This window comes from Streptomyces sp. NPDC018045, assembly GCF_044327445.1.
In the GTDB taxonomy this organism is placed as follows: Bacteria; Actinomycetota; Actinomycetes; order Streptomycetales; family Streptomycetaceae; genus Streptomyces.
Window position 1 is genome coordinate 170,288 of sequence record NZ_JBIRFL010000005.1, and the last position, 111,699, is coordinate 281,986.

The window sequence follows — 111,699 nt, forward strand, 5'->3', positions numbered from 1 at the left end:
CCGATCGGCACCGAGGCGGACTTCAAGGGCGTCATCGACCTCGTCTCCATGAAGGCGCTGGTCTGGTCCGCCGAGGCCGCCAAGGGCGAGATGTACGACACCGTCGACATCCCGGCCACGCACGCCGAGGCCGCCGACGAGTGGCGCGGCAAGCTGCTCGAGGCCGTCGCCGAGAACGACGAAGAGATGATGGAGCTGTACCTGGAGGGCCAGGAGCCCACCGAGGAGCAGTTGCACGCGGCGATCCGTCGCATCACCATCAACTCCGGCAAGGGCGGCGACACCACCGTCACCCCGGTCTTCTGCGGCACCGCGTTCAAGAACAAGGGCGTGCAGCCCCTGCTCGACGCGGTCGTGCGTTACCTGCCGTCGCCGCTGGACGTCGAGGCCATCGAGGGCCACGCCGTCAACGACGCGGACAAGGTCATCAAGCGCCGCCCCTCCGAGGAGGAGCCGCTGTCCGCTCTTGCGTTCAAGATTGCGAGCGACCCCCACCTGGGCAAGCTCACCTTCATCCGGGTGTACTCGGGCCGCCTTGAGGCCGGCTCGCAGATCACCAACTCGGTGAAGGGCAAGAAGGAGCGCATCGGCAAGATCTACCGGATGCACGCGAACAAGCGTGAGGAGATCGAGTCGGTGGGTGCCGGTGACATCGTCGCCGTCATGGGTCTGAAGCAGACCACCACCGGTGAGACCCTCTGCGACCCGTCGAACCAGGTCATCCTGGAGTCGATGGACTTCCCGGCCCCGGTCATCCAGGTCGCCATCGAGCCCAAGTCCAAGGGCGACCAGGAGAAGCTGGGTGTCGCCATCCAGCGTCTCGCCGAGGAGGACCCGTCCTTCCAGGTCTCCACGCACGAGGAGACCGGCCAGACCATCATCGCGGGTATGGGCGAGCTGCACCTCGACGTGCTGGTCGACCGTATGAAGCGCGAGTTCCGGGTCGAGGCCAACGTCGGCAAGCCGCAGGTCGCGTACCGCGAGACGCTGCGCAAGGCCGTCGAGCGCCTGGACTACACGCACAAGAAGCAGACTGGTGGTTCCGGCCAGTTCGCGAAGGTGCAGATCGCGATCGCGCCCCTGGAGGGCGACGGTTACGAGTTCGAGAACAAGGTCACCGGTGGCCGTATCCCGCGGGAGTACATCCCGTCCGTGGACGCGGGCTGCCAGGAGGCGATGGAGTTCGGCGTGCTCGCCGGCTACCCGCTGACCGGTGTCAAGGTGACCCTGCTCGACGGTGCGTTCCACGAGGTCGACTCCTCCGAGATGGCCTTCAAGATCGCCGGTTCGATGGCCTTCAAGGAGGCCGCCCGCAAGGCCAGCCCGGCCCTGCTGGAGCCGATGATGAAGGTCGAGGTGACGACGCCCGAGGACTACATGGGTGACGTCATCGGCGACATCAACTCGCGACGCGGTCAGATCCAGTCCATGGAGGACCGCCACGGCGCCAAGCTCGTCACGGGCCTGGTTCCGCTCTCGGAGATGTTCGGCTACGTCGGAGACCTCCGCAGCAAGACCTCGGGTCGCGCAAGCTACTCGATGCAGTTCGACTCCTACGCCGAGGTTCCGCGGAACGTCGCCGAGGAGATCATCGCGAAGGCCAAGGGCGAGTAGCTCCGTCTCGCACGAGTCGGAACACGCTTTAGGCTTGACACCGTCTGCCGGGGTCCGTCCCCGCCACCCGCGAGGTGGACCCCGGCAGCCGGCACCCCAGCAAAGATCACCTGGCGCCGATGAGTAAGGCGTACAGAACCACTCCACAGGAGGACCCCAGTGGCGAAGGCGAAGTTCGAGCGGACTAAGCCGCACGTCAACATCGGCACCATCGGTCACATCGACCACGGTAAGACGACCCTCACGGCCGCCATTACCAAGGTGCTGCATGACGCGTACCCGGACCTGAACGAGGCCTCGGCCTTCGACCAGATCGACAAGGCTCCCGAGGAGCGCCAGCGCGGTATCACGATCTCGATCGCGCACGTCGAGTACCAGACGGAGAACCGTCACTACGCCCACGTCGACTGCCCCGGTCACGCGGACTACATCAAGAACATGATCACCGGTGCCGCCCAGATGGACGGCGCGATCCTCGTGGTCGCCGCGACCGACGGTCCGATGCCGCAGACCAAGGAGCACGTGCTCCTGGCCCGCCAGGTCGGCGTGCCCTACATCGTGGTGGCCCTGAACAAGGCCGACATGGTGGACGACGAGGAGATCCTGGAGCTCGTCGAGCTCGAGGTCCGCGAGCTCCTCTCGGAGTACGAGTTCCCGGGCGACGACGTTCCGGTCGTCAAGGTCTCGGCGCTCAAGGCGCTCGAGGGCGACAAGGAGTGGGGCGACTCCGTCCTCAAGCTCATGGCCGCCGTCGACGAGTCGATCCCGCAGCCCGAGCGTGACGTCGACAAGCCGTTCCTGATGCCGATCGAGGACGTCTTCACGATCACCGGCCGTGGCACCGTTGTCACCGGTCGTATCGAGCGTGGTGTCCTCAAGGTCAACGAGACCGTCGACATCATCGGCATCAAGCAGGACAAGACCACGACCACGGTCACCGGCATCGAGATGTTCCGGAAGCTGCTGGACGAGGGCCAGGCCGGTGAGAACGTCGGTCTGCTGCTCCGTGGCATCAAGCGCGAGGACGTCGAGCGCGGCCAGGTCATCATCAAGCCGGGCTCGGTCACCCCGCACACGGAGTTCGAGGCGCAGGCGTACATCCTGTCGAAGGACGAGGGTGGCCGTCACACCCCGTTCTTCAACAACTACCGCCCGCAGTTCTACTTCCGTACCACGGACGTGACCGGCGTCGTGACCCTCCCCGAGGGCACCGAGATGGTCATGCCGGGCGACAACACCGAGATGTCGGTCCAGCTCATCCAGCCGGTCGCCATGGAGGAGGGCCTGAAGTTCGCCATCCGTGAGGGTGGCCGGACCGTCGGCGCCGGCCAGGTCACCAAGATCGTCAAGTAATTCCTGACGGTCGGGGCGACCCGGCAGCTCTTGCGAGCGCTCAGAGAAGCCCCGCTCACCTTCGGGTGAGCGGGGCTTCTCGCTGTTCACGGCCGTATCGCGGGCGGGCCCTTCTGCTTCCCGCCCCGGCTGCCTAGCATGTGCGGGTCGGCGCGTACCCCGTCGGGACGCGACCCTTCTCCCGGAAGCGACGCCATGCTGCGCACCATGTTCAAGTCCAAGATCCACCGTGCCACCGTCACCCAGGCGGACCTGCACTACGTCGGCTCGGTGACGGTCGACGCTGACCTGCTGGACGCCGCCGACCTGCTGCCCGGCGAACTGGTCCACATCGTCGACATCACCAACGGCGCCCGCCTGGAGACGTACATCATCGAGGGCGAACGCGGCTCCGGCGTCCTCGGCATCAACGGCGCCGCCGCGCACCTCGTCCACCCCGGCGACCTGGTCATCCTCATCAGCTACGCCCAGATGGACGACACCGAGGCCCGCGCCCTGCGCCCCCGCGTCGTCCACGTGAACGCCGACAACCACATCGTCGCCGTCGGCACGGACGCCTCGGAGCCGGTACCTGGCGGCACGGACGAGCGGAGCCCGGGGGCGGTTGTGCGGGCGACGTGAGCCGTCCTCCGGCGCGCGGCTGTTGTCCTGGTCGCGGCTGAAGGCCGAGGGGCCCAGCGAGCCGACACGGCTCACGTCGAGGTCGGGGACGTGGGGAAGCCGAAGGTCATGTGGCGGCAGGTCGGGCCGGTGGCGTCGAAGTTGAGGCGGCGCATCACGCGGGGGAGGCCGGCGGGGACGGCCGTTCTGCCGTGGACGACGGCCGTGTTGTCGGCGATCAGTACGTCGCCGGTGGCGAGCCTGAAGCTCAGCCGGTTCGCGGGGGCGGCGAAGAAGCGGCACAGCTCCGCGTACTGGTCACGGACGTCCGGGCGCGGGACGACCCGGGACACGCCGTCCGCCATCCGGAACTTCAGCGTGCAGACGCCGTCGCGGTGCCGGAACAGCGGCTGGGTGCTGGTCTGGTCGGTACGGGTGATGGTCAGCGCGTCGGGCTCGGTCAGCGCGTCCTTCCGCCCGGGGAACTGCCGCGCCAGGTACTCGTAGGCCGCCTGGGCGCTGGCCAGGACGGACAGACCGCCGCGGGTGGCCGGCCGTACGCACTGGAGCGTGATCAGGGCCTCGGGGCGGTCCCGGAACGCGCCGTCCGTGTGCAGCAGGTGTTCCGCGCGGGTCGAGCCGAGGAAGCCGGCGACCGGCTCGGCGGGGCTGATCGGCACGATCCCGTCGCGGTCCGCGCGCGGGTGCGGCACCGGGGTGCCGAAGCGCCGCCGCAGGCTGAGCAGGTCCTGGCGGCTCCGGGAGCGTTCCGCGCAGCGCAGGATGGCGAAGCCGTACCGGTTGAACGCGGCCAGCATCTGGTGCTCCTGCGCCACCGACATGCAGCACAGGGCGGGGACCCGGACGATCTGCGCCGCCACGGACAGCTCGGCGCCGAACGGGCGGCGCTGGTCAGGTGCCGCCATGGCCGGTGCCCTCCGGACGCCGTACGGGGGCCTCGGCCTCCGGTGCGGGGCCGTTCGACGGTGGGGCGGTCTGGGCAGGGCCGGGCGTCGGTGGGGCGGTCTGTGCCGGCTTCGGTGTCGCTGTGGGGCCCCGGTCCGGTGCTGGCGTGCGTGTGGCATTCCTTGTCGGCGTCGCGGTGGGGCCGGGGCCCCGTACCGGCCCTGCCGGCGGTGTCGGTGTCGGTGTCGGTGTCGGTGCGAGCGTGGCCAGCCAGGCGCGGAGTACGGCGGTGGCCATTCGCTCGATTCCGGCGCGGTCGTGGCGTACGTCGCCGGGCGCGTCCGCGAGGCCGTCGGGTTGGCGGTGGTGGAAGGCCGTGATGGCCTGGTCGTCGGCGGGGTACTCGGCCCCGCTCTCCGTCCGCAGCATGATCTTCGCGAGGAGCGCGGTGGCCTTGTAGAGCACCCGCAGGTCCGGTTCGCCGAGCAGGAGCTGCTTGCGCAGGGTGACGGCGGCCTGGACGCCGTCGCGCACGCTGACGTCCGCGTACGTCACGGCGTCCGGTACGGGCAGGGCGAGGCCGGGTGCGCACCACAGGGGCGCGAGGGCGCCCGCCCCGCTGAGGGTGAGGACGTGCAGCAGTCGCGGGGGCAGGGCGCCCGCGCGGAACTCGTCCTCGGTGAGGACCGTCATGGTCATCCGGACCCCCTCCAGCACGGGTTCCAGCTCCGTGCGGACGCGCCGGAGCCGGGGCAGGCCGTCCTGCGGTGCCAGGACGAGGACGTCCAGGTCGCTCCAGCCGTGCCGGTACGTCCCGCGGGCCGCGCTGCCGGTGACGGCGAGCAGGTCCGCGGACGCCCACCGCCCGGTGAGCTGTTCGCGCAGGTCACGCAGGTACCTGCCGAGGCACGGCGGGAGTCCCAGGCTGTGGATGGAGACGGGCTTGAGCGGCCGGAACGTCCAGGCCGCGTCGAAGGCGAGGCGGTCCAGCCGCCGCTGGAGACGGAGCCGGGGCCAGGCTGCGGCGGTGTTCTGGCCGGCCTCTCCGGGGGCGCTGTCCGGTGCGCGGACGCCCGCAAAGGCATCCGGGGCGGTGGCCGGTCCCGGCACGGCATCGGGGCGCAGGGCGTGCAGCCGGTCGCCGAAGATCTTGCCCAGCTCCTCGACGGTGGCCCGGTCGCGTACGGGTTCGATGCTCACGCGGTCGAGGAAGGGGTGCGCGGCGCAGTAGCGGTCGAGGCCGTCGGCGATGCGTTCGGCCCGGGTCGTGACGGCGTCGGCGTCCGTACCGGCCGGGTCGTGCGCCGCGGTGCCGGCCAGGTGTGCGGCGTCCAGCCGGGCGTAGCCGCGGCGGGTGCGCAGGTATTCGCCGGCGGCGTCGCGCGCCTGGTCGCAGTCGCCGCCCAGCGCCACCACCCGGACCCGGGAGAGCGCGCACTCCGGGACCGCCGGGTAGCGCCGGTGCAGGCTTTGGCGCAGCTCGTGCTGGACGTCGATCGCCGGGCGGTCGCCGACGACGACGGCCGTGTCGAACCGTCCCTCGTCGACGAGTCGGCCGAGCTGCTCGTGCAGCCGCCCCTGGTAGGCCGCCAGGAGGCCGTCGGGGGCCGGGGACCGGGCCAGGCAGCGTGCGGCGCCGCGGGCGGGGTCCTCGTCGTGCAGCAGGACGATGCCGTACTCGGCCTCCTCGGCGGCGCGCAGCGCGGTGAGGTACGGGGCGAGCGCCGTGCGCGCCTCGTGTGCCGCGCGCGCCGGGCCGCGCCGCTCACGCACCGCGATGACCGCGGCGAGCGTCGCCTCCAGCATGGGCAGGCCCTGCCGTACGCAGATCAGGTCACCGGCCCGGGGCTGCCGGGTGCGGGCGAGGTAGGCAGCGGCGAGCACGTCCGCCAGTCGCTGGTGGGAAGCGCCTTCGAGCCACCATCCGGTTCTCTCCGTACCGCAGAGGGCGGGCCACCGGGGGGCGTGCTCCTCGGCGCGGGCCGAGATCTCGATCCGCGGCGTACGGCGGGCCAGCATACGGAGCTGGGTGTCCTTGCCCACGTGAGCCGGTCCGCTGACGGCGATGACCCGGTGTGCCGCCGGCGGACGGTCTGCGGTCGGTGGGTTCATGGGCATGGTGTTTTTCCTCCGGCGGTGCGCGGGCGGGTGTGTTCGGGTTTTGCGGCATGGGGCGGTAGCGGGCGTTTCTTTTCCGGGCGGGTGTTTTGATGGGGGCGGGGCTTTTCGTGTGGGGGGAAGGTGTCGGTGAGTGGTCGGCCGGCGTTCGCCGTATGGACTTTGGCCATTCCCGGGGCCGGCGGGCCGTCCGGCGGTTTCTCTGCGAGGATGAATAGCCGGTGCCGGGGAATGCGCCGCCGCCTACGGGTTTCACGTCTTCGCGGCCGCGCCCGCGTCCCCGCCCGTTTCTGTTTCCTTTTCCGGCCCGCTTCCCCACGTCTCGTCCGGCTCCGCAGGCGTCGCCGTACGGGACAGGGCCCAGCCGATGCCGGCGGCCGCCACGAGGGAGGTCAGGCCGCCGGTGAGGAAGCCGGCGCGGGGGCCGCAGGTCTCGGTGATCCAGCCGACGGCCGGCGCGGACAGCGGGGTGCCGCCCATGAACGCGATCTTGAAGAGACTCATCACCCGGCCCCGCGTCGCCGCGTCGGCCCGGAGCTGGACGTGCGCGTTGGCGGTGGCGGTGACGATCAGGCCGGTCATGCCGACCAGGGCCAGCAGGGCCGCGAAGAGCCACAGGACGGGGGCGAGCGCCGCGGCCGTCTCCAGGGCGCCGAACAGCAGCGCCGCCGCGGTCAGCACCCGCCGCGGCGGCGCGAGGCTGCGCGCCGCCCACAGCGCCCCCGCCACCGCCCCTGCCGCCAGCAGGGTGTTGAGCAGCCCGTACACGCCGGAGCCGGTACGGAAGACCTGCACGCTGAACGCGGTCAGCCAGACCGGGAAGTTGAACCCGAACGTGCCGACGAAGGCGACCAGCACGATCGGCCACAGCAGGTCGGGATCGCGGCCGACCTGCCGCAGGGCCGCCCTCACCTGGCCGCTGCCGTGCGGGGCGCGTTCGGGCGGGTGCAGCTCGCCGGGGCGCATGAGCAGCAGGGCGGCGAGCGGCGCGAGGTAGGAGAGGCCGTTGAGGAGGAACGCCCAGCCGCTGCCCGCGACCGTGATCACGACGCCGGCGACGGCGGGGCCGATCAGGCGCGCGGTCTGGAAGGTGGCGGCGTTCAGGCTCACCGCGTTGCGCAGATGCTCCGCCCCGACCAGCTCGCCGACGAACGCCTGCCGGGCGGGGGCGTCCGCGACGGAGACCAGGCCCAGCACGGCCGCCATGACGTACACGTGCCAGGGGCGCACCTGGCCCGACAGCACCAGCACGGCCAGCACCAGCCCCGTCGCGCCCAGCGCGGCCTGGGTGTGCAGCAGCAGCCGGCGCATGGGCAGCCGGTCGGCGATCAGGCCGCCGTGCAGCCCGAGGAGCAGCATCGGCGCGTACTGGAGCCCGACGGTGAGCCCGACGGCGGCGGGGGAGCCGGTCAGCTCGACGACCAGCCAGTCCTGCGCGATGCGCTGCATCCACGTACCGGTGTGGGAGACGGCCTGCCCGGCGGCGAACAGCCGGTAGTTACGGATGCGGAGCGAGCCGAACGTCACCGCGGTCCGGGGCGCGGAGCCGCGGTCGCGGCCGGGCGGCAGCGGCGCGGAGGCGGGACCCGGCGCCCCGGTCACGCCCGCCGCCTCGCGGAGGCCCGGGGCGCATGACCTCCGTGTCCGTACACGGGTGCGGGATTTCCCCGTCTGTACCGAGAGGGGCGTCTGTACCGAGAGGCATGTCCGTACCGAGAGGCATGGCTGTGCCGAGAGGGATGTCTGGACCGAAAAGGGGAAACACGCCGAGAACCGTGTCCGTACCGAGAACGGTGCATGAAATCCTCCTCCCCGCTCGCCCGGTCGATACGGTTCAGGATTCCCTCGGCGGTGCCGCGTAGTCGCCGTGTGCGCAGCTTCAGCCGTAAGGCTTCCATTTCGTGTGAGCTGTAGGATTGTGCGGGCAGTTCGATACGGCGTGCATTTCGGCCGAAGCGGATATCTTTTCGCGCTCGGCGGCCGGGGGCGCGGCGGCGCGCGCGGTCGTGAGCCGGAGCGGGACAGGGGCGTGCGCCCCGTCCCGTGTCCCGGCGGGTACGGAAGGTCCGGGGCCGGTTCGGGTTGCGGGGTGTGGCGCGCACGAATTGCCGAGAGGCCTTCCGTCATTTGGCGTAACGTACTGGTGTCGGAGCGTCACCGCCTGGGAGAAGCGGCTCGCGCCGAGGGGGTCAGGCGTCGCCAGGAAGTCCAGTCGGCACCAGAGGAGTCAGCCTCTCGTGGTTCTTGCTCACCCCGTCGCCCGTGCCGCGCCGCCGAGCGCCGGCTCCCCAGTCGCCCCGGAAGCCGCCCCGGAGCCGCGCCCGCGCCGCGTGCCGCCGCGGCCTTCCGTACGCGCCGACGGGCGGTGAGCGGGTGGTCGGCAGCGAGATCAGGCCCTGCGATCACCCGAAGAAGGACGTGCGGCGGGTCCTGGAGAAGTGGGCGGCCCGGGGGTGGGTGCTGCGCAAGGACGGACACTGGGGGCGGCTCTACTGCCCGTGTGCGGGGCGCTGCACGGTCATCCCGGTGGCGGGCACGCCGCGCAGCCCCACCGCGCACGCGCGCGTGATCGACCGGCTGGCGGCGCGGTGCCCGCTGCCCGGGGACGCGGCGAACCGCAGTCTCACGGGGATGCCGCGCGGCGAAGCGTGACCGTTGCGTCAACTGAGGTGGGCGTTGGGCGGCCGTACGTTTTGCGACAGTTGTCCGCGCGGGATGCGACAGGCTTTGTCATGCTTTGTCTGTTGACGAACGACAACAGACCTGCAACCCTGCCCAAGGACTAGGGGGACGCCGCCATGGACTACGACTTCACCTTCGTCGTCACGGGTGCGACCGTCGACGACCAGGACGCCGTCGATGCGCTGCGCGAGACCTGTGACGCCCTCCTGGCGCGGGCCGGCGGCGTCGATCTGCTCAGCATCGCCTGGCCCGGCGACTGCGCGGTCCGGGCCGCGCTCGAAGCGGCCTCCGCGGCGCGGGCCGCGGTGCCGCGCCTGCGGGTGCGCCGCCTCGACCGCGACCTGGTCGGCATACACGAGATCGCCGAGCGCACGGGGCGCTCCCGGCAGAACGTCGCCCAGTGGGTCGCCGGGGTGCGCAAGGCCCAGGGCGCGCCCTTCCCGGCCGCCGAGGGGACCGTCGGGCGCTCCCAGGCGTGGCTGTGGCCGGAGGTCAACCGCTGGCTCGCCGCGCACGGCCTCGACGACGGTGCGGCCCACCCCACCCGTGAGGAGATGGCGGAGATCGACGTGGCGCTGGCCGGCCGGGTCTCGCTGACGTTCCGGTTCGCCGCGACCGCGGGCTTCCAGGAGGGCCGCCAGCGCGTCATCGACGAGCTGCGCAATCGCCACATAAACCGGTTCCTGGGCATACTGGCGGGGTTCGAGGGGACCACGGACGAGCACGGCAACCACGTCCTGGTCGTGGCCGACGGCCGCGAGCCGGCCCGCGGGGTGATGGAGCGGGTCGCGCAGTTCCCGCACGACGTCGTGCTGGTGACCGAGACCGACCAGTTCACCGTCACGGTCCTCTCCAGCCGCGGCCCGGACCGCTCGGGCCGCGTCGTCCCCGTGTCCGGGACGGCGACGGTCGGCGAGTGGCTCCGCCAGGTCCGCGACTTCCCGCACGCGGCCTTCGCCGTGGAGGGTGACGACCGTCTCGCGGAGGAGTCCGCCCGCATCCAGTGGCAGATGGCGATCGCGGCCTAGCCGCGGGGGTGTCGCGCTCCGCGCGCGGCCCGGCCCGGCACGCCGGAGGCGGGTCCGTGCACCCGCACGGTGTGACGCGGTGTACGATCTCCCGCTCGATTGGCAGCGGTCGCCGCTGATGTGGCACACTGTCCAGGTTGCTCGGTTGAGTGCCGATGCTGCGCGCCTCCCGCCGGGAGGACTGGAAGCGAGTCCTAGGTATTCGTCGTCCCTCATCAGGGGCGGAAGTACGGGAATCTTCCGGGAAGCGTCAGCGGGGTGCCTCAGCCAGGCGCCCGGTGGGTGTTCATCCCCCACGTTTTCCTTCTCGAAGGATCGCCCTTGCGGGGATCTGCGGGAAGGAGCGCGACACGCCCGACCGCGTGGGTCGGTGGATGAACGGCAACGTACCGGGTCCCAGAGCGTTACGAGAGACAGGACTACGAAGTAGCCATGGCGGGACAGAAGATCCGCATCCGGCTCAAGGCCTACGACCACGAGGTCATCGACACGTCGGCGAAGAAGATCGTCGAGACGGTGACCCGTACTGGTGCGTCGGTCGCGGGCCCGGTGCCGCTCCCCACCGAGAAGAACGTGTACTGCGTCATCAAGTCGCCGCACAAGTACAAGGACTCGCGCGAGCACTTCGAGATGCGCACGCACAAGCGCCTGATCGACATCCTCGACCCGACGCCCAAGACCGTTGACTCGCTGATGCGCCTGGACCTTCCGGCCGGCGTTGACATCGAGATCAAGCTCTGAGAGGCGCAGTAGAGATGGCTAAGCAGATCAAGGGCATCCTGGGCGAGAAGCTCGGCATGACCCAGGTCTGGGACGAGAACAACCGTGTCGTCCCGGTCACTGTGGTCAAGGCCGGCCCCTGCGTCGTTACCCAGGTGCGCACCAATGACCAGGACGGCTACGACTCCGTCCAGATCGCCTTCGGCGAGATCGACCCGCGCAAGGTGAACAAGCCCCTCAAGGGCCACTTCGCGAAGGCCGACGTCACCCCCCGCCGTCACCTCGTCGAGGTCCGTACCACTGACGCCAGTGAGTACACCCTCGGCCAGGAGCTGACCGCCGAGACCTTCGAGTCCGGCGTCAAGGTGGACGTGACCGGCAAGAGCAAGGGCAAGGGCTTCGCCGGTGTCATGAAGCGTCACGGCTTCCACGGCGGCAAGGCGTCGCACGGTGCCCACCGCGTGCACCGCAAGCCGGGCTCCATCGGTGGCTGCGCCACCCCGGGCCGCGTGTTCAAGGGCATGCGGATGGCCGGCCGTATGGGCAACGAGCGGGTCACCACCCAGAACCTGACCGTCCATGCCGTTGACGCGGAGAAGGGTCTGCTGCTCATCAAGGGCGCAGTTCCTGGTCCGAACGGCGGCCTCGTCCTGGTCCGTACCGCGGCCAAGGGGGCCTGAGGTAACCGATGAGCACCATTGACATCCTTTCGCCGGCAGGCGACAAGGCCGGGACCGTCGAGCTCCCCGCGGAGATCTTCGACGCGAAGGTCAGCATCCCGCTGATCCACCAGGTCGTCGTCGCACAGCTGGCCGCGGCCCGTCAGGGCACGCACAAGACCAAGACTCGCGGCGAGGTCCGCGGCGGTGGCAAGAAGCCGTACCGCCAGAAGGGCACCGGCCGCGCGCGCCAGGGTTCGACCCGTGCGCCGCAGTTCGCCGGCGGTGGCGTCGTCCACGGCCCCGTGCCGCGTGACTACTCGCAGCGGACCCCGAAGAAGATGAAGGCCGCCGCCCTGCGCGGTGCCCTCACCGACCGGGCCCGCAACAGCCGTGTCCACGTCGTCTCCGGCGTGGTCGAGGGCGAGGTCTCCACGAAGGCCGCCAAGGCTCTCCTCGGCAAGATCAGCGAGCGCAAGCACGTGCTCCTGGTCGCCGAGCGCGCCGACGAGGCCGCGTGGCTGTCCGCCCGCAACCTGCCCCAGGTCCACATCCTGGAGCCGGGCCAGCTCAACACGTACGACGTGCTCGTGTCCGACGACGTGGTCTTCACCAAGACCGCCTTCGAGTCCTTCGTGGCTGGTCCCAAGGCCGCTGAGCTCGAAGGGAGCGCCGCCTGATGACTGAGGCGACCGTTACCAGCAAGTCCTTCTCGGACCCGCGCGACCTTCTGGTCAAGCCGGTCGTCTCCGAGAAGAGCTACGCGCTGCTGGACGAGAACAAGTACACGTTCATCGTCGACCCGCGTGCGAACAAGACCCAGATCAAGCAGGCCGTCGAGGCGGTCTTCTCGGTCAAGGTCACCGGGGTCAACACGATCAACCGCCAGGGCAAGCGCAAGCGCACCCGCACCGGTTTCGGTAAGCGCGCCAACACCAAGCGCGCCATCGTGACCCTCGCCGAGGGCGACCGTATCGACATCTTCGGCGGCCCGGTCTCCTAACGGAGTCCGAGTCGTCCGGAATCGGACGAGGACTGAGAAATGGGTATCCGCAAGTACAAGCCGACGACCCCGGGCCGTCGTGGCTCCAGCGTCGCCGACTTTGTCGAGATCACGCGGTCCACGCCGGAGAAGTCGCTGGTCCGCCCGCTGCACAGCAAGGGCGGCCGTAACAACGCCGGTCGTGTGACCGTTCGCCACCAGGGTGGTGGCCACAAGCGCGCCTACCGCGTGATCGACTTCCGTCGTCACGACAAGGACGGCGTGCCGGCCAAGGTCGCGCACATCGAGTACGACCCGAACCGCACCGCGCGCATCGCGCTGCTGCACTACGCCGACGGCGAGAAGCGCTACATCATCGCGCCGCGCGGCCTGGTGCAGGGTGCTCGGATTGAGAACGGCCAGGGCGCCGACATCAAGCCGGGCAACAACCTGCCGCTGCGCCACATCCCGGTCGGTACGACGATCCACGCCATCGAGCTGCGGCCCGGCGGCGGCGCGAAGTTCGCCCGCTCCGCGGGTGCTTCCGTGCAGTTGCTGGCGAAGGAGGGCTCCATGGCCCACCTTCGTATGCCGTCCGGTGAGATCCGCCTGGTCGACGTGCGCTGCCGCGCCACCGTCGGCGAGGTCGGCAATGCCGAGCAGTCGAACATCAACTGGGGCAAGGCCGGCCGTATGCGCTGGAAGGGCGTCCGCCCGACCGTGCGTGGTGTCGTGATGAACCCGGTCGACCACCCGCACGGTGGTGGTGAGGGCAAGACCTCCGGTGGTCGCCACCCGGTCTCGCCCTGGGGCCAGAAGGAGGGTCGTACGCGTTCGCCGAAGAAGGCTTCGAACAAGTACATCGTCCGCCGCCGCAAGACGAACAAGAAGCGCTAGGAGCGGGTTTAGATGCCGCGTAGTCTCAAGAAGGGGCCCTTCGTCGACGACCACCTGAGCAAGAAGGTGGACACGCAGAACGAAGCCGGCACCAAGAACGTCATCAAGACCTGGTCCCGCCGCTCCATGATCGTCCCGGCCATGCTCGGCCACACGATCGCGGTGCACGACGGCCGCAAGCACGTCCCGGTGTTCGTCACCGAGTCGATGGTCGGCCACAAGCTCGGCGAGTTTGCGCCGACCCGCACCTTCCGCGGCCACGAGAAGGACGACCGCAAGTCGCGTCGTCGCTGATCGACCGGAGTGCGAAGACTATGACTGACACCGAAGGGACAACCATGGAAGCCAGGGCCCAGGCGCGGTACATCCGCGTCACGCCCATGAAGGCCCGCCGAGTGGTGGACCTTATCCGTGGCATGGATGCCACGGAGGCTCAGGCGGTCCTGCGTTTCGCCCCGCAGGCCGCGAGCGTGCCCGTCGGCAAGGTGCTGGACAGCGCCATTGCCAACGCGGCGCACAACTACGACCACACCGACGCCGGCAGCCTCGTCATTTCCGAGGCGTACGTCGACGAGGGTCCGACCCTGAAGCGGTTCCGGCCGCGCGCCCAGGGCCGTGCCTACCGGATCCGCAAGCGGACCAGCCACATCACCGTGGTCGTCAGCAGCAAGGAAGGAACCCGGTAATGGGCCAGAAGGTAAACCCGCACGGGTTCCGGCTCGGCATCACCACCGACTTCAAGTCGCGCTGGTACGCCGACAAGCTGTACAAGGACTACGTCAAGGAAGACGTCGCCATTCGTCGCATGATGACGAAGGGCATGGAGCGCGCCGGTATCTCGAAGGTTGAGATCGAGCGCACCCGTGAGCGCGTCCGCGTCGACATCCACACCGCTCGTCCGGGCATCGTCATCGGCCGCCGCGGCGCCGAGGCCGACCGCATCCGCGGCGAACTGGAGAAGCTGACCGGCAAGCAGGTCCAGCTCAACATCCTCGAGGTCAAGAACCCCGAGACCGATGCTCAGCTCGTGGCCCAGGCCGTCGCCGAGCAGCTCTCCTCCCGCGTCTCCTTCCGTCGCGCCATGCGCAAGAGCATGCAGTCGACGATGAAGGCCGGCGCCAAGGGCATCAAGATCCAGTGTGGTGGCCGTCTCGGCGGCGCCGAGATGTCGCGCTCGGAGTTCTACCGCGAGGGCCGCGTGCCCCTGCACACGCTCCGCGCCAACGTCGACTACGGCTTCTTCGAGGCCAAGACCACCTTCGGCCGTATCGGTGTGAAGGTCTGGATCTACAAGGGCGACGTCAAGAACATCGCCGAGGTCCGCGCCGAGAACGCCGCCGCCCGTGCGGGCAACCGCCCGGCCCGTGGTGGAGGCGGCAACGACCGCCCGCGCCGCGGTGGCGAGCGTGGCGGCCGTGGCGGCCGCAAGCCGCAGCAGAACGCCGCTGCCGAGGCCCCCAAGGCCGAGGCCGCTGCCGCTGCTCCGGCTGCTGAGAGCACCGGAACGGAGGGCTGACCGACATGCTGATCCCTCGCAGGGTCAAGCACCGCAAGCAGCACCACCCGAAGCGCAACGGTATGGCCAAGGGTGGCACCGAGCTTGCCTTCGGTGAGTACGGCATTCAGGCCGTGACCCCCGCCTACGTGACGAACCGGCAGATCGAGTCCGCTCGTATCGCCATGACCCGTCACATCAAGCGTGGCGGCAAGGTTTGGATCAACATTTACCCGGACCGCCCGCTGACGAAGAAGCCGGCCGAGACCCGCATGGGTTCCGGTAAGGGTTCTCCGGAGTGGTGGGTCGCGAACGTCAAGCCCGGACGGGTGATGTTCGAGCTGTCCTTCCCGAACGAAAAGGTTGCGAAGGAGGCGCTGACCCGCGCCGCCCACAAGCTTCCGATGAAGTGCCGCATCGTGCGGCGCGAGGCAGGTGAGTCGTGATGGCGGCCGGTACCAAGGCGACCGAGCTGCGCGAGCTGAATGGCGAGGACCTCGTCAAGAAGCTTCGTGAGGCCAAGGAGGAGCTGTTCAACCTCCGCTTCCAGGCGGCGACCGGACAGCTTGAGAACCACGGCCGGCTGAAGGCCGTCCGCAAGGACATCGCCCGGATCTACACCCTGATGCGGGAGCGCGAGCTCGGCATCGAAACGGTGGAGAGCGCCTGATGAGCGAGAAGAATGTGACTGAGACGAACGAGCGCGGTTTCCGCAAGACCCGCGAGGGTCTGGTCGTCAGCGACAAGATGGACAAGACCGTCGTCGTCGCCGTCGAGGACCGTGTCAAGCACGCGCTGTACGGCAAGGTCATCCGCCGTACGAACAAGCTCAAGGCGCACGACGAGCAGAACGCTGCCGGTGTCGGCGACCGCGTCCTCCTGATGGAGACGCGTCCGCTTTCGGCGAGCAAGCGCTGGCGCATCGTCGAGATCCTCGAGAAGGCCAAGTAAGGAAATTCCCGTTCGGGAATTTTCATAGATACCGCCTGGGGGGTTTCCCCCAGGTCAGTTCCGCCAGGCTCGGCGGTGGGCCTCAGCAATGAGGCCCCCGCCGGGAACCGGCAGACGATCAGGAGATAGACGTGATCCAGCAGGAGTCGCGGCTTCGGGTCGCCGACAACACGGGTGCGAAGGAAATTCTCACCATCCGTGTTCTCGGTGGTTCGGGCCGCCGCTACGCGGGCATCGGTGACGTCATCGTCGCCACCGTCAAGGATGCGATCCCCGGTGGCAACGTGAAGAAGGGTGACGTCGTCAAGGCGGTCATCGTTCGCACCGTCAAGGAGCGCCGCCGTCCGGACGGCTCGTACATCCGCTTCGACGAGAACGCGGCCGTCATCCTCAAGAACGATGGCGACCCCCGCGGCACCCGTATCTTCGGCCCCGTGGGCCGGGAGCTGCGCGAGAAGAAGTTCATGAAGATCATCTCGCTCGCGCCGGAGGTGCTGTAACCGATGAAGATCAAGAAGGGCGACCTGGTCCAGATCATCACCGGCAAGGACAAGGGCAAGCAGGGCAAGGTCATCGCGGCCTTCCCCCGCGAGGACCGTGTCCTGGTCGAGGGTGTCAACCGGGTCAAGAAGCACACCAAGGCCGGTCAGACCGCTCGCGGCTCGAAGACCGGCGGCATCGTGACGACCGAGGCCCCCATCCACGTCAGCAACGTGCAGCTTGTCGTGGAGAAGGACGGCAACAAGGTCGTCACCCGCGTCGGGTACCGCTTCGACGAAGAGGGCAACAAGATCCGCGTTGCCAAGCGGACCGGTGAGGACATCTGATGACTGCCACCACCAACGCGCCGCGCCTCAAGCAGCGCTACCGCGAAGAGATCGCCGGGAAGCTGAAGGACGAGTTCTCCTACGAGAACGTCATGCAGATCCCCGGTCTGACCAAGATCGTGGTCAACATGGGTGTGGGCGACGCCGCCCGCGACTCCAAGCTGATCGAGGGTGCCATCAAGGACCTCACCACGATCACCGGCCAGAAGCCGGCCGTCACCAAGGCCCGTAAGTCCATCGCGCAGTTCAAGCTGCGCGAGGGCCAGCCGATCGGTGCCCACGTCACCCTCCGCGGTGACCGCATGTGGGAGTTCCTGGACCGCCTGCTGTCGCTCGCGCTGCCGCGCATCCGCGACTTCCGTGGTCTGTCCCCGAAGCAGTTCGACGGTCGGGGCAACTACACCTTCGGTCTCACGGAGCAGGCGATGTTCCACGAGATCGACCAGGACAAGATCGACCGGCAGCGGGGCATGGACATCACCGTGGTCACCACGGCGTCCAACGACGATGAGGGCCGTGCCCTGCTTCGTCACCTCGGCTTCCCGTTCAAGGAGAACTGACCGTGGCGAAGAAGGCTCTGATCGCTAAGGCGGCCCGCAAGCCGAAGTTCGCTGTGCGCGCGTACACGCGTTGCCAGCGCTGCGGCCGGCCGCACTCCGTCTACCGCAAGTTCGGCCTGTGCCGCGTGTGCCTCCGTGAGATGGCTCACCGTGGCGAGCTGCCGGGCGTGACCAAGAGCTCCTGGTAAACACCCCCTCCCGCTCGTCCGACCAGCGCCCTTGGGGGCGCCCGGTGGACAGCAGGAATCACGAGGGTGGTTCCGGAGTCTCTCGGTAAGCATCTGTTCGGCGGGGGCCCGCCCTTTGATCCCGTAGGGTAGAAGGGTTGGGCGCCCGCCGCCCAGGAACGACTTACTACGCCGAAGGTCCCCGCGCCGCACCCGTCCCGACCCTGATCGGGGAGAGGGATGGCGCATACAGGAAACCCCGGCGAGAGAGGCCGAAGGCCAATTCATGACCATGACTGACCCCATCGCAGACATGCTCACGCGTCTGCGGAACGCGAACTCGGCGTACCACGACACCGTCGTGATGCCGCACAGCAAGATCAAGTCGCACATCGCGGAGATCCTCCAGCAGGAGGGTTACATCACCGGCTGGAAGGTCGAGGACGCCGAGGTCGGCAAGAACCTCACCCTCGAGCTGAAGTTCGGTCCGAACCGCGAGCGCTCGATCGCCGGCATCAAGCGCATCTCGAAGCCGGGCCTGCGGGTCTACGCAAAGTCCACCAACCTGCCGAAGGTGCTCGGCGGCCTGGGCGTGGCGATCATCTCCACGTCGCACGGTCTCCTCACCGGTCAGCAGGCCAGCAAGAAGGGCGTAGGCGGAGAAGTTCTCGCCTACGTCTGGTAATTCGGGAACGGAGGAATAGCTAATGTCGCGTATTGGCAAGCTGCCCATCCAGGTTCCCGCTGGTGTGGACGTCACCATCGACGGCCGCACGGTTTCGGTGAAGGGTCCCAAGGGCTCCCTGCAGCACACCGTCGCCGCGCCCATCGAGGTCGCCAAGGGTGAGGACGGCGTCATCAGCGTCACCCGCCCCAACGACGAGCGTCAGAACAAGGCCCTGCACGGCCTGTCCCGCACGCTGGTGGCGAACATGATCACCGGCGTGACCCAGGGATTCACTAAGGCGCTCGAGATCAGCGGTGTCGGTTACCGCGTCCAGGCGAAGGGCTCCAACCTGGAGTTCTCGCTCGGTTACAGCCACCCGATCCTGGTCGAGGCGCCCGAGGGCATCTCGTTCAAGGTCGAGTCCCCGACCAAGCTGAGCGTCGAGGGCATCGACAAGCAGAAGGTCGGCGAGGTCGCCGCGAACATCCGCAAGCTGCGCAAGCCCGACCCGTACAAGGCCAAGGGCGTCAAGTACGCCGGCGAGGTCATCCGCCGCAAGGTCGGAAAGGCTGGTAAGTAAGCCATGGCATACGGTGTGAAGGTCGCGAAGGGCGACGCCTACAAGCGCGCCGCCGCGAAGCGTCGCCACATCCGCATCCGTAAGCGGATCTCGGGTACGCCGGAGCGTCCGCGTCTGGTCGTGACGCGGTCCAACCGCGGTATCACCGCCCAGGTCATCGACGACATCAAGGGTCACACCCTGGCGTCGGCGTCGACCCTGGACGCGTCGATCCGTGGTGGCGAGGGCAACAAGACGGACCTGGCCAAGCAGGTCGGATCCCTGGTCGCCGAGCGCGCCAAGGCCGCCGGCGTCGAGGCCGTCGTGTTCGACCGTGGTGGCAAGCAGTACGCCGGGCGGATTGCCGCTCTGGCCGACGCCGCCCGCGAAGCCGGGCTGAAGTTCTAAGCCCCGGTTCCGTAGCTAGCGGACGTAACAGAGAGAGGTAATTCCAATGGCTGGACCCCAGCGCCGCGGGAGCGGTGCCGGTGGCGGCGAGCGGCGGGACCGTAAGGACCGGCGGGACGGCGGCGCTGCTGCCGAGAAGACCGCCTACGTCGAGCGTGTTGTCGCAATCAACCGTGTCGCCAAGGTTGTGAAGGGTGGTCGTCGCTTCAGCTTCACCGCGCTGGTCGTGGTGGGTGACGGTGACGGCACCGTGGGCGTCGGTTACGGCAAGGCCAAGGAGGTGCCGGCCGCCATCGCCAAGGGCGTCGAGGAGGCCAAGAAGCACTTCTTCAAGGTCCCCCGTATCGGCGGCACCATCCCGCACCCGATCCAGGGCGAAGAGGCTGCGGGCGTCGTCCTGCTCAAGCCGGCTTCCCCCGGTACCGGTGTGATCGCCGGTGGCCCGGTGCGCGCCGTTCTGGAGTGCGCGGGCATCCACGACGTGCTGAGCAAGTCGCTCGGTTCGTCGAACCCGATCAACATCGTGCACGCCACGCGCGCCGCGCTCCAGGGCCTTCAGCGGCCCGAGGAGATCGCTGCCCGCCGTGGCCTGCCGCTGGAGGACGTTGCTCCCGCCGCTCTGCTGCGGGCGCGTGCCGGGGTGAACGCGTAATGGCTTCGCTCAAGATCACGCAGACCAAGTCCATCATCGGCAGCAAGCAGAACCACCGCGACACCCTGCGTTCGCTCGGTCTCAAGAAGATCAACGACGTGGTTGTCAAGGAAGACCGCCCCGAGTACCGCGGCATGGTTCACACCGTGCGCCACCTCGTGACGGTCGAGGAGGTCGACTGACATGGCGGAGAACAACCCGCTGAAGGTCCACAACCTCCGTCCTGCCCCGGGCGCCAAGACCGCCAAGACCCGTGTGGGTCGTGGTGAGGCGTCCAAGGGTAAGACCGCAGGTCGTGGTACCAAGGGCACGAAGGCCCGTTACCAGGTTCCGGAGCGCTTCGAGGGCGGCCAGATGCCGCTGCACATGCGCCTCCCGAAGCTGAAGGGCTTCAAGAACCCCGCCCACAAGCAGTTCCAGGTCGTGAACCTGGACAAGCTGGCCGCGCTCTACCCGCAGGGTGGCGAGGTCACGGTGACCGACCTGGTCGCCAAGGGCGCGGTGCGCAAGAACGAGCTCGTCAAGGTCCTGGGCCAGGGCGAGATCTCCGTGGCGCTGACGGTGACGGTGGACTCCGTCTCCGGCTCCGCCAAGGAGAAGATCACCGCTGCCGGTGGCAGCGTCACCGAACTCATCTGAGTTCAGTGAATCAACTGACCGGGGATGCCCACGTATTGGGGCATCCCCGGTCGGTCGTTCCAAGGGGGGCGTGGTCGCCGGTAAGGTGGCGTGCACTGTTGCTGTATTTTCCGGGGGTTCTTCCCCCGGGCCCCCGCCGCGTGGGCTGATGTCTGCGCGGTTTTGGCCGCTTTGTATCCGTCATCCTCAAGACCGTCACCTCTCGCTCCAGAGGCGGGAGGCGCAGGAGGCACCGTGCTCACCGCGTTCGCCCGAGCGTTCAAGACGCCCGACCTGCGCAAGAAGCTGCTGTTCACATTGGGCATCGTGCTCGTCTACCGGCTCGGAGCGCATGTTCCGGTGCCCGGGGTGAACTACTCCAATGTCGACACCTGCATGAAGCAGGCCGGCGCCAACGGCGGTCTCTTCGGCCTGGTGAACATGTTCAGCGGTGGTGCGCTGCTCCAAATCACGATCTTCGCGCTGGGGATCATGCCGTACATCACGGCGAGCATCATCCTCCAGCTCCTGACCGTGGTCATCCCCCGTCTGGAGGCCCTCAAGAAAGAGGGCCAGTCCGGACAGGCGAAGATCACTCAGTACACCCGGTACCTGACCGTCGCGCTCGCGGTCCTCCAGGGCACCGGCCTGGTCGCCACCGCCAAGAGCGGTGCGCTGTTCCAGGGCTGCCCCGTCGCCAGCGAGATCGTCCCGAGCGACACGATCTTCACGACGATCACCATGGTGATCACGATGACCGCCGGTACGGCCATGGTCATGTGGCTCGGTGAGCTGGTGACCGACCGCGGCATCGGCAACGGCATGTCGATCCTGATGTTCGTCGGTATCGCGGCCGGCTTCCCCGGCTCGCTGTGGCAGATCAAGATGTCCGGCAAGCTCGCCGACGGCTGGATCGAGTTCTTCTCCGTCATCGTGGTGGGTCTGGCGATGGTCGCCCTGGTGGTCTTCGTCGAGCAGGCCCAGCGGCGGATCCCCGTGCAGTACGCCAAGCGGATGATCGGACGTCGCTCGTACGGCGGTACGTCCACCTACATCCCGCTCAAGGTGAACCAGGCGGGTGTGATCCCCGTCATCTTCGCTTCGTCGCTGCTCTACATCCCGGCCCTGGTGGCACAGTTCAGCGGCTCCAAGGCCGGCTGGGCGACCTGGATCGAAACCAACTTCACCAAGGGCAACCACCCGGTCTACATCGTCACGTACTTCCTGCTGATCGTCTTCTTCGCGTTCTTCTACGTCGCCATCTCCTTCAACCCCGAAGAAGTTGCCGACAACATGAAGAAGTATGGTGGCTTCATCCCGGGGATCCGGGCCGGTCGCCCCACGGCCGAGTACCTCAGCTACGTGCTCAACCGGATCACGTGGCCGGGCTCGCTGTACCTGGGTCTGATCGCGCTGGTGCCCACCGTGGCGTTGGTGCTGTTCAAGGCCAACCAGAACTTCCCGTTCGGCGGGACGAGCATCCTGATCATCGTGGGTGTGGGTCTGGAGACCGTGAAGCAGATCGAGAGCCAGCTCCAGCAGCGCAACTACGAAGGGTTCCTCCGCTGATGCGAATCGTCCTCGTCGGGCCTCCTGGGGCAGGCAAGGGTACGCAGGCCGCGTACCTCGCCAAGAACCTCTCGATCCCGCACATCTCCACGGGCGACCTGTTCCGCGCCAACATCAGCCAGGGCACGGACCTCGGCAAAGAGGCGAAGTCCTACATGGACGCGGGCAACCTGGTCCCCGACTCGGTGACGATCGCGATGGCCGAGGACCGGCTGAACCAGGAGGACGGCCGGCACGGCTTCCTGCTGGACGGCTTCCCGCGCAACCTCGGCCAGGCCGAGGCGCTGGACGGCTACCTCAAGGACCAGGGCGTGAAGCTGGACGCCGTCCTGGACCTGGAGGTCCCCGAGGACGAGGTCGTCAAGCGGATCGCCGGCCGCCGGATCTGCCGCAACGACAGCAGTCACGTCTTCCACGTGGACTACCACAAGCCGAAGACCGAGGGCGTCTGCGACATCTGCGGCGGAGACCTGTACCAGCGCGAGGACGACCGCGAGGAGACCGTCCGCAAGCGGCTGGAGGTCTACCACACGGAGACCGAGCCGATCATTGACCACTACAAGGCCCAGGACCTGGTCGTCACGATCCCGGCCCTCGGCAAGGTCGAAGAGGTCACCCAGCGTGCGATGGGCGCGCTCGGCAAGGCCTGACCAGGCACGAAGAGCACGCATACGGCCGCGGTGCCCCGCACGGGGGCCGCGGCCGTATCGTGTATGGGGCGGCTGTGTGCCGCCGTAGCAGCGTCGTAGTAGTCGGTTTGAGGAAGGCGTAAGCCCCCATGGTGGAGATCAAGACCCCCGAGCAGATCGCGAAGATGCGCGAGGCGGGGCTGGTGGTCGCCGCCATCCACGCGGCCACCCGTGAGGTGGCGGTGCCCGGCGCCACCACCAAGGACCTGGACGACGCCGCGCGCAAGGTGCTGGCCGAGCACGGCGCCAAGTCGAACTTCCTCGGGTACGGCGGCTTCCCCGCGACGATCTGCACGTCGGTCAACGACGTCGTCGTCCACGGCATCCCCGACACCGAGACCGTCCTCGCGGACGGTGACATCATCTCCATCGACTGCGGCGCCATCATCGACGGCTGGCACGGCGACGCGGCGTACACCGCGTTCGTGGGCTCCGGTCACGCTCCGGAGCTGGTCGAGCTGAGCCGGGTGACCGAGGAGTCCATGTGGGCCGGCATCGCGGCCGTCCGCAAGGGCAACCGCCTGGTCGACATCTCCAAGGCGATCGAGGGCTACATCCGCCGGCAGCCGCGCCCGGCCAACGGCAAGTACGGCATCGTCGAGGACTACGGCGGCCACGGCATCGGCTCGCAGATGCACATGGACCCGCACCTGCTGAACTACGTCGACCGCAAGCGCGGCCGCGGCCCGAAGCTGGTCCCGGGCTTCTGCATCGCCATCGAGCCCATGGTCAACCTGGGTACGGCCAAGACCCACGTCCTGGAGGACGACTGGACGGTCAAGTCGAACGACGGCGGCTGGTCCTCGCACTGGGAGCACTCGGTCGCGCTGACCGAGCAGGGCCCGCTGGTGCTGACCGCTCCCGACGGCGGCAAGGCGAAGCTGGCGGAACTGGGCATCGAGGCCGCCCCCGACCCGCTGGCCTGACCCCGCTCCCGGCCGGGGCCCGAGGCGTAACGATCACTGTCCGTGGGCAATAATCGTGGATTCGTCTTTTCGGGAACGCTGACGTAGACTGACGCGTCGGCTGTCGTGCATCCGTGTGCCTGTTTACCGGGTATGCATCCGCACGTAGTCGATCAAGGTAGCCGATTCGAAGGGCGAAGCGTGGCCAAGAAGCAAGGTGCCATCGAAATCGAGGGCACCGTGATCGAGTCCCTCCCGAACGCGATGTTCAAGGTGGAGCTTCAGAACGGTCACAAGGTCCTCGCGCACATCAGCGGCAAGATGCGGATGCACTACATCCGTATCCTTCCGGATGACCGGGTCGTCGTGGAGCTTTCTCCCTACGACCTGACGCGTGGGCGGATCGTCTACCGCTACAAGTAGATCTTGTCGACGCCCCCTCCCGTGGGGTGGCGGCACTGACCCGGAGAACCTCACATCCCATGAAGGTCAAGCCGAGCGTCAAGAAGATCTGCGACAAGTGCAAGGTGATCCGCCGCCACGGCCGGGTCATGGTGATCTGCGACAACCTGCGCCACAAGCAGCGCCAGGGCTGAAGCACGCCGACCTTTCTGCATTTCGCAGTATCTTCGCGCGACGCAAACGCACAGTAATACGTACATACGCAGACACCCGACCCCTCGTGTTCGCTCACGTGGGGACGACACCCCCGGCTCGGAGGCCGGGGACCCGGCTCGTAATGCTCAAGAGTCTTACGGGAACGGTGCTGCGGAAGACCTCCGAATACCTCAGGAGCCTATAAATGGCACGCCTCGCAGGCGTTGATCTCCCGCGCGACAAGCGCGTCGAGGTCGCCCTCACCTACGTCTTCGGCATCGGGCGCACCCTGTCGCAGCAGACCCTCGCCGCCACCGGCGTGAACCCGGACACCCGCGTTCGCGACCTGGCCGAGGAAGACTTGGTCAAGATCCGCGAGTACGTGGACAACAACCTCAAGACCGAGGGTGACCTCCGTCGCGAGATCCAGGCCGACATTCGCCGCAAGGTCGAGATCGGCTGCTACCAGGGTCTGCGTCACCGCCGCGGTCTGCCGGTGCACGGTCAGCGCACCAGCACGAACGCCCGTACCCGCAAGGGCCCGCGTCGCGCGATCGCCGGCAAGAAGAAGCCGGGCAAGAAGTAGTCCTCAGCGGACGCTGTTCAGCGGTCCCTGTAGGACCGACCACCTCCACGGGAGTAATACATGCCTCCGAAGGGCCGTACGGCCGGCGCCAAGAAGGTGCGCCGCAAGGAGAAGAAGAACGTCGCCCACGGGCACGCTCACATCAAGAGCACGTTCAACAACACCATCGTCTCGATCACCGACCCCACGGGCAACGTGATCTCCTGGGCCTCGGCGGGCCACGTGGGCTTCAAGGGCTCGCGCAAGTCCACGCCGTTCGCCGCGCAGATGGCGGCCGAGTCGGCCGCCCGCCGCGCGCAGGAGCACGGCATGCGCAAGGTCGACGTCTTCGTCAAGGGTCCCGGCTCCGGCCGTGAGACCGCGATCCGCTCCCTCCAGGCCACCGGCCTCGAGGTCGGCTCGATCCAGGACGTCACCCCCACGCCGCACAACGGCTGCCGTCCGCCCAAGCGCCGTCGCGTCTGACGTCGCGCGGCCGGTACCGGCCGCAGCCTGTCGGTCCGCGCTCCGGCGCGGGCCGTCACCGGGCACTTTTCGGGCGGTACGCCGCGACTCCTGGGAGCCGCGCCGTGCCGCCCGTACCCTTGTAGAAACCGCCGGACCACCGTCCGGCGCAGGCTGGCATCAAATAGCGGGTGCCAAGACTGGAAGGCGAAACACCTCATGCTGATCGCTCAGCGCCCCTCGCTGACCGAAGAGGTCGTCGACGAATACCGCTCCCGGTTCGTGATCGAGCCGCTGGAGCCGGGCTTCGGCTACACCCTCGGCAACTCCCTGCGTCGTACGCTCCTCTCCTCGATCCCGGGTGCGGCGGTCACGTCCATCCGTATCGACGGTGTCCTGCACGAGTTCACCACCGTGCCGGGCGTCAAGGAGGACGTCACCGACCTCATCCTCAACATCAAGCAGCTCGTCGTCTCCTCGGAGCACGACGAGCCGGTCGTGATGTACCTGCGCAAGCAGGGCCCCGGCCTGGTCACCGCCGCGGACATCGCCCCGCCGGCCGGTGTCGAGGTGCACAACCCCGACCTGGTCCTCGCCACGCTCAACGGCAAGGGCAAGCTGGAGATGGAGCTGACCGTCGAGCGCGGTCGCGGCTACGTCTCCGCCGTGCAGAACAAGCAGGTCGGCCAGGAGATCGGCCGTATCCCGGTCGACTCCATCTACTCGCCGGTGCTCAAGGTCACGTACAAGGTCGAGGCGACCCGTGTCGAGCAGCGCACCGACTTCGACAAGCTGATCGTCGACGTCGAGACCAAGCAGGCCATGCGTCCGCGGGACGCGATGGCTTCGGCCGGCAAGACGCTGGTCGAGCTGTTCGGTCTGGCGCGCGAGCTCAACATCGACGCCGAGGGCATCGACATGGGCCCGTCGCCGACGGACGCCGCCCTGGCCGCCGACCTGGCGCTGCCGATCGAGGAGCTGGAGCTCACCGTTCGGTCGTACAACTGCCTCAAGCGCGAGGGCATCCACTCGGTGGGCGAGCTGGTGGCCCGCTCCGAGGCGGACCTGCTCGACATCCGCAACTTCGGTGCGAAGTCGATCGACGAGGTCAAGGCGAAGCTGGCCGGCATGGGTCTGGCCCTGAAGGACTCGCCTCCCGGGTTCGACCCGACGGCTGCCGCTGACGCCTTCGGCGCCGACGATGACGCGGACGCCGGGTTCGTGGAGACCGAGCAGTACTGAGCCCGCCTGCGGCGGGGTGGCTGACGTGTCGGCCGGCCCGCCGCCGGGGTGCAGGCTTTATCCCGCCTGCGGCCTCGTCCTCAATCGCCGGACGGGCTTGTTCTGGCCTGGTCCGGCACGATGGAACAGGCCGCAGGCGGCGCGAAATATCTTCCACGTGGCATCCGCCTCGTGGGAACTGACACCGGTACCTGATACGGCCGGTGCAGCGATGAAGGAGAAATACCATGCCGAAGCCCGCCAAGGGCGCCCGTCTGGGCGGCAGCGCAGCGCACGAGCGTCTCATGCTGCGCAACCTGGCCACCGCGCTGTTCGAGCACGGCCGCATCACGACGACCGAGGCCAAGGCCCGTCGTCTGCGTCCGTACGCCGAGCGTCTGGTGACCAAGGCGAAGAAGGGTGACCTGCACAACCGCCGTCAGGTCATGCAGCTCATCTCGGACAAGAGCGTCGTGCACACGCTCTTCACGGAGATCGCGCCGCGCTTCGCGGAGCGTCCGGGTGGTTACACCCGCATCACCAAGATCGGCAACCGTCGTGGCGACAATGCCCCGATGGCCGTCATCGAGCTGGTCGAGGGCGAGATCGCCAAGAAGGCCACCGTTGCCGAGGCCGAGGCCGCGACCAAGCGCGCGGTGAAGGAGTCCGACGAGGCCGCCAAGGCCGAGGACACCAAGGGCGAGGCCGCCGAGGCCCCGGCCGAGGAGTCGAAGGACGCCTGAGCCTGACACAGGCCACCGGACGGGCCCGCTCCCCTCAGGGGGGCGGGCCCGTTCCGCTTGAGAGGATGCACGCGTGAGCGATGAAGTGGAGCCCGGGTTCGTACGGGTGCGGCTGGACCTTTCGTACGACGGGAAGGACTTCTCGGGCTGGGCGAAGCAGCGGGCGCGGCGCACGGTCCAGGAGGAGCTGGAGACCGCGCTGCGGACGGTGACGCGGTCGGCCGAGACGTACGAGCTGACCGTGGCGGGGCGGACGGACGCCGGGGTGCACGCGCGCGGGCAGGTGGCGCACGTGGATCTGCCGGCGGAGCTGTGGGCCGAGCACGCGGACAAGCTGCTGCGGCGGCTGGCCGGGCGGCTGCCGAAGGACGTACGGGTGTGGCGGGTGGCCGAGGCGCCGTACGGGTTCAACGCGCGGTTCTCGGCGATCTGGCGGCGGTACGCCTACCGGGTGACCGACCACCCGGGCGGGGTCGATCCGCTGCTGCGCGGCCATGTGCTGTGGCACGACTGGGACCTGGACGTGGACGCGATGAACGAGGCGTCGCGCGAGCTGCTGGGGGAGCACGACTTCGCGGCGTACTGCAAGCGGCGCGAGGGTGCCACGACGATCCGCACGTTGCAGACGCTGAGCTGGGTGCGGGACGCGGACGGGATCGTCACCGCGACGGTCAAGGCGGACGCCTTCTGCCACAACATGGTGCGGTCGCTGGTGGGCGCGCTGCTGTTCGTGGGGGACGGGCACCGGCCGGTGGACTGGCCGGGGAAGGTGCTGGCGGCCGGGGTGCGGGACTCGGCGGTGCACGTCGTACGGCCGCACGGGCTGACCCTGGAGGAGGTCGGCTATCCGGCGGACGACCTGCTCATGGCCCGTAACAAGGAGGCTCGCAACAAACGGACCCTGCCGGGGGGCGGCTGCTGCTGAGCCGCCCCGGGGCGGGCGTCAGGACTGGGCGCGAGCGGCCTTGGCCGCCTGGTCCGTGCCGCGCTGCCAGATGCGGTGGTACGCGTACTGGCCGCCGTCCCGCGCTATCTGCAGGGCCTTGGTGGACGCGTTGGTGACGGCCGAGCCGTCGAGGTTGCCGGCGATGGTGAAGTAGGCGTAGCGGCCGGTGGCGTTGGTGTACATCGTGCAGGGCGCGCCCTGGCAGAAGGAGCCGACGCCGCCGCCCGGCAGGGGCGCGAGGCCGGCCTTGTCGGCGGCCTTGACCTTGAACGCGGCGGCCTTGGAGTCGAAGACCGCGACGCCGACGGTGACCGCCACGCCGTCCTTGGCGTAGGTGGCGCGCAGCAGCTTCCGGCAGCCGTTGTGCCGGAGCACCGAGCCGAGGGGGCCGTGGGCGGCGGCCGTGCAGTCGTCGGTGGCGGCGGTGGTCTTGCGGGGGTAGCTGTTCTTGCCGAGCACCATGCTCTTCTCGGGGAAGAGGGTGCCGGGGGTGAGGGCCGCGGTGTCCTTCCTGGGGTCGGTGATGTAGTCCCGCGGGTTCGGCGGCGGGGGGACGGAGACGTCGGAGAAGGACGGTTTGGGGGCGGCGGGCTCGTCGGGCAGTTTCTGCGCCCGCGGCAGGTTGGTGTCGCCCTTGTTGCTGCTGATCACGGCGGTGGCGACGATGCCGGCCACGGCGACGGTCGCCAGCACGCCGCCGCCGATGTACAGCCGGCGGCGCCGCCGGCCGCGCGCCTCGCTCTCGTCGGCGAGTGCCGCCCAGTCAGGAGTCGAGGAGTCCGGTCCCCCGGGCCCGAACGGCCCACCATGCCCAAAGCTCATGCCGCGCATCCTAATCCGGTTGGTGGAACGCGGGGCGGGCGGAGACAATCCGGGTCATGGGACACGTGGAGGCCGGGCATCTGGAGTACTACCTGCCGGACGGGCGGGTGCTGTTGGGCGACGTGTCCTTCAGGGTCGGTGAGGGCGCCTCGGTGGCCCTGGTGGGCGCCAACGGGGCGGGCAAGACGACCCTGCTCCGGCTGATCTCGGGGGAGCTTCAGCCGCACGGCGGCGCGGTGACGGTCAGCGGCGGGCTGGGGGTGATGCCGCAGTTCGTGGGGTCGGTCCGGGATGAGCGGACCGTGCGGGACCTGCTGGTGTCGGTGGCGCAGCCGCGGATCAGGGAAGCGGCGGCGGCCGTGGACGCCGCCGAGCACGCCGTGCTGACCGTCGACGACGAGGCCGCGCAGATGCGGTACGCGCAGGCGCTCAGCGACTGGGCCGAGGCGCGCGGGTACGAGGCCGAGACGGTGTGGGACATGTGCACCATGGCCGCGCTGGGCGTCCCGTACGAGAAGGCGCAGTGGCGGCAGGTGCGCACGCTCAGCGGTGGTGAGCAGAAGCGGCTGGTGCTGGAGTCGCTGCTGCGCGGCACCGACGAGGTCCTGCTGCTGGACGAGCCGGACAACTACCTCGACGTGCCGGGCAAGCGCTGGCTGGAGGAGCGGCTGCGCGAGACGAAGAAGACGGTGCTGTTCGTCAGCCACGACCGGGAGCTGCTGGCCCGCTCCGCCGAGAAGATCGTCAGCGTCGAGCCGGGGCCTGCCGGGTCGGACGTGTGGGTGCACGGCGGTGGCTTCGGCACGTACCACGAGGCCCGTAAGGAGCGCTTCGCCCGCTTCGAGGAGCTGCGGCGGCGCTGGGACGAGAAGCACGAGCAGCTCAAGAAGCTGGTGCGCAATCTGCGGCAGGCCGCGGAGAACAGCCACGAGCTGGCTTCCCGCTACCACGCCGCGCAGACCCGGCTGCGCAAGTTCGAGGAGGCCGGCCCGCCGCCGGAGCCGCCGCGCGAGCAGGACATCACCATGCGGCTCAAGGGCGGCCGTACCGGCGTACGGGCGGTGACCTGCGAGAACCTTGAGCTGACCGGGCTGATGGAGCCGTTCGACCTGGAGGTCTTCTACGGGGAGCGGGTCGCGGTGCTGGGATCGAACGGCTCCGGCAAGTCGCACTTCCTGCGGCTGCTGGCGGGGGACCCCGAAAATCCCGTGGCGCACACGGGCACCTGGAAGCTGGGCGCCCGCGTCGTACCCGGGCATTTCGCGCAGACGCACACCCACCCGGAGCTGGCAGGCCGCACGCTTCTCGACATCCTGTGGACGGAGCATGCCAAGGACCGGGGCAAGGCGATGAGCGCGCTGCGCCGGTACGAGCTGGAGCGCCAGGCCGAGCAGCGCTTCGACCGGCTGTCGGGCGGCCAGCAGGCGCGTTTCCAGATCCTGCTGCTGGAGCTGGCGGGCACGACCGCCCTGCTGCTGGACGAGCCGACCGACAACCTCGACCTGGAGAGCGCGGAGGCGCTCCAGGAGGGGCTGGAGGCGTACGAGGGGACGGTGCTGGCGGTGACGCACGACCGCTGGTTCGCGCGGTCCTTCGACCGGTACCTGGTCTTCGGCTCGGACGGCCGGGTGCGGGAGACGGCGGAGCCGGTGTGGGACGAGCGCAGGGTGGAGCGCGAGCGGTAGGCGCCGCGGTGGCTCCGGGGCACCGCTCGGGCGCGTCCGGTGGTGGGGCCGTGGGGGCGGCTCTTAGATGGACGCATGAGCGCGGAGAAAACGGTCATAGCGGATGCGGCGGGGGAGCGGGCCGCGGCGGGGGTCGCGGACTCCCCGGTGGACGGGTGGCTGCTCCGGCGGGCCCCGTGGCCGCTGTGGGCGGCCGCCGCCGCGCTGATGACGGCGGTGATCTTCCACGTCCAGCGGCACAGCCCCACCGTCGGCATGGACAACGACTTCGTGGTCAAGGCCGCGCGGGCGCTGCTGCACGGCGAGGCCCCGTACGGCGACAAGCGGTTCCTGTACCTGCCGAGCGCGGTGCTGGCCGCGGTGCCCGAGGCGCTGTTGTCCGCCGGGCAACTGCGACTGCTGGTGCCGGTGGCGGGGGTGGGGCTGGTGTTGCTGGGCTGGCTCGTCTCGCTGCGGATCTTCCGGGTTCCGATGGGGAGCCGGCTGGCGGTGCTCGGGGTGGCGGCTCTGGCGTTCTTCGAGCCGTTCCGCAATGTGGTGAACATCGGGAACTGGACCCTGGCGTCCGTGGCCGCGCTGCCCGTGGTGCTGCTCCTGGCGCTGCGCTGCCGGTGGGTGGCCGCGGGCGCGGTCCTGGGGCTCGCGCTGGCCCTCAAGCCGCTGCTGGCGCCGCTGCTCCTGCTGCTGGTCCTGGCGCGGCGGTGGCGGGCCGTCGCGGTGGCGGTGGCGGTGCCCGTCGTGGCGTCCGCGCTGGCGGCGCTGGTCATGCCGCGTCCCGGCATGTTCTTCACCCGTACGCTGCCGTTCCTGCTGAGCGGCCAGGACAGCTTCGCGCGGCCCTTCGACGCCTCGCTCGGCATGATCCTGACCCGGCTCGGCGTGCCGGAGACCGCGGCGTACGGGGTGGCGGCGGTGGCGGCGGTGGCCGGGGCCGGGTGCGCCTGGGTGCGGTGGCGGCGCGGTGACGAGGGGCCGCTGCGGCTCGTGGAGACCGCCGCGATGCTGATGCTCGCGGCCTTCCTGGTGTCCCGGCCGTCCTTCGACCACTACCTGCTGGTGGTGCTGCCGCCGCTGGTGGCGTCCGTCGCCCGGCCCGGCTCGGTGCCCCGTACGGTCTGGTTCTGGGTCGCCCTCGTGCCGCAGATTTCCGGGCTGGTCTGGCCGCACCTGGAGGGACTGCACCGGCGGGCCTTCAAGGACGCGGCGATGCTGTGGACGGTCGCCGCCGTGCTGGCGTGGGCCTGTGTGCGGCCGCGGGTGCTGCGGGCGGTGGCGGTCATGCCCGTGGGCCCCGAGGGTGGGGATCGTACGCCGGTTCGGGACGTGTTTTGACCCGGCTGGGGGCGGCCCGGTATTCTGCCAGTTCGTTATGCGTATTGGCTTGCTCTATCTCACGTGAGGGGCCCTTACGCCGGTCCACCGGGCCGATGACCAGCGGCGAACCCGGGTTGCGTCACCCGTGGTGCCGCCAGTGCTGGGCGATCGACCGAGGTGACCAGTACAGGCCCCTATTCACTGAAGAAGCGAAGGCTAACCGTGCGTACGTTCAGCCCCAAGCCCGGCGATGTCCAGCGCCAGTGGCACATCATCGACGCCCAGGACGTCGTCCTGGGCCGTCTGGCCTCCCAGGCCGCTTCCCTCCTGCGGGGTAAGCACAAGCCGGTGTACGCGCCGCACGTCGACACCGGCGACTTCGTCGTCATCATCAACGCCGACAAGGTGCACCTGTCCGGCAACAAGCGCAGCCAGAAGATGGCCTACCGCCACTCCGGCTTCCCGGGTGGTCTGCGCTCGGTCCGTTACGACGAGCTGCTCGACAAGAACCCCGAGAAGGCCGTCGAGAAGGCCATCAAGGGCATGCTCCCCAAGAACACCCTGGGCCGTCAGATGCTCTCGAAGCTGAAGGTCTACGCGGGTGGCGAGCACCCGCACGCTGCGCAGCAGCCGGTCCCGTTCGAGATCACCCAGGTCGCGCAGTAAGTCCGGCCACCCCCTAAGACGAAGAGAATCTGAGGAGAATCGTGGCTGAGACCACCGCCGAGACCCCGCTCGAAGAGGTAGAGGTCGAGGAGTACACGACCGAGACCGAGGTTCCGCTGGAGGGTGAGTACACCTCCGAGTCCCTCGCCTCGCGCTTCGGCGACCCGCAGCCGGCCGCCGGCCTGGGCCGTCGCAAGAACGCCATCGCCCGCGTCCGGATCATCCCGGGCACCGGTCAGTGGAAGATCAACGGCCGCACCCTTGAGGGCTACTTCCCGAACAAGGTGCACCAGCAGGAAGTCAACGAGCCCTTCAAGGTGCTCGAACTCGACAACCGCTACGACGTCGTGGCCCGCATCTCCGGTGGCGGCATCTCCGGCCAGGCCGGTGCGCTGCGCCTGGGCGTGGCCCGTGCGCTGAACGAGGCGGACGAGGACAACAACCGCGGCCCGCTGAAGAAGGCCGGCTTCCTCAAGCGCGACGACCGTGCGGTCGAGCGCAAGAAGGCCGGTCTGAAGAAGGCCCGCAAGGCGCCGCAGTACAGCAAGCGCTAATTGCCGCTTGGCTGCTCGCGCAGCTCTTGGCGAACGCCCCGGTGGCACCATCCGTGCTGCCGGGGCGTTCGGCTACCCGGGACCAGCGGCGTATACCTGGACGCAATGTTCTGGTCCACGTACATCAACTCGGAGGACACCAGTGGGACGACTCTTCGGCACGGACGGTGTGCGCGGTGTCGCCAACGCCGATCTGACGGCCGAGCTGGCGCTCGGTCTGTCGGTCGCGGCGGCGCATGTGCTCGCGGAGGTTGGCTCTTTTGAGGGTCATCGGCCGGTGGCTGTGGTCGGGCGCGATCCGAGGGCGTCCGGGGAGTTCCTGGAGGCCGCCGTCGTCGCGGGCCTGGCCAGCGCGGGCGTGGACGTCCTCCGGGTGGGCGTGCTGCCGACCCCGGCCGTGGCGTACCTGACCGGTTCGCTCGGCGCCGACCTGGGCGTGATGCTCTCCGCCAGCCACAACCCGATGCCCGACAACGGCATCAAGTTCTTCGCCCGCGGCGGTCACAAGCTCGCCGACGAGCTGGAGGACCGCATCGAGCGCACCTACCGGTCGCACGGCTCCGGCGAGCCGTGGGACCGGCCGACCGGCGCCGGTGTGGGCCGCGTCAAGGACTACGACCAGGGCTTCGACAACTACGTCGCCCACCTGGTGGGGGTCCTCCCCAACCGCCTCGACGGCCTGAAGGTCGTCATCGACGGCGCGCACGGCGCGGCCGCCCGGGTCTCCCCGGAGGCGTTCGCCCGGGCCGGCGCCGAGGTCGTCACCATCGGCACCGACCCCGACGGCCTGAACATCAACGACGGCTGCGGCTCCACGCACATCGCCGGCCTGCGCACCGCGGTCGTCGAGCACGGCGCGGACCTCGGCGTGGCGCACGACGGTGACGCGGACCGCTGCCTGGCGGTGGACCGCGACGGCAACGAGATCGACGGCGACCAGATCCTGGCCGTCCTCGCCCTCGGGATGCGCGAGGCGGGGACGCTGCGCAAGGACACCGTCGTGGCGACCGTGATGTCCAACCTGGGCTTCAAGCTGGCCATGGAGCGCGAGGGCCTGACCTTCGTGCAGACGGCGGTCGGCGACCGGTACGTCCTGGAGGAGATGAAGGCCGGCGGCTACGCGCTCGGCGGCGAGCAGTCCGGGCACGTCATCGCGCTGGACCACGCGACCACCGGCGACGGCACGCTCACCGGCCTGATGCTCGCCGCCCGCGTCGCGGCGACCGGCCGTCCGCTGGGCGAGCTGGCGGGCGTTATGAAGCGCCTGCCGCAGGTGCTGGTCAACGTGCCGGACGTGGACAAGTCCCGGGTCGGCACGTCGCCGGAGGTCACCTCGGCCGTCGCGGAGGCGGAGCGCGAGCTGGGCGCCACCGGGCGGGTACTGCTGCGCCCCTCGGGCACGGAGCCGCTGGTCCGGGTCATGGTCGAGGCCGCCGACATCGAGCAGGCGGGGGCCGTGGCCGGCCGCCTGGCGGATGTCGTGAAGTCGGCGCTGGGCTAGCCGCCCGTCCTAACGCTGTCGCTGCCTGGCCCAGAAGACCTTCTGGGCCAGCAGCGTCAGCGTGCCCGCGAGGACGATCCCCGCCAGGTTCAGCAGGAGCTGTTCCGTGGAGCCGAGAGCCTGCTTGTACGAGCTGTAGCCGAAGGCGACGGCCGCGTTGGCGGCGGCCGGGACGGTGGTCACCGAAATGGCCACGCCGACCAGGGCGCCGGACTTCGCCGAGGTCAGCGAGAGCACGCCGGCGACTCCGGCGAGGGCGGCCACGACGAACGAGAACCAGTCCGGCCGGTAGATGAAGTGGGTGTTCGGCCGCTCGGCGGTCAGCGCCTCGGCGTGGAAGAGACCGACCGCGTCCATGAACAGGCTGAAGCCCACCGTCACCGCCATCGCCACCGCGAAGCCCACGACCAGCGCCAGCACGGAGCGCCAGGCCGGTCGGGGCGCGCGCCGGACCAGCGCCGTGCAGATCCCGGCCAGCGGCCCGAACTCGGGGCCGACGGCCATCGCGCCGACGATCAGGATGGCGTTGTCCAGCACCACGCCGCAGGCCGCGATCATCGTGGCGAGCGTCAGAAACGCCAGGTAGGTGACGGAGAGCGTGGACTCCTCGTGGGTCGCGTTGCTCAGCGACTCCCACAGCACGGCGTCCGCGCCCTCGCCGGGCGCGTCCCGCTCCGCCCGGTCGGCCCGGGTGGACAGGGACAGGTCGATGTTCTCGACGGCGATGGCGCCGTCCCGGTCGATGCCGAGTACCCGCAGTTCCCGCAGCAGGGTGTCACCGGCCTCGCGGGCCACGTCGCACAGGACGACATCGCCCATTGGGTCGCGTGCCGCGCCGGTCAGGACGGCGAGGTGGGTGGTGCCGACGGTGTTCTCCACCAGGCGTACGACGGCGTCGGTACGTCCGGCGGGAACGATCAGGCGCAGATGCAGCACGGCGTGCTCCTCGGGGCGGTGGTGCGACGGCGACCCGCCGCCTCAGAGTTTGCGCAGGGAGAGCCGCTGCACCTTGTGGTCGGGGCCCTTGCGCAGGACCAGGTTGGCGCGGCCGCGGGTCGGCGCCACGTTCTGCTCCAGGTTGGGCTTGTTGACGGTGCGCCAGATCATCCGCGCGTAGTCGAGGGCCTCGGCCTCGGACACCTGGGTGTACTTGCGGAAGTACGAGAACGGGTTCTGGAAGGCGGTCGCCCGCAGTTTGCCGAACCGGCCCAGGTACCAGCGTTCGATGTCCTCCGTACGGGCGTCGACGTACACCGAGAAGTCGAAGAAGTCGGCGAGGCCGAGCCGGGTGCGGCCGTCCTTGCCGGGCAGGGCGGGCTGCAGGACGTTCAGGCCCTCGACGATCAAGATGTCGGGGCGGTGCACGGTCAGCCGTTCGCCGGGCACGATGTCGTAGATCAGGTGGGAGTAGACCGGGGCGCTGACCTCGGCCTTCCCGGATTTCACATCGGCGACGAAGCGGGTCAGGGCCCGGCGGTCGTACGACTCGGGGAAGCCCTTGCGCGACATCAGGCCGCGGCGGTGCAGCTCGGCGTTGGGGAACAGGAAGCCGTCGGTGGTGACCAGTTCGACGCGCGGGTGCTCCGGCCAGCGGGCCAGCAGCGCCTGGAGGAGCCGGGCGGTGGTGGACTTGCCGACCGCCACGCTGCCCGCGACCCCTATGACGAACGGGGTGCCGGGCTGCGCGCCGTGGCCGCCGCCCGCGTCGCCGAGGAAGGTGTTCAGGGCGCCGCGCAGATTGCTGGTGGCGCCCACGTACAGGTTGAGCAGGCGGGACAGCGGCAGATAGACGTCGCGCACCTCGTCCAGGTCGATCACGTCGCCCAGCCCGCGCAGCCGCTCGACCTCCTCGGCGGTCAGCGGCAGCGGTGTCTTCTCCCGCAGGGCGCTCCACTCGGCGCGCGTCAGGTCGACGTACGGCGTGCGCTCGGCGCGGCGGCGGTGCTGCGACTCGGTCGGCTCTGTGGTGAGGGGCACGCGCCCATTGTCCGCAGGCGCGGGGGCCGGTTCACCCCGGGGTGGGGTTGTGGCCGCCCGGTCCGCGTGTCGCGGCGCGGGCCGGTTCGGCTCCGGCCGAGGTCAGGACACGTGGGTTGACCGGATGGAGCGCGGGCATTGATCGCCCGGCGCCGTAGGCTGCCCTCATGTGCGGAATCGTGGGGTATGCGGGCGGCCGGTCCGCCCTGGACGTCGTGCTCACCGGGCTGAAGCGGCTGGAGTACCGCGGCTACGACTCGGCCGGGGTGGCCGTGCTGGCCGACGGCGGGCTCGCGGCGGCCAAGAAGGCGGGCAAACTCGCCAACCTGGACAAGGAACTGGCCGACCGTCCGCTGCCGGCCGGGACGACCGGGCTCGGGCACACCCGGTGGGCCACGCACGGCGCGCCGACCGACACCAACGCCCACCCGCATCTGGACAACGCCGGGCGGGTCGCCGTCGTCCACAACGGCATCATCGAGAACTTCGCGGCGCTGCGCGCGGAACTGGCCGGGCGCGGCCACCTGCTGGCCTCCGAGACGGACACCGAGGTCGTCGGGCACCTGCTGGCGGAGAACTTCTCCTCCTGCGGGGACCTGGCCGAGGCGATGCGCCAGGTGTGCCGCCGGCTGGAGGGCGCGTTCACGCTGGTGGCGGTGCACGCGGACGCGCCGGACGTGGTGGTGGGCGCGCGCCGCAACTCCCCGCTGGTGGTGGGCATCGGCGAGGACGAGGCGTTTCTGGCGTCGGACGTGGCGGCGTTCATCTCGTACACCCGGGAGGCCGTCGAACTCGGACAGGACCAGGTCGTGGAGGTGCGCCGGGACGGGGTGACGGTCACCGGCTTCGACGGCGCGCCGGGCGAGGTGCGCCACTACCACGTGGACTGGGACGCGTCGGCCGCCGAGAAGGGCGGCTACGACTACTTCATGCTCAAGGAGATCGCCGAGCAGCCGAAGGCGGTCGCCGACACGCTGCTGGGCCGGGTGGACGAGTCCGGGGTGCTCTCGCTGGACGAGGTCCGCATCGACGACACGGTGCTGCGCGAGGCCACCAAGGTGGTGATAGTGGCCTGCGGCACGGCCTTCCACGCCGGAATGATCGCCAAGTACGCGATCGAGCACTGGACGCGGATCCCCTGCGAGGTGGAGCTGGCCAGCGAGTTCCGCTACCGCGATCCGATCCTCGACCCGCGCACGCTGGTCGTCGCCATCTCGCAGTCCGGCGAGACGATGGACACCCTGATGGCCGTACGGCACGCCCGTGAACAGGGCGCGAAGGTGCTCGCGGTCTGCAACACCAACGGCGCGACGATCCCGCGCGAGTCGGACGCGGTGCTCTACACGCACGCCGGGCCGGAGGTCGCGGTCGCCTCGACCAAGGCGTTCCTGACGCAGTTGGTGGCCTGCTACCTCCTCGCGCTGTACCTGGGCCAGGTGCGGGGCACCCAGTGGGGCGACGAGATCCGGGCGGTGGTGCGCGAGCTGGCGGCGATCGGTACGCAGGTCGAGCAGGTCCTGGGGACGATGGAGCCGGTACGGGAGCTGGCGCGCGGCCTCGCGGACCGCGACACGGTGCTGTTCCTGGGGCGGCACGTGGGCTACCCCGTCGCCCTGGAGGGCGCGCTGAAGCTGAAGGAACTCGCGTACATGCACGCGGAGGGCTTCGCGGCGGGCGAGCTGAAGCACGGGCCGATCGCGCTGATCGAGGAGGGTGTGCCGGTCGTCGTGGTGGTGCCGTCGCCGCGCGGCCGGTCCGTCCTGCACGGCAAGATCGTTTCCAACATCCAGGAGATCCGGGCCCGGGGCGCGCTCACCATCGTGATCGCCGAGGAGGGGGACGAGGCGGTCGTCCCGTACGCGGACCACCTCGTGCGCATCCCGCGCACACCGACCCTGCTCCAGCCGATGGTCTCCGCCGTGCCGCTCCAGGTCTTCGCCTGTGAACTGGCCACGGCGCGCGGCAACGAGGTCGACCAGCCGCGCAACCTCGCCAAGTCGGTGACCGTCGAGTGATCATCGGGGTGGGGATCGACGTCGCCGAGATCGACCGGTTCGCGGCGGCGCTGGAGCGCACCCCGGACATGGCGCAGCGGCTGTTCGTGGCACGGGAGTTGACGCTGCCCAGCGGCGAGCGCCGGGGCATCGCCTCGCTCGCCGCGCGGTTCGCGGCCAAGGAGGCGGTGGCCAAGGCGCTCGGCGCGCCCGCCGGGCTGCGGTGGACGGACGCGGAGGTGGCGGTGCTGGAGACCGGGCAGCCGATACTCAAGATCCGCGGCACGGTCGCCCAGCGGGCCGCGGAACTCGGCGTGCGGTCGTGGCACGTGTCGCTCAGTCATGACGCGGGTGTGGCCTCGGCGGTGGTGATCGCGGAGGGATGAGCGGCGCCGGGGCGCGGGCGTACGGGCCGGGTCACGGGCGCGGCCGGGCGAGCCGGGAGGAATGCCGGCGCCGTCCGGGGTGAGACTGGGGGCATGAGGACTGCGTTCAGCGTGGATGTCGTACGGGCGGCCGAGCGGGACCTGATGGCGCGGCTGCCCGAGGGAGCCCTGATGCAGCGGGCCGCCGCCGGGCTCGCGGTGGCCTGCGCGGAGCTGCTGGGACGGGTGTACGGCACCCGGGTCGTGCTGCTCGTGGGCAGCGGCGACAACGGCGGCGACGCGCTGTACGCGGGCGCCCGGCTGGCCCGGCGGGGCGCGGGCGTACGCGCCGTCCTGCTGACACCGGACCGGGCCCACGCGGGCGGCCTGGCGGCGCTGCGCGCGGCGGGCGGCCGGGTGTCCGGCGACGCCCTGGCCGACATCGCGCGGGCCGACCTCGTCGTGGACGGCATCGTCGGCATCGGCGGCAAGGGCGGGCTGCGGCCGGAGGCGGCCCGGCTGGCCGCCGCGGCGCGGCAGACCACGGTGGTCTCCGTCGACCTGCCGAGCGGCGTGGACGCGGACACCGGGGAGGTGCCGGGGGACGCCGTACGGGCCGATGTGACGGTGACGTTCGGCGCGTACAAGCCGGGCCTGCTCATCGATCCGGCGCGGGCGTACGCGGGCGCGCTGCGGCTGGTGGACATCGGCCTCGAACTGCCCGGGGACCCGGCGGCCGAGGCGCCGCAGTACGCGGACGTGGCGGCGCTGCTGCCCCGGCCCACGGCGGAGAGCGACAAGTACCGGCGGGGTGTGGTGGGTGTCGTCGCGGGGTCCGCGCGCTATCCGGGCGCCGCCGTCCTGGCGGTCTCCGGGGCGCTGCGGGGCGGCGCCGGGGCCGTACGGTACGTGGGCCCGGCGGCCGACGAGGTGCTCGCGCACTTCCCGGAGACCCTGGTGCACGCCGGGCCGCCGTCGAAGGCGGGCCGTGTCCAGTCCTGGGTCATCGGCCCCGGCATCGGCGACGACGGCGACGCCATGACGGACGTCCTCGGCTCCGGCGTACCCGTCCTGGTGGACGCCGACGGGCTGCGCTTCCTGGAGCCCGCGCGCGTACGGGACCGTGCCGCGCCGACCCTGCTCACCCCGCACGCCGGGGAGGCCGCGGCCCTGCTCGGCACCGACCGGGCGGACGTGGAGGCGTGCCGCCTGCGCTCCGTACGGGAACTGGCCGAGCGGTACGGCGCCACGGCCCTCCTCAAGGGCTCCACGACCCTCGTCGCCGACGCGGCGGGCGGCCCCGTGCGCGTCAACCCCACCGGCACGGGCTGGCTGGCCACCGCGGGCAGCGGCGACGTGCTGTCCGGCCTGACCGGATCGCTGCTGGCCACCGGCCTGCCCGCGTGCGACGCGGCCGCCGTGGGCGCGTACCTGCACGGCCTGGCCGCCCGCCTGGCGGCCACCTCGGACGGCGCGCCGATCCGGGCGACGGACGTGGCCGGGGCGCTGGGCGAGGCGTGGCGGGACGTCAGCCGCTTCTGAGGAGGCCCGGCGCCGGCGGCTTCCCCGGGGGGCGGCTTCTCCGAGGGCGGCGTCAACCGTTTCCGAGGGCGCCGGGGCAGTCGCGTACGGCGAGTCGCGGGCGTTTCCCCGGGCCCCGGAGCGGCCGCCTCTCCGTGCCCCAACACCCCGTTCTGCGACACTGGGTGGATGAACCATGCAGCCATGAGGGCCCGTGCGGCCGTCGACCTCGCCGCGGTGCGCTCCAACGTGCGGGCGCTGCGGGACCGCGCGCCCCGGGCCGAGCTGATGGCCGTGGTGAAGTCCGACGGGTACGGCCACGGCGCGGTCCCCTGCGCCCGGGCGGCCCGCGAGGCCGGGGCGACGTGGCTGGGCACCGCGCTTCCCGAGGAGGCGTTCGCGCTGCGCGCCGCGGGGGACACCGGGCGGCTGATGTGCTGGCTGTGGGCGCCCGGCGGGCCCTGGCGGCAGGCGGTCGAGCAGGACGTCGACGTGTCGGTCAGCGGGCTGTGGGCCCTGCGCGAGGTGACCGCGGCGGCACGGGCGTGCGGCCGTACCGCCCGCGTCCAGCTCAAGGTCGACACGGGGCTGGGGCGCAACGGCTGCCAGCCCGCCGACTGGCCCGAGCTGGTCGGCGCCGCGCGCGCCGCCGAGGCCGAGGGCGCGATACGGGTCACCGGCGTCTGGTCGCACTTCGCCTGCGCCGACGAGCCCGGCCATCCCTCCATCGACGCCCAGCTCGCGGCCTTCGCCGAGGCCGACGCGGTGGTCCGCCGGGCGGGCCTGGACCCGGAGGTGCGCCACCACGCCAACACCCCGGCGCTGCTCAGTCTCCCGCACGCGCACTTCGACCTGGTGCGCGCCGGGATCGGCATCTACGGCGTCTCGCCCAGCCCGGAGATCGGCGTACCGCAGGACTTCGGGCTGCGTCCCGCGATGACGCTGGAGGCGTCCCTGGCGTCGGTCAAGCACGTGCCCGGCGGCCACGGCGTCTCGTACGGGCACCGCTACACGACGTCCGGCGAGACCACGCTCGCCCTGGTCCCGCTCGGCTACGCCGACGGCATCCCCCGCCATGCGTCGAACAGCGGACCGGTGCTGGTCGCGGGCAAGTGGCGGACGGTCGCCGGAACCATCGCGATGGACCAGTTCGTGGTCGATCTCGGCGGGGATCCGGCCCAGGTGGGGGATGTGGCGGTGCTGTTCGGTCCGGGCGACCGGGGTGAGCCGACCGTCGAGGACTGGGCGCGTGCGACGGGCACGATCGGGTACGAGATCGTCACGCGGATCGGTACCCGGGTGCCACGCGTCTATGTCGACGAGCGCGCGGACACGGGGAGCGGGACATGAGCGACAGGACGGGGGCGGCCGCCGACGCCGCGCTCGACGCGGCGGCCGAGGCGGCCACGACGGCCGGCAACTGGACACGGGCGGGGCGCCACGCGGGCCTCGCCGGAGCCGCCATCGGCGTGGTCGCGGCGGGTGCCGCGGCGGGCGTGGCCATCGAGCGGCTGACGGTCGGCCGGGGCGTACGGCGCAAGGCGCGGCTCGCGCTGGACGCGGCGGGCCCGTACGGCACGCTGCGCGGCACACCGGGCACGGCGGTGGCCGAGGACGGCACGGAGCTGCACTACGAGATCGACGAGCCGGGCGACGGCAGAGGCAAGGGCGGCGGCACCGGCAGTGCGCGCCGCAAGCGGCTGCTGGGGCTGCTGGGACGCCGCTCCGGGGCGCCCACGGTCGTTTTCAGCCACGGCTACTGCCTGAGCCAGGACTCCTGGCACTTCCAGCGCGCGGCCCTGCGCGGCGCGGTGCGCAGCGTCCACTGGGACCAGCGCAGCCACGGCCGCTCGGAGCGCGGCCGGGCCCAGCGCGACGGCACCGAGCCGGTCACCATCGACCTGCTGGGCCGGGACCTGAAGGCGGTGCTGGACGCCGCCGTGCCCGAGGGGCCGATCGTGCTGGTCGGGCACTCCATGGGCGGCATGACGGTGATGGCGCTGGCCGACCAGTATCCGGAGTACGTCGCGGAGCGGGTGGTCGGCGTGGCCCTGATCGGCACATCGGCGGGCCGGCTCAGCGAGGTCGCCTTCGGGCTGCCGTCGCTGGGCGTCAAGGCGTTCCACCGCCTGGCGCCGGGCGTGCTCAAGGCGCTCGGCTCGCAGAGCGAGCTGGTCGAGAAGGGCCGCCGGGCGACCGCCGACCTCTTCGCCGGGCTGGTCAAGCGCTACTCCTTCGGTACGCCGAAAGAGGTGGACCCGGGGGTGGCGCGGTTCGCCGAGCGGATGATCGAGGCGACACCGATCGATGTCGTCGCCGAGTTCTTCCCGGCCTTCGCCGTGCACGACAAGACCGAGGCACTGGTGGCGTTCGATCCCGTGCCGGCGCTGGTGCTGGCCGGCGACCGGGACCTGATCACCCCGTCCGACCACAGCGCCGCCATCGCCGAGCTGCTGCCGGGCGCGGAGTCGGTGTGCGAGCCGGGCGCCGGCCACCTGGTGATGCTGGAGCGCCCCGAGGTGGTCACCGGCCATCTGGAGACGCTGATCGAGCGGGCGGCGGCGACGGCGGCGGCTGCGCGGTCGGCGCGGGCCTGAGCGCGGGCCCGAGCACGGGTCCGGGGCCGGCCGTGACCGTCTTCCCGGTGTCCGCCGGGCGCGGACGGGTTCGGAATGCCGGTGGTGCGCGCCGTACCATCGGCGCATGAGCGCCACCGAGACGATCGTGCACGTAACCGCCAAGTCACCCCGGCAGATGCAGGAGTTGGGCCGCAGACTGGCCGGGCTGCTGCGCCCCGGGGACCTCGTGCTGCTGACCGGGGAGCTGGGAGCGGGCAAGACGACGCTGACCCGCGGGCTGGGCGAGGGCCTCGGCGTACGCGGCGCGGTCACCTCGCCGACGTTCGTGATCGCCCGGGTGCACCCGCCGCTGACCGGGGGCCCGGCCCTGGTGCACGTGGACGCGTACCGGCTCGGCGGCGGTCTGGACGAGATGGAGGACCTGGACCTCGACGTCTCGCTGCCGGAGTCGGTGGTGGTCGTGGAGTGGGGCGACGGCAAGGTCGAGGAGCTGTCCGAGGACCGGCTGCACGTGGTCATCGAGCGCGCCGTGGGCGCGGACGCGCCGGCCGCCGCCGACGACGGGGCGGCGGACGAGGACGACGTGCGCGAGGTCGTGGTCCGCGGCGTCGGGCCGCGCTGGGCGGACGCGGACCTGACGGTGCTGGCCGGGGAGTGGACGGCGCCCGTACGGTAGTTTCCGACAAGCCGTCGGGAAGATGTTGCGCGCGCGGCGCCGGACGTGGTCACATGGGTGAAGAGAGAGCCGGTTAGGTCTGCCTAACTCGCCCGCTTGCCCAGGAGCCACGGGAGGCATCCATGTCGGCCCACCAGCCCGTCACCGCAGCGGTCCGCGACGGCGCGGCCGAACCGTCGCCGACCATGAACGAGCTGCTGGCGGCGTGCGCCGCGGCCAACGCGGTGTCCACGCCCCCGCAGCCCCCGTCCCGCGCCGAGGACGGCACACAGGACGAGACGCGGGTCATCGCCCCGCAGGAGGCGCCGCGCGACGCGGATACCCGCGACGCGGCATAAAGGCCCCGGGGCGCGCCCTCAGGGGACGACGACGACCTTCGTCTTGTGCAGCGCGAAGTCCCACATCGCCGTGCCGTCCGTACGCGACTCCCGGATACCGCCGGTCTTCTTCGTCGCGTTCGGGTCCGGCTTCGAGCCGTCGAGCGCCGCGCTGAAACCGATCACCACACCGTCGGCGACCGTGAAACGCACCACGTGCTCGATCGGCACCCCGTCGGAGCCGGTGACCTTCAACGTACGGCCGTTGACCTTGTACGTGCCCGGGGCCGGGCTGACGGTGCTCGGCGTGACCTCGTACGTCCGCTTCACCTTGCCGTCCGCCGTGACCAGCCACACCCGCCGCGCGCCCAGCGCGTAGACGACCCGCTCGCCCTCGCCCGAGCCGGGCGGGACCGGCACCTCCGCCTTCTGCCGACCCGCGCCGTCCTTGCCCTTGCCCGGAGCCGGGCTCGCGGAGGACGACGGCTGCTTGGCGGCGGTGGCGTGGTCGGGCGCCGAGGCGGACGCCTGGTAGGCCAGGAAGCCGACGGCGGCGAGCGCGGCCGCCGTCAGAGCGGTGACGATCGAACTGCTCTTTGCGGACACCGCCGTGCCACCTTTCGTACGCGCGTGACTACGGGTGACGGTAGCACCCGGCAAGGCACCCGCGGCCGCGCCGTAGTCTTGGAGGCGTGCTGCTGCTTGCTCTGGACACCGCAACCCCCGCCGTCACCGTCGCCGTCCACGACGGCTCCCGCGTCCTCGCCGAGGAACGCCAGGTGGACGCCCGCCGGCACGGCGAACTGCTGCTGCCCGCCGTCGACCGGGTGCTCGCCGAGGCCGGCGTGGAACTCGGCGCGGTCAGCGACATCGTCGTCGGCGTCGGCCCCGGCCCGTACACCGGCCTGCGGGTCGGGCTCGTGACGGCCGCGACATTCGGGGCCGCGCTCGACGTGCCGGTGCACGGCCTGTGCACGCTGGACGGCATCGCGTACGCCTCCGGGCTCGACGAGCCGTTCCTGGTCGCGACCGACGCCCGCCGCAAGGAGGTCTACTGGGCGCGCTACGCCGACGCCCGCACGCGGCTCACCGAGCCCGCCGTGGACCGCCCCGCGGACATCGCCGACGAGGCCGGCGCGCTGCCGTCGGTGGGCGCGGGCGCGGTGCTGTACGCCGACACCTTCACCGGCGTCCGGGCCGGCGGCCCCGAGCACCAGTCCGCGGGCGCGCTCGCCGCGCTGGCCGCCGAGAAGCTGGCGCGCGGCGCGGAACTGCTGCCGCCGCAGCCGCTGTACCTGCGGCGCCCGGACGCGCAGGTGCCCGCCAACTACAAGGTGGTCACGCCGAAGTGACCGCTCGGGTGGCTGTCGCCGGGAGCGCGCGGGACGGTGCCGTGCTCCGCGAGATGCGCTGGTGGGACATCGCGCCCGTACTGGAGCTGGAACGCGAACTGTTCCCGGAGGACGCCTGGTCGGCGGGCATGTTCTGGTCCGAGCTGGCGCACGCGCGCGGCCCGGCCGCCAACCGCCGCTATCTCGTCGCCGAACGCGACGGGCGCCTCGTCGGCTACGGCGGCCTGGCCGCCGTCGACGGCACCGGCGACATCCAGACCATCGCCACCGCACGCGACCAGTGGGGCACCGGCCTCGGCGCCCGGCTGCTGACCGAGCTGCTGTCCGCCGCGACCGCCTTCGAGTGCGCCGAGGTGCTGCTGGAGGTCCGCGTCGACAACATACGGGCCCAGCGCCTGTACGAGCGGTTCGGCTTCGAGCCGATCGGCTTCCGGCGCGGCTACTACCAGCCGGGCAACGTGGACGCCCTCGTCATGCGCCGTACCACCGAGTCCCCCTCCGAATCCCCGGACGATTCCGCCCCGGAACCGGCCGGTGCCCCCGCCTCCCCGCCCGCACAAGGAACCCCGGACCATGGCTGACGAACCGCTCGTCCTCGGCATCGAGACCTCCTGCGACGAAACCGGCGTCGGCGTCGTGCGCGGCCACACGCTCCTCGCGGACGCCGTCGCCTCCAGCGTCGACGAGCACGCGCGCTTCGGCGGCGTCGTCCCCGAGGTGGCCTCGCGCGCACACCTGGAGGCGATGGTCCCCACCATCCGGCGCGCCCTGAAGGAGGCCGGCGTCGCGGCGTCCGACCTCGACGGCATCGCGGTCACGGCCGGGCCCGGCCTGGCGGGCGCCCTGCTGGTCGGCGTCTCCGCGGCCAAGGCGTACGCCTACGCCCTCGGCAAGCCGCTCTACGGTGTCAACCACCTCGCCTCGCACATCTGCGTCGACCAGCTCGAACACGGCGCCCTGCCCGAGCCGACCATGGCCCTGCTGGTCTCCGGCGGCCACTCCTCCCTGCTGCTCGCCCCCGACATCACCTCCGACGTCCGGCCCCTCGGCTCGACCATCGACGACGCGGCAGGCGAGGCGTTCGACAAGGTCGCGCGCGTCCTGAACCTGGGCTTCCCGGGGGGCCCGGTCATCGACCGCTACGCACGCGAGGGCGACCCGGACGCGATCCGGTTCCCGCGCGGCCTGACGGGCTCGCGCGACCCGATCTACGACTTCTCCTTCTCCGGCCTCAAGACGGCCGTCGCCCGCTGGATCGAGGCCCGGCGGGCGGCGGGCGAGGAGGTTCCGGTCGCGGACGTCGCGGCGTCCTTCCAGGAGGCGGTCGTCGACGTCCTGACCCGTAAGGCGGTCCGCGCCTGCAAGGACAACGGCGTCGACCACCTGATGATCGGCGGCGGCGTCGCGGCCAACTCCCGGCTTCGCGCGATGGCCGCGCGCCGCTGTGAGGACGCGGGCATCACGCTGCGCGTCCCCCGTCCCAAACTGTGCACCGACAACGGCGCCATGGTCGCCGCCCTCGGCGCCGAGATGGTCGCCCGCGACCGTCCCGCCTCCGCCTGGGATCTCCCGGCCGACTCCTCCCTCCCGGTGACCGAACCCCATGTCCCGGGCAAGCCCCACACCCACGACCAGGCGGGCGGCGGCCACGGCCACACGCACGGCCATGGCCACGGTCACGACCACTTCCACGAGCTGAGCAAGGACAACTTGTACTCGTAGGGGCTGTATCCGAGGGGAGGGGGGACGCGGCCGGTCAAGCCCGCGCCGACTGCCGCGTCACTCGTTCGGTGGAAGTGTCCCGAAGGGCCCCCGGCCCCCCGCCTCGCCCGTCCGTTGACGCCACGTCATACCCTGGCTTGAGCTGACATATGCGGTTACGGGGAGGGGTGGCAATGGCCTGGTTCTGGTGGGTGTTCGCGTTTTTCATGGCGGGTGGCTTCGCCAAGGTCGTGGATGTCGGGCGGAAGGCGATGAGCACACGGCACGCGCGGAAGATGGAGCGGCTGGAGAGCGCGCGGCGCGAGCGGCGGGAGCTGGCGGCGGCACACCGGCCCCCGGAGCCGGTGTGCGGGTGTACGCACCATCTCGCCCAGCACGACAAGCAGGGCAAGTGCCATGAGGTGACGCAGGTCCCGACGGCCTGGGACGAGGAGCGCAAGCCGGTCAGGTACGAGCCGGGGCAGTGCACCTGCCAGCAGTACGTCGGCCCGCAGCCCCTGTCGCAGGTGTTCGCGGAGGAGCTGACGGACCGGGCGTGAGAGCCGGGTGGCGGGGGCCGCGTCAGGCGGTGCGGGCCTCCCGGCCGAGCAGCATCGTGGGGGCGCCCGCCACGCGGGTCAGGAAGACGATGCAGGAGTTCGGGCCGGAGAGCTTCAGCTTCCTGCGCAGCTCCTCGGGTTCGACGGCCGAGCCGCGCTTCTTGACGACGGCGACACCGACCCCGCGTTCGCGCAGCAGCGCCCTGAGCTTCTTGACGTTGAACGGCAGCGTGTCGGTGATCTCGTACGCCGTGGCGTACGGGGTCGGGCGGTGCTCGTCGGCCGTGACGTAGGCGATGGTCGGGTCGATCAGGCGGCCGTCCACCCGCTGGGCGACCTCCGCGACGAGGTGCGCCCGGATGACGGCGCCGTCGGGCTCGTACAGCCAGCGGCCGACCGGGCCCGGATCGGGGTCGGGCAGGCCGGTGTCCAGCAGGAAGTCACCGGCGGGCAGGAGCGTGGCGCGGCGCGCGCCCGGTGCGGTGCCGAACCACAGGACGGCTTCCTTCACATCGCCGCCGTCGGAGATCCACTCCGCCTCCGCCTCGTCCGGGACGGTCTCGTGCGGGATGCCCGGCGCGATCTTCAGGGCCGCGTGCGGCGCCGTACGGGCGGCCCGCACCGCCCAGGAGAGCGGCGGTGAGTACGCCTCGGGGTCGAAGATCCGCCCGCCGCGTCCGCCCCGGCCACCGCGCCGCGCCGGATCGACGAAGACCGCGTCGTACGCCGAGGTGTCGACCTCGGTGACGTCGGCGCAGCGTACCTCGATCCGGTCGGCCAGCCCGAGCGCCTCCGCGTTGGCGCGGGCCGCCGCGCAGGTCAGCGGGTCACGGTCGACGGCCAGCACCTGGATGCCGGCCCGGGCCAGGGCGATGGCGTCGCCGCCGATGCCGGAGCACAGGTCGGCGACCGAGCGGACGCCGAGGGCGGCGAAGCGGGTGGCGCGGTGGGCGGCGACCGTACCGCGAGTGGACTGCTCGACGCCGTTGGGCGTGAAGTACATGCGCGCGGCGTCCGCCCCGAACTTGGCGGCGGCGCGCTGGCGCAGCCGTGCCTGGCCCAGCGCGGCGGAGACCAGCGTGGCCGGGTGGTCGCGCCGCAGCCGGGTCGCGGTCGCCAGCTCGTCGGCCGGGTCGTGGTCGCGCAGTTCGGCCAGCAGTGCCTGGCCTTCGGGCGTGTGCAGCGCGGAGAAGGAGTCGAGGTCGTTCGCCTGGTTCACCCGGTCCATTGTGGGCCAGCGCGCGCGTACGGGAGCGGCGGGGCGGGAGACGGGGGAGGGAACGGGGCGCGGCTAGCCGCGTGAACGGCGGGCGCGGCGGCCGTGGCCGCCCTGGGGTGTGGCCGGTGCGGGCGGCAGCGCCGCGACGACCCGGGGAGTGGCCTGTGTCGCGTCCGGATCCGCCGCGGCGTGGGCCCGCCGCCCGCGCCGTCCGCCGCGCCCGCCCGGCTGTCCTATCGGCTCGCGGCGGCGCTGCGCGCTGTCGCTGATCCGGATGAGCAGCGCGACCATCACCCAGTTCGCGACGAGCGAGGACCCGCCCTTGGCCAGGAACGGCAGCGCCTTGCCGGTGAGGGGTATCAGTCCGGTGACGCCGCCGGCGACGACGAAGACCTGGAGCAGCAGCGCGCTGGCCAGGCCCACCGCCAGCAGCTTGCCGAAGGGGTCGCGGGCGGTGAGGCCGACGCGCAGGCCGCGCTGGGCGAGCAGGACGTACAGGAGCAGGGTGGCCATCACACCGGCCAGGCCCAGTTCCTCGCCGACGGTGGTGAGGATGAAGTCGCTGTTGCCCGCGAAACCGATCAGTTCGGGGTGGCCCTGGCCCAGGCCCGTACCGCTGATGCCGCCGCTGCCGAAGCTGAACAGCGCCTGCGCGGCCTGCTCGGAGACCAGGCCCGGCGGCCGCTGTTTCTCGGGCAGGAAGATGTCCATGGGGCGCAGCCAGGCCATCACGCGGCCCTTGACGTGCGGTTCGGTCGAGCCGACGACGGCGGCGCCGATCACCGCCATGGCCAGGCCGCACAGCACCCAGCTCGTGCGCTCGGTGGCCATGTAGAGCGTGATCACGAAGAGCCCGAAGAAGATCAGCGACGTGCCGAGGTCACGCTCGAAGACCAGCACCAGGAGGCTGATGATCCAGATGGTGAAGATCGGCCCGAGCTGGCGGCCGGGCGGGAGCTGGACGCCCATGACGCGGCGCCCGGAGAGCGCGAGCGCGTCGCGGTTCAGGGTCAGATAGCCCGCGAAGAACACCGCGATCATTATCTTCACGAACTCGCCGGGCTGGAGCGACAGCGGCCCGACGAAGATCCAGCGCTTGGCGCCGTACGTGTCGCCGGGGAAGAACGCCGGCGCCATCAGCAGCACCAGCGCGACGGCCATCGTCAGGTAGATGTAGCGCTGAAGGAAGCGGTGGTCGCGCAGCAGCATCAGCACGGCCGTGCAGACCGCCACCCCGATCACCGTCCACACGAGCTGCCCGCCGGCCGCCGGGGCCATGTGCAGGCTCGGTTTGGCCGCGTACGTGATGTCGAGGCGGTTGAGCAGCACCAGGCCGAGGCCGGACAGCAGTGTGGCGAGCGGCAGGATCAGCGGGTCGGCGCGTGGCGCGAAGCGGCGGACGACCAGGTGCGGGACGAGCGCCATGAAGAAGACGGCGGCGGCGAAGCCGGGCAGTCCGGTGGGCAGCCGGCCGTTCATCGACAGGCCGGTGTACGCGTAACCGAAGACCGTGATCAGCACGGCGAAGGCGAGCAGCCACATCTCCGTACGCCGCCGGTTCGGGGCCTGGGCGAGAGCGGCGAACGTCATCGTGCGCTCGGCGTCGCTCTCCGGCCCCTCAGGGGTCCGGAGCGAGCTCGTCAGTCCACGCACGGGATGCCTCCGCCATCAATCATGGGAGCCGTCTGCCCGGAACGATCCGTCCCGGAACCGGACTCCACCGTCGATGAGGAAGACGAGGCCGACAGTTGCAGGGTTCCCGCAGGTGAGCGGGGTGTGACCGACCCGGCACGAGACCGTCGCCGCTGGTAGACAAGCCAGAACGGCCGACGCCGGGGGCGATGTCCCGGCCCACTTGCCGCCGTATCTTGTCCGGATCCATCCGGTTCCCGTCTGTCCCGTCCCCCCTTTTGGCCCAGTGGGGCAGTCGGTCGGTGGGGTGTGGGGTGTGCGTTGTGCGGCTTTGGCCCGGTGGGGGTGCTCGTTGTGCGCTTTGGGTCCGTGGGTGGGGGCTCGGGGCCCTTCCGGGGGTACTCTCCCCCCCCGCACCCAGCAATGCGATCCGCGCGACAGCGCAACCCCTCGCGCGAAGCGCGAACGTCCACCCACACGGGACCGCACCCGCGAAGAAGGCGCAGGATTGCCAATCCCCCCACCTGGGCAAGGTGGCCACCGAACCCCCGCCGTCCCCACAGACGCGCCCCAAGGCAAATTGGCACTCCGCTTGACCGAGTGCTAACCGCGTCATAGTCTCAGCTCTGGCACTCTCCGTCGGGGAGTGCCAAACACAGCGACGGGCAGGTCCGGCACCCGCGACGACGGATCCACCTGGTCGCCACCTCAGACAGTTAACCCCGTGAGATCTCCGAAGGGGGAGGTCGGATCGTGACGACCGCCAGCTCCAAGGTTGCCATCAAGCCGCTTGAGGACCGCATCGTGGTCCAGCCGCTCGACGCCGAGCAGACCACGGCTTCGGGCCTGGTCATTCCGGACACTGCCAAGGAGAAGCCCCAGGAGGGCGTCGTCCTGGCCGTTGGCCCGGGCCGCTTCGAGGACGGCAACCGTCTTCCGCTCGACGTGACCGTCGGCGACGTCGTGCTCTACAGCAAGTACGGCGGCACCGAGGTGAAGTACAACGGCGAGGAGTACCTCGTTCTCTCGGCTCGCGACGTGCTCGCGATCGTCGAGAAGTAATTCACCGAAGAATGCCTTGAGCTGCGCCCCTGGTTCCCGCGTCTAAACAACCGGTCGCCCGGGGCGCAGTTCGTTGGAGAGAACGACTAAGGACACGTAACTCATGGCGAAGATCCTGAAGTTCGACGAGGACGCCCGTCGCGCCCTTGAGCGCGGCGTCAACAAGCTTGCCGACACCGTGAAGGTGACGATCGGCCCCAAGGGCCGCAACGTCGTCATCGACAAGAAGTTCGGCGCCCCCACCATCACCAACGACGGTGTCACCATCGCCCGTGAGGTCGAGGTCGACGACCCGTACGAGAACCTTGGCGCGCAGCTCGTGAAGGAGGTGGCGACCAAGACCAACGACATCGCTGGTGACGGCACCACCACCGCCACCGTGCTGGCGCAGGCGCTGGTCCGCGAGGGCCTGCGCAACGTCGCCGCCGGCGCCTCCCCGGCCGCCCTGAAGAAGGGCATCGACGCCGCGGTCAAGGCCGTGTCCGAGGACCTCCTCGCGACCGCCCGCCCGATCGACGAGAAGTCCGACATCGCCGCCGTGGCCGGTCTGTCCGCGCAGGACAAGCAGGTCGGCGAGCTGATCGCCGAGGCGATGGACAAGGTCGGCAAGGACGGTGTCATCACCGTCGAGGAGTCCAACACCTTCGGTCTGGAGCTGGACTTCACCGAGGGCATGGCCTTCGACAAGGGCTACCTCTCGCCGTACATGGTCACCGACCAGGAGCGGATGGAAGCGGTCCTGGAGGACCCGTACATCCTGATCCACCAGGGCAAGATCGGCTCGATCCAGGACCTGCTGCCGCTGCTGGAGAAGGTCATCCAGGCCGGCTCCTCCAAGCCGCTGCTGATCATCGCCGAGGACGTCGAGGGCGAGGCCCTGTCGACCCTGGTCGTCAACAAGATCCGCGGCACCTTCAACGCCGTCGCGGTGAAGGCCCCCGGCTTCGGTGACCGCCGCAAGGCGATGCTCGGCGACATGGCCGCCCTGACCGGCGCGACCGTCATCGCCGAGGAGGTCGGCCTCAAGCTCGACCAGGCCGGTCTGGACGTGCTGGGCACCGCCCGCCGCGTGACCGTCACCAAGGACGACACGACCATCGTGGACGGCGGCGGCAACTCCGCCGACGTCGAGGGCCGCGTCAACCAGATCAAGGCCGAGATCGAGTCCACCGACTCGGACTGGGACCGCGAGAAGCTCCAGGAGCGTCTGGCGAAGCTGGCCGGCGGCGTCTGCGTGATCCGCGTGGGTGCGGCCACCGAGGTCGAGCTGAAGGAGAAGAAGCACCGTCTGGAGGACGCCATCTCCGCGACCCGCGCCGCGGTCGAGGAGGGCATCGTCTCCGGTGGTGGCTCCGCCCTGGTGCACGCCGCCAAGGTGCTGGAGGGCTCCCTCGGCAAGGAGGGCGACGAGGCCACCGGTGTCGCCGTGGTCCGCCGCGCCGCCGTCGAGCCGCTGCGCTGGATCGCCGAGAACGCCGGTCTTGAGGGCTACGTCATCACCGCGAAGGTGGCGGAGCTGGAGAAGAACCAGGGCTTCAACGCCGCGACCGGCGAGTACGGCGACCTGGTGAAGGCCGGCGTCATCGACCCGGTCAAGGTCACCCGCTCGGCGCTGGAGAACGCCGCGTCGATCGCCTCGCTGCTGCTCACGACCGAGACCCTGGTCGTCGAGAAGCCGGCCGAGGAGGAGGCCGAGGCCGGTCACGGTCACGGCCACGCCCACTGAGGCAGCTCAGCCCAACGAGGCCCGGTCCCCTTTCGAGGGGGCCGGGCCTCGTCCCGTTGACGCCGGGGCCGGCCCCGGGTTCTTTCAGGCGGAGTGGCCGAGCCCTTCCGGGCGTACGGGGTCGGCGAACGGCAGGCCCCGCGTGTAGCGCTCGATCTCGTCCAGGGCCTGGTCGGCCATGCGGTGGAGTTCGCCGCCGAGGGAGCCCGCGATGTGCGGGGTGAGCAGGACGTTCGGGAGGTCGTAGAGGGGGGAGCCGGGGGGCGGGAGGTCGGGGTCCGTCACGTCGAGTACGGCATGGAGGCGGCCGGCGACGAGCGCGGGGAGCAGGGCCGCCTCGTCGACGAGGGTGCCGCGGGCGGTGTTGATCAGGGTGGCGCCGTCGGGCATGAGGGCCAGTCGGCGGGCACTGAGCAGGTGGTGGGTGGCGGGTAGTTGGGGCGCGTGGACGGTGACCACGTCGGCGGCGGCGCAGAGGTCGTCCAAGGGGGCGAGGGTGACGCCGAGACGGGTGGCTTCGGCCTCGTCCACGTACGGGTCGTGGAGGAGGACCGTCAGGTCGAAGGGGCGCAGCAGGTCGATGACGCGCCGGCCGATGCGGGAGGCGCCGATCACGCCCACGGTGCGGCGGTGGTTGCCGGCGCCCTCCAGTTCCCGGTGCCAGTCGTGGGGGGCGCGCAGCGCGCGGTAGCGGTGTGCGGCGTGCAGGACGCGTTTGTTGGCGAAGAGGATCGCGGCGAGGGTGTATTCGGCGACGGGCTGCGCGTTGGCGGCGGCCGCTGAGGTGACGGCGATGCCCCGTTCCCAACAGGCTTGGGTGACATGGGGTTTGACCGATCCGCCCGCGTGGGTGACGGCGCGCAGGCGCGGGGCCCGGTCGAGGACGGCGGCGGTCAGCGGGGTCGCTCCCCACGACGTCAGGAGGATCTCTGCGTCGGCCAGCGCGGTGGCGACGGCCGGGGTCGGGTCGGCCAAGTCGTGCGCGACCAGGCGGGGGTCGGTGCGGGTGAGCGCTGTCAGGCGGGTGCGGTGGTGGTCGGCGAGCAGGCGTCCGGCGAGGCCGGGTTCCATGGCGAGCAGCAGGGTGGGGCGGGAAACTGCCTGGTCAGGGTGGTTGTCAGTGGTGTGGTGCATGGTGGAAGCGTGCTCCTGGCCGGGGGCGTCACTTGACGCTTCCGGCGGCGAGTGAGGCCTTCCAGTGCCGCTGGAGGGTCACGAAGGCGATGATCAGGGGGAGGACGGCGAGGAGGGAGCCGGTGACGACGAGGGGGTAGAAGGACGGCTCGCCGTGGGCGTTGCCGTTCCAGGCGTACAGGCCGAGGCTCACGGGGAAGAGCCGCTGGTCGGAGAGCATCACGAGGGGGAGGAAGAAGTTGTTCCAGATCGCGGTGAACTGGAAGAGGAAGACGGTCACCAGGCCCGGTGCGACCATACGCAGGCCGATGGACCAGAAGACGCGCAGCTCGCCCGCGCCGTCGATACGGGCCGCTTCGAGCGCCTCGTCCGGGATGTAGCCGGCGCTGAAGACCCGCGCCAGGTATACGCCGAACGGGTTCACGAGGGCGGGTACCAGCACCGACCAGTAGGTGTTGACCACGCCGGTCCTGCTGGCCAGCAGGTAGAGGGGGAGCGCCAGCGCCGTGGTGGGGACCAGGACACCGAGCAGGACGACGCCGAACAGCTTCTCCTTGCCGGGAAACCGGTATTTGTCGAAGGCGTAGCCGGCGGCCACGCAGATCAGGGCACAGAGCGCGGCGCCGGCGCCCGCGTAGAGCAGGCTGTTGGCGTACCACCGGAAGTAGATGCCGTCGCTCTCCGCGGCGAGGCGGGAGAGGTTGCCGGCCAGGTCGAAGCCCTCGAAGGACAGGGCGTCACCGGCCAGCAGGCCGCCCGCGTCCTTGGTGGCGGCGGTGACCAGCCAGACGAGGGGAAAGAGCGTGTAGAGGACGGCGAGGCCGAGCGCGGCGTTGACGGCGGTGGGGGAGAGCCAGCGGCCGCGCGGGCCGCGGGCGACGGCGCGTACGGAGCGGGCGCGGGACGGGCGTACGGGCACGGGGGCCGCCGGGCCGGGGACGGCGGTGCGGGGCGAGGGTGCCATCAGGGCCTGCCCTTCGGGTGGGCGAGCGGGGGGCGGGCCGCGTCCGGCAGACGGCGGCCGGGCCGGGACGACCGGCCGGAGAGGCGGGTGACGGCGAAGGACAGCAGCGCGGCGACGAGCGCGAGCAGGACGGACGAGGCGGCCGCGAGGCCGTAGTCGTTGCGGGCGAAGGCGGCGGTGTAGGCGTACATGTTCGGTGTCCAGGAGGAGGTGACGGCGGACGCCGAGCCCTGGTTGAGGATCAGCGGCTCGGTGAAGAGCTGGAGCGAGCCGATGACGGTGAAGAGGGCCACCATGACGAGGGAGGAGCGGATGAGGGGGAGCTTGACACCGGTCGCGACGCGCCAGGCGCCCGCCCCGTCCACCGTCGCGGCCTCGATCACCGAGCGGTCGACGGCCTGGAGGGCGGCGTAGAAGATGACCATGTTGTAGCCGAGCCACTCCCACAGGGCGATGTTGACGACCGAGGGCAGCGCTCCGGAGGGGGACAGGAAGTCGAAGCCGAGACCGCCGGACTCCATCGCGGCCACGACCGGGCTGAGCGTGGGGGTGTAGAGGTAGACCCAGATCAGGGCGGCGATGATGCCGGGCACGGCGTGCGGCAGGAAGAGGGCGAGCTGGAAGAAGCGCCGGGCGCGGGCGAGGGCGGAGTCCAGCAGCAGGGCGAGCGTCAGCGCGCCGGCCAGCAGGAGGGGGATGTAGAGGGCGCAGTAGCCGAGGAGGACGAGGAAGCCGTCGCGGAAGGCGTGGTCGCCGAGCGCCGCCGCGTAGTTGCCGAGTCCGCTGAAGACCGTGTGCGTACCGCCGAAGCCGAGGCCGGACTGCTTCTCGGTGAAGAGGCTGAGCCAGACCGCGTATCCGATCGGGACGACCATGACCACGGCGAAGAGGGCGAAGAAGGGGGTGAGCAGGACGGTGACGGCACGCGCCTTGGCGCTCACCGGCCCATGACCTTCAGGCCGCGCTTCCTCAGTTCGCGTACCGTCGCGTCGCTGCCGGCGCGTACGGCGGCGGCGAGCGAGCCCGTGCCGCCGCCTCCGCGCGCCACCTTGCCGAACTCGTCCTTCAGCGTGGTGTTGGTGGTGCTGGTGGCCGGGCCCCAGCCCCATGTCGCGTCGACCGAGGCGGCAGCGGCGTCGAAGAGGGCGTAGACGTCCTGGCCGCCGTAGTAGCGGGTGTCGAAGGCCTGCCGGGCGACCGGGCGCAGTGCCGCGGCGGCCGGGTAGGCACTGGACTGGCCGGAGGCGACCCGCGCCCGGACCGCGTCGGCGGAGGTGGACATCCAGGTCGCGAACCGCACGGCGGCCTCGGTGTGCCGGCTGCCCTTGGTCACGGCGGTCGTGGAGCCGCCGAGCATGCCGCTGGCCGGTGTGCCGTCCCAGCTCGGTACGGGCGCGGCGGCCCACTTGCCGCTCTGGTCCGGCAGGGTGCCCTTCAGGACGCCCGCGCCCCAGGAGGCGCCGAGATAGCCGACGGTGCCGCCGCTCTTGAGCGAGTTGGTCCACCCGGGGCTGAAGGAGGCGTGGGTGTGCACCAGGTCGTCCTTGAGGAGGCCCTGCCAGTAGTCGGTGACCTTCCTGGTCGCCGGGTCGGTGGTGTCGAGCTTCCAGGAGTCGCCCTGGGTGGCGAACCAGTGGGCGCCGGCCTGCCAGGCCATCGCCTCGAAGGTGGTCGGGTCGTCGGGGAAGAAGGTGCCGATGCGCGCCTTCGGGTCGGCCTTCTTCACCGCGGCCGCCGTGGTGCGGAAGGCGGCCCAGGTTTGCGGCACTTCGAGCCGGTGCCGGGTGAAGAAGTCCTTGCGGTAGTAGTAGACCTGCGGCGCGGCGTCGAAGGGGACGGCCCAGTTCCGGCCGCCGAGGGTGGTGAGCCGGACCGCCTGCGGCAGGAGTTTCTTCTTCAGGTCCGGGGTGACGTACGGGGTGATGTCCTGGAGGGCGCCCTGGCTGACGAACTCGGGGAGCGTCGGGTATTCGACGCTGACCAGGTCGGGGGCGTTGCCCGCCTTGACCGCGTTGGAGATCTTGGCGTACCCGCCCGCGGTGCCCGAGGGGATCTCCTCGAACCGCACCTTCGTGTCGCGGTGGGCGGCGTTGAAGGCGTCCACCGCCTGGCGCGTGCCCTTGGTCCAGCCCCAGTACGTGAGGGTGACGGGGCCTTCGCTCCCGGCGCCGCTGCCGCCGCAGGCCGTCAGCAGGGTCAGGGCGGTGAGGCCGCCGGCCAGCGCGAGGGTCGTTCTGCTCCAACTGAGGCTCATGGCGCGGCTCCTGAGCGTGGGGAGGGCGCGGCGCGAAGGTGCGGGCCGCGATCCGCGATCCTTGGGCCGGCCTTGAGCGAAGTCAAGAGCGAAAGATTGATTGATCGAAAAAAGAACAGGATGGGGGAGGCGGGCGCGGCGTCCGGGTGCGGCGTCCGGGCCGTTCAGGTGGTTCCCTCCTCGGAGCCGGAGCCGGAGCCGGAGCCGGAGCCGGAGCCGGAGCCGGAGCCGGAGCCCCGCCCCGCGCCGCACGACGCGCGTACCCGCAGGGTAGGCAGCAAGGTGAGATGGCGCCGCGGCGACGGTTCGCCGCCGGGGCCCGCCGACAGGCTCGCCCCCGGCGCCGGTGCCGCGGGCCCGTCCCTGCCCGGCCCCCCGCCGGCCCGTTCGCGCAGCCGGTCCACCAGCAGGCGCGCCGCCTGCCGCCCCACCTCGCGCTTGGGCGGCGCCACGGCCGTCAGCGGCGTGTCCGCCAGCGCCGCCACCTCGTCGTCGTACGCGACCAGCGCCAGGTCGCGCGGCACCCGTACACCCAGCTCGGCCAGCCGCTGCACCATCTGGATCGCGTCCACGTCGTTGTGCACCAGCGCCGCCGTCGCCTCCCCAGAGGCCACCGCCGCCCGCAGCTCCCGTACGGCCCGTTCGAACCCCTGGGGGTCCAGCTCGGCCGGCACCGACCCGATCGCCGGCCGCGGCCGCGGCACGCCGAGGGCCCGCAGCGCCGCCTCGTACCCCTCGCGCACCGCGAGCGCCGTCGGGCTGTCGGCGCGGGCCACCAGGAGCGGCGCCGCGTGCCCCCGCGCGGCCAGGTGGCGCAGCGCGAGCAGCACCCCGTGGCCGTGGTCCGAGCACACCCGGTCCAGGCCCGCCAGCGGGCTGTCCGGCGGCACGCTGCGCTCCAGCAGCACGACCGGTACGGGCAGTCCGGCGACCCAGCCGCCGTACTCGGCCGGGTCGCCGGGACCGCGCCAGCCCGGCGCGACGAGCAGCCCCTCGGCCCCGGCCGACAGCAGGCCCGCGGCGCGCGCCGGGTCCTGCTCGGGCCGGTAGTCGGATATCCGCAGGACGAGCCGGGCCCCGGCCCGCGCCGCGGCCTCATGGGCGCCGCGGATCACGTCGGCGAAGTAGTACGTGGCCGAGGGCGCCAGCAGGCCCAGCACGAGGCCCTCGGCGGCGGGCGCGGGGCCACCGCCGGCCCGGTCGCGCCGCCGGGGCCAGGACACCGCGCCGTGCACCCGGTCGAGCAGGCCCTTGCCGGTCAGCGTCTCGACGTCGCGCCGGACGGTGACGGGCGAGACGCCGAGCTGCTCGGCCAGGTCGGTGACGCGGGCCGAGCCGCGCTGCCGTACCAAGGACAGCAGGCGGTCATGGCGTTGCACGGCACGCTCGCGCACGGCGGCAGCCCCCTCGCGGTGTGGTGGACCGGTGACGGCCGGGACGACGGCCGTCACCGGTCCCGTCTCCAAGGTGAAGACGCACCCTAGTCCAGCGTGATCGAACGGCGCAGTAACCGGTCGTTCGATCAGGCCCCCTTGACGTTCGATCGCGACGAGTTGAGGATTCCTGGGTCGTCGACCGTGAGGGAAAACGCCCATGACCGTGCCTCCGCATCCGCAGCCCGCCGGCCGGGAGGCCGGTTCGCTCCCGCCCGAGGACCGCGAGCGCAGCCCGTACACCGGCTGGACCCGCGCGCACTGGGAAGCCACGGCCGACGGCCTGCTGGGGGCGGTCGCCCCGTACGCCTCGCCCCGGAACGGGCTCATCAACCTCCCGGGCGCCCGCCCGAGTTGGGCGGGGCCGCGCTCGGACGGCCTCGAAGGCTACGCCCGTACCTTCCTGGCGGCCGCCTTCCGGGTGGCCGGCAGCGGCGGCGAGGACCCGCACGGCTATCTGGCCCGGTACGCCGAAGGGCTCGCCGCGGGCACCGAACACCCGGTGACCGAACCGGAACTCGGCGGCCGGCACCCCGACGCCTGGCCGGTCATACCGGACACCCGGCAGGCCATCGTCGAATCCGCCTCCGTCGCCCTCGGCCTGCGGCTGACCCGCCCCTGGCTGTGGGACACGCTGGACGACAAGGTCCGCGCACGGGCGGTGGACTGGCTGCTGCCCGCCCTCGACCCGCCGCCCATCGACAACAACTGGTGGCTGTTCGGCCTGACCGTCGGCGGCTTCCTGCTGGACGCGGGCGCCGAGACGGACCGCGCGCAGGCGTCCGTCGACCGCGCCCTGGAGCGCATCGACGGCTGGTACCGGGGCGAGGGGTGGTACAGCGACGGCGACAACCAGGCGTTCGACCACTACAACGGCTGGGCGCTGCACTTCTATCCCGTTCTGCACGCCCACCTCGCCGACGACCGCGCGCTCCTCGACACCTACGGCGAGCGGCTGCGCGCGCACCTCGACGGCTACCGCCGCATGTTCGACGCCAACGGCGCGCCGATGCCGTTCGGCCGCTCGCTCACCTACCGCTTCGCCACCCTCGCCGCCCCCTGGCTCGGCGCGCTCACCGGCCACACCCCGCTCAGCCCCGGCGCCACCCGCCGCCTCACGTCCGGCACCCTGCGGCACTTCCTCGACCACGGCGCCGTGACGGACCAGGGACTGCTGCCGCTCGGCTGGTACGGCCCGTACGCGCCCATGCTCCAGGGCTACTCCGGGCCCGCCTCCCCGTACTGGGCGTCCAAGGGACTCCTCGGCCTGCTGCTGCCGGACGGCCACCCCGTCTGGACCGCACGCGAGGAGCCGCTGCCCGCCGAGACCGCGGACGCCGTCACCCCGCTGCGCGCGCCCGGCCTGCTGGTCCAGTCCACGGTGGCCGACGGGCTGGTCCGGCTGCACAACCACGGCAGCTCCTCGGTCTTCGGCCCGGCCGACCCGAACTACGCGCGGTTCGCCTACTCGACGCGTACCGGGCCGTCGGCCGCGGCGGACGCGGGGACCAGCGCCGACACGTCCGCCAACCCCGGCTCGGACACCACCCCCGCCGAACTCGCGGACAACCACTTCGCCCTGCTCGTGGACGGCACGCCCACCGGCCGCGGACCGGTCGAACAGCGTGGCAGCGGCCCCGGCTGGGCCGCCTCCGCGCACACCCCGCGCCGCGCGGACGGCTCCGAACTGACCGGCGTACGGGTGCTGTCCGCGACCCTGGCGCACGGCCGCGCCGAGGTACGCGCCCACCTCGTCACCGGGGCCGCGCCCGGCACGCCCGTACGGCAGACGGGCTGGGCCGTCACGGACGGCGGGCCGGCCGCCCAGCTCCACGCGGTGCACGGCTTCACCGAGGACGCCGGGCAGCCCAGGACCGTGCCGACCGGCAGCACGCCCTTCGGGGACCACACCCGTACCGCCTGCCTCGACGGCGCCGTGCCCGATGCCCCCGGCGGCGCGCTCTTCGTCTCGCTCGCCTCACTGACCGCCGAGCCCGCCCCGGCGCCGGTCCACGAGCTGGCCGAGGTCCGGCTCACCGGCCGGCACACCCTCCACGTGACCTGGAAGGACGGCACCACCAGCGCCCTGACGCTCGACGAGGACACCGCCGCCGCCCCGTAACGCAGGCCCACGGGACCATGAGACGAGGACCGCGCGCCGTCGCGCGCGCGACACCCACCGTGCTCGCCCTGTCCGCCGCGCTCACGCTCGGCACGGCCCCCGGCGCGCACGCCGCCGGCCGCCCCGCCGCTTCGGCGGGGCGCGCCTTCCACGTCGACTGCGCCGCGCCCGCCAGGGGCGACGGCACCCGCGCCCGCCCCTGGTCCACGCTGGCGCGGGCCAACGCCCGTCCGTACGGCCCCGGCGAGCGCCTGCTGTTCCGCCGGGGCAGCACCTGCACCGGGACGCTCGCCCCCAAGGGAGCGGGCTCCGCCACCGCTCCCTTCACCATCGGCGACTACGGGAGCGCCCCGGCACGTGCCCGCCTGGACGGCGCCGGCGCCCACGACACCGTGCTGCTCGCCGACACCCGGTACGTACGGCTCAGCGCGCTGGAGATCGTCAACGCGGCCCGCCCCGGCAGCGAACGCAACGGCGTACGGCTGCGGCTGACGGATTACGGCACCGCCCGCGGGATCGCGGTCACCGGGCTGTACGTGCACGATGTGCGGGGCGGCGACGCCAAGACCCTGACCGGCTCCAGCGGCATCCACGTCGCGGTCGAGGGCACGGCGCGGCCCAGCCGTTACGACGGGCTGGAGATCGCAGGCAACCGGATCGAGGATGTCGACCGGGAGGGTGTGTACTTCACGTCGACCTGGTCCAAGCGCGCGCTCGTCGGCCACCAGCAGGACCCGCACACCTACCCCGGTGCCTGGACCCCGAGCACCCGGGTCCGGGTCCACCACAACACCCTCGGATCTCTGGCGGGCGACGGCATCAAGCTGGACACCACGGCGGGCGCCGTCGTCGAGCACAACCGGGTGGACGGCTTCCAGCTCCGCTCGCCCTCGGCCAACGCGGGGATCTGGACGTTCAACACCGACGACACCCTCGTGCAGCACAACGAGGTGTCCGGCGGCGGCAACACCCACGACGGCATGTCCTTCGACGCGGACGGCGCCTCCCGGAACACGGTGTTCCAGTACAACGAACGACAGTCACGACAACGAGGGCGGCTTCCTGCTGCTGTGTCCGTACAGCGGCGCGCGGACCGTGGGCACCACCGTCCGCTACAACATCAGCCGCGACGACGGCGCCCGGTGATCCAGATCTGCGCCGGCCCCGTCCTCAACACCCGTGTCCACAACAACAGTTTCCTCAACACGGCCCGGATCCCCGCCTACCTGGTCCAGGACGACACCGCGTCCCCCGCCACCGCCGACCACCGGCTGACCGTACGCAACAACATCTTCGTCAGCCGCGGACAGGGCGGCTACGCGCTCAAGAACCCCACACCCGGACTGCGCTTCGACCACGACGTCTTCCACGGGCTGCCACCGGCGCACCTGCCCGCCAACCCGGGCGGCACCACGGCGGACCCCGGCCTGCGCGACGACTTCCGCCTCACCGCCGGATCACCGGCCCACGCCGCCGGGCGGCACGTGCGGGACAACGGCGACCGCGACTACGCCGCGACTACGCCGCGACTACTTCGGCACACCGCTGCCCGCCGGGGCCCCCACCATCGGCGCGTACGAGGGCCCCGGCGTCCGCTGACGACTCCGCCCCACCGGTACGGGCCGTACGCGGATCACCCACGGCCCGTACCGCGGCGCCTCACTGCGGCCCGTACTTGCGTCCCGTCTTCGACGTGATCCCGCCGAGGAGGTTGCGCGGCGCCAGCTTCGCCACGCCCATCAGCGCCTTGTAGCGCGGGTCCGGAATGGACAGCGACTTGCCGCGCGCCAGGTCCTTCATCGCCGCGTCCACCAGCTTGTCGGGATCCAGCCACATCCAGTCGGGGATGCTGTCCGTGCCCATCCCGGCCCGCTCGTGGAACTCGGTCCGCACGAAGCCGGGGCACAGCGCCATCAGCCGTACCTTGCTGCCGGCCAGGTCGCGGGCGGCGCCCTGGGTGAACTGCACGACCCACGCCTTGCTCGCCCCGTACGTGCCGCGCGGCACGAACGCGGCCACCGAGGCCACGTTGACGACCCCGCCGCGGCGCCGCTCGCGCATCCCCTTGAGCGCTTCCGACGTCAGCCGCAGCACCGCTTCGCAGTGCACCTTGAGCATCTTCAGCTCGTCGGCCATCGGCACGTCCAGGAATTCACCCTTGTTGCCGAAGCCCGCGTTGTTGACCAGCAGGTCCACCGGGTGGGTGCGGTCGCCGAGCCGCTTCTCGACCGCGGCGATGCCGTCCTCCGTCGCCAGGTCGGCGACCAGCACGGACGCCTCGACGCCGTGCCGGTCGTGCAGCTCGGTGGCCTGCTCGCGCAGCCGCTTCTCGTTGCGCGCCACGAGCACGAGGTTGTGGCCGTCGCCCGCCAGCCGGCGGGCGAAAGCGGCACCGATGCCCGCCGTCGCTCCCGTAATCAATGCAGTCGTCATACGGGCACGCTATCCGCATCCGCGCACGCCGTCCGCCCCGGCCGGTACGCCCCGGCCGGGCCCGCCGCGCCCCGTTCTCCCGGTTCAAGCCTCTTGGGTGCGGATGTACTTGAGCGCCCATTCGCGCAGCTCGGGATGGAGCGCCGCACCCGACTCCAGGAGCCGTGGCAGCAACGCGCGCTCGGTGGTCATGGCGCGGAAGGTGAGCGCGATCGTCACGTCGTGGTCCGGGCGGTGCTCGACGGTGATCGTGTCCCCGGCCCGTATCTCACCCGGCTCGACGACCCGCAGGTACGCGCCGGGCACGCCGGCCTGCGTGAAGCGCTTGATCCAGCCCGGCTCGCCCAGCCGGCCCTGGAAGGACATGCAGGGGATGCGCGCCGAGGTCACCTCCAGCAGCAGCCGGGGGCCGACGCGCCAGCGCTCGCCGAGCAGTGCGTGGGTCACGTCCAGGCCGAGGGTGGTGAGGTTTTCGCCGAACATCCCGGCGGGCAGTTCGCGGCCCAGCTCCTTCTCCCAGGTGTCCAGGTCCTCGCGGGCGTAGGCATACACCGCCTGGTCGTCGCCGCCGTGGTGCTGGAGGTTGACCACCGCGTCACCGGCCAGGCCGCTGCCGGCGACCCCCTTGGGGCCGGGCGCGGACACCGCCACCGGCCCGTCGACGGGCTGCTTCCCGATGCCCGTACTGCCCGTGGCACCGCGGTACTCCATGGGCCGCGGCCGCCCCACGTTCACTGACAGAAGCTTCATGTGGGCACGCTACTGGCGCTCGGCCAAAGGTGCGAGCCATTATTTTCCGCTCGCCCCAAGGACCGCTTATGCTCGGAGCATGATCGAGGCCCGTCATCTCCGCGTGCTGCGCGCCGTCGCCCGGACCGGCTCCTTCTCCGCCGCCGCCCGCGAGCTGGGCTGCACCCAGCCCGCCGTCAGCCAGCAGATGAAGGCGCTCGAACAGTCGGCGGGCACTCCGCTGCTGATCCGCACGGGCCGCGAGATGCGGCTGACGCAGGCGGGCGAGGCGCTAGTGCGGCACGCCACGGGCATCCTGGCCGGGCTCACCGCCGCCGAGGAGGAGGTCGCCGCCATCGCGGGCCTGCGGGCCGGCCGCGTACGGCTGGTCTCCTTCCCCTCCGGCAGCTCGACGCTGGTGCCCACCGCCCTGGCCGCCATGCGCGCCGCCCACCCCGGCACCCGCGTCTCCCTGGTCGAGGCCGAGCCGCCGCGGTCGGTCGAGATGCTGCGCAACGGCGACTGCGAGATCACGCTGGCGTTCCGGTACCCGGAGGTGCGCGGCGCGGACCCCGCCGCCGAGGCGGAGTGGGACGACCTGGTCGTCCGGCCGGTCCTGGTCGACCGGCTGGTGGGCCTGGTCCCGGAGACCCACCGGCTGGCCGGGGCCGAGACGGCGGGCTACGCCGACCTGGCCGGCGAGCCGTGGATCGCGGGCTGCCCGCGCTGCCGGCGGCACCTGGTCGAGGTCTGCGAGGGGGCGGGCTTCACCCCGCGCATCGACTTCGCGACGGACGACTACCCGGCGGTGATCGGCCTGGTCGGCGCGGGGCTCGGCGTCGCGGTCCTGCCGGAGCTGGCGCTGGAGTCGGTACGGCACAAGGGGGTCCGTACGGTCACGATGGAGCCGTGCGTGCAGCGCGAGATCGTGGCGCTCACCCTGCCGGACCTCGCGCAGGTCCCGGCGGTCGAGGCGATGCTCGGCCGGCTCGCGGGGGCGGTCGGCCGCTGAAGCGGCGGGGGCGGCCACGGGGTCGCCGGAGCGGCGGGGCGGCCACGGGGCCGCCGGAGCGGCGGGGCGGCCACGGGGCCGCCGGAGCGGCGGGGACGGGATCCTGGTCCTGACTGCGCCGTTCGGGGGAAGTTTTCGGAGAAACGTTTCTTCAGTCCGTGCCCTCAAGCACTGCCGACACCCGGGTGACCCACCGCCGCCGTCGCCGACACCAGCCGGTGCCGGGCCCGGCCCATCAGCTCCTCGCGCTCGTCCTCCGTCAGTCCGCCCCACACCCCGTAGGGCTCGCGGACCGCGAGGGCGTGCGCCGCGCACTGGGCGCGTACGGGGCAGCGCATGCACACCTCTTTCGCCGAGGTCTCCCGCGCGCTCCGCGCGGCACCGCGCTCGCCCTCGGGGTGGAAGAAGAGGGAACTGTCCACGCCACGGCACGCGGCGAGCAACTGCCAGTCCCAGAGGTCTGCGTTCGGGCCCGGAAGGCGCGAGAAATCTGCCATTGCTAGTCCCCTCGAAGCGGTACCGGTTCGGGCTCGGTGCTCACGACCGTACATCTACTGTCTAAGTAGATGTAAATATGACCCATTGCGAATCTAGCCACAGACACTGTGAAAAAGGAAGAAAAGCCACCAAATAGGGCATAGGGCCATGAAGGGGGGCGATGTTCGGCCGTGCATCTTCTGCGTGTCCGAGCCCTCACGTAGAGTGCCGAAGGCGGCTGCCCAACCCGTAACTCTTTCGAGTGACCGTCGTTGAGAGGGCGGAAGCGGTTGGCGGAGGTAGGTCTCGGGCAGGTGTCCGAGGCGGTCGATCGCTCAGGTGACGATACGTACCAGCCTGGAGGCTCAAGGTGACGCGCAGTAGCTGCGGAGGGCGGTCATGACATCCGTCCTCGTCTGTGACGACTCCCCGCTTGCCCGAGAGGCGCTCCGCCGCGCGGTCGCGACCGTGCCCGGTGTAGAGCGTGTGACGACGGCGGCCAACGGCGAGGAAGTCCTCCGCCGCTGGGGCGCCGATCGCTCGGACCTGATTCTGATGGACGTGCGGATGCCCGGCCTAGGCGGGGTCGAGACGGTGCGCCGACTGCTCTCCGCCGACCCCGGTGCCCGCATCATCATGCTCACGGTCGCCGAGGATCTGGACGGGGTCGCCTTGGCGGTCGCGGCCGGCGCCCGCGGCTATCTGCACAAGGACGCCTCGCGCGCCGAGCTGCGCGCGACGGTCACCCAGGCGCTCGCCGACCCCACCTGGCGGCTCGCCCCGCGCCGGCTGCGGTCCGCCGAGATGGGTGCCGCGCCGACGCTGACCGCGCGCGAGATCCAGGTGCTGGAGGGCATGAGCCACGGCCGCTCCAACGCGGAGATCGGGCGTGAGCTGTTCCTCTCCGAGGACACGGTCAAAACCCATGCCCGACGGCTGTTCAAGAAGCTCGGCGCCTCCGACCGGGCCCACGCGGTCGCGCTCGGATTCCGCTGGGGCCTGGTCCGCTAGGACGGCCGTGACGTGCAGCGATGCGGGGGAATGAGGGGCCCCGCCCGCCGCGTGGCGGGCGGGGCGGCAGGCGGTCCCGCAGGTGCCGGTCCGGGAGCGGCGTCCCGGTTCGGCGCGCGGTGCCGCATCCTTGAGGTATGGAGTTCCTCGGGGACGGGCCGATCCGGTGCGAGGGGAGGGCGCGGGAGATGACAGCCGGCGCACCTGCCGCGCATAACGCTTCGGTGCACAAGTACGGACCTGATGCCGCGGATCGTGCCGCGCCAAGGCACCATGGACCGATGCGCGATGACGGGATACAGGAGATCGGCGATCTCGTCGCACGCGCCGTGGAAGGGGATCGCCGGGCCACTCACGACCTGCTGGCCCACGTGCACCCGCTCGCGCTGCGCTACTGCCGCACCCGGCTGTCCCGGCTGCCGGGTGACGCGCGCCATTTCGTGGAGGACCTGGCGCAGGAGGTCTGCGTCGCGGTGCTCTGCGCGCTGCCGCGCTACCGGGACACCGGCAAGCCCTTCGAGGCGTTCGTCTTCGCCATCGCCGCCCACAAGGTCGCCGACCTCCAGCGGGCCGCGATGCGGGGTCCCGGCAGTACGGCCGTGCCGTCCAACGAGATGCCCGAGCAGCCGGACGACTCGCTCGGTCCCGAGGAGCGCGCGCTGCTCAGCAGCGACGCCGAGTGGGCCAAGAAGCTGCTGGCCAACCTGCCGGAGAACCAGCGTGAGCTGGTGCTGCTGCGGGTCGCGGTCGGGCTGACGGCCGAGGAGACCGGGCAGATGCTGGGGATGTCGCCGGGTGCGGTGCGGGTCGCGCAGCACCGGGCGCTGAGCCGGCTGCGTGCGCTGGCCGAGCAGTAGCCGCGCCGGGGGAGCGCGGTGTGCGGTGCCCTGGCGGAGGCCGGGGCGACCGGACACCCCGGGGGAACGTACAGTCGAAGAATCATGCAGCCGTAGGAACGCACGTCGGTGCTGCGGCGATTTCATAGGAACGTACAAGTGATGCGCTCCTCACCCGTTGTGGAATGTGACGCCTGTGGTGGCCGTTAGCATGGGTGTCCGCGCTGAGGCAAGACCATTTGGGAAGGTGTCATGACTGACAACGTCGACGGAATGCCCGCCAAATTCGCGATGCTCGGTCTGACATATGACGACGTGCTGTTGCTGCCCGGCGCCTCCGAGGTGCTGCCGAACGCGGTCCACACCTCGTCCCGGGTCTCGCGCAACGTCCGGGTGAACATCCCGCTGCTGTCCGCCGCCATGGACAAGGTCACCGAGGCGCGGATGGCGATCGCCATGGCGCGGCAGGGCGGCGCGGGCGTGCTGCACCGCAACCTGTCCATCGAGGACCAGGCCAACCAGGTCGACCTGGTCAAGCGCTCCGAGTCCGGCATGGTCACCGACCCGATCACGGTCCGCCCGGACGCCACCCTCGTCGAGGCGGACGCGCTGTGCGCGAAGTTCCGCATCAGCGGTGTGCCGGTGACCGACGCGGCGGGCAAGCTGCTGGGCATCGTCACCAACCGCGACATGGCCTTCGAGCTGGACCGCAGCCGCCAGGTGCGCGAGGTCATGACCCCGATGCCGCTGGTCACCGGCAAGGTCGGCATCTCCGGCGACGACGCCATCGAGCTGCTGCGCCGCCACAAGATCGAGAAGCTGCCGCTGGTCGACGACGCGGGCGTCCTCAAGGGCCTGATCACGGTCAAGGACTTCGTGAAGGCCGAGAAGTACCCGAACGCGGCCAAGGACGCCGAGGGCCGCCTGGTCGTCGGTGCCGCGGTGGGCGTCGGCGACGAGGCCTTCGACCGCGCCCAGGCGCTCGTCGAGGCCGGCGCGGACTTCCTGGTCGTGGACAGCGCGCACGGCCACAGCCGCGGCATCCTCGACATGATCGCCAAGGTGAAGTCCAACGTCCGCGTCGACGTGGTCGGCGGCAACGTCGCCACCCGCGACGGCGCCCAGGCGCTGATCGACGCCGGCGCGGACGGCATCAAGGTCGGTGTCGGCCCCGGCTCGATCTGCACCACCCGCGTCGTCGCCGGTGTCGGCGTGCCGCAGGTCACCGCGATCTACGAGGCCGCGCAGGCCGCGAACGCGGCGGGGGTGCCGCTGATCGGCGACGGCGGCCTGCAGTTCTCCGGCGACATCGCCAAGGCCATCGCGGCCGGCGCCGACACGGTCATGCTGGGCTCGCTGCTGGCCGGCTGCGAGGAGTCGCCGGGCGAGATGGTCTTCATCAACGGCAAGCAGTTCAAGTCGTACCGCGGCATGGGCTCGCTCGGCGCGATGCAGTCCCGCGGCCAGGCGCGCTCCTTCTCCAAGGACCGCTACTTCCAGGACAACGTCCTCTCCGAGGACAAGCTGGTTCCCGAGGGCATCGAGGGCCAGGTCCCCTACCGCGGCCCGCTCGGCTCGGTGGCCCACCAGCTCGTCGGCGGCCTGCGCGCCTCCATGGGCTACGTCGGCTCCGCGAGCATCGAGGAGCTGAAGGAGAAGGGCCGCTTCGTCCGCATCACGGCGGCGGGCCTGAAGGAGAGCCACCCGCACGACGTCCAGATGGTGACCGAGGCGCCGAACTACGCGCGACGGTGAGCCGGTAGGCCCGGGACGATCGGTCGCGGGGCGGATGTTGTACTCGGTGAGTTGCAGCGGCGAGGGCCTGCTGACCGTCCTCCGGGCCATGGCCGTGGACACCTCCCGGGTGCTCCTCGAAAACGAAGAGTGATCAAGCCCTGATACGTCCCCAGCGTCCCCCGTCGGGGATACTGGGGACGTAATCGTATGGAAGGGCCACACACGTGACTGAGATCGAGATCGGGCGCGGCAAGCGCGGCCGCCGGGCGTACGCCTTCGACGACATCGCCGTCGTACCGAGTCGGCGCACCCGCGACCCGAAGGAGGTCTCGATCGCCTGGCAGATCGATGCCTACCGCTTCGAGCTGCCGTTCCTGGCCGCCCCGATGGACTCGGTCGTCTCGCCGCAGACCGCGATCCGCATCGGTGAGCTGGGCGGCCTGGGCGTACTGAACCTGGAAGGGCTCTGGACGCGCTACGAGGACCCGGAGCCGCTGCTCGCGGAGATCGCGGAGCTGGACGGCGACGCCGCCACCAAGCGGCTCCAGGAGATCTACGCCGCGCCGATCAAGGAAGAGCTGATCGGGCAGCGGATCAAGGAGGTGCGCGACTCCGGTGTGGTCACCGCCGCCGCGCTCTCGCCGCAGCGGACGGCCGAGTTCTCCAAGGCCGTCGTGGACGCGGGCGTGGACATCTTCGTGATCCGCGGCACCACCGTCTCCGCCGAGCACGTCTCCTCGGCCGCCGAGCCGCTGAACCTGAAGCAGTTCATCTACGAGCTGGACGTCCCGGTGATCGTCGGCGGCTGCGCCACGTACACCGCGGCCCTGCACCTGATGCGGACCGGCGCGGCGGGCGTGCTCGTCGGCTTCGGCGGCGGCGCCGCGCACACCACCCGTAACGTGCTCGGCATCCAGGTGCCGATGGCGACCGCGGTGGCCGATGTCGCCGCCGCCCGCCGTGACTACATGGACGAGTCCGGCGGCCGGTACGTGCACGTCATCGCCGACGGCGGCGTGGGCTGGTCCGGCGACCTGCCCAAGGCCATCGCCTGCGGCGCCGACGCGGTCATGATGGGCTCGCCGCTGGCGCGCGCCACGGACGCGCCGGGCCGCGGCCACCACTGGGGCATGGAGGCCGTGCACCCGGACGTACCGCGTGGCAAGCGGATGGACCTGGGCGCGGTCGGCACCACCGAGGAGATCCTGTGCGGTCCCTCGAACACGCCGGACGGATCGATGAACTTCTTCGGCGCGCTGCGCCGGGCGATGGCGACCACCGGTTACTCGGAGCTCAAGGAGTTCCAGCGGGTCGAGGTGACGGTCGCGCCGTCGCAGCACGACAAGCCCTGACACAGCGCACGCCGGAGCACGGCCGGACGGATCCCGTCCGGCCCGCCGACGCCGAAGGGCCCGGACCGCACACCTCGTGCGGTCCGGGCCCTTCGTGTCGTGTGGGGTGTCAGGCGCCCAGCTTCTTGGCGACCTGGAAGCCGCCGGCGCCCGCCAGCAGGTAGAAGAGCACGTCGATCGCGCCGAGGTACTCCTTCCACACCGTGTGGACCAGGTCGAAGTGGTCCAGGACGGTCTCGGTGAGCGGCATGCGCAGGGCGTCGGCCGTGATGAGGGCCATGCCGAAGACCTGGCCGAGGTAGAGCCCGAGCAGGCCGAGCACCGCGGCGACGACGGGCAGCGCGGCGCCGCGGCCGCCGGTCTTGCCGACGACGGCGCCGATCAGCGCGCCGACGGCGAGTGCCGCGTAACCGATCGAGGCGCCGTCGACGGCGTTGAGGACCGCGCCGTAGACACCGGCCGCGACCAGCATGGTGACGACGCCGAGGGCGACGGCCAGTCCGGCGTTGCCCTGGCGGGCGGGCGGCGGGGCCAGCGGCGCCGGGAAGCCGCCCGGTGCGGGAGCGCCGTACGGAGCCTGCGGCGGCTGGTGGGGCTGCTGCGGCTGTTCGGGCGCGGGCGGCCAGGGCTGACTCATGAGATTCCCCCGAGGTGGAGACCGTCGCGGCGCTGGGCGCGGGACCGGTCGGTATGGACGCGCACATGTTCGTTGCGCGGACATAAATTAACAGACCGGTCTGACATGTCCACTATGGATTTGTTTCGGCCGGCTCGTGGCGGCTCCGGGGGGCGCGGGTCACAGGCGGTACGCGGCACCGGCCGGCGTGGCGCCCCGCGTGTCCAGCAGGAGCTGGGCCTTCACCGACAGCCCCTGGAGGTCATATGTGCGGTGGTGCTGGAGCAGCAGCGTGAGGTCGGCCCCGGCGGCCGCCTCGTAGAGGGCGTCGGCGCGCGGCACGGGCCGGTCCCGGACCTGCCACTGGTGGACGTACGGGTCGTGGTAAGTGATGTGTGCGCCCAACTCCATGAGCCGGGAGGCGACTTCGCGGGCCGGGGAGCCTTCCTCGTCGCCGGTGTCCGGCTTGTACGTGACGCCGAGGAGCAGGACGCGGGCGCCGCGCGCGGACTTGCCGTGCTCGTTGAGCAGGGTCGCGCAGCGCTGCACGACGTAGCGCGGCATCCGGCTGTTGACCTCCTGCGCCAGCTCGACCAGGCGCAGCGGGTAGCCGAGTGAACGGCCTTTGTAGGAATAGTAGTTGGGGTCGATGGGGGCGCTGTGGCCGCCGACGCCGGGGCCGGGGCGGAACGCCTGGAAGCCGAACGGCTTGGTCTCGGCGCAGCGGATGACGTCCCACAGGTCGACGCCGATGTCGTGGCAGAGCACCGCCATCTCGTTCATGAGCGCGATGTTCAGGTGCCGGTAGTTGGTCTCCAGCAGCTTGGCCGTCTCCGCCTCGCGCGGTCCGCGGGCGCGGACGACCTTGTCGGTGAGCCGGCCGTAGAACGCCGCCGCGGCCTCGGTGCAGGCGGGAGTCAGGCCGCCGATGACCTTCGGGACGGTGCCGTAGCGGTGGGCGGGGTTGCCGGGGTCGTGGCGGGCGGGGGAGCAGGCGAGGTGGAAGTCGCGCCCGGCGGTCAGGCCGGATCCCTCTTCCAGGAGGGGGCGCAGGAATTCCTCGGTGGTGCCCGGGTAGACGGTGGATTCGAGGACCACCGTGGTGTGCGGGCGCAGGTGCGCCGCCAGTACGCGGGCGGCGTCGGCGACCGCGGTCAGGTCGAGGGCGCCGTCCTCGCCGAGTGGGGTGGGGGCGCAGATGACAGCCGTACGGACCCGGCCGAGCACGGCGGGGTCGTCGGTGCTGCGGAAGCCGGCCGCGAGCAGCCGGCGGACTTCGGGTGCGGTGAGCGGGCTGTGCGGGGCGGGGGCGGTGGCGGCCGGGCGTCCTTCCGGTGGCGCGGCCGCGGCGCCCGGTGCGGCCGTCGCCGGCGGTCCGGGGTCGTAGCCGATGGTGCGGACGCCGGCGAGGGTGGCGGCCTGGGCGAGGGGGAGACCGATATGGCCTAGTCCGATGACGGCGAGGTCTGCGGGCATGGCTGGCTGCCGTCCTTCCCGAGCGGTTCCGGATGAGGCGTGATGGGGCGTGATGGGGCGGCGAAGCATAAGAGCATAAATAGACTAAGCGGACATTTGGCCCAGAATGGGGATTGGTGGACCGGGACGGCGGGGGTGTTGCCCGGCCCGCCGAAGGGTGGATACGGGCCGGTGGCGCGGCCAAAATCGACGGACGGGGAGTGTGGCCCCGACCACAGCGGGAGGCAGCGGTGAGGACAGCGACACTCGGACCGGCCCAGCGTGCCGAAGCACTCGCACGGATGGCGGAACGGGAGCTGGACATTTTGGTGGTCGGCGGCGGAGTCGTCGGCGCCGGCACGGCACTGGACGCGGCGACCCGCGGCCTGGACACCGGGCTGGTCGAGGCCCGCGACTGGGCGTCGGGCACATCGAGCCGGTCGAGCAAGCTCATCCACGGCGGGCTGCGGTACCTGGAGATGCTGGACTTCGCGCTCGTACGGGAAGCCCTGAAGGAACGCGGACTGCTGCTGGAACGGCTCGCGCCGCACCTGGTCAAGCCGGTCCCCTTCCTCTACCCGCTCACCCACAAGGGCTGGGAGCGCTGGTACGCGGGCTCCGGCGTCGCCCTGTACGACGGCATGTCGATCTCCTCCGGACACGGCCGCGGCCTGCCCGTCCACCGGCACCTCTCGCACAAGCGCGCCCTGCGGGTCGCGCCCTGCCTGAAGAAGGACGCCCTGGTCGGCGCGTTGCAGTACTACGACGCCCAGATGGACGACGCCCGCTTCGTGATGAACCTCGTCCGGACGGCCGCCGCCTACGGGGCGGACGTCGCCAACCGGGCCCGTGTGGTCGGCTTCCTGCGCGAGGGCGAACGTGTCGTCGGCGCCAGGGTGCAGGACGTGGAGGCGGGCGGTGCGTACGAGGTACGGGCCCGCCAGGTGGTGAACGCGACCGGCGTGTGGACCGACGACACCCAGGCCCTGATCGGGGAGCGCGGCCAGTTCCATGTACGGGCGTCGAAGGGCATCCACCTGGTCGTGCCCAAGGACCGCATCCACTCGACGACCGGGCTGATCCTGCGCACGGAGAAGAGCGTGCTCTTCGTCATCCCGTGGGGCAGGCACTGGATCGTCGGCACGACCGATACGGACTGGGACCTGGACAAGGCGCACCCGGCGGCGTCCAGCGCCGACATCGACTACCTGCTGGAGCATGTGAACTCGGTGCTCGCCACGCCGCTGACACGCGACGACGTCGAAGGCGTCTACGCGGGTCTGCGTCCCCTGCTGGCCGGTGAGTCGGACGCGACCAGCAAGCTGTCGCGTGAACACACCGTCGCGCACCCGGTGCCGGGGGTCGTCGTGGTCGCGGGCGGCAAGTACACGACGTACCGGGTGATGGCCAAGGACGCGGTGGACGAGGCCGTGCACGGGCTGACCGGGGGCACTCCCAGCGTGAGCTGGGGGCGGGTCGCCGAGTGCGTCACCGAGGACACGCCGCTGGTCGGCGCCGAGGGCTACAAGGCGATGTGGAACGGGCGGGCCCGCACGGCGGCCCGCACCGGTCTGCACGTGGTGCGCGTCGAGCACCTGCTGAACCGTTACGGCTCGCTGGCCGACGAGGTCTTCGAGCTGGTCCTGGCCGACCCGGCGCTCGGCGAGCCGCTCGCCGCCGCCGACGACTACCTGCGCGCCGAGGTCGTCTACGCCTGCACCCACGAGGGCGCGCGGCACCTCGACGACGTCCTCACCCGGCGTACCCGTATCTCCATCGAGACCTTCGACCGGGGCACCCGCAGCGCCCGCGAGTGCGCGGAGCTGATGGCGCCGGTGCTGGGCTGGGACGCGGACCAGATCGACCGCGAGGTGCAGCACTACGAGAAGCGGGTGGAGGCGGAACGCGAGTCCCAGCGGCAGCCGGACGACCTGACCGCCGACGCGGCGCGGCTGGGCGCGCCGGACATCGTGCCGCTGTAAAGGGACCCGGCCGGCGGCCGGTTCTGCCGGGTGGCCCCGCCCGGCAGAACCGGCCGCCGGAGCACGTGGTGAGGGGGCGAGGGCTGTCGGGGTGAGGGTGAGGGTGAGCAGGCGAAGGAAGGTGCGGGCGGGTGCGGTGGGCGGGACGCGGGGAGAACCGGGGGGAGGGTGGAGTGCGTGAAGGAAGAGGGGGCCGGGACCGGACGGGGTGACGGAAGAGGCGCGGGAGGCGCTGGAGGAGATGAGGCCGGAGGTGCCGGGGGCGCAGGTGGGAGCGGAGGTGCCGGTGGCGGAGGTGCCGGCGGAGGGGCTGCACGGGGCAGGGCCACAGGCGCCGAGTCGTGGACCCTGGCCTTCCCCACGGGCGCGGATGAGAGAGAATGAAGGCTCCGCCAGGGTGGGTTGTCCGAGTTGGGCCAGTTTGGTGATCGAGAAGTGTTCGAGATGCCAACTCGGCTGGATTGCAGAGGGGATTCAGTGGGCGACGAGGTCGAGATGGACGGCAAGGAGGGCAGGCTGCTCGCCGGCCGGTACCGGCTCGCCGAAGTCCTCGGCCGGGGCGGAATGGGTACGGTCTGGCGCGCACGGGACGAAGTGCTCGGCCGTATCGTCGCGGTCAAGGAGCTGCGCTTCCCTGGCGGGGTCGAGGAGGACGAGAAGCGCCGTCTGATCACCCGTACGCTGCGGGAGGCCAAGGCGATCGCCCGGATCCGCAACAACGGCGCGGTGACGGTCTACGACGTGGTCGACGAGGACGACCGCCCGTGGATCGTCATGGAGCTGGTCGAGGGCCGCTCGCTCGCCGAGGTGGTGCGCGACGACGGGCCCCTGACGCCGCGCCGGGCGGCGGAGGTCGGCCTCGCCGTCCTCGACGTGCTGTGCGCCGCCCACCGCGAGGGCATCCTGCACCGCGACGTGAAGCCCTCCAACGTCCTGATGTCCGATGACGGCCGGGTCGTGCTCACCGACTTCGGCATCGCCCAGGTCGAGGGCGACCCCTCGGTGACCTCCACCGGCATGCTCGTCGGCGCGCCCTCGTACATATCGCCCGAGCGGGCGCGCGGCCAGAAGCCGGGTCCGCCGGCGGACCTGTGGTCGCTGGGCGGCCTGCTGTACGCCTGCGTCGAGGGCGTGCCCCCGTACGACAAGGGGTCGGCGATCGCCACGCTGACCGCGGTGATGACCGAGCCGCTGGAGCCGCCGAAGAGCGCCGGGGTGCTGGAAGAGGTCATCTACGGGCTGCTGGTGAAGGACCCGGCGGGGCGGCTCGACGACCGGGCGGCGCGGGCGCTGCTCCTGGACGCGGCCAACGCGCCGGAGGACACCGGACCGCAGCCGCCCGCTCCGGACGCGACCCGGGCGATGGCCCTGCCGGTCGTGTCCGAGGAGCCCGCGGCGAAGTCCGGGGACCGCGACCGGGACAAGGACCGCGTCCGGGAGCAGGCGCGGTCGAAGCCGTCGGTGCCGCGCCCGCAGTGGAAGCCCAAGCCGCGCGCCAAGGAGACCGAGAGACGCGCACCGGAAGCGGACCGCGGCAGCGCGCGCCCGGCCACGGGTCCGCGCGCGGCGTCGGCCGCCGCTCCGCGCACGGACACCGGGGCGCGTACGGCGCCTGGTGCCCGTACCGGCTCGGGCACGGGCGCCGGGGCCAAGGCGGCGGCCGCTTCGACGGCGCGGAGCACCACCGGCCAGTCCACGCAGACCGGCTCGACGAACGGGCCGAAGAACTGGCCGACGGCGGTCGGCTCGGCCGGGCGGACGGGCTTCGAGTCGGAGGGCGCCAAGGAGAAGGTGCGCGTCGCGCTCCAGGCGGTGCGCAAGGCGGCGGCCACGGCTGCCGCCGCGGCCCGGCCGGAGTCGAAGCCGGCCGACGGCTCGCGCCAGTCCGGCCCGCCGCGGGCGTCCGTCACCGATGTTCTACCCCGCCGTACGCTCGTCATCGCCGCCGTCGTCGTGGTGCTCGCCGTGCTCGGCACGGTGCTGGCCTTCGCGCTCGGCGGGAGCGACGAGAAGGACGGCGGCCGGGCGGCGGGCTCCGGCACGGCCGTCACCGGCCAGGCCGACCCGTCCCGGGGCGAGGACGCCGGGGGCCCGGGGAAGGGTGCCGGCGGGAACGCGTCGCAGCCGACGGACGGCAAGCCGGGCGGCGGGCGGAACGGCCAGGACGGCAAGCCCGGCGAGGACCGGGGCCAGGGGGTGCCGCAGGGCTACGCGACGGTCGCGAACAGCGGGTTCCGCTTCGCCGTGGCGCTGCCGTCCGGCTGGAAGCAGACGGACACGGCCGGCCAGAACTCCGGCGCGATCTACAGCGCCACGGGCGGCTTCCCGCGCGTCCAGATCGACTACAACGCCAAGCCCGGCAGCGACGCCGCGGCCGCCTGGCGCGGCCTGGAGCCCGCCGTCCGGGGCAGCGTCCAGGACTACCGCCGCATCGACATCAAGGCGATCGGGTGGCGGGGGTATCCGACGGTCGCCGACTGGTCGTTCACGCGCAAGCAGAGCGGCCAGGACGTACGCGTGCTCAACCGCGGTTTCCGGGCGGACGACCGGCACGGCTACGCGATCATGATCACCTGCAAGGCGGATGCCTGGGACGCGGCGGAGTGCCGGCGCCTGCGGGACACCGCGTTCGCGACCTTCCAGGTGAGGGACTGAACCTTCCGCGGCACCCGTGGCGCGGAGGTGCGCAGGCTGAGGCGGTGGACGCGGCGACGGCCGCAAGGCGCAAGCGAAGTCCTGGGGACCTGTTGGCCGATAGCGCTCCTCAACCCACGCCCCCGGCACGTATCGTGAGGCCCCGAAGACCGTACGCAGCCGCAATCGGAAGAAATCCGACCGGTTTTGACCACTGGGTGTGACCGGTGGAGCCGGGAGCACCCGGGCAAAGACGGGCAGGCGGCGTGAATCGCGCGCTGGGGAGGCGTCGTGGACGAGTACGCGGGAAGAGTGCTCGCCGAGCGCTACCGCCTGCCGGTGCCGCCGGCGGACGAGTACGAGTTCGCCGAGACCCGCGCCTTCGACACGTACAGCGGGCAGGAGGTCCTCGTACGGCAGGTGCCGCTGCCCGAGGTCGTGAACGCGGAACTCCTCGGCTCCGGGCATCCCGGCGGGCGCCCCGGTCCTGACGGGTACGGACACCGCGCGCCCGGCGCCGACCGGACGCCGCAGGACCCCGCCGTACGGCGCGCCCTGGAGGCCGCGACCGCCGCGGCCCGGCTGCCCGACCACCCGCAACTCGACCAGGTGTTCGACGTCTTCGCGCAGGACGGCAGCCTGTGGATCGTCAGCGAACGCGTCGCCGCCCGCCCGCTCGCCGCGCTCCTCGCCGATCGCACCCTCTCCCCGCACCGGGCGGCGGAGGTCGCCGCCGACCTCCTCACCGCCCTGCGCGCCCTGCACGCGCACGGCTGGACCCACCGCAACATCACCGTCCGTACGGTCCTGATCTGCGACGACGGGCGGGCGATCCTGACCGGACTGGCGGTGGGCGCGGCGGAGGAGGCGCTGTGCGGGTACGACCCGGTGCCGGGGGAAGAGACGGGGGAGGCACCCGGGGCGGGGCGGGGTTCCGTGCCGGGACAGGCGCGCGGAGCGGCTCAGACGTCCGCGTCGGCCGGTCCGACGGCGGATGCCGGCATTCCGGAAGCGGCCGGGGCCGATGGTCGGGCCGGAGAGCCGGGTGCCGCGCCCGAAGCGGACGCGCGCCGGGCCCGGGCCGGGGCCATAGCCGCCTACCAGGCGGGCACGCGGGCGGCGGCCGCCCGTCCGGCCACCGGCGACGGCGCGGCAGCGCCCGCCCCTGCCGACCCCGCGCACCCCGCCGACCCGCACTTCAGCCCGTACCGCGACCACATTCCCGCGCCGGCCCCACCGGCGTCGTCGGCGCTTCCGCCGCACTCGCCGCTGCCGTCCCGCTCGCCGCTTCCGCCGCACTCGGGGCTTCCGGCCCACCCGGGCAGCGCGGTGTACGGCGGCAGCCTGCCCGGCCCGGGGCCGCACACCGGAGGCGTCCGGATACCGCACCCGCTGCCGATACAGCGGCCCGCGCCGGAGGCGGACCCGTCACCGGAGGCGGGCCCTGTGTCGGAGGCGGGCCTCGCGTCGGAGACGGGCGCCGTGTCGGAGGCAAGCCCCTCGCCGGCCAAGGCGCCGTACGAGCCGCGGGAGCAGCCGGACGAGCAGGCACGGCAGCCGGAGCACCAGGCCCCGGCCGGCTCGAACGGGTACGGGCGCCCGAGCGCGGCCCTCGCGGCGGAGCGGGCGCGGCAGGTACGGATCAACATCGTCGGCCCGGTCACCGAGCGCTGGGCGCCGGAGCAGGCCGGTCCGGTGCACGCCAACTGGCAGCTCGCGCCCCCGGTCGGCCCCGCCACCGACCTGTGGGCGGTCGGCGCGCTGCTGTTCCGGATCGTGCAGGGGCACTCCGCCTATCCCGAGGACAGCGCCGCCGAGCTGGTGCAGCTCGTGTGCTCGGAACCGCCGTCGTACGCCGAGGAGTGCGGCGCGCTGCGGCCGGTCGTCGAGTCGCTGATGCGCCAGGACCCGGCCGACCGCCCGGACTTCGAGGAGCTGCGCGGCTGGCTGCGGTCGCTGATCCGTACCGCGCCGGAGCCGGAGGTGGGCAGCCGGGTGGTGACCGTGCCGTCGCTGGAAGGGCCCGCCGACTCGCGGCGGCTGCCGATCCTGCGGCGGCGCGGCGAACTCGTCCGCAAGGGGCGGCACAAGAAGGCGCGCCGGTCCGGGCCGCCGCGCCCGGCCAAGCCGCCGCGGCAGCCGAAGGACAAGCGCCGGGCCGTGCCGTACGGGGAGACCACCCAGCACGGCCGGCCCGGCCTCGCCGAAGCGCCCGCCGAGCAGCCGCACCGCACGGGGCCGGCACCCCAGCCCCCCGCCCGCCCGCTCCCGCACCCCCAGGACGGCCACCCCACCCGGAACAACCGTCACTCCCACGACAACCACCACCCCCACGACAACCACCACCGCCACGGAAACCATCAGCCCCCCGCCCCACCCCCGCACACAGCGACCACCACCCGCCCCTCGCGTCGGCCCGGACCCGCCCGCCCCCCGAAGCAGCACCGCACCGCCGGACAGCCCCGCCCCGCGCACCGGATCCGGCGTATCGAGGGCGCCCCGCCCGGGGACGGACGCAGCCCGCGCCGCCTCGGGCTGCTGCTCGTGGGGCTGGTGATCCTGCTCGTCGTGGGCACGATTGTGTTCGCGGTGCTGGTCATGCCGAAGGCCGGTTCGGGGGAGGGCGGCGCGGGCAGTGTCCGGGAGCGCGGGGGCGCGGTGGGCACGCAGAGCTCGACGCCCGGCGACAGCTCCGGCGGTGGGCCCGGCGACCAGGGCGCCCGCGCACAGCGGCCGCAGACGACCGAACCCGCCGACCTCGCCGAGGGCTTCGCGGTACGCAAGGACCCGAAGGGCTTCCAGGTCGCCGTCCACCAGGGCTGGCAGCGCCGCGGGGAGAACGAGCGCGGCCAGATCCGTTACCTGGGGAACGACTTCGAGCTGCTGATCGTGCCCGGCCGCGACACCACGTCCCGCTACGGCACCGACCCGATGGCCTACCAGCAGGACAAGGAGCCGGAACTGGCCCCGTACCGGGAGTCGAGCTGGTCCGGCTCCTCCGGCCTGCGCCGCATCGACGTCGGCCGGGCGGCGATGGCCGAAGGCACCTTCACCTGGCAGGACAGCAGCGGCCGCCAGGTCTACGTACGCAACCTCGCGATGATCCACGACGGCCGCTACCACGTCATCCAGGTGATCGGCCCGGACAGTGAACGCCGCGCGGTCGACCGCCTGTACGACCAGGCCACGGGGTCCTACCGGCCCAACTGAGGGCGTGCGCAAGCGGGTTGCGGCGGCCTCTCAGGCGCTCAATTCCCGCTCCAGCGGGGTACGGAAGCGAGGCGTGACCCGTACGTCCCCGATCCACCGGGTCAGCCGCTCCGCCTCGGCCCGCACGGCAGCCGTCGCCTCCCGGCCCGCGTCCGTCAGGAGACGCCAGGTGACCTCGCCGCCGGGGCGCTGGGCCCAGCCGCCGATGACGCGGCCGTTCCACCAGACGGTGGGGCCGATGTTGCCGCTGCGGTCGAAGAGGGGGCGGATGTGCTCCGGGTCGAGGTACCAGTCCCGGTGCTTCCAGCCCATCGCGGTCGGGTCAAGGGAAGGCAGCAGGGCCGCCCAGGGCGCGGGTTCCGGTACGGAATCCACGTCGCCGGGAAGGGCGAGGCCGATACCGTAACCGGAGCGGGAGCCGGTATCGGACCCGGACCCGGTGCCGGCCTCGGCCCCGGAACCTCCGGCCAGATCGACCTCGACCGCGCCCGCGGCGGCGGCCGCGCGCCGGGTGTCGGTGAGGGTCCAGCCCGTCCACCACTTGAGGTCCTCGACCGGCGCCGGACCGTATGACGCCAGCCAGCGGCGGGCCAGCTCGGCCCTGGCCCCGGCGGGGTCCGGTGCGGGCAGGTCGGCCCAGGCGGTGCCCGGTGACCAGCGGAAAGAGCTGCTGGTCCAGCCGCCGCGCGGTCGGCTGCGCCGGACGCGGCCCTCGGCGGCGAGGGTGCGCAGGATGCGGCTGGAGACCGCGACTGCGGCTTCGTACGGCTTGCCGGGAGACACCACGATCGTGGCGCGCAGTTCGGGCACGTCGGCGGCGAGGTCGGCGGCGGTGGCCTCACCGCGCGCTTCGAGAGCGGCGAGGGTCCTGGCCTCGACCTCGGCCAGCCGTCGCCCGTCCCAGTCCGGCAGGCCCTGGGTGATCCAGGTGGTCATGTCGCGCCGTTCCTTCGCGGCGATCGGGCCCGCGGTGGAGGCGGCCACCACGGGGGCGAGTGTGGTGCTGACGGCGAAGAGTGTGCGGCGCATGCACAGCATCCGGACGAGGGTGCGGTCCCGGTAGAGGGCGCGGTCGAGTGCGTCCGGGTCCGGGTCGGCCAGCCGGGCGCGGGCCGAGAGGTGCACGGTGGCGGCGTCCGTGGCGTGCAGGCCCACCAGGGCGTCCGCCGTCTCCTCCGCCGTGGCGGCCTTGGCGGAGTCCGCGAGCAGGTGCCGGTGCCCGAGGCGGGCGCGGCGCTGGGCGTCGTCGATGCGGGGGCGGGGGGCGGTGGGGCTCATGGGGCCGACAGTACGGGTGATGTAGGGCCGGGCCTGTCCTACAGGCCGCGTGCCGGGCGTGGCGGGGCCGTCCGGCGCCTTGTCGGCCCCCGGGGGCGCGGCTAGCCTCCTGACTGACGGGTCGTCAGTTACGGGTTCGGCGGCCCGTCGGCCACCGGCCGGGGACCGTGTGAGGGGAACCAGATGGAGCTACCGCGCATCGTCAGCGTCGACGACCACGTCATCGAGCCCGCGCACCTCTTCGAGACCTGGCTGCCGGCGAAGTACCGGGACCGGGGCCCGCGGCCCCTGACAGAGGGGATCGGTGAGCTGGCGTACGTGGGCGGCAAGTACGTGATCACGATGGACCCGGACGGGCCGCCCACCGACTGGTGGATCTACGAGGACCTGAAGTTCCCGTACAAGCGCAACATCGCCGCCGTCGGCTTCGACCGGGACGAGATGACACTGGAAGGCATCACCCGGGAGCAGATGCGGCGTGGCTGCTGGGACCCGAAGGCGCGCCTCGCGGACATGGACCTCAACCACGTCGAGGCGTCGCTGTGCTTCCCGACCTTCCCCCGTTTCTGCGGGCAGACGTTCGCCGAGGCGCGGGACAAGGAGGTCGCCCTGGCGTGCGTGCGCGCGTACAACGACTGGATGGTGGAGGAGTGGTGCGGGGACAGTGCCGGGCGGCTGATCCCGCTCTGCCTCATCCCGTTGTGGGACATCGGCCTGGCCGTCGCCGAGGTGCGGCGGAACGCGGCGCGCGGGGTGCGGGCGGTGACGTTCAGTGAGATCCCGACGCACCTCGGGCTGCCGTCGATCCACTCCGGCCACTGGGACCCGTTCTTCGCCGTCTGCGAGGAGACCGGGACGGTGGTCAACATGCACATCGGGTCCAGTTCGCAGATGCCGGCCGCCTCCCCCGACGCGCCGCCCGCCGTCCAGGCCTCGCTGAGCTTCAACAACGCCATGGCCTCGATGATGGACTTCCTCTTCAGCGGCGTCCTGGTGAAGTTCCCGCTCCTCAAACTCGCGTACAGCGAAGGACAGATGGGCTGGATCCCGTACGCCCTGGAGCGCGCGGACGACGTGTGGGAGGAGCACCGTGCCTGGGGCGGGGTGCGCGATCTGATCCCCGAGCCGCCCTCGACGTACTACTACCGGCAGATCTTCTGCTGCTTCTTCCGCGACAAGCACGGCATCGCCTCGCTGGACGTGGTCGGCCGGGACAACGCGACCTTCGAGACCGACTACCCGCACGTCGACTCGACCTTCCCGCACACCAAGGAGGTCGCCCTGGACCATGTGAAGGGACTGGACGAGGAGACCGTGTACAAGCTGATGCGCGGTAACGCGATCCGCATGCTCGGCCTCGGCCTCGACTGATGGACCTGACGTACACACCCGAGGAGGAGGAGTTCCGGGCGCGGCTGCGGGAGTGGCTCGCCAAGACGCTCCCCGACCTGCCGGCCCGGCCGGACCCGCTGGACTGGCCCGGCCGGCGCGCCTACGACCTCGGCTGGCAGCGGCGGCTGTACGACGCCGGGTACGGCGCCCTGCACTGGGACGCCTCGCCCACCCAACGGCTGATCTTCCTGGAGGAGACGGAACGGGCCGGTGCGCCCTACGTGGGCGCCAACTTCGTCGGGCTGCTGCACGCCGGGCCGACCATCGCCGCCGAGGGCACGGACGCGCAGCGCGCCCGCTGGCTGCCGCCCATCGTGCGCGGCGACGAGGTGTGGTGCCAGGGCTTCAGCGAGCCGGAAGCGGGCTCCGATCTCGCGGCCCTGCGCACCCGTGCGGTACGCGACGGCGACCATTACGTGATCACCGGGCAGAAGATCTGGACCTCGCACGCGGAAATCGCGGACTGGTGCGAATTGCTGGTGCGTACGGACCCGAAGGCCCCCAGGCACCGGGGCATCTCCTGGCTGGCGATGCCCATGGACGCGCCCGGGATCACCGTACGGCCGCTGCGTACGCTCGTCGGACCGGCCGAGTTCGCGGAGGTCTTCCTCGACGCGGTACGGGTGCCGGTGGTGAACCGGGTCGGCGCCGAGCACGACGGCTGGCGCGTCACCATGGTCACGCTCTCCTTCGAGCGGGGCACCGCCTTCGTCGGCGAGGTCGTCGCCTGCCGCCGTACGCTCGGCGAGCTGGCCCGTACGGCACGGGCGGACGGACGCTGGGACGACCCGGTGCTGCGCCGCCGGCTGGGCCGGCTGAACGCCGAGTTCACGGCCCTGTGGCGGCTCATTCAGCGCACTGTCGGCGCGGCCGGGAAGACGGGCGGGGTGCCGGACGCGGGCGGTTCGGTCTTCAAGCTGCGCTACTCGCAGGCCCGGCAGGAGCTGTACGACGCGGCCGCCGAGGTGCTGGGGCCGGCCGGTGCGCTCGACGCGGACCGGCGGTGGACGGCGGACCGGCTGGCGTCCCTCTCGTACCCGATCGCCGCCGGCACCTCGCAGATCCAGCGCGACATCATCGCCGAGCGCATCCTCGGCCTGCCGAAGGGACGGTGAGCGGCCGCCGTGGACCTGCGACCCACCGTTGACCAGCGCGCCTTGCAGACGGGAACCCGCGAACTGCTGGCCCGGCGCTTCGGGAGGGAACGGCTGCGGGAGGCGGTGGAGAACCCCGCGCTCGACCGAGCGCTCTGGCGGGAGCTGGGCGCGGCCGGGTTCTTCGCGCTGCGGCTGCCGGAGGCGGACGGCGGGGTGGGACTCGGGCTGCCGGACGCGGTGCTGGTCTTCGAGGAGGCGGGGCGGGCCCTGCTGCCGGGTCCGCTGGTGGCGGGCCACCTGCTGGCGGGGGTGGTGCCGGGCGTGGCCACGGGGGAGCGGGTGGTGGGGCTGTGCGAGGTGGGGCCGGGCGGGGCGGGCCTGTGGGAACACCCGGGGGACTGCGATGAGTTGATCTTGGTGGAGGGTGGGCGCGAAGGGGCGGGCGAGGGGGCGGGGGGTACGGCGGGTGCGGGGGGCGCCGGGGGAGACGCGTACGGCGGCGCGTACGGGCAGGCGTTCTGGTGCGCGCCGGGCTGGCCGGTCCTGGAGGCCATCCGCTCGATCGACCCTCTGACGCCGCTCGCGCGCGTGGTGTCCTGTCCGCGCCGCGTTCCGCGTTCTCTGGACGTGCCGCGACTGCGCCGCGAGGCCGCCCTGCTGACCGCGGCACTCCAGTTGGGCAGCGCTGCCCGTACGGTCGAGATGGCCGTGGAACACGCCGGGCGCCGCGAGCAGTTCGGCGTGCGGATCGGATCGTTCCAGGCCGTGAAACACCTGTGCGCCGAAATGCTGATACGAGTGGAGGTGGCGCGAAGTGCCGTATACGCGGCTTCGCTCGCCGAACGGTCACTCCCTGTAGTCATCGCCAGGCTGCTCGCCGACGAGGCCGCGGTGCGCAACGCCCGGGACTGCCTCCAGGTGCACGGCGGTATGGGCTTCACCTGGGAGGCGGATGTGCATCTTCATCTCAAACGGGCATGGTGGCGAGTCGAACAATGGAAAAGCGGCCGAAATGCGGAGGAAGTACTCGCCGAGGCCCTGTTGGGCGAAGATGTCGGCGTGTAGGGCGTTGTGCGCGGAATGTCGGATTCCGTACACACAAGCGGTCACGGAGGGTCGATATCCGGTTGTGTCCTAGGCGTAACTCGTCACAGGGGGGAGTCGGCGCCCCGCTCGGGTACGCTCCCTTGGGTGCGAGTGGTTCTGAGGCGCAACTGTTCCGGTGGGGTCGTAGCGACCGACCCGGGATGCCGAATGCGCTCCACTCGCCCTCGAAGGAGGGGCGTGAGGCCCTCTTGTTCGACTCCCGGCAAAGCGCGTCGCACAGTATGCACCACGCATACTCCCTTGCGCTGGAATATGCCCGAAGCGCTTGTTGGGGTGACTGAACGTCAACCATGCTGTGCATCACCGGGGTCACGGAGTGTGACCCCGAGGAGGCGCGAGGCGATGTGTCCGCCGGTTCGGATGGTGTGAGCGGTGCAGGTGCTTCAGGTGCAGTTGGAAGTACGGCCCGACCCCGCAGAGGTGGGGCGGGCCCGGAGGTGGGCCAGGTCTCGGCTGGCCGGCTCGGGCATAGGGGCCGACGAGCCGGTGGCGGAGACGCTGATCCTGCTGATCTCCGAGTTGGTCACCAATGCCGTCGTGCATACCGGGAACCCCGCCGAGCTGCGGATGTGCTTCTCGGGTTCGGGTGCCGTGGTGGGCACCGTACGGGTCGAGGTCGCGGACCGCAGCGCCCGCGCGCCACGCCCCCGGCGCGCCGACGGCGACGACACGAACGGCCGCGGCCTGGAACTGGTCGACGGGCTGGCGGACCGCTGGGGCTGGCGGCCCGAGGGGGCCGGCAAGAGCATCTGGTGCGAGGTGGACCGCGGCCGGCCGGTGCTGATGGCGGCGGGCCCGGAGCTGAGCGCGTACGACCCGCACTGCGCCGTGCCGAACCGTGCCTGACCGCCGGCCGGCGGTCAGGAAAGTCCGGACCAGGTGTTGACGTGTCGTAGGCACGTGATCACTCTGGGGTGGAGCGATTCGCCGCGAGGGGACGCCGAGGGTACGGGGGCAGGAGCCTCGGCGAGTGCGGGTCGCGTCCCGTAAGCCGGGTGGTGGTCCGCGGTGCCGCGCTCGGGGTGCGCACGGGCGTACCACCACCCGGCTGGGCCGTGTCGCGGCCCGTCCGCGGGATCTGCGCGGGGGCCCGCCGTCTTCGTAGGGGTCCCGCCGTCTTCGCCGGGTCGCCGCTGTCTCCGCCGGGCTCTCTCGAATCTCCGCCGGGTGTCCCGATGTCTCTCGCCGGCTGCCCGGGTGGTCCGCCCGCCGTACGGCCCGCCTCAGAGGACGGCGACCGGCGCCACCGGCGTACCGGTGCCGCCCACGAACGGCTCCGCCATCGCGGTGAGGAAGAACGTGTAGCGGTTCTCCTCCGCGCAGGCCTCCGCCAGTTCCTCCAGGTTCCAGTTCTGGCCCTGGATCATGCCCATCTCCACCAGGTGCAGCGCGTGCACCGGCATCCACAGGTTGTCGATCTCCGGCGGGAAGATCTCGAAGGTGAGGGTGTCGTTGGCGACGGCCGCGACATCGCGGGCGTGGAACCACTCGGGCGTACGGATCGACAGCCCCGGGGACGGGAAGGCGTACGCGTCCCGGTCGCCCGCCAGGTAGTGCTGGATCTGCCCGGTCCGGACGAGGACGATGTCGCCGGAGCGCACCCGCGTCCCGGCCAACTCCTCCGCCGCGTCGAGATCTTCCGGCGTCACCGCGTGGCCGCCGGGCAGCCGCCCGGGCCCTTCGGAGTCCCCGCGGCGCGCGCGGGCCACGTCGAGCAGGATGCCGCGCGAGACGATCGGGGGCGCCTTCTCGATGCCGAGGACGGTGGCGCCGCCGTGCGCGGTGACGGAGCCGGCGGGTCGGTTGTTGTAGAGCCGGCCGGAGTGCGAGACGTGGGTCAGCCCGTCCCAGTGGGTGGCCGCCTGGAGCCCCATGGTCACGGCGTCGTCGGAGGTGGCGACCGTCCCCGGGCCGAAGATCTCCTGATTGATCGCGGTCATGGTGTGCAGCGGGTTGACCCGGCCCGGGATCAGGCCGGTCTGTACGCCGTCCTGCCGCAGCGGCAGCGCGAGCGCGACGCGGCGGCCGGAGCGGACGGTGGCGGCGGCCTCCCGTACGACCTCGGGGGTGAGCAGGTTGAGGGTGCCGATCTCGTCGTCCGTGCCCCAGCGGCCCCAGTTGTTCACGCGCTTCGCCAGGGCGTGGAACTCGGCGGGGAGGGGGGTGGCGGGGCCGGAGGCGGCGGCGTCGGGGGCAGGGCCCGGGCTGGGACCGGGGTCGGAAGTGGGACCAGGGGTGGTGGTCGGCATCGGGCTCTCCTCGGAGTGCTCCGGGTCTTGTGCTCGGTGCGGGACTGCCCAAAAATCTAACGGGTCGTCAGAAACTGCGGGAAGGGGCGCGGCATGGGGAACTTCTTGGCGGACAAGGTGATCGCCGTCACCGGCGCGGGCCGCGGCATCGGCCGCGCGGTGGCCCTCGCCTGCGCCGGCCAGGGCGCCCGGGTGGTCGTCAACGACTACGGGGTGGCGGTCGACGGCGGCGGACCGAGCAGCGAGGTCGCCGAGGCGGTGGTCAAGGAGATCGAGCAGGCGGGCGGCGAGGCGGTCGCCGTCGCGGACGACGTGTCCACGATGGCGGGCGGGCAGCGGATCGTCGACACCGCGCTGACCCGGTATGGGCGCGTGGACGGCGTGGTGTGCGTGGCCGGCATCCTGCGCGAGCGGATGCTCTTCAACATGACCGAGGAGGAGTGGGACCCGGTCGTCGCCACCCACCTGAAGGGCACGTTCACCGTGTTCCGGGCGGCCTCGGCGGTCATGCGCCGGCAGCGGTCCGGCACCCTCATCGGCTTCACCAGCGGCAACCACCAGGGCAGCGTCGCGCAGGCCAACTACGCCGCCGCCAAGGGCGGCATCATCTCGCTGGTGCGCAGCGCCGCGCTCGGCCTGAGCCGGTACGGCGTGACCGCCAACGCGGTCGCGCCCGTCGCCCGGACCCGGATGTCCGCAAACGTACCGACGGAACTGACGGAGATCGGTGAGCCCGAGGACGTCGCGGCCCTCGTCGTCTACCTGCTCAGCGACCACGCCACGGCGGAGCGGATCACCGGGCAGGTCTACACGGTCGCCGGGCCGAAGATCGCGGTGTGGGCCCAGCCGAGGGAGCTGCGCTCCGGGTACGCGGAGGGCGGCTGGACACCGGAGAAGCTCGCGGAGTTCCTGCCCGGGGCGGTGGGGGTCGATCCGATGCCGTTGCTGGCGCGGGTGGAAGCGATGGCCGCTGACGCGGCCGAGGGGCGGCGGCCCAATCGGTAGTCGGATTGGGCCCGGCCGCGGCGGGCCGGGACCCGGCCGGGCTGGGCTCCGGGCCGGGGCGGGCCGGTGGTCGGTGCCGGCTTCGGCCCGGGGGCGGGGTCGCTGTGCGGGGATCGGCGGGGTCGTCGGTCCGGTTCGCTTCGGGTGCGGGGTCGTTTGCCTGCGGGGCCGTGGCACCTACGGGGGCCGTGGCACCTGCGGGGGCCGTGGCACCTGCGAGGCCGTTGTGCCTGCGGCGGGCGGGGCCGCTGCGCTGGGCCCGGTCGGTTCGTCGGTGCGGTCCCGCTCCTGGGGGCCGCGCCGTTCGCGCCTGCGGCGGGCTGGGGCCGCTGCGCGGGGCGGTCAGGTTCGGGGACGGGCCTGCGCGGCAGGCCGCTCCGGCCCGTCCCCTTCCGTGGGTGGGAGGGGGGAGAGGTGGTCGGAGCTGAAGCGAAGGGGTGGCTTTCGGTGGATTTCTCGTTCGGTGCGGAAGATGCGGCGTTCCGTGCGGAGGCTCGTCGCTGGCTGGCGGAGCGTCTCGGTGGGGACCGGGTTGGCGGTCGCGAGGGCTGGGACGTGCGGCGTTCCTGGGAGCGGGAGTTGGGGCGGGGCGGGTGGGTCGGGATCGGCTGGGACCGGGCGTGTGGCACGTACGGGAACCGGGCGGCCACGCTGACGCAGCAGGTCGTGTGGGCCGAGGAGTACGCCGCGGCGGGCGCGCCGGAGCGGGTGGGGCACATCGGGGAGAACCTGCTGGCGCCGACGTTGATCGCATACGGGGACGATGTCCAGCGGACACGTTTCCTGCCGCCGGTCGCACGGGGTGAGGAACTGTGGTGCCAGGGGTACAGCGAGCCCGGCGCGGGCTCGGACCTCGCGGCGGTCCGTACGGCGGCCGTACGGGACGGGCCCGCCTACCGGGTCAGCGGGCAGAAGATCTGGACCTCGCTCGCGCGGGTCGCCGACTGGTGCTTCGTGCTGGCCAGGACCGACCCGGGCGAACGGCGGCACCGGGGGCTGTCCTTCCTGCTGGTGCCGATGGACCAGCCGGGGCGCGTCGAGGTGCGGCCGATCCGGCAGATGACGGGAACGGCCGAGTTCAACGAGGTGTTCTTCGACGGGGCGGTGGCGCGTGCCGAGCATGTGGTGGGCGGCCCGGGCGCCGGGTGGCGGGTGGCGATGGGTCTGCTGGCGCTGGAACGTGGGGTTTCCACGCTCGCTCAACAAGTCGGTTTTGAACGGGAACTGAGGGCGGCCGTGGCCGAGGCGTGCCGTACGGGTGCGGTGGGTGATCCCGTGCTGCGGGGGCGGCTCGTACGGCAGTGGGCCGAGCTGCGGGTGATGCGGTGGAACGCGCTGCGCACGCTCGGGCCGGCGGCCGGGGACGCCGGCGCGCCCAGTGTGGCGAAGCTGCTGTGGTCCGGCTGGCACCAGCGGATGGGGGAGCTGGCCATGCACGTACGGGGCGCGGGCGCGGTGTGCGGGCCGGGGGAGTGGACGGCGGACGCACCGTACGAACTCGACGCGGAACAGCGGCGGTTCCTGTTCAGCCGGGCCGACACGGTCTACGGCGGTTCGGACGAGATCCAGCGCACGGTCATTGCCGGGCGGGTGCTCGGTCTCGACGGAGGGCGGGAGCGGTGATGCGAGGCGTCATCTTCGAGGGCGGTCGGCCGCGGTTCGTGGACGACCTGGAGGTACGGGAGCCGGGGCCCGGTGAGGTGCTGGTCGGCATCCGGGCGGCGGGGCTGTGCCACAGCGATGTGTCAGTGGTCGATGGGACGATTCCTTTTCCGGTGCCGGTGGTGCTGGGGCACGAAGGCGCGGGCGTGGTCGAGGAGGTGGGGGACGGTGTCACGCATGTAGCGGCAGGAGATCATGTCGCGCTGTCCACGCTGGCCAACTGCGGGGCGTGCGCGGAGTGCGACCGCGGCCGTCCGACGATGTGCCGCGCGTCGATCGGGATGCCCGGCAAGCCGTTCCGGCACGGCGGCCGGGAGGTGTACAGCTTCGCGGCCAACTCGGCCTTCGCCGAGCGTACGGTCGTCAAGGCCGTGCAGGCGGTGCGGATTCCCGGCGGGATACCGCTGACGTCGGCGGCGCTGATCGGCTGTGGCGTGCTGACCGGGGTCGGTGCCGTCCTGAACCGCGCGCGGGTGGAGCACGGCGACACGGTGGTGGTGATCGGTACGGGCGGCATCGGGCTGAACGTGCTCCAGGGGGCCCGGCTGGCCGGCGCCTCGGTGATCGTCGCCGTGGACGTGAACCCGTCGAAGGGGGCGATGGCGCGGCGTTTCGGGGCGACGCACTTCGTCGACGCGTCGGCGGTGCCGGACACCGTCGGGGCCGTCCGCGGCATCCTGCCGTCCGGCGCCGACCACACCTTCGAGTGCGTGGGGCGTACGGAGCTGATCCGGCAGGCCGTCGACCTCCTCGGCCGGCACGGCCAGGCGGTCCTGCTCGGCGTGCCCGCGGCCACCGCCGAGGCGTCGTTCCTCGTCTCGTCGATGTACCTGGACAAGTCCATCCTGGGCTGCCGCTACGGCTCCTCACGTCCGCAGCGCGACATCGCGCGGTACGCGAAGCTCTACGAGGAGGGCCACCTCCTCCTGGACGAGCTGGTGACCAGGACGTACGCGGTCGAGGACTTCGCCGGTGCGGTGGCGGACATGCGGCGGGGGCGGGTGGCGCGCGGGGTGCTGACGTTCTGAGCCGTCAGGGGGCGTACCGGTTGCCGCCGGGCGCCCGCGAGGCCTACGCGGTGAAGTGTCCGAAGGCGCCCCGGTGGAACAGCAGCGGACCGGCCTGCGCGGCCCGCGGGTCCGTACCGAGCGCGGTGACCCGGCCCACGACGATCAGGTGGTCACCGCCGGTGTGTACGGCCTGGACGGCACAGTCGATCCAGGCGGGGACGCCCGCCAGGCGCGGTGAACCGGTGACGGGGGCGGGTGTGTGGGCGACCCCCGCGAACTTGTCGGCCCCGCTGACCGCGAAGGCCCGGCACAGCGCCTCCTGGTCCGCGCCCAGGATGTTGACGCAGAAGACACCGGCGCGGGCGATCCGGGGCCAGGTCGTGGACGTACGGGCCACCATGAACGTGACCAGGGGCGGATCGAGCGACAACGACGCGAATGACTGACAGGCGAAGCCGGCCGGGCCGTTCGCGCCGGTGCCGCTCGGGTGGGGCGCGGGGGTGGCCGCGGCCAGGCGCGCGGGCTCGATCGGGCGCGCGGGATCGGTCAGGCGCGTGGGCTCGGGTAAGGGTGCCGGTGCCGGCTCGCGTTCCGGCGCGGGCACGGTCAGGGGTGCGGGTGCCGGCTCGGCCAGGGATGCGGGCGCGGGCTCGCCCAGGAATACGGGCGGGGGGTCGGATTCCGGCGCGGGTGCCGTGATGACTGTGACGCCGCTGGCGAAATGGCCGAGTACGGCGCGGAAGGCGGCCGGGTCGAGGGGGGCGCGCTCGCCCTCCCGTACGGCTCTGAGGGCAGGGCGCGGCGGTACGGCGGCGCGGCCGGTGCGCCCGGCCGTGGCGGGGGTCGTGGCGGAGGTCGGCGCGCCGACCGACCGCAGATAGCGCACCACGGTGGCTGCCATACCGGCGTGTCCCATCATGTCTCCATTGAACCTGACGGGTCGTCAGTTCGGAAGGGCTGTGGGGGCGGCGGGGCGGAGCGAGGGCGAGAGCGGGGCCGGGGGCGGGGTTGGGGTCGGGACCAAGCGCGGGAATGGGATCGGGAACGCGGTCGGGTGCGGGACCCGGGCCGGGTGCGGGAAAGCGGTTAGGTGCGGGGACAGGGCCGGGAACGGGTGCGGGAACGGAGGTGGTCCGGTGGGTGGGCCGGTGGGCGGCGCCCTTCGTCAGGATGCCGCCTTCTCACCGGCCCCGGTACGTGGGCCGTCGGCGCTCCACGAAGGACGCGACGCCCTCCCGCGCGTCCGCCGTCGTCATGTTGATCTCCTGCGCCGCCGCCTCGGCGGCGAACGCCGCGCCGCGGTCGCCGTCCAGGGAGGCGTTGACCAGTTGTTTGGTGAGGGCGAGGGCCCGGGTCGGGCCGGTGGCCAGCCGCTCCGCCCAGTCCCGGGCGGCCTTCTCCAGCCCGGCGTCCGGGACGACCCGGTTGACCAGCCCCATCCGTTCGGCGTCCGCGGCCGTCACGGCGTCGCCGAAGAACAGCAGCTCCTTCGCGCGGTGCGGCCCGACGAGCCGGGGCAGCAGGTAGGCGCCGCCACCGTCCGGGACGAGGCCGCGGCGCGCGAACACCTCGATGAACGTGGCGGACTCGGCCGCCACCACCAGGTCGCAGGCGAGGGCGAGGTGCGCGCCGAGCCCGGCGGCGGTGCCGTTGACGGCGGCGAGCACCGGTTTCTCGCAGTCCATGACGGCGGCGATGAGACGCTGCGCGCCCTGCCGGATCATCCGGGCGACATCCCCCACGACGCGCTCGGTCGGCCGCGTGCCGGCCGCTCCACCGTGTGTCCCGCGCTCGGTCGGCCGCGTGTCGGACTCCCCTCCGCCTGCGGCGTGCCGGGGCGGCTGCGCGTCGCCTCCGCCTTCGCCCCGCCCCGGCCCGCCGTCACCGTCGCCGTCGCCCCGCCCCGGTCCGCCGTCGCCCGCCCCGGCGCGGAGGTCGGCCCCCGTGCAGAAACCTCTGCCCGTGGCGGTGATGACGACGGCCCGTACGGCCGGGTCGGCGGAGGCGTCGGAGAGCAGCGCGATGACGCGTTCGCGCTGGTCAGGGGTAAGGGCGTTGAGGGCGGCGGGGCGGTTGAGCGTAATCCACAGCACGGCGTTGTCAGTGGTGTGGAGTATCAAGGAATCAGCGGAATCGGCTGCGGAATCGGCAGCGGAATCGTCAGGGGGGCCGGCAGGGGTATCGGCAGCAGAGCCGGTACCGGGACCGGTCTCGGGATCGGATGCGGGGGAAGCGGGGGTGGGGGCCATGGTGAGGCGGCTCCAAGTCGTCTGGTCGGCCGTTCGGTCGATCGCGCGGTCAGTGGCACACCGCGAGCGCGTCGAGAGCCACGGCTCCCTGCCCGCGCGGCAGCACCATCAGCGGGTTGAGGTCCAGCTCGGCGAGTTCACCGCTCAGGTCCAGCGCCATCCGCTGGACCCGCAGCACGACTTCGACGAGCGCGTCCACGTCGGCCGGCGGCCCTCCGCGTACGCCGTCCAGCAGGGCGCGTCCGCGCAGCTCGCCGAGCATCGCGCGCGCCCGGTCCTCGCCGAAGGGCGGCACCCCGACGGCGGTGTCCCGCAGCACCTCGACGAGCACCCCGCCCAGCCCGACGGTCACGGTCGGCCCGAAGAGGCTGTCCGCGCTGACGCCCACGACCATCTCCACGCCGCGCTCGACCATCTGGCAGACGAGCACACCGTCCAGCTCGATGTCCTCGTAGCGGGCGATGTCGGTCAGCTCCCGGTAGGTGTCCCTGACCTGGCTGGCGGAGGTCAGCCCGGTCTTGACGAGCCCGAGTTCCGTCTTGTGCGCGAGCCGTGGCGCGGAGGCCTTCATGACGACGGGGTAGCCCACCAGGCTCGCGGCGCGCACGGCCGCCGCCGCGCTGGTGACGAGCTGTTCGCGCGGCACCCTGATCCCGTAGGCGCGCAGGAGCTGCTTAGCCGCGTGCTCGCTGAGCTGCTGTCCCGGGCGCATCAGATCCCGCGCCTTGCGCGCGGAGGGCGAGGGGGTGCGCGGGGCGTCGTCGAAGGGGGAGCGGTAGCCGGCGGTGAAGCGGTGGTGGGCGAGATGCGCGCGGACGGCCGTCACACAGTTGGCGAACGTACGGAAGGTCGCCACCCGCCGCGACCCCAGCAAGGTGCGCCGATAGGCGTCCTCGGTGCCGACCGGCGAGCCCCAGACGACGCACACCAGCTTGTCCGTGTGTTCCGCCGCGTCCACGAGGTCCTGCGCCAGCTTGTCGCTCATCGGCGGGAACGGGCCGGTGATCGGGCAGATCAGTACGCCGACGGCCGGGTCGGCGAGGAGGGCGTCGATGATCTTGCGGCCGCGCCAGTCGCCGACCGGGTGCCCACCGCTGTCCACCGGGTTGACGACGCTCAGGTAGTCCGGGATCCACTGGTGCAGCTCGTCCTGCTTCGCGCGGCCCAGTGCGGGCAACCGCAGTCCGGCGGCCGTCGCCAGGTCCGCGAAGTGGGCGCCGGTGCCCCCGGATATCGAATAGACGGCGACGCCGTCGGCCGCCGGTGGGCGGGCCCGTGCGAGCAGGGCCGCGGTGTCCTGCAGCTCGTCCAGCCCGTCCACCCGGATCACCCCGAACTGCCGCATGGCCGCGTCCACCACCGCGTCGGCACCGGTCAGCTTGCCGGTGTGGGAGGCGGCCGTACGGGCCCCGGCCTCGGTGCGGCCGACCTTGACGGCGACGACCGGGACCTTGTTGCGGGCCGCCCGGTCGGCGGCGAGCAGGAAGCTGCGGCCGTCCTTGAACCCTTCGACGTACGCGGCGATGGCCCCGACCTCGGGACGGGAGGCGAAGTAGGAGAGGAAGTCGGCGGTCTCCAGATCGGCCTCGTTGCCGGTCGGGGCCCAGTGCGAAAGGCGGATGCCCAGTTCTTGGAGGGAGAAGACCGGACGGCCCTGGTGGCCTGACTGTGTGATCAGGGCGATGGCGGGGCCGTCGAGGTCCTCGCGGAACGACGCGAAGGCGTTGAGGTTGGTGTTCGGGCCGAGCAGCCGGATGCCGGTACGGGCCACGGCCTCGGCGAGCCGGTCCTGGGCGGCCGCACCGGCCGCCCCGGTCTCGGCGAAGCCGGAGGCGAAGGCGACCGCGAATCTGACCTTGGCGTCGGCCAGTTCCTCGATGACCGGCACGGGGTCCGCGACCAGCAGTACGGCGAGGTCGACCTGCTCGGGCAGGTCGGAGACGGAGGTGAGACAGGGCAGGCCGAAGACGCTGCTACGGCCCGGGTTGACCGGGTGCAGGCGGGCGCCGACGCGTTCGGCCCACGCCATGAGCTGCCGGGTGATGCCGGTGTTCGGGCGGCCCTCGCTGTCGGAGGCGCCGACGACCGCCACCGCCCCGGGCCGGAAGAACCGGTCCAGGTCGGGGACGGGGGCGTATAGCGGGCGCCCGCTGACGTCCAGGTCGGCCGTCTCGTGGACGGTGCGCGGCGGAGCCTGCCCGCAGGCCGCCGCGCGGGCCGGGCTGGAGTGCGTGGTGAGAGTGCCGTGAGTCGATCCAAGCATCGCTGACGCCCGCTCCCGTAAGACGGCTGCCAATTCAACTGACGCGCCATCAGGTTAAGGGAACTGACGGCTCGTCAGGAATGCCCGGGAGTGCTAAACCTTCCAGCGAGAGGTGCGAGAGGTGCGAGAGGTGCGAGAGGTGCGAGAGGTGCGGGAGGCGGTTGAGGCGCGTGAAGTGCGGGTGGGGCGAGTGGTGTGGAAGGGGTGGGTGGTCCGAGTGGCGTGAGGGAGTGGGCGGTTCGTCGAGTGGTGCGGGTGTGTGGACAGTTTGGGTGGTGCCGAAGGTGCGGGTGGGCTGCCGGGTGGGCCCGAGGCGTCCGGATGGTGCGGGCGGTGTGGACGGCCCGCCGGATCGCCCGGCTGGTCCGGGCCACCCGGGCCCCCGGGCCACCCGCGCCCCGGGGCACCCGGGCCCCCTGGGCCACCCGCGCCCCCGGGCCACCCGCGCCCCCGGGCCACCCGGGCCCCTGGGCCACCCGCGTCCCCGGGTCACCTGGCTGGTCCCGGTGGTGCGGGGGGTGTGGTGGCTGGGGAGGGGGGTGGGGTTGCTTCATTGTTTGTTGTGAGGGTGGTGGTGATGGTGTGGGCTATGCGTTGTGCGTCCAGGGCGAGTTCGCGGAGCATGCCGCTGATCGGGTTCGTGTAGCCCGTGAAGTAGAGGTTCGGGGCGGACGGGTGGGTGTGGGGGCCGTGGGCGCGTGGCCGGCCGCGGGTGTCGAGGAGGTCGAGGTGGCCGACGAGGTCGTCCAGGCCGCGTCGGTAGCCGGTGGCGGCGATGACGACGTCCGGTTCGATCGCGTCGCCGTTCGCGAGGCGTACGACGTTGCCGTCGAAGGAGGTCACCGCCGCCACCGGCTGTACCGCTCCGCTTCGTACGGCGTCGATCAGTCCCACGTCCTGGACGGGGATCGCCCCTTCCAGGACCCGGCTGTACAGCCCCGTGTCCGGCGTCGGCAGCCCGTGCGCCGACAGGTCCGGCACGGAGAGGCGGCGCATCACGTGGGCCGCCCGGTCCACCATGCGCGGCGGCAGGCGGCGTACGAGGATGCCGGTCGCCTGGGCGGGCCAGCCTGCCGTCGAGCGGCGCACGATGTGCGGCGCGGTGCGGACCGCCAGCCGTATCCGCGCCGCGCCGCCCGCCGCCAGGTCGGCGGCGATCTCCGCCCCGGTGTTGCCGGTGCCGACGACCAGGACGTCCTTTCCCGTGTACGGGCGGGGGTTGCGGTAGTCGCCGGCGTGCAGCAGTTCGCCGGTGTAGCCGGTGCGGCCGGGCCAGTCGGGGAGATACGGGGTGTGGTTGTAGCCGGTGGCGATCACGACCGTACGGGCGGCCGGCGCGCGCCCGCCTTCCGCGTGCAGGACCCACCCGCCGTCCGCCGCGCGGTCCACGCGCCGCACTTCGACGCCCGTGGCGACTTCGAGGCTGTGGTGCTCGGCGTACTGCTCCAGGTAGCGCACCACGTCGTCGCGCGCGACCCACCGCCCGTAGGCGCGCGGTATCGCCAGTCCCGGCAGGCCGGAGAGGCGGCGTGTGGTGTGCAGTCGCAGACGGTCGTAGTGGCCGCGCCAGGAAGCGCCCACCGCGTCGGCTTTTTCGAGGACGACGGCGCGGATGCCGTACGTGCCCAGCGCGGCGGCCGTGGCGAGCCCGCCAGGTCCGCCCCCGATGACGTACACGGACGGGCCGGCCATCGGCGGCGTGGTGCTGGATGCGGAGGAGCTGGCGTGCGCTGCGGCGTCCGGCATGCCGGTGAGGGTAACGGCGGAGCGCGCGCATGTCGCCGTACGGGGGGATGGCCGTGCGCGCACTCTTGCGCACCCCGGCCACTTTCGACTGAACTGACATACCGTCAGCTCACGTCGGTCCGCACGTCCGGCCCTACCGGGCCCCACATCGGGCTCCACCGGGCCCCGCTGAGCCCCACCGAGCCCCATCGAGCGGCATGGAGCCGCGCTGAGCCCCATCGAGCGGCACGGAGCCCCACCGAATCCCACCGAACCCCGCCGAGCCGAAGCAGGTGGTCTGGAGTGAAACCGAAGGCAGAGGCAGAGGCAGAGGCAGAGGCAGAGGCAGAGGCTGGGGCTGGGGCCGGGTCTCGGACTCGTCCCGGGCCCGGGCCCGACCCCGGGCCCGAGACCAAGTCCGGCCCCGGGGGTGGGCCGGTGGAGACGCCCGTCGGGCCCAGGTATGACCTGCCCGACATCGACGCGTTCAGCCGTGTCTACTGGGACGCGGCAGCCCGGGGCCGGCTGCTGTTGCGACGCTGCCGCGCCGACGGCTGTGGCGTGGCGCACCACTATCCGCGCGAGTTCTGTCCGCGCTGCTGGAGCGAAGACGTGGTGTGGGAGGAGGCGAACGGCCGGGCCACGCTTTACACGTGGTCGGTGGTGCACCGTAACGATCTTCCGCCGTTCGGCGATCGCGTGCCGTATGTGGCGGCGGTGGTGGACCTGGCCGAGGGGCCACGGATGATGACGGAAGTCGTCGAGTGCCCGGAGGCGGATCTGCGGATCGGGATGGCCTTACGGGTGCGTTTCCGCGCGGGTGCCTCGGGAATGGCTGTCCCCGTCTTCCGCCCGGCCTGAGCGGACGGGGGGTCCGGCCTGCCTCCGAGCCGCCCTCCCACCCAGAAACTCGCTGGCCCGTCGCGTGCGTCGGGCGGCATGCTGGCGTGCGTGCTGATTCGAGAAGCGACCACCGCCGACTGGGCCGCCATCCGGCCGTTCTTCCGGACCATCGTGGCGGCCGGTGAGACGTACACCTACCCCCGCGACCCGGACGACCCGACGAGCCGCGCGATGTGGATGCTCGACCCGCCGGGCCGCACGGTCGTCGCCGTGGACGATGACGGTACGGTCCTGGGCACGGCCAAGATGAACGCCAACCACATGGGCGGCGCCGCCCACATCGCCACGGCCTCCTTCATGGTCGACCCGGCCCACGGCGGCCGTGGCGTGGGCCGGGCGCTCGGTGAGTACGCGGTCGACTGGGCGCGTACGACGGGCTTCCGGGCCATGCAGTTCAACGCGGTGGTCGAGACCAACACCCGCGCCGTCGCCCTCTGGAAGTCCCTCGGCTTCGAGATCATGACGACCCTCCCCGAGGGCTTCCTGCACCCCACCAAGGGCTACGTCGGCCTGCACATCATGTACCGGCGGTTCTGAGCCGACAGCCCTGGAAGGCAGAGACGGCACACAGATGCCACGTAGGCGTACGGAGGCGTGAGGAGACGCGGGGAGGCGCGAGGAGGCGCGGGGAGGCGCTGAGTCCGCCGCACCCATCCGACTGCGCCCGCCCGCCCGCGCCCTCCGCCCGAGCCCCCCTACGGCCAGAGAAGTTCGCGCGTCCAGGTCCCGGCCTCAGGGCCGGCCCCGGCCCCTGCCCCGGCATCAGGGCCGGACCCGGCCCCGCCCCCAACCCCGCCTCCCCTGCGGTAGTTGATACGCACATGGCGTCGGCGGGCGTCGCCCTGGAAGAACTCGACCTCCTCGGGGTGCAGGACGTACAGGGTCCAGCTCGGGACGGGGGCGGTCGGGTCCTGCTGGGCGCGGGCCCAGGCGGCTTCCGAGGCGCGTTCGAGGTCCGCGTACGCGGGGAGGACTTCGCTCTGGTGGCCCACGAGGGCGGCGGCCAGGGCCCCCGTCGAGCGGCGGTGGAGGTCGGCCGCGCTCTCCTCCGGGCCCGCCTCGGTGACCCGGCCCCGTACGCGGACCTGGCGGCCGAGGCCCGCCCAGTAGAAGCCGAGGGCGGCGCGCGGGCGGGCGGTGAGTTCGCGGCCCTTGCGGCTGCCACGGTGGGAGGCGAAGTGCCAGCCGCGTGCGTCGGCGTCGTGCAGCATCAGGGTGCGGACGTTCGGGTCGCCGTCGGCGTCCGCCGTCGCGAGCGTCATGGTGTGCGGCTCGGGCACGCCCGCCTCCGCTGCCTCCCGCAGCCACTGCCGGAAGAGCGGCAGCGGCTCGGCCGGGGCGTGCGACGGGTCGGGGTCGACGGCCGGCAGCTCGCCGTCCCAGACGCGGAGGGAGCGGAGGAGCGCGTGGAAGCGCTCGTCGGAGTCCGGGCCGGTGTCGGCGTTCGCGTTCGAGTTCGTGTGCGGGTTCGCGTTCGGGGTCCTGGTGTCTGCCGGGTGTTCGACCATGTCCGGCAGCCTAATCCGCAGGCGGCACGGCGGGGCCTCAGGCCGTGACGGATGCCGCGTCGGGCCGATGGGCGGCGTACGGCTTGAGGGTGATGGCGTGGGCGCAGCGCTGGACGTCCTCGGCGAGCTTCTTCGCGACGTGGTTCTTCCACGGCATGTGGGGCAGCGCCCGCAGCATCACGTGCCGGAAGCGGATCGCCGTCTTGGTGGCGGGCGTCATCTGCGGTACGAAAGTTTCCGCCATCCGCTGGTTCGCCGTGACGTACGGGCGCATCTCGCTCTCGTAGCGTGCGAAGGCGGTACGCGGGTCGCCGCCCGCCGCCGCCAGTTCCCCGGCGAGCACGTACGCGCCCACCAGCGCCATCCCCGTACCCTGCCCCGACGCGGGGGACGCGCAGTGGGCGGCGTCGCCCAGCAGCACCACGCGCCCGCGCGACCAGCGGTCCATCTCGATCAGGTGCAGCCCGTCGAAGTAGAAGTCGTCGGCCGTGCGGGAGGCTTCGAGGAGCCGGGGCACCTGCCAGCCGACGCCCTCGAACGCGTCCGCCAGCAGCGCTCGCTGCGCGTCCGCGTCGCGGTGGTCGTGGTCCAGCCGGGGCGAGCGGAAGGAGAGCCACGCCTTGGCGCCGTCGGTGCCGTGTTCACCGTGTTCACCGTGGTCGCCGTCCGCGTTGTAGACGCAGACGAGTCGGCCGGGCGCCATGTGATACAACTCCTCGCCCCGTGCGACCAGTTGGCCGGGCACACTGAACGACGCTGTGTACGCGCCGATGTGCCGCAGGTACCGGGAACCGTCGCCGAAGGCGAGACGGCGGACGGTGGAGTGCAGGCCGTCCGCGCCGACGACGAGGTCGAAACGGCGCGGCGCCCCGCGCTCGAAGGTGACGTCGACGCCTGCGCCGTCGTCCGTGAGTGAGCTGACCGAGTCGCCGAAGACGTACTCCACGTCGTCGCGCGTGCGGTCGTGGAGAATGCGGGTCAGGTCGCCGCGCATGATCTCGTCGTCGCCGTCCACCCGGGCGCCGAAGATGTCGGCGGGCAGCGTGGCGACGCGCCGCCCGCCGTCGTCCACGTACGCGCCGGTGCGCATGTCCGTACTGGCGCGCCGGATCTCCGGCAGTACGCCCATCCGGTCCGCGACCTCGACCGCGACGCCGCGCAGGTCGACCTTGTAACCGCCGGTCCGCAGCTCCGGCGCGCGCTCGACGACGGTGACGTCGTAGCCGTGGTGGCGCAGCCAGTACGCGAGGGCGGGGCCGCCGATACCGGCGCCGGAGATGAGGGCGTGGGGACAGGACGTCGGGGTCATGGCGCGACTATATGTCTGTCTTAGACGATCGTCTATGACAAGTGTATAGATGGCTGGTGCTCACGGTGCGTGCAGGGCCTGTTCCAGCCTGCGGCCCCGGCTGTCCGCCACGCGTACGGCGTCGCTCAGCGACTCGGTGAGGCGGTTGGTGATGAAGAGGAGTTCGGTGGGGGCGGGCGCCTCGGGCTGGTTCAGGGTCGCGCGCGAGTGGTCCAACACCTCGATCGCGGTGCGAAGTTGCAACTCTTCCAGCTCGTCGGCCAGGTCCGTGACGGGGCCGTGCCCGTCGCCGATCAGGTAGCAGGGTTTGCCGTCCTGACCGGCCCAGGGGAGGAGGCGTGGCTCTTGGGGGTGGTTTTCGGTCGTCATGGCTTCAATGGTCGGCACGTATGCGTAGCGTCACCAGCGGCAACGGACCTACAAGGGCGAGTGTGGGGGGTTGATCATGGCCGTGAAGAGGATGGAGCCGTCGCCCGCGCGCGTACACGTCGGGGGGCTCATCAGCTCCTGGCGTCAGCGCGCGGGGATGACGCAGAAGGAACTGGCGCTCCGGACGCACGTGTCGGAATCGCTGGAGGGGGCCTACGGGTGCGCGGAACGCATCCCGAGCGCGGGCTTCCTCATCGAGGCCGACCGGCTCACTGTCGCAGAGGGCGCGCTGGAGTCGTGCATCGGTCTGATGGAACAGGAGCCGGGGCGTGCTCAGTTTCTGGAATGGTGGGCGCTGGAGGCGGAAGCCCTGAGCTTCGGCGGGTATCAAAGCCTCGTACTGCCTGGCCTGTTGCAGACGCCGGATTATGTTTCGGCCCTGCTCCGATCCCGGGTACCGGCGTACAGCAAGAGCGAGGTTGAGCGGCTGGTGAACGAGCGCTTGGAACGGAAGCCCGCGCTGGTCCGAGAACCGGCTCCGACGGTTAGCTTTGTGGTCGAGCAATCGGTCTTCGAGCGACCGATCGGTGGTGCTGCGGCGTTCAAGAAGAGCTTGCTCCACGTCGTGAAGACCGTGCGCGAGCTGGATCACGTCATGCTGCAAGTGATGCCCACAGACGTGGACGAGCATGCAGGGCTCGCTGGTCCCGTAGATGTGCTGTTCTCCCCGGACGGGCGGTACAGCGTCTTCATGGAAGCTCAGGGCAAGGGTAAGTTGCTGACGAGGCCGGCTGAGGCTGATCAGTATGTCCAGAGGCTGGGCGCTCTCCGGTCCCAGGCCATGCCTCCGAAGAAGTCGCTGGAACTCATCGAGAGACTGGCAGGGTGAGCGTGAACGCCGGACTGGCATGGTTCAAGAGCAGTTACAGCAACAACGAGGGCGAAACGTGCGTCGAGGTGGCGTATGCGTGGCGTAAGTCCAGCTACAGCGACCCCGATGGCGAAACGTGCGTCGAAGTCGCCACAACCCCCACCACCATCCACATACGCGACTCCAAGAACATCACCGGACCCGCCCTCTCGCTACCCCCTACCTCCTGGGCCGACTTCCTCCGCCTCATCTCGTAGTGCGGGACTCGTCGTATTCGATGACGCGCTCGTTCATGGCCTGGAGGTGCTCGTCCCAGGAGTAGACCCGGCGGAGGCTGTAGCCGCCCGTGCCGGCCGGTTCGCGGACGATCACCTCACGGCCCGACAGTTCGACGGACAGGGGGGTCACCCCGGCGTCCATGATCTGGGTGACCACCCCGTCCCGCACGGTGAAGCCCCACAGGAACAGGAACGTGTTCCCGGCGTCGACGCCGAGCAGCAGCTCGTCCTTGCCGTCGCCGTTCAGGTCCCGGTACTGCGGCGTCTGTACGGGACACGGCTTCCGTCCGGCCGTCCGGCACTCCTTGATCTTCTGGTTGGTGCCGTCCTCGTCTAGCGCGCCGGTCATGGCCGCGACCTTGGCCTTGGCGACGGCCAGCGCCGACACCCGGTGCAGGTCCCCTGACGGCACGCGTGGCGCGCCCCGCAGCGGCGACGGGCGTTCGGCGGAGTTGGGCTCGTAGGACTGCTCCGGCGCGGGCGTACGGCCCGGCCAGAGCAGCGCGGGCGCCGACGCCCCCGGCGTACGCCCGGCGCTCCTCGGCTCCCCGGTCCCGTCGCACCCGCTCAGCAGCGTGCATGTGGCGGCCAGGCCGAGCGCCACGGCCGGCAGGGAACGGAGCATCGGTACGTCATTTCCGGTCGGGCCTCAAGAGCGGCGGCGGGCGGCGGTGGGCGTGGGCGGCGGGGGCCACTCCGCACATGATGTTGGCTGCCCTTCGTTGCGGCAATTCGGCGGCGGCGTAACGGCGTGCCGTAGACGACGGCGCGGTGCTGTTACAAGCCAGCCACGATGGGACGCCCATATAGGACACGTCCTGTTCTGCATGGCGCCTAGCGTCTGCGGTACCGGCCAGCGCGGCCACCCGGCCGCCCCGTACCGCGAGGAGCACGTCATGAGCCGTGTCACCGGCAACCAGCCCGACGGCACGCCCACCTGGGTCGAGCTGGCCGTCCCCGACCTCGACCGCGCCATGGATTTCTATGGGGCGCTGTTCGGCTGGACGTACGAGACGGAGACGATGAAGGGCGGGCGGTACGCCGTCGGGCTCGTGGCCGGGCAGCGTGCCGCGGGCCTGGTGGAGCGGCCCGACGCGGCGGGCGGCGGGTGGGCGGTCTACCTGGCGGCCGCCGACTGCGACGGCACGGCCCAGCGGATCGCCGACGCGGGCGGCCGGGTGCTGTCGGGCCCGGTGGAGGTCCGCGACCTCGGGCGGGCCGCGCTCGCCGAGGACAGCGTGGGGGCGCGGTTCGGGCTCTGGCAGGGGCGGGCCCGCGTCGGCTGCGAGGTCGTCAACGAGCCCGACTCCCTCGTACGCAACGACCTGGTGGCGCCGGACGCCGCCCCGGCCCGCGCGTTCTACGCGGCCGTCTTCGGCTTCACCCTGGACGGCAACCCGCGTCTGCCGGACCTCGACTTCACCTTCCTGCGCCGCCCGGACGGGCACGAGATCGGCGGGATCGTGGGCGATCCGTCCGCCGGGACCGCGGCCTGGAGAACGCTGTTCGAGGTCGCGGACACGGACGCGGCGGTGGCGCGGGCGGTCGCGGCCGGCGGCACGGCGTCCGAGCCGGAGGACACGGTGTACGTGCGGCAGGCGCGGGTGACGGACCCGTTCGGCACCGAGTTCGTGATCGGCGCGCGGTCTTCGGCGTAGGTCGGGAGCGGGACCTGTGGGTCGGGCCCGGGGCAGGGCGGCGACCGGTTCGCCGGCGGCCGGCGAGGGGGCCCGTAGCAAACTGTCGGAGCCTGGGGCCGCACCCCGGCCGGTGTGCGGCCACCGGCTCCGAGTCTTTCCGGCCGTCCGGAATCACGGGAGGGGACCCTCATGCCGACGATCAGCTATCACGACGCGGTCAACGAAGCCCTGGAGCGCATGGACGACCTGGGGTACGAGCGGGGCGCCGGGGTGGACCTCGCCAACCACGGGCCGATGGGCGCCGAGGCGCTGGCGATGCTCCGTCACGAGGGGGAGGTGGCCGGGTGGGTGGAGCGCTACCGGGTCGCGATGCCCCATCACGAGCCGCCCGCCGCGCGCTTCGCCCTCGACCCCGCCGACGAGAGTTCCTGGCGTCCGGCGCTCGGGGCGTTCGAACGGGCCGGTGACTGGGAGCGGCTCTTCGTGCGGGAGCTGGCCGACGCCCCCTGGCGCGATGTGCTCGCCCGCTGGTGGCCGCGGCTGCTGCCGGGGCTCTTCGCGGGGCTGACGCACGGGCTGATCCGTACGGCCCACGCGGTCCGGGGCCTGTACGGCGCGGCCGACGGCAAGCCCGCGAGCGCACAACTCACCGAATTGGCGCGTGGGTTGGCCTACTGGGCGGCGCGCTACACCGCACTCCCCGGGCAGGCGCGGCTGCGCGGCACGTACGACCTGGCGGGCGCGATCGCGGCCCTGCCGCGCGTACCGGGCGACGGCGGGCCGATGAACCCGGGCGTCGCGCACGGCAGACTGGCACGGCTCGCCGAACTTCCGGGATACCGGGAGGCGCTGGACGCGCCGGCCGTCGACCACGCGCCGCGCCTGCTGAGCGAGATGACGACCCACTTCTCCGACGTGTACCTGAGCCACGACGAAGTCTTCCCGGTGCCGCTGATCCATGGCGTCACCGCGCCCGCCGCCGTACGGCTCGTCCTGCCGCACCTGCCCGCCGGGCAGTACGAACCGACGCTCGCCGCGCTGTGGCAGGTGCACACCGCGCTGCTCCTCGCCTTCACGACGAGCCGGCGCGGGGAGGGGACGGGGGCCTGGCGACGTGAACTGCCCGAAGACCCGCCGTCCTGGGACGAGCTGGGCGGGCGGGCCGTCGAGCACGGCGACGAGCACGTCCTGAAGTTCACCGAGGCGTGCCGACGGGAGTACGCGCTGCGGCCCGACCCGAGGTTCCGGGCGGCGGTGCTGGCGGCCCAACGGCGGATCGCGCGGCTGGGGGCCTGAAGGCGGCGGGTGCGCGCCCGGCGGCCGGCCGCAGGTGGTCCGGCCGCCGGGCGCGCGTGCCTGGGGCGGGGGTCAGCCGCGCCCGGTGGCGGTGCGGCGGCGGCCCGCCAGCACCAGGCCCGCGCCCGCGGTGACGGCGACGGCGGCACCGCCGACGGCCCACGGGGTGGCGGGGCTGACGCCGGTCGCGGCGAGGGTGCTGCCGGTGCTGTTGGTGGACGCGGCGGTGTCGCCGGAGGCCGTGCCGGTGGGGGCGGTGCCGGTGGGGGCGGTGCCGTGGTCGCCCGCGGGCTTGGCGTCGACGGCGGGCGTGACGTTCTTGCCGCCCTTCTCCTTGGCCGTCTTCTCCTTGGCGGCCTTCTCCTCGGCCTCCCGCTCCTTCGCGGCCTTGTCCTTGGCGGCCTTCTCCTCTTCCGCCTTCTTCTCGGCGGCCTCGTCCTTGGCGCGGGCCTCGTACTGGCCTACGTCGAGGAAGTGCTGCACGGCGTCCGGACCCGCGCGGAGCGCGTCACGGGCGGCGTCCTTGACCGCGGGGCCGCCGATGCTGAATATCTGCACGGCGCGCACGCGGTTGTCCGCGTTACGGGCCAGGCGGTAGCCCTCCTTCAGGAAGTGCGCCCGGTCCTGCGGGGAGCCGTCGAGCGCCTGGCCCGCCGCTCCGCGGACATTGGGGCCGACGTCCTTGCCCGCCAGGATGCGGAAGATCGCGAAGCTGTTGTCCTCGTCGCGGGCCTTGTACTGCCCCGTTTCCAGGAACTGGCGCAGTTCCTCGTCCGTGCCGTCGAGCGCCTTGTTGGCCTCGCGGACGAGGGCCTTGCCGGCGTCCTTGGTGAGCATCCGCACGACCGCGATCCGGTCGTCCGCCACGGACCGGGCCGCCGGCTTCTTCGCGGGCTCGTCCGGCTTCGCCTCCGCGCCCTGGTCCGGCGCCGACTTGGCGGCGGCCGGGGCCTCGGCGGCGACCGCCGGGGAGGAGAACAGTACGGCCGGCGCGACGGCGGCAGCCGCGAGGAAGGCCGTGAGACGGGCCTGCTTCTTCATGCGGTCACTCTCGCATTTCCGATAAGGGTCCAAAAATATCCATTACAGCGTAAGGGGCATGGCTGCCACCGGTGTGACCGGCATGGGGCCGGCCCAAGGCCACCGCCGCCTGCTTCTGCCTCGACAGGCCGGGGTGAGACGCCGGGACCATAGTGGACAAGGAGGAGATAATCTCCATAAGGTAAAGAAATGGCAAACTTCGTTGAATGCATAACCGACCCGGACCTCGCCGGTGAGCTGTGGTGCGGAGAGCGCACGGTCGCCGTCCTGACTGCCAGTCCCCAGGGGACCGTCGAAGGCTCGGTCGCCCTGCTCGACCTGGGCGCACCCGACCCCGCCCTGCGCTTCGTCGCGGTGCTCGACTGTGCCGAGGACGCGCTCCTGGTGCCCCTGTTGCAGGCGGCGGCGGACATGGCCCGTACGGCAGGCGGTACGGCCCTGCGGTGGATCACGGAGGAGGACACGAGCCCCGGCAAGGCCGCCGTGGACCTCAACGCCCTCGAAAGCGGCGAGGTCTACCGCTGGTGGCGGCGCGACCTGCCGGCCGGCGTTCCCGTGGGGGACGCGGCCGTACGGCGGCTTCCCGCCGAGGAGGAGGGGGTCGCGTTCCGTATCGGTACGGACGAAGCCTCGTACGACGTCGAACTGGCCGGCACCCGCGCCCGCCTGGTCCATCACCGCGAGGCCGACAGCACCGCCGACGCGCTCACCGCGCTCACCTCGGCGGCCCTGCACGCACTCGACACCGGGCACCCCGACACCCGTGACGTCGAGGTCAACGCGGCACCCGACGACGAAGAGCTCCACGCGGCGGTACGGCGGCTGGGCTTCGAGCCGACGAGTTCGCGCGCCGTGGAGTACACCCTGGCCTTCGCGTAGCCGGCGCGCCCTACCCCCGGCCCAGCACCAGCGTCCCCGAGGAGCAGAACCAGCCGCCCGTCCCCGAGGCCACGGCCAGTTCGGGGAGGCGGCCGTCGGGGCGGCGGACCTGGCGGTCCCCGGCGGCCTCGCCGCGCAGTTGGCGTACCGCCTCCACCAGGAGGAACAGGCCGCGCATGCCGGGGTGGCAGGCGGACAGGCCGCCGCCGTCGGTGTTGACGGGGAGGGCGCCGTCGCGCAGCAGGCGGCCCTTCCCGACGAACGCGCCGCCCTCGCCCTTGGCGCAGAAGCCGAGGTCTTCCAGCGTCACGAGGGTCATGTAGGTGAAGGCGTCGTAGATCTGGGCCACCTCGATCTCCGACGGGTGCACCCCGGCCCGTTCGAAGGCGAGGCGGCCGGAGACGGCGGCGGGGGAGACGGTGAAGTCGTCCCACCCGGACATCGCGGCGTGCGACACGGCGGTGCCCGCGCCCAGGACCCAGACGGGCGGCTTGGCCAGGTCCGGTAGCAACTCCTCGGCGGCCAGGAGGACCGCGCAGCCGCCGTCGGAGCGGACACAGCAGTGCAGCTTGGTGAAGGGGTCGGCGATCAGCGGCCCGGACAGCACGTCGTCGACGGTGATCGGGGTGCGGTACAGGGCGTCCGGGTTGGTGGCGGCGTTGGCCCGCGCCTGCACGGCGACCTCGGCGAGCTGGGCGAGCGTCGTGCCGTACCGGTGCATGTGGCGGCGCGCGGCCATCGCGTACTTGGCGACGAGGGTGTGGCCGTACGGCACCTCGTACTGGAGCGGGCCGCGGGCGCCGAAGGAGAGGTCGGCCGTACGGCGGCCGGCCTTGAGGTCGGCGCGCGCCGTGGACCCGTACACCAGCAGCACCGCGCGCGCCTGCCCGGCCGCGATGGCATCGGCGGCGTGCGCGGCCATCACCTCCCAGGTGGCGCCGCCCACCGAGGTGGAGTCGGCCCAGGTGGGGCGCAGCCCCAGATACTCGGCGACCTCCACGGGCGCGAGGGTGCCGAGCCCGGCCGAGGCGAAGCCGTCGACCAGTGAGCGGTCGAGGCCGGAGTCGGCCAGCGCGCGGCGGGCGGCCTGGGCGTGCAGGGTGTATGGGGTGGCCTCGGCCACGCGTCCGCAGTCGGAGAGGGCGACACCGGCTATGGCGACCTTGCGGGGGGACGTGGCGGTACCTCCTGGCGGCATGAACCTGACGGTACATCAGCTCTGCGGTGGGCCGACAGGCGTGATGGGTGCGTGAGGCTGGGAAATGCCGCTCGATGTACTTAGTATGACGGGCCGTCAGGTCAGCGGCGCGAGCTCCCCGGGGCCCTGCGGCGCCGGCCCTGCCGGGCCAGGTCGCCGAACGGTCGGGAGGAGCCCGCCGATGGATGCCGCGTTCACCGAGGAGCAGGACCAGATCCGCCGTACGCTGCGCGAACTGCTCCACAAGCGCTGCGGCCCCGACGACCTCCGGGCCGCCGTCCGCACCCCCGAAGGGTACGACCCCGGGCTGTGGCGACAGCTCGCACGGCAACTGGGACTGCCGGGGCTGGCGCTGCCCACCGCGTACGGCGGTGTCGGCTGCGGCCCCACCGAGCTGGCGCTGGCCTGCGAGGAGACCGGTCGGGTGCTGCTGCCCGCGCCGCTGCTGCCCACCGCCGCCCTCGTCGCGCCGCTGGTGCTGGCGCTGGGGACGGAACGGCAGCGCGCGGAGCTGCTGCCCGCTCTCGCGTCGGGCGAGCTGACGGGCGCGCTCGCCGTACCGGGCGGGCAGCTCGGCACCGCCCTCGCACTCACCGCCCGCAACGGCGGAGACTGGGCGGGCGGCGGCCGGGCCGGCGGCATCCAGGCGCGGCAGGGCGCGGGGGCAGGGGAGTGGCGGCTGTACGGGGAGGCCGCGCAGGTGCTCGGCGGACACCGCGCGGGGCTGCTCCTGGTGGCCGCGCACACGGGCGGATACGCGCGCAGCCGCACGCTGCTCTTCGCCGTACGGGGCGACGCGCCCGGTGTGGCGCGGGTCCGGCAGACGGCGATGGACGAGACCCGGCCGCTGGGGACCGTCCAACTGCGAGACGCGCATGCGGCCTTGCTCGGTGCGGAGGAGGGCGCGGAGGAGAGGGCGGACGGACGGGTGGGACGGGCGCTCGCCCGGGCGGGTGCCGGGTTCGCGGCGGCGCTGGCCGCCGAGGCGGTCGGGGCGGCGGACGCGGCGCTCGCGCGGACCGTGGAGTACGTCCGGGTGCGGGAGCAGTTCGGCCGGCCCATCGGCTCCTTCCAGGCCGTCCAGCACCGGCTGGCGGACCGCTACGTACAGGTGCAGGCGGCCCGGTCCGCGGCCTACTACGCGGCATGGGCGGTGGGTGCCCCCGCGGAGAGCGCCGAGCCCGGCGCCCCCGGCCTGGCCCTCGCCCACGCCCTGGAGACCCTGCGTACGGTGGCCGGGGAGGCCATTCAGCTCCACGGCGGTATCGGCTTCACCTGGGAGCACGACGCCCACCTCTTCTTCAAGCGCGCGGCCTGCGACGAACTGCTGCTGGGGCCCGTACACCGGCTGCGGGCGCACGCCGCCGGGACGGCGGGGCTGTTCGGGGGCGGCGGGGCCCCGGCGGGGGTGTCCGCATGAGGGCGTTCGGCGGCGCGGGAGCGGCTGCCCGGGTGAAGGCGTCCGGCAGGCGGGTGGTGCAGAAGGTGTCCGCGACGCGCGGGTTCGCGCGGGTGGCGCCGTACGTCGTCCCCGCCCTGGACCATACGGTGCACCGGCTCACCGGGGGCCGGGTGCTGCCGAGCGCCCGGATGCTGCCGGGGGTGGTCCTGACGGCGACGGGCGCCCGGACCGGCCTGCCGCGGCGGACACCGCTGGCGTGTCTGCCGGAGGAGGCCGGGACCTGGCTGCTGATCGGCAGCAACTTCGGCCGCCCCGGGCACCCGGCCTGGACGGCCAACCTGCTGAAGCACCCGGACGCCGGGATCAGTTGGCGGGGCCGGGACGTTCCCGTACGGGCCCGCCTGCTGACCGGCGACGAGCGGGCGCGGACGTGGGCGGCGGTGGTCGCGTTCTGGCCACCGTACGCCGCGTACCAGGCGCGCGTCGCCCGGCAGATCCGGCTCTTCCGGCTGGAGCCCCGCTGACCGCCGGTGCCCGGCCGCCGGGGCGGACCGCAGACGCGCACAGCGGGTGCCGGCCGGCCCCGAGGGGCGGACAACACCCGCTGTGACGTACAGCTATGGCAGGACGAGCGCGAACGGTGACCGTTCCGTGGGTTATGTCGTGAGGTATTCCCGAAGGGTGTCGTGGGCCGGGCCGCGTATTGAGCTGTGAGCCGTGAGCCGGGCCGTGCAGCGAGCAGTGGGTTATCTGGTGGGCTTTTTTCCGGTGATACCCAGGTGGACCAGGAGCGCCAGGTTCGGCTTCAGCTCCTGCTGCTTGACACCCCAGCTCTGGAATCCCTTCTGATGGGCGGCGACCGCCGCCAGCATGGCGACGAGCGAACCGGCCATCGCGGCCGCGCTGACGTCCTTGTCGACCTTGCCCTTGGTCTGGAGTTCCTTGATGGAATCCGTAAGGGAGTTGGTGACGGCATTCAGGATCTTCATGCGGATCTTGTAGAACCGTTTGTCGCCCTCGGCGGCACCGAGATCGACGACGCGCAGGATCGCGTCGTTCTTGCGCCAGAAGGAGAGGAATCCCTCGACGAGTTCCTCGGCCGCCTGCCGGCCGGACTTGCCCACCCAGGAGCGTCCGGCCACCAGATCCGTCAGGCTCGCGCCCTCTTTGGCCATCTCCTCGGCGATTTCC

Annotated in this window: 112 protein-coding genes (2 of these 112 only partly in view); 80 read left to right on the plus strand and 32 right to left on the minus strand. The window is 71.9% G+C overall.

Annotated features, from left to right (window positions below; translation table 11 throughout):
- The 3 genes from fusA to panD form a co-directional block, all read left to right on the plus strand.
- A protein-coding gene (gene fusA / locus ACH4EB_RS14475) for an elongation factor G (protein WP_398347781.1) crosses the window boundary here: on the plus strand, positions 1-1,614 show its 3' portion. 507 nt of this gene lie to the left of the window's left edge; 1,614 of the gene's 2,121 nt are visible here — the last part of the coding sequence; its start codon lies off the left edge, out of view; its stop codon occupies positions 1,612-1,614.
- A gap of 159 nt (positions 1,615-1,773) precedes the next feature.
- A complete protein-coding gene (gene tuf / locus ACH4EB_RS14480; protein WP_398347782.1) occupies positions 1,774-2,967 on the plus strand; it encodes an elongation factor Tu in 1,194 nt (397 codons plus the stop codon).
- 195 nt (positions 2,968-3,162) lie between these two features.
- Positions 3,163-3,588: an aspartate 1-decarboxylase gene (panD, locus tag ACH4EB_RS14485; RefSeq protein WP_398347783.1), complete on the plus strand. Its 426-nt coding sequence runs from the start codon at positions 3,163-3,165 to the stop codon at positions 3,586-3,588.
- A gap of 71 nt (positions 3,589-3,659) precedes the next feature.
- Here the strand turns inward: panD and ACH4EB_RS14490 are convergent, their stop codons facing one another.
- The 3 genes from ACH4EB_RS14490 to ACH4EB_RS14500 all read right to left on the minus strand — a co-directional run bounded on the left by ACH4EB_RS14490 (position 3,660) and on the right by ACH4EB_RS14500 (position 8,193).
- Complete coding sequence (locus ACH4EB_RS14490; RefSeq protein ID WP_398347784.1) at positions 3,660-4,493, minus strand: TauD/TfdA family dioxygenase; 834 nt, start codon at positions 4,491-4,493, stop codon at positions 3,660-3,662.
- Positions 4,480-6,591 (minus strand): nucleotidyltransferase domain-containing protein, encoded by a 2,112-nt coding sequence (locus tag ACH4EB_RS14495; RefSeq protein WP_398347785.1) that lies wholly within the window; start codon positions 6,589-6,591, stop codon positions 4,480-4,482. Before ACH4EB_RS14495 ends, ACH4EB_RS14490 begins: the two co-directional genes overlap by 14 nt.
- Before the next feature lie 252 nt (positions 6,592-6,843).
- Complete coding sequence (locus tag ACH4EB_RS14500) at positions 6,844-8,193, minus strand: MFS transporter (protein WP_398347786.1); 1,350 nt, start codon at positions 8,191-8,193, stop codon at positions 6,844-6,846.
- Between the two features lie 771 nt (positions 8,194-8,964).
- Here ACH4EB_RS14500 and ACH4EB_RS14505 point away from each other — a divergent pair.
- The 33 genes from ACH4EB_RS14505 (at position 8,965) to truA (ending at position 28,142) form a co-directional block, all read left to right on the plus strand.
- Entirely contained in the window at positions 8,965-9,243 is a 279-nt protein-coding gene (locus ACH4EB_RS14505) for a hypothetical protein (protein ID WP_030016994.1), read from the plus strand.
- 146 nt (positions 9,244-9,389) lie between these two features.
- A complete protein-coding gene (locus tag ACH4EB_RS14510; protein ID WP_398347787.1) occupies positions 9,390-10,301 on the plus strand; it encodes a hypothetical protein in 912 nt (303 codons plus the stop codon).
- A 432-nt stretch (positions 10,302-10,733) separates the two neighbouring features.
- Entirely contained in the window at positions 10,734-11,042 is a 309-nt protein-coding gene (gene rpsJ / locus ACH4EB_RS14515) for a 30S ribosomal protein S10 (RefSeq protein ID WP_004571821.1), read from the plus strand.
- Between the two features lie 14 nt (positions 11,043-11,056).
- Entirely contained in the window at positions 11,057-11,701 is a 645-nt protein-coding gene (gene rplC / locus ACH4EB_RS14520; RefSeq protein ID WP_030016992.1) for a 50S ribosomal protein L3, read from the plus strand.
- Positions 11,702-11,709: 8 nt separating this feature from the next.
- Positions 11,710-12,360, plus strand: coding sequence for a 50S ribosomal protein L4 (gene rplD, locus ACH4EB_RS14525; RefSeq protein ID WP_398347789.1), 651 nt, complete (start codon positions 11,710-11,712; stop codon positions 12,358-12,360).
- Entirely contained in the window at positions 12,360-12,683 is a 324-nt protein-coding gene (rplW, locus tag ACH4EB_RS14530; protein ID WP_030016990.1) for a 50S ribosomal protein L23, read from the plus strand. Before rplD ends, rplW begins: the two co-directional genes overlap by 1 nt.
- 39 nt (positions 12,684-12,722) lie before the next feature.
- Positions 12,723-13,559, plus strand: coding sequence for a 50S ribosomal protein L2 (gene rplB / locus ACH4EB_RS14535; RefSeq protein ID WP_030016989.1), 837 nt, complete (start codon positions 12,723-12,725; stop codon positions 13,557-13,559).
- A gap of 12 nt (positions 13,560-13,571) precedes the next feature.
- On the plus strand, positions 13,572-13,853 hold the full coding sequence (gene rpsS, locus ACH4EB_RS14540; RefSeq protein WP_030016988.1) for a 30S ribosomal protein S19: 282 nt from the start codon (positions 13,572-13,574) through the stop codon (positions 13,851-13,853).
- A gap of 44 nt (positions 13,854-13,897) precedes the next feature.
- A complete protein-coding gene (gene rplV, locus ACH4EB_RS14545; protein WP_006604878.1) occupies positions 13,898-14,245 on the plus strand; it encodes a 50S ribosomal protein L22 in 348 nt (115 codons plus the stop codon).
- Positions 14,245-15,075 (plus strand): 30S ribosomal protein S3, encoded by an 831-nt coding sequence (gene rpsC / locus ACH4EB_RS14550; protein ID WP_030016987.1) that lies wholly within the window; start codon positions 14,245-14,247, stop codon positions 15,073-15,075. The genes rplV and rpsC overlap by 1 nt, the downstream gene beginning before the upstream one ends.
- A gap of 5 nt (positions 15,076-15,080) precedes the next feature.
- Entirely contained in the window at positions 15,081-15,500 is a 420-nt protein-coding gene (gene rplP, locus ACH4EB_RS14555) for a 50S ribosomal protein L16 (RefSeq protein WP_004571829.1), read from the plus strand.
- Positions 15,500-15,724, plus strand: coding sequence for a 50S ribosomal protein L29 (gene rpmC, locus ACH4EB_RS14560; protein ID WP_030016986.1), 225 nt, complete (start codon positions 15,500-15,502; stop codon positions 15,722-15,724). The genes rplP and rpmC overlap by 1 nt, the downstream gene beginning before the upstream one ends.
- Positions 15,724-16,005, plus strand: coding sequence for a 30S ribosomal protein S17 (gene rpsQ, locus ACH4EB_RS14565; protein ID WP_030589651.1), 282 nt, complete (start codon positions 15,724-15,726; stop codon positions 16,003-16,005). The genes rpmC and rpsQ overlap by 1 nt, the downstream gene beginning before the upstream one ends.
- A 131-nt stretch (positions 16,006-16,136) precedes the next feature.
- Positions 16,137-16,505, plus strand: a complete 369-nt coding sequence (gene rplN / locus ACH4EB_RS14570; protein WP_003974257.1) for a 50S ribosomal protein L14 — start codon at positions 16,137-16,139, stop codon at positions 16,503-16,505.
- 3 nt (positions 16,506-16,508) lie between these two features.
- A complete protein-coding gene (rplX, locus tag ACH4EB_RS14575; RefSeq protein WP_031003050.1) occupies positions 16,509-16,832 on the plus strand; it encodes a 50S ribosomal protein L24 in 324 nt (107 codons plus the stop codon).
- Positions 16,832-17,392 (plus strand): 50S ribosomal protein L5, encoded by a 561-nt coding sequence (gene rplE, locus ACH4EB_RS14580; RefSeq protein WP_398347790.1) that lies wholly within the window; start codon positions 16,832-16,834, stop codon positions 17,390-17,392. Before rplX ends, rplE begins: the two co-directional genes overlap by 1 nt.
- A gap of 2 nt (positions 17,393-17,394) precedes the next feature.
- Positions 17,395-17,580: a type Z 30S ribosomal protein S14 gene (locus ACH4EB_RS14585; RefSeq protein ID WP_004571834.1), complete on the plus strand. Its 186-nt coding sequence runs from the start codon at positions 17,395-17,397 to the stop codon at positions 17,578-17,580.
- Between the two features lie 265 nt (positions 17,581-17,845).
- Positions 17,846-18,244, plus strand: a complete 399-nt coding sequence (rpsH, locus tag ACH4EB_RS14590) for a 30S ribosomal protein S8 (protein ID WP_227046489.1) — start codon at positions 17,846-17,848, stop codon at positions 18,242-18,244.
- A gap of 22 nt (positions 18,245-18,266) precedes the next feature.
- A complete protein-coding gene (rplF, locus tag ACH4EB_RS14595; RefSeq protein ID WP_398347791.1) occupies positions 18,267-18,806 on the plus strand; it encodes a 50S ribosomal protein L6 in 540 nt (179 codons plus the stop codon).
- Positions 18,807-18,809: 3 nt separating this feature from the next.
- A complete protein-coding gene (rplR, locus tag ACH4EB_RS14600; RefSeq protein WP_030375637.1) occupies positions 18,810-19,193 on the plus strand; it encodes a 50S ribosomal protein L18 in 384 nt (127 codons plus the stop codon).
- Between the two features lie 46 nt (positions 19,194-19,239).
- Positions 19,240-19,845 (plus strand): 30S ribosomal protein S5, encoded by a 606-nt coding sequence (gene rpsE, locus ACH4EB_RS14605; protein WP_030016981.1) that lies wholly within the window; start codon positions 19,240-19,242, stop codon positions 19,843-19,845.
- Positions 19,845-20,027: a 50S ribosomal protein L30 gene (gene rpmD / locus ACH4EB_RS14610; RefSeq protein WP_030016980.1), complete on the plus strand. Its 183-nt coding sequence runs from the start codon at positions 19,845-19,847 to the stop codon at positions 20,025-20,027. Before rpsE ends, rpmD begins: the two co-directional genes overlap by 1 nt.
- Position 20,028: 1 nt before the next feature.
- The gene (rplO, locus tag ACH4EB_RS14615) at positions 20,029-20,484 is read left to right on the plus strand and encodes a 50S ribosomal protein L15 (protein WP_030016979.1); all 456 of its coding nucleotides are present in this window, start codon (positions 20,029-20,031) and stop codon (positions 20,482-20,484) included.
- Positions 20,485-20,718: 234 nt separating this feature from the next.
- Positions 20,719-22,032, plus strand: a complete 1,314-nt coding sequence (gene secY, locus ACH4EB_RS14620) for a preprotein translocase subunit SecY (protein ID WP_398347792.1) — start codon at positions 20,719-20,721, stop codon at positions 22,030-22,032.
- Positions 22,032-22,682: an adenylate kinase gene (locus ACH4EB_RS14625; protein ID WP_398347793.1), complete on the plus strand. Its 651-nt coding sequence runs from the start codon at positions 22,032-22,034 to the stop codon at positions 22,680-22,682. The genes secY and ACH4EB_RS14625 overlap by 1 nt, the downstream gene beginning before the upstream one ends.
- Before the next feature lie 128 nt (positions 22,683-22,810).
- Positions 22,811-23,647, plus strand: coding sequence for a type I methionyl aminopeptidase (gene map, locus ACH4EB_RS14630; RefSeq protein ID WP_398347794.1), 837 nt, complete (start codon positions 22,811-22,813; stop codon positions 23,645-23,647).
- Between the two features lie 180 nt (positions 23,648-23,827).
- Positions 23,828-24,049 (plus strand): translation initiation factor IF-1, encoded by a 222-nt coding sequence (gene infA / locus ACH4EB_RS14635; protein WP_003956442.1) that lies wholly within the window; start codon positions 23,828-23,830, stop codon positions 24,047-24,049.
- A 59-nt stretch (positions 24,050-24,108) separates the two neighbouring features.
- Positions 24,109-24,222 (plus strand): 50S ribosomal protein L36, encoded by a 114-nt coding sequence (rpmJ, locus tag ACH4EB_RS14640; RefSeq protein WP_003956441.1) that lies wholly within the window; start codon positions 24,109-24,111, stop codon positions 24,220-24,222.
- 206 nt (positions 24,223-24,428) lie between these two features.
- A complete protein-coding gene (gene rpsM / locus ACH4EB_RS14645) occupies positions 24,429-24,809 on the plus strand; it encodes a 30S ribosomal protein S13 (protein ID WP_004571844.1) in 381 nt (126 codons plus the stop codon).
- A gap of 60 nt (positions 24,810-24,869) precedes the next feature.
- The gene (rpsK, locus tag ACH4EB_RS14650; RefSeq protein WP_004571845.1) at positions 24,870-25,274 is read left to right on the plus strand and encodes a 30S ribosomal protein S11; all 405 of its coding nucleotides are present in this window, start codon (positions 24,870-24,872) and stop codon (positions 25,272-25,274) included.
- Between the two features lie 198 nt (positions 25,275-25,472).
- A complete protein-coding gene (locus ACH4EB_RS14655; RefSeq protein ID WP_003956430.1) occupies positions 25,473-26,495 on the plus strand; it encodes a DNA-directed RNA polymerase subunit alpha in 1,023 nt (340 codons plus the stop codon).
- 227 nt (positions 26,496-26,722) lie between these two features.
- Positions 26,723-27,217, plus strand: a complete 495-nt coding sequence (gene rplQ / locus ACH4EB_RS14660) for a 50S ribosomal protein L17 (RefSeq protein WP_398347795.1) — start codon at positions 26,723-26,725, stop codon at positions 27,215-27,217.
- A 73-nt stretch (positions 27,218-27,290) separates the two neighbouring features.
- Complete coding sequence (gene truA, locus ACH4EB_RS14665) at positions 27,291-28,142, plus strand: tRNA pseudouridine(38-40) synthase TruA (protein ID WP_398347796.1); 852 nt, start codon at positions 27,291-27,293, stop codon at positions 28,140-28,142.
- An 18-nt stretch (positions 28,143-28,160) separates the two neighbouring features.
- On the opposite strand, the gene ACH4EB_RS14670 is transcribed toward truA, so the two are convergent.
- On the minus strand, positions 28,161-28,985 hold the full coding sequence (locus ACH4EB_RS14670) for a hypothetical protein (RefSeq protein ID WP_398347797.1): 825 nt from the start codon (positions 28,983-28,985) through the stop codon (positions 28,161-28,163).
- Positions 28,986-29,041: 56 nt separating this feature from the next.
- Between ACH4EB_RS14670 and ACH4EB_RS14675 the strand changes: the two genes are divergently transcribed.
- The 5 genes from ACH4EB_RS14675 (at position 29,042) to glmM (ending at position 34,705) form a co-directional block, all read left to right on the plus strand.
- Complete coding sequence (locus ACH4EB_RS14675) at positions 29,042-30,670, plus strand: ABC-F family ATP-binding cassette domain-containing protein (RefSeq protein ID WP_398347798.1); 1,629 nt, start codon at positions 29,042-29,044, stop codon at positions 30,668-30,670.
- A 75-nt stretch (positions 30,671-30,745) separates the two neighbouring features.
- Positions 30,746-32,002: a glycosyltransferase 87 family protein gene (locus ACH4EB_RS14680; RefSeq protein WP_398347799.1), complete on the plus strand. Its 1,257-nt coding sequence runs from the start codon at positions 30,746-30,748 to the stop codon at positions 32,000-32,002.
- A 204-nt stretch (positions 32,003-32,206) separates the two neighbouring features.
- Positions 32,207-32,650 (plus strand): 50S ribosomal protein L13, encoded by a 444-nt coding sequence (gene rplM / locus ACH4EB_RS14685; RefSeq protein ID WP_398347800.1) that lies wholly within the window; start codon positions 32,207-32,209, stop codon positions 32,648-32,650.
- A gap of 41 nt (positions 32,651-32,691) precedes the next feature.
- A complete protein-coding gene (gene rpsI, locus ACH4EB_RS14690; protein ID WP_398347801.1) occupies positions 32,692-33,204 on the plus strand; it encodes a 30S ribosomal protein S9 in 513 nt (170 codons plus the stop codon).
- Between the two features lie 142 nt (positions 33,205-33,346).
- Positions 33,347-34,705: a phosphoglucosamine mutase gene (gene glmM, locus ACH4EB_RS14695; RefSeq protein ID WP_398347802.1), complete on the plus strand. Its 1,359-nt coding sequence runs from the start codon at positions 33,347-33,349 to the stop codon at positions 34,703-34,705.
- A 9-nt stretch (positions 34,706-34,714) separates the two neighbouring features.
- Here the strand turns inward: glmM and ACH4EB_RS14700 are convergent, their stop codons facing one another.
- Positions 34,715-35,641: a DUF389 domain-containing protein gene (locus tag ACH4EB_RS14700; protein ID WP_398347803.1), complete on the minus strand. Its 927-nt coding sequence runs from the start codon at positions 35,639-35,641 to the stop codon at positions 34,715-34,717.
- A 42-nt stretch (positions 35,642-35,683) separates the two neighbouring features.
- Positions 35,684-36,682 (minus strand): type I pantothenate kinase, encoded by a 999-nt coding sequence (gene coaA / locus ACH4EB_RS14705; RefSeq protein ID WP_398347804.1) that lies wholly within the window; start codon positions 36,680-36,682, stop codon positions 35,684-35,686.
- 167 nt (positions 36,683-36,849) lie between these two features.
- On the opposite strand from coaA, the gene glmS reads away from it, so the two are divergent.
- The 7 genes from glmS to ACH4EB_RS14740 all read left to right on the plus strand — a co-directional run bounded on the left by glmS (position 36,850) and on the right by ACH4EB_RS14740 (position 44,155).
- The gene (gene glmS / locus ACH4EB_RS14710; protein WP_398347805.1) at positions 36,850-38,697 is read left to right on the plus strand and encodes a glutamine--fructose-6-phosphate transaminase (isomerizing); all 1,848 of its coding nucleotides are present in this window, start codon (positions 36,850-36,852) and stop codon (positions 38,695-38,697) included.
- Positions 38,694-39,062 (plus strand): holo-ACP synthase, encoded by a 369-nt coding sequence (locus ACH4EB_RS14715; protein ID WP_398347806.1) that lies wholly within the window; start codon positions 38,694-38,696, stop codon positions 39,060-39,062. The genes glmS and ACH4EB_RS14715 overlap by 4 nt, the downstream gene beginning before the upstream one ends.
- A gap of 93 nt (positions 39,063-39,155) precedes the next feature.
- The gene (locus tag ACH4EB_RS14720; RefSeq protein WP_398347807.1) at positions 39,156-40,583 is read left to right on the plus strand and encodes an NAD(P)H-hydrate dehydratase; all 1,428 of its coding nucleotides are present in this window, start codon (positions 39,156-39,158) and stop codon (positions 40,581-40,583) included.
- Between the two features lie 168 nt (positions 40,584-40,751).
- Positions 40,752-41,912 (plus strand): alanine racemase, encoded by a 1,161-nt coding sequence (gene alr / locus ACH4EB_RS14725; protein WP_398347808.1) that lies wholly within the window; start codon positions 40,752-40,754, stop codon positions 41,910-41,912.
- On the plus strand, positions 41,909-43,159 hold the full coding sequence (locus tag ACH4EB_RS14730) for an alpha/beta fold hydrolase (protein WP_398347809.1): 1,251 nt from the start codon (positions 41,909-41,911) through the stop codon (positions 43,157-43,159). Before alr ends, ACH4EB_RS14730 begins: the two co-directional genes overlap by 4 nt.
- Before the next feature lie 106 nt (positions 43,160-43,265).
- A complete protein-coding gene (tsaE, locus tag ACH4EB_RS14735) occupies positions 43,266-43,817 on the plus strand; it encodes a tRNA (adenosine(37)-N6)-threonylcarbamoyltransferase complex ATPase subunit type 1 TsaE (RefSeq protein WP_398347810.1) in 552 nt (183 codons plus the stop codon).
- A gap of 122 nt (positions 43,818-43,939) precedes the next feature.
- On the plus strand, positions 43,940-44,155 hold the full coding sequence (locus ACH4EB_RS14740; protein ID WP_398347811.1) for a hypothetical protein: 216 nt from the start codon (positions 43,940-43,942) through the stop codon (positions 44,153-44,155).
- Positions 44,156-44,173: 18 nt separating this feature from the next.
- Here ACH4EB_RS14740 and ACH4EB_RS14745 read toward each other — a convergent pair whose 3' ends face one another.
- Positions 44,174-44,740, minus strand: coding sequence for a hypothetical protein (locus ACH4EB_RS14745; protein ID WP_398347812.1), 567 nt, complete (start codon positions 44,738-44,740; stop codon positions 44,174-44,176).
- Between the two features lie 86 nt (positions 44,741-44,826).
- On the opposite strand from ACH4EB_RS14745, the gene tsaB reads away from it, so the two are divergent.
- The 4 genes from tsaB to ACH4EB_RS14765 all read left to right on the plus strand — a co-directional run bounded on the left by tsaB (position 44,827) and on the right by ACH4EB_RS14765 (position 47,747).
- Positions 44,827-45,486, plus strand: a complete 660-nt coding sequence (gene tsaB / locus ACH4EB_RS14750) for a tRNA (adenosine(37)-N6)-threonylcarbamoyltransferase complex dimerization subunit type 1 TsaB (RefSeq protein WP_398347813.1) — start codon at positions 44,827-44,829, stop codon at positions 45,484-45,486.
- 53 nt (positions 45,487-45,539) lie between these two features.
- Entirely contained in the window at positions 45,540-46,067 is a 528-nt protein-coding gene (gene rimI / locus ACH4EB_RS14755) for a ribosomal protein S18-alanine N-acetyltransferase (RefSeq protein ID WP_398348115.1), read from the plus strand.
- Positions 46,060-47,208 (plus strand): tRNA (adenosine(37)-N6)-threonylcarbamoyltransferase complex transferase subunit TsaD, encoded by a 1,149-nt coding sequence (gene tsaD / locus ACH4EB_RS14760; RefSeq protein ID WP_398347815.1) that lies wholly within the window; start codon positions 46,060-46,062, stop codon positions 47,206-47,208. Before rimI ends, tsaD begins: the two co-directional genes overlap by 8 nt.
- Positions 47,209-47,381: 173 nt before the next feature.
- Positions 47,382-47,747 (plus strand): hypothetical protein, encoded by a 366-nt coding sequence (locus ACH4EB_RS14765; protein ID WP_398347816.1) that lies wholly within the window; start codon positions 47,382-47,384, stop codon positions 47,745-47,747.
- A gap of 22 nt (positions 47,748-47,769) precedes the next feature.
- On the opposite strand, the gene ACH4EB_RS14770 is transcribed toward ACH4EB_RS14765, so the two are convergent.
- Together ACH4EB_RS14770 and ACH4EB_RS14775 are read right to left on the minus strand one after the other, a co-directional pair.
- Complete coding sequence (locus ACH4EB_RS14770; RefSeq protein ID WP_398347817.1) at positions 47,770-48,975, minus strand: methyltransferase domain-containing protein; 1,206 nt, start codon at positions 48,973-48,975, stop codon at positions 47,770-47,772.
- Positions 48,976-49,038: 63 nt separating this feature from the next.
- Entirely contained in the window at positions 49,039-50,556 is a 1,518-nt protein-coding gene (locus tag ACH4EB_RS14775; protein ID WP_398348116.1) for an FtsW/RodA/SpoVE family cell cycle protein, read from the minus strand.
- Between the two features lie 795 nt (positions 50,557-51,351).
- Here ACH4EB_RS14775 and groES point away from each other — a divergent pair.
- On the plus strand, positions 51,352-51,660 hold the full coding sequence (gene groES / locus ACH4EB_RS14780) for a co-chaperone GroES (protein ID WP_010986397.1): 309 nt from the start codon (positions 51,352-51,354) through the stop codon (positions 51,658-51,660).
- Positions 51,661-51,763: 103 nt separating this feature from the next.
- Positions 51,764-53,386, plus strand: a complete 1,623-nt coding sequence (groL, locus tag ACH4EB_RS14785; RefSeq protein ID WP_398347818.1) for a chaperonin GroEL — start codon at positions 51,764-51,766, stop codon at positions 53,384-53,386.
- Between the two features lie 84 nt (positions 53,387-53,470).
- On the opposite strand, the gene ACH4EB_RS14790 is transcribed toward groL, so the two are convergent.
- From ACH4EB_RS14790 to ACH4EB_RS14810, 5 genes are all read right to left on the minus strand, one after another.
- Positions 53,471-54,520: a hydroxyacid dehydrogenase gene (locus ACH4EB_RS14790; protein WP_398347819.1), complete on the minus strand. Its 1,050-nt coding sequence runs from the start codon at positions 54,518-54,520 to the stop codon at positions 53,471-53,473.
- A 28-nt stretch (positions 54,521-54,548) separates the two neighbouring features.
- On the minus strand, positions 54,549-55,484 hold the full coding sequence (locus tag ACH4EB_RS14795) for a carbohydrate ABC transporter permease (RefSeq protein WP_398347820.1): 936 nt from the start codon (positions 55,482-55,484) through the stop codon (positions 54,549-54,551).
- The gene (locus ACH4EB_RS14800; RefSeq protein ID WP_398347821.1) at positions 55,484-56,425 is read right to left on the minus strand and encodes a carbohydrate ABC transporter permease; all 942 of its coding nucleotides are present in this window, start codon (positions 56,423-56,425) and stop codon (positions 55,484-55,486) included. Before ACH4EB_RS14800 ends, ACH4EB_RS14795 begins: the two co-directional genes overlap by 1 nt.
- A complete protein-coding gene (locus tag ACH4EB_RS14805) occupies positions 56,422-57,738 on the minus strand; it encodes an ABC transporter substrate-binding protein (RefSeq protein WP_398347822.1) in 1,317 nt (438 codons plus the stop codon). Before ACH4EB_RS14805 ends, ACH4EB_RS14800 begins: the two co-directional genes overlap by 4 nt.
- Positions 57,739-57,902: 164 nt before the next feature.
- Entirely contained in the window at positions 57,903-59,132 is a 1,230-nt protein-coding gene (locus ACH4EB_RS14810; protein WP_398348118.1) for a LacI family DNA-binding transcriptional regulator, read from the minus strand.
- 199 nt (positions 59,133-59,331) lie between these two features.
- Here ACH4EB_RS14810 and ACH4EB_RS14815 point away from each other — a divergent pair, with 199 nt between their 5' ends.
- Entirely contained in the window at positions 59,332-61,293 is a 1,962-nt protein-coding gene (locus ACH4EB_RS14815) for a DUF2264 domain-containing protein (protein ID WP_398347823.1), read from the plus strand.
- A gap of 17 nt (positions 61,294-61,310) precedes the next feature.
- Positions 61,311-62,990, plus strand: a complete 1,680-nt coding sequence (locus ACH4EB_RS14820) for a hypothetical protein (RefSeq protein WP_398347825.1) — start codon at positions 61,311-61,313, stop codon at positions 62,988-62,990.
- On the opposite strand, the gene ACH4EB_RS14825 is transcribed toward ACH4EB_RS14820, so the two are convergent.
- Complete coding sequence (locus tag ACH4EB_RS14825) at positions 62,953-63,726, minus strand: SDR family NAD(P)-dependent oxidoreductase (RefSeq protein ID WP_398347826.1); 774 nt, start codon at positions 63,724-63,726, stop codon at positions 62,953-62,955. The two genes, ACH4EB_RS14820 and ACH4EB_RS14825, sit on opposite strands and share 38 nt — an antisense overlap.
- 84 nt (positions 63,727-63,810) lie before the next feature.
- Positions 63,811-64,476 (minus strand): MOSC domain-containing protein, encoded by a 666-nt coding sequence (locus ACH4EB_RS14830; RefSeq protein WP_398347828.1) that lies wholly within the window; start codon positions 64,474-64,476, stop codon positions 63,811-63,813.
- A 79-nt stretch (positions 64,477-64,555) separates the two neighbouring features.
- Between ACH4EB_RS14830 and ACH4EB_RS14835 the strand changes: the two genes are divergently transcribed.
- Positions 64,556-65,467 carry a LysR family transcriptional regulator gene (locus ACH4EB_RS14835; protein ID WP_398347829.1) on the plus strand — a complete coding sequence of 304 codons (912 nt, stop codon included), beginning with the start codon at positions 64,556-64,558 and terminating at the stop codon, positions 65,465-65,467.
- Between the two features lie 164 nt (positions 65,468-65,631).
- Here the strand turns inward: ACH4EB_RS14835 and ACH4EB_RS14840 are convergent, their stop codons facing one another.
- Positions 65,632-65,964 (minus strand): WhiB family transcriptional regulator, encoded by a 333-nt coding sequence (locus tag ACH4EB_RS14840; protein WP_398347830.1) that lies wholly within the window; start codon positions 65,962-65,964, stop codon positions 65,632-65,634.
- Between the two features lie 379 nt (positions 65,965-66,343).
- Here ACH4EB_RS14840 and ACH4EB_RS14845 point away from each other — a divergent pair, with 379 nt between their 5' ends.
- The 4 genes from ACH4EB_RS14845 (at position 66,344) to ACH4EB_RS14860 (ending at position 70,880) form a co-directional block, all read left to right on the plus strand.
- Complete coding sequence (locus tag ACH4EB_RS14845; protein ID WP_003948568.1) at positions 66,344-66,955, plus strand: response regulator transcription factor; 612 nt, start codon at positions 66,344-66,346, stop codon at positions 66,953-66,955.
- Between the two features lie 281 nt (positions 66,956-67,236).
- Positions 67,237-67,812 (plus strand): sigma-70 family RNA polymerase sigma factor, encoded by a 576-nt coding sequence (locus tag ACH4EB_RS14850; RefSeq protein WP_003984493.1) that lies wholly within the window; start codon positions 67,237-67,239, stop codon positions 67,810-67,812.
- Positions 67,813-68,043: 231 nt separating this feature from the next.
- Entirely contained in the window at positions 68,044-69,546 is a 1,503-nt protein-coding gene (guaB, locus tag ACH4EB_RS14855; RefSeq protein WP_398347831.1) for an IMP dehydrogenase, read from the plus strand.
- Between the two features lie 206 nt (positions 69,547-69,752).
- The gene (locus ACH4EB_RS14860) at positions 69,753-70,880 is read left to right on the plus strand and encodes a GuaB3 family IMP dehydrogenase-related protein (RefSeq protein ID WP_398347832.1); all 1,128 of its coding nucleotides are present in this window, start codon (positions 69,753-69,755) and stop codon (positions 70,878-70,880) included.
- Between the two features lie 109 nt (positions 70,881-70,989).
- Here the strand turns inward: ACH4EB_RS14860 and ACH4EB_RS14865 are convergent, their stop codons facing one another.
- On the minus strand, positions 70,990-71,517 hold the full coding sequence (locus tag ACH4EB_RS14865) for a hypothetical protein (RefSeq protein WP_398347833.1): 528 nt from the start codon (positions 71,515-71,517) through the stop codon (positions 70,990-70,992).
- 159 nt (positions 71,518-71,676) lie between these two features.
- Positions 71,677-72,972: a nucleotide sugar dehydrogenase gene (locus tag ACH4EB_RS14870; protein WP_398347834.1), complete on the minus strand. Its 1,296-nt coding sequence runs from the start codon at positions 72,970-72,972 to the stop codon at positions 71,677-71,679.
- A gap of 230 nt (positions 72,973-73,202) precedes the next feature.
- Here ACH4EB_RS14870 and ACH4EB_RS14875 point away from each other — a divergent pair, with 230 nt between their 5' ends.
- The 3 genes from ACH4EB_RS14875 to ACH4EB_RS14885 all read left to right on the plus strand — a co-directional run bounded on the left by ACH4EB_RS14875 (position 73,203) and on the right by ACH4EB_RS14885 (position 80,777).
- On the plus strand, positions 73,203-74,933 hold the full coding sequence (locus ACH4EB_RS14875; protein WP_398347835.1) for a glycerol-3-phosphate dehydrogenase/oxidase: 1,731 nt from the start codon (positions 73,203-73,205) through the stop codon (positions 74,931-74,933).
- Positions 74,934-75,410: 477 nt separating this feature from the next.
- Complete coding sequence (locus ACH4EB_RS14880; RefSeq protein WP_398347836.1) at positions 75,411-77,588, plus strand: serine/threonine-protein kinase; 2,178 nt, start codon at positions 75,411-75,413, stop codon at positions 77,586-77,588.
- A gap of 270 nt (positions 77,589-77,858) precedes the next feature.
- Complete coding sequence (locus ACH4EB_RS14885) at positions 77,859-80,777, plus strand: hypothetical protein (RefSeq protein ID WP_398347837.1); 2,919 nt, start codon at positions 77,859-77,861, stop codon at positions 80,775-80,777.
- Positions 80,778-80,807: 30 nt separating this feature from the next.
- Here the strand turns inward: ACH4EB_RS14885 and ACH4EB_RS14890 are convergent, their stop codons facing one another.
- Entirely contained in the window at positions 80,808-82,055 is a 1,248-nt protein-coding gene (locus ACH4EB_RS14890) for a winged helix DNA-binding domain-containing protein (protein WP_398347838.1), read from the minus strand.
- Between the two features lie 183 nt (positions 82,056-82,238).
- Here ACH4EB_RS14890 and ACH4EB_RS14895 point away from each other — a divergent pair, with 183 nt between their 5' ends.
- The 4 genes from ACH4EB_RS14895 to ACH4EB_RS14910 all read left to right on the plus strand — a co-directional run bounded on the left by ACH4EB_RS14895 (position 82,239) and on the right by ACH4EB_RS14910 (position 86,497).
- Positions 82,239-83,426: an amidohydrolase family protein gene (locus ACH4EB_RS14895; protein ID WP_398347839.1), complete on the plus strand. Its 1,188-nt coding sequence runs from the start codon at positions 82,239-82,241 to the stop codon at positions 83,424-83,426.
- Positions 83,426-84,562: an acyl-CoA dehydrogenase family protein gene (locus ACH4EB_RS14900; RefSeq protein WP_398347840.1), complete on the plus strand. Its 1,137-nt coding sequence runs from the start codon at positions 83,426-83,428 to the stop codon at positions 84,560-84,562. Before ACH4EB_RS14895 ends, ACH4EB_RS14900 begins: the two co-directional genes overlap by 1 nt.
- 9 nt (positions 84,563-84,571) lie before the next feature.
- The gene (locus ACH4EB_RS14905) at positions 84,572-85,609 is read left to right on the plus strand and encodes an acyl-CoA dehydrogenase family protein (protein ID WP_398347841.1); all 1,038 of its coding nucleotides are present in this window, start codon (positions 84,572-84,574) and stop codon (positions 85,607-85,609) included.
- Between the two features lie 414 nt (positions 85,610-86,023).
- Positions 86,024-86,497 (plus strand): ATP-binding protein, encoded by a 474-nt coding sequence (locus tag ACH4EB_RS14910; protein ID WP_398347842.1) that lies wholly within the window; start codon positions 86,024-86,026, stop codon positions 86,495-86,497.
- Between the two features lie 377 nt (positions 86,498-86,874).
- Here ACH4EB_RS14910 and ACH4EB_RS14915 read toward each other — a convergent pair whose 3' ends face one another.
- On the minus strand, positions 86,875-87,900 hold the full coding sequence (locus ACH4EB_RS14915) for a cyclase family protein (RefSeq protein ID WP_398347843.1): 1,026 nt from the start codon (positions 87,898-87,900) through the stop codon (positions 86,875-86,877).
- Between the two features lie 93 nt (positions 87,901-87,993).
- Between ACH4EB_RS14915 and ACH4EB_RS14920 the strand changes: the two genes are divergently transcribed.
- The 3 genes from ACH4EB_RS14920 (at position 87,994) to ACH4EB_RS14930 (ending at position 91,595) form a co-directional block, all read left to right on the plus strand.
- Positions 87,994-88,905, plus strand: a complete 912-nt coding sequence (locus tag ACH4EB_RS14920; RefSeq protein WP_398347844.1) for an SDR family oxidoreductase — start codon at positions 87,994-87,996, stop codon at positions 88,903-88,905.
- 447 nt (positions 88,906-89,352) lie between these two features.
- Positions 89,353-90,528, plus strand: coding sequence for an acyl-CoA dehydrogenase family protein (locus ACH4EB_RS14925; protein WP_398347845.1), 1,176 nt, complete (start codon positions 89,353-89,355; stop codon positions 90,526-90,528).
- On the plus strand, positions 90,528-91,595 hold the full coding sequence (locus tag ACH4EB_RS14930) for a Zn-dependent alcohol dehydrogenase (RefSeq protein WP_398347846.1): 1,068 nt from the start codon (positions 90,528-90,530) through the stop codon (positions 91,593-91,595). The genes ACH4EB_RS14925 and ACH4EB_RS14930 overlap by 1 nt, the downstream gene beginning before the upstream one ends.
- A 43-nt stretch (positions 91,596-91,638) precedes the next feature.
- On the opposite strand, the gene ACH4EB_RS14935 is transcribed toward ACH4EB_RS14930, so the two are convergent.
- The 4 genes from ACH4EB_RS14935 to ACH4EB_RS14950 all read right to left on the minus strand — a co-directional run bounded on the left by ACH4EB_RS14935 (position 91,639) and on the right by ACH4EB_RS14950 (position 97,835).
- The gene (locus tag ACH4EB_RS14935) at positions 91,639-92,496 is read right to left on the minus strand and encodes a flavin reductase (RefSeq protein ID WP_398347847.1); all 858 of its coding nucleotides are present in this window, start codon (positions 92,494-92,496) and stop codon (positions 91,639-91,641) included.
- Between the two features lie 262 nt (positions 92,497-92,758).
- Positions 92,759-93,697 (minus strand): enoyl-CoA hydratase/isomerase family protein, encoded by a 939-nt coding sequence (locus ACH4EB_RS14940; RefSeq protein WP_398347848.1) that lies wholly within the window; start codon positions 93,695-93,697, stop codon positions 92,759-92,761.
- 178 nt (positions 93,698-93,875) lie between these two features.
- Positions 93,876-96,089, minus strand: a complete 2,214-nt coding sequence (locus ACH4EB_RS14945; RefSeq protein WP_398347849.1) for an acetate--CoA ligase family protein — start codon at positions 96,087-96,089, stop codon at positions 93,876-93,878.
- Positions 96,090-96,578: 489 nt separating this feature from the next.
- The gene (locus ACH4EB_RS14950) at positions 96,579-97,835 is read right to left on the minus strand and encodes a flavin-containing monooxygenase (protein WP_398347850.1); all 1,257 of its coding nucleotides are present in this window, start codon (positions 97,833-97,835) and stop codon (positions 96,579-96,581) included.
- A gap of 417 nt (positions 97,836-98,252) precedes the next feature.
- Between ACH4EB_RS14950 and ACH4EB_RS14955 the strand changes: the two genes are divergently transcribed.
- Together ACH4EB_RS14955 and ACH4EB_RS14960 are read left to right on the plus strand one after the other, a co-directional pair.
- Positions 98,253-98,675: a Zn-ribbon domain-containing OB-fold protein gene (locus tag ACH4EB_RS14955; protein ID WP_398347851.1), complete on the plus strand. Its 423-nt coding sequence runs from the start codon at positions 98,253-98,255 to the stop codon at positions 98,673-98,675.
- A 78-nt stretch (positions 98,676-98,753) separates the two neighbouring features.
- Entirely contained in the window at positions 98,754-99,254 is a 501-nt protein-coding gene (locus ACH4EB_RS14960; RefSeq protein WP_398347852.1) for a GNAT family N-acetyltransferase, read from the plus strand.
- 158 nt (positions 99,255-99,412) lie between these two features.
- Here the strand turns inward: ACH4EB_RS14960 and ACH4EB_RS14965 are convergent, their stop codons facing one another.
- From ACH4EB_RS14965 to ACH4EB_RS14975, 3 genes are read right to left on the minus strand one after another with little or no spacing between them, the layout of a single operon-like run.
- Positions 99,413-100,225, minus strand: a complete 813-nt coding sequence (locus ACH4EB_RS14965) for a pyridoxal 5'-phosphate synthase (RefSeq protein WP_398347853.1) — start codon at positions 100,223-100,225, stop codon at positions 99,413-99,415.
- 37 nt (positions 100,226-100,262) lie between these two features.
- Entirely contained in the window at positions 100,263-101,534 is a 1,272-nt protein-coding gene (locus ACH4EB_RS14970; protein ID WP_398347855.1) for an FAD-dependent monooxygenase, read from the minus strand.
- Positions 101,535-101,594: 60 nt separating this feature from the next.
- Positions 101,595-101,903 carry a hypothetical protein gene (locus tag ACH4EB_RS14975; protein WP_398347856.1) on the minus strand — a complete coding sequence of 103 codons (309 nt, stop codon included), beginning with the start codon at positions 101,901-101,903 and terminating at the stop codon, positions 101,595-101,597.
- A gap of 76 nt (positions 101,904-101,979) precedes the next feature.
- Between ACH4EB_RS14975 and ACH4EB_RS14980 the strand changes: the two genes are divergently transcribed.
- Positions 101,980-102,792 (plus strand): Scr1 family TA system antitoxin-like transcriptional regulator, encoded by an 813-nt coding sequence (locus ACH4EB_RS14980; protein WP_398347857.1) that lies wholly within the window; start codon positions 101,980-101,982, stop codon positions 102,790-102,792.
- A 2-nt stretch (positions 102,793-102,794) separates the two neighbouring features.
- Complete coding sequence (locus tag ACH4EB_RS14985) at positions 102,795-103,031, plus strand: DUF397 domain-containing protein (protein WP_398348119.1); 237 nt, start codon at positions 102,795-102,797, stop codon at positions 103,029-103,031.
- Here the strand turns inward: ACH4EB_RS14985 and ACH4EB_RS14990 are convergent.
- Positions 103,021-103,677 carry a hypothetical protein gene (locus tag ACH4EB_RS14990; protein WP_398347858.1) on the minus strand — a complete coding sequence of 219 codons (657 nt, stop codon included), beginning with the start codon at positions 103,675-103,677 and terminating at the stop codon, positions 103,021-103,023. The two genes, ACH4EB_RS14985 and ACH4EB_RS14990, sit on opposite strands and share 11 nt — an antisense overlap.
- Before the next feature lie 271 nt (positions 103,678-103,948).
- On the opposite strand from ACH4EB_RS14990, the gene ACH4EB_RS14995 reads away from it, so the two are divergent.
- Positions 103,949-104,710 (plus strand): VOC family protein, encoded by a 762-nt coding sequence (locus tag ACH4EB_RS14995; RefSeq protein ID WP_398347859.1) that lies wholly within the window; start codon positions 103,949-103,951, stop codon positions 104,708-104,710.
- Between the two features lie 171 nt (positions 104,711-104,881).
- Entirely contained in the window at positions 104,882-105,988 is a 1,107-nt protein-coding gene (locus ACH4EB_RS15000; protein ID WP_398347860.1) for a hypothetical protein, read from the plus strand.
- A 72-nt stretch (positions 105,989-106,060) separates the two neighbouring features.
- Here the strand turns inward: ACH4EB_RS15000 and ACH4EB_RS15005 are convergent, their stop codons facing one another.
- Entirely contained in the window at positions 106,061-107,029 is a 969-nt protein-coding gene (locus ACH4EB_RS15005; protein WP_398347861.1) for an ALF repeat-containing protein, read from the minus strand.
- Positions 107,030-107,218: 189 nt separating this feature from the next.
- Between ACH4EB_RS15005 and ACH4EB_RS15010 the strand changes: the two genes are divergently transcribed.
- On the plus strand, positions 107,219-107,908 hold the full coding sequence (locus ACH4EB_RS15010) for a hypothetical protein (protein ID WP_398347862.1): 690 nt from the start codon (positions 107,219-107,221) through the stop codon (positions 107,906-107,908).
- A 10-nt stretch (positions 107,909-107,918) separates the two neighbouring features.
- Here the strand turns inward: ACH4EB_RS15010 and ACH4EB_RS15015 are convergent, their stop codons facing one another.
- A complete protein-coding gene (locus ACH4EB_RS15015; RefSeq protein WP_398347863.1) occupies positions 107,919-109,106 on the minus strand; it encodes a thiolase C-terminal domain-containing protein in 1,188 nt (395 codons plus the stop codon).
- Between the two features lie 181 nt (positions 109,107-109,287).
- Between ACH4EB_RS15015 and ACH4EB_RS15020 the strand changes: the two genes are divergently transcribed.
- Together ACH4EB_RS15020 and ACH4EB_RS15025 are read left to right on the plus strand one after the other, a co-directional pair.
- The gene (locus ACH4EB_RS15020; RefSeq protein ID WP_398347864.1) at positions 109,288-110,526 is read left to right on the plus strand and encodes an acyl-CoA dehydrogenase family protein; all 1,239 of its coding nucleotides are present in this window, start codon (positions 109,288-109,290) and stop codon (positions 110,524-110,526) included.
- Complete coding sequence (locus ACH4EB_RS15025) at positions 110,523-111,032, plus strand: nitroreductase/quinone reductase family protein (RefSeq protein WP_398347865.1); 510 nt, start codon at positions 110,523-110,525, stop codon at positions 111,030-111,032. The genes ACH4EB_RS15020 and ACH4EB_RS15025 overlap by 4 nt, the downstream gene beginning before the upstream one ends.
- 222 nt (positions 111,033-111,254) lie before the next feature.
- Here ACH4EB_RS15025 and ACH4EB_RS15030 read toward each other — a convergent pair whose 3' ends face one another.
- Positions 111,255-111,699 carry the 3' portion of a TetR family transcriptional regulator gene (locus ACH4EB_RS15030; protein WP_398347866.1) on the minus strand. Its footprint extends 203 nt past the window's final position, so 445 of the gene's 648 nt are visible here — the last part of the coding sequence; the start codon falls outside the window, past its right edge; the stop codon is at positions 111,255-111,257.

Coding starts and splice junctions, on each gene's coding strand:
- panD (WP_398347783.1), top strand. CDS start 3,163: ATGCTGCGCACCATGTTCAAGTCCAAGATCCACCGTGCCACCGTCACC.
- ACH4EB_RS14490 (WP_398347784.1), bottom strand. CDS start 4,493: ATGGCGGCACCTGACCAGCGCCGCCCGTTCGGCGCCGAGCTGTCCGTG.
- ACH4EB_RS14495 (WP_398347785.1), bottom strand. CDS start 6,591: ATGCCCATGAACCCACCGACCGCAGACCGTCCGCCGGCGGCACACCGG.
- ACH4EB_RS14510 (WP_398347787.1), top strand. CDS start 9,390: ATGGACTACGACTTCACCTTCGTCGTCACGGGTGCGACCGTCGACGAC.
- rpsJ (WP_004571821.1), top strand. CDS start 10,734: ATGGCGGGACAGAAGATCCGCATCCGGCTCAAGGCCTACGACCACGAG.
- rplC (WP_030016992.1), top strand. CDS start 11,057: ATGGCTAAGCAGATCAAGGGCATCCTGGGCGAGAAGCTCGGCATGACC.
- rplD (WP_398347789.1), top strand. CDS start 11,710: ATGAGCACCATTGACATCCTTTCGCCGGCAGGCGACAAGGCCGGGACC.
- rplW (WP_030016990.1), top strand. CDS start 12,360: ATGACTGAGGCGACCGTTACCAGCAAGTCCTTCTCGGACCCGCGCGAC.
- rplB (WP_030016989.1), top strand. CDS start 12,723: ATGGGTATCCGCAAGTACAAGCCGACGACCCCGGGCCGTCGTGGCTCC.
- rpsS (WP_030016988.1), top strand. CDS start 13,572: ATGCCGCGTAGTCTCAAGAAGGGGCCCTTCGTCGACGACCACCTGAGC.
- rplV (WP_006604878.1), top strand. CDS start 13,898: ATGGAAGCCAGGGCCCAGGCGCGGTACATCCGCGTCACGCCCATGAAG.
- rpsC (WP_030016987.1), top strand. CDS start 14,245: ATGGGCCAGAAGGTAAACCCGCACGGGTTCCGGCTCGGCATCACCACC.
- rplP (WP_004571829.1), top strand. CDS start 15,081: ATGCTGATCCCTCGCAGGGTCAAGCACCGCAAGCAGCACCACCCGAAG.
- rpmC (WP_030016986.1), top strand. CDS start 15,500: ATGGCGGCCGGTACCAAGGCGACCGAGCTGCGCGAGCTGAATGGCGAG.
- rpsQ (WP_030589651.1), top strand. CDS start 15,724: ATGAGCGAGAAGAATGTGACTGAGACGAACGAGCGCGGTTTCCGCAAG.
- rplX (WP_031003050.1), top strand. CDS start 16,509: ATGAAGATCAAGAAGGGCGACCTGGTCCAGATCATCACCGGCAAGGAC.
- rplE (WP_398347790.1), top strand. CDS start 16,832: ATGACTGCCACCACCAACGCGCCGCGCCTCAAGCAGCGCTACCGCGAA.
- rpsH (WP_227046489.1), top strand. CDS start 17,846: ATGACCATGACTGACCCCATCGCAGACATGCTCACGCGTCTGCGGAAC.
- rplF (WP_398347791.1), top strand. CDS start 18,267: ATGTCGCGTATTGGCAAGCTGCCCATCCAGGTTCCCGCTGGTGTGGAC.
- rplR (WP_030375637.1), top strand. CDS start 18,810: ATGGCATACGGTGTGAAGGTCGCGAAGGGCGACGCCTACAAGCGCGCC.
- rpsE (WP_030016981.1), top strand. CDS start 19,240: ATGGCTGGACCCCAGCGCCGCGGGAGCGGTGCCGGTGGCGGCGAGCGG.
- rpmD (WP_030016980.1), top strand. CDS start 19,845: ATGGCTTCGCTCAAGATCACGCAGACCAAGTCCATCATCGGCAGCAAG.
- rplO (WP_030016979.1), top strand. CDS start 20,029: ATGGCGGAGAACAACCCGCTGAAGGTCCACAACCTCCGTCCTGCCCCG.
- ACH4EB_RS14625 (WP_398347793.1), top strand. CDS start 22,032: ATGCGAATCGTCCTCGTCGGGCCTCCTGGGGCAGGCAAGGGTACGCAG.
- map (WP_398347794.1), top strand. CDS start 22,811: ATGGTGGAGATCAAGACCCCCGAGCAGATCGCGAAGATGCGCGAGGCG.
- rpmJ (WP_003956441.1), top strand. CDS start 24,109: ATGAAGGTCAAGCCGAGCGTCAAGAAGATCTGCGACAAGTGCAAGGTG.
- rpsM (WP_004571844.1), top strand. CDS start 24,429: ATGGCACGCCTCGCAGGCGTTGATCTCCCGCGCGACAAGCGCGTCGAG.
- rpsK (WP_004571845.1), top strand. CDS start 24,870: ATGCCTCCGAAGGGCCGTACGGCCGGCGCCAAGAAGGTGCGCCGCAAG.
- ACH4EB_RS14655 (WP_003956430.1), top strand. CDS start 25,473: ATGCTGATCGCTCAGCGCCCCTCGCTGACCGAAGAGGTCGTCGACGAA.
- rplQ (WP_398347795.1), top strand. CDS start 26,723: ATGCCGAAGCCCGCCAAGGGCGCCCGTCTGGGCGGCAGCGCAGCGCAC.
- ACH4EB_RS14670 (WP_398347797.1), bottom strand. CDS start 28,985: ATGAGCTTTGGGCATGGTGGGCCGTTCGGGCCCGGGGGACCGGACTCC.
- ACH4EB_RS14675 (WP_398347798.1), top strand. CDS start 29,042: ATGGGACACGTGGAGGCCGGGCATCTGGAGTACTACCTGCCGGACGGG.
- ACH4EB_RS14680 (WP_398347799.1), top strand. CDS start 30,746: ATGAGCGCGGAGAAAACGGTCATAGCGGATGCGGCGGGGGAGCGGGCC.
- glmS (WP_398347805.1), top strand. CDS start 36,850: ATGTGCGGAATCGTGGGGTATGCGGGCGGCCGGTCCGCCCTGGACGTC.
- ACH4EB_RS14720 (WP_398347807.1), top strand. CDS start 39,156: ATGAGGACTGCGTTCAGCGTGGATGTCGTACGGGCGGCCGAGCGGGAC.
- alr (WP_398347808.1), top strand. CDS start 40,752: ATGAACCATGCAGCCATGAGGGCCCGTGCGGCCGTCGACCTCGCCGCG.
- ACH4EB_RS14730 (WP_398347809.1), top strand. CDS start 41,909: ATGAGCGACAGGACGGGGGCGGCCGCCGACGCCGCGCTCGACGCGGCG.
- tsaE (WP_398347810.1), top strand. CDS start 43,266: ATGAGCGCCACCGAGACGATCGTGCACGTAACCGCCAAGTCACCCCGG.
- ACH4EB_RS14740 (WP_398347811.1), top strand. CDS start 43,940: ATGTCGGCCCACCAGCCCGTCACCGCAGCGGTCCGCGACGGCGCGGCC.
- rimI (WP_398348115.1), top strand. CDS start 45,540: ATGCGCTGGTGGGACATCGCGCCCGTACTGGAGCTGGAACGCGAACTG.
- tsaD (WP_398347815.1), top strand. CDS start 46,060: ATGGCTGACGAACCGCTCGTCCTCGGCATCGAGACCTCCTGCGACGAA.
- ACH4EB_RS14765 (WP_398347816.1), top strand. CDS start 47,382: ATGGCCTGGTTCTGGTGGGTGTTCGCGTTTTTCATGGCGGGTGGCTTC.
- ACH4EB_RS14770 (WP_398347817.1), bottom strand. CDS start 48,975: ATGGACCGGGTGAACCAGGCGAACGACCTCGACTCCTTCTCCGCGCTG.
- ACH4EB_RS14775 (WP_398348116.1), bottom strand. CDS start 50,556: ATGACGTTCGCCGCTCTCGCCCAGGCCCCGAACCGGCGGCGTACGGAG.
- groL (WP_398347818.1), top strand. CDS start 51,764: ATGGCGAAGATCCTGAAGTTCGACGAGGACGCCCGTCGCGCCCTTGAG.
- ACH4EB_RS14790 (WP_398347819.1), bottom strand. CDS start 54,520: ATGCACCACACCACTGACAACCACCCTGACCAGGCAGTTTCCCGCCCC.
- ACH4EB_RS14795 (WP_398347820.1), bottom strand. CDS start 55,484: ATGGCACCCTCGCCCCGCACCGCCGTCCCCGGCCCGGCGGCCCCCGTG.
- ACH4EB_RS14805 (WP_398347822.1), bottom strand. CDS start 57,738: ATGAGCCTCAGTTGGAGCAGAACGACCCTCGCGCTGGCCGGCGGCCTC.
- ACH4EB_RS14815 (WP_398347823.1), top strand. CDS start 59,332: ATGACCGTGCCTCCGCATCCGCAGCCCGCCGGCCGGGAGGCCGGTTCG.
- ACH4EB_RS14820 (WP_398347825.1), top strand. CDS start 61,311: ATGAGACGAGGACCGCGCGCCGTCGCGCGCGCGACACCCACCGTGCTC.
- ACH4EB_RS14825 (WP_398347826.1), bottom strand. CDS start 63,726: ATGACGACTGCATTGATTACGGGAGCGACGGCGGGCATCGGTGCCGCT.
- ACH4EB_RS14830 (WP_398347828.1), bottom strand. CDS start 64,476: ATGAAGCTTCTGTCAGTGAACGTGGGGCGGCCGCGGCCCATGGAGTAC.
- ACH4EB_RS14835 (WP_398347829.1), top strand. CDS start 64,556: ATGATCGAGGCCCGTCATCTCCGCGTGCTGCGCGCCGTCGCCCGGACC.
- ACH4EB_RS14840 (WP_398347830.1), bottom strand. CDS start 65,964: ATGGCAGATTTCTCGCGCCTTCCGGGCCCGAACGCAGACCTCTGGGAC.
- ACH4EB_RS14845 (WP_003948568.1), top strand. CDS start 66,344: ATGACATCCGTCCTCGTCTGTGACGACTCCCCGCTTGCCCGAGAGGCG.
- ACH4EB_RS14850 (WP_003984493.1), top strand. CDS start 67,237: ATGCGCGATGACGGGATACAGGAGATCGGCGATCTCGTCGCACGCGCC.
- guaB (WP_398347831.1), top strand. CDS start 68,044: ATGACTGACAACGTCGACGGAATGCCCGCCAAATTCGCGATGCTCGGT.
- ACH4EB_RS14865 (WP_398347833.1), bottom strand. CDS start 71,517: ATGAGTCAGCCCTGGCCGCCCGCGCCCGAACAGCCGCAGCAGCCCCAC.
- ACH4EB_RS14870 (WP_398347834.1), bottom strand. CDS start 72,972: ATGCCCGCAGACCTCGCCGTCATCGGACTAGGCCATATCGGTCTCCCC.
- ACH4EB_RS14890 (WP_398347838.1), bottom strand. CDS start 82,055: ATGAGCCCCACCGCCCCCCGCCCCCGCATCGACGACGCCCAGCGCCGC.
- ACH4EB_RS14895 (WP_398347839.1), top strand. CDS start 82,239: ATGGAGCTACCGCGCATCGTCAGCGTCGACGACCACGTCATCGAGCCC.
- ACH4EB_RS14900 (WP_398347840.1), top strand. CDS start 83,426: ATGGACCTGACGTACACACCCGAGGAGGAGGAGTTCCGGGCGCGGCTG.
- ACH4EB_RS14915 (WP_398347843.1), bottom strand. CDS start 87,900: ATGCCGACCACCACCCCTGGTCCCACTTCCGACCCCGGTCCCAGCCCG.
- ACH4EB_RS14920 (WP_398347844.1), top strand. CDS start 87,994: ATGGGGAACTTCTTGGCGGACAAGGTGATCGCCGTCACCGGCGCGGGC.
- ACH4EB_RS14930 (WP_398347846.1), top strand. CDS start 90,528: ATGCGAGGCGTCATCTTCGAGGGCGGTCGGCCGCGGTTCGTGGACGAC.
- ACH4EB_RS14935 (WP_398347847.1), bottom strand. CDS start 92,496: ATGATGGGACACGCCGGTATGGCAGCCACCGTGGTGCGCTATCTGCGG.
- ACH4EB_RS14945 (WP_398347849.1), bottom strand. CDS start 96,089: ATGCTTGGATCGACTCACGGCACTCTCACCACGCACTCCAGCCCGGCC.
- ACH4EB_RS14950 (WP_398347850.1), bottom strand. CDS start 97,835: ATGCCGGACGCCGCAGCGCACGCCAGCTCCTCCGCATCCAGCACCACG.
- ACH4EB_RS14960 (WP_398347852.1), top strand. CDS start 98,754: ATGCTGGCGTGCGTGCTGATTCGAGAAGCGACCACCGCCGACTGGGCC.
- ACH4EB_RS14965 (WP_398347853.1), bottom strand. CDS start 100,225: ATGGTCGAACACCCGGCAGACACCAGGACCCCGAACGCGAACCCGCAC.
- ACH4EB_RS14970 (WP_398347855.1), bottom strand. CDS start 101,534: ATGACCCCGACGTCCTGTCCCCACGCCCTCATCTCCGGCGCCGGTATC.
- ACH4EB_RS14975 (WP_398347856.1), bottom strand. CDS start 101,903: ATGACGACCGAAAACCACCCCCAAGAGCCACGCCTCCTCCCCTGGGCC.
- ACH4EB_RS14980 (WP_398347857.1), top strand. CDS start 101,980: ATGGCCGTGAAGAGGATGGAGCCGTCGCCCGCGCGCGTACACGTCGGG.
- ACH4EB_RS14990 (WP_398347858.1), bottom strand. CDS start 103,677: ATGCTCCGTTCCCTGCCGGCCGTGGCGCTCGGCCTGGCCGCCACATGC.
- ACH4EB_RS14995 (WP_398347859.1), top strand. CDS start 103,949: ATGAGCCGTGTCACCGGCAACCAGCCCGACGGCACGCCCACCTGGGTC.
- ACH4EB_RS15000 (WP_398347860.1), top strand. CDS start 104,882: ATGCCGACGATCAGCTATCACGACGCGGTCAACGAAGCCCTGGAGCGC.
- ACH4EB_RS15005 (WP_398347861.1), bottom strand. CDS start 107,029: ATGAAGAAGCAGGCCCGTCTCACGGCCTTCCTCGCGGCTGCCGCCGTC.
- ACH4EB_RS15010 (WP_398347862.1), top strand. CDS start 107,219: ATGGCAAACTTCGTTGAATGCATAACCGACCCGGACCTCGCCGGTGAG.
- ACH4EB_RS15015 (WP_398347863.1), bottom strand. CDS start 109,106: ATGCCGCCAGGAGGTACCGCCACGTCCCCCCGCAAGGTCGCCATAGCC.
- ACH4EB_RS15020 (WP_398347864.1), top strand. CDS start 109,288: ATGGATGCCGCGTTCACCGAGGAGCAGGACCAGATCCGCCGTACGCTG.
- ACH4EB_RS15025 (WP_398347865.1), top strand. CDS start 110,523: ATGAGGGCGTTCGGCGGCGCGGGAGCGGCTGCCCGGGTGAAGGCGTCC.